Consider the following 113756-nt stretch of genomic DNA (forward strand, 5'->3'; position numbering starts at 1 on the left):
GCGATCCAGCCCACGTGGCGTCCCATGACCTCGGCCACCATGCAGCGCTGGTGCGAGTCGCCCGTCGTGCGCAGGCGGTCCATGGCATCGGTGGCGATGTTGACTGCGGTGTCGAATCCGAACGAGTAGTCGGTGGCCCGCAGGTCGTTGTCGATCGTCTTGGGCACACCGAGGACGTTGATGCCGTCCTTGGAGAGCCGGTCGGCGGCGGCGAGCGTGCCTTCGCCACCGATCGCGATGATGCCGTCGATGCGGTGGCCGTACAGCGTCTTCGCGATGTTCTCGGCCCCGCCGCGCGGTCCGTCGTACGGGTTCGTGCGGCTCGTGCCGAGGATCGTGCCGCCCACCTTCGACAGGCCCTTCACCTCGTGGCGGGTGAGGGGGAAGAAGTCGGCGTCGACGACGCCGCGCCAGCCGTCGCGGATGCCGACGAACTCGAGATCGTACGTCGTCGTCCCCTTCAGCACCACTCCCCGAATGACCGCGTTCAAACCGGGGCAGTCGCCGCCGCTGGTGAGGATGCCGATCTTCATGGGAGTCCTTGCTGTGGGGTACGGATTACCGGCGACGCTGCCTGTCCGACACTATCGCCGGATGACCGAGCGTGCCACACGGGCCGACGGCACCCCCGCAGACCCTGCTGGGCACGCCGTCGAGAGCGGCGTCACTCGCCGCCGAGTGAGCGCCGCGTGAGGTGCATGAGCGCGCTCAGCTGCACCGATTCGCTCGAGCCCGGCTCGACCGCGACGCCGTCGAGCGCGCGGAGCGCGAGGCCCTGCTTGGAGTCGATCAGCTCGGCGATCTTGGTGTCGATCGTGTGCGCCGCGATGATGCGCCACGCCGTCACGGGCTCGTCCTGACCGATGCGGTGCACCCGGTCGATGGCCTGGGTCTGCTCCGCGGCCGTCCACGACAGCTCGGCGAGGACGACGTTCGACGCCGCCTGCAGGTTCAGTCCCACGCCCGCGGCCGTGAGCGAACAGACGGCGATCCCCACGCCCTCGTCGGTGTTGAAGTCGTCGATCGCCTGCTGCCGCACGGGTGTGCTCTGGTCGCCGCGGATCGACACCGTGCGAAGACCGGATGCCGCGAAGTGGGCCTCTGCGGCATCCATGACGTCGATGTGCTTGGCGAAGAAGACGACCTTCCCCACCGACCGCTGCAGCTGCACGGCGTAGTCGGCGGCGAGCTGCGCCTTCGCCTGACCGATGCGTCGCACCATCGTGAAGACGTTCTCGGACCCGGAGCCGGCGGCCTTGGACTCGTCGAGCTCGTTCTGCGCGACGAGGCGGACGATGTCCTCGTCGATCTCGCCGCCCACGCTCGCGCCCCGGCCGCTCGCGCCGCGTGCCTCCACGATGCGCCGGTATCGGGCCGCGAGCCGCTCCCCGAGTTCCCGCTCGGCCTGGCGGATCGATCGTCCGTACTCGTCGTCGAGCTCGACGGGGAGGTCGGCGATCAGCTTGTCGGGCAGGTCGGCTGCGACATCCTTCTTCTTGCGCCGCACGATGCCCATGGAGATGACGGCATCGCGCGCCGCGGGATAGAAGGCCTTGTCGGCGGGGGTCAGACCGGTGGCGTCGAGCTTCTCCATAAGCTCGGGACCCGGCTTCTCCCCGTTCGTCCAGCCGAGGAAACGCCAGATCGCGTCGAAGTCCTCGACATCGTTGATGAGCGGCGTCCCGGTGAGGGCGAGCAGCAGCGGGTGTCCCCCGGGCGTAGCCTCCCGGATGCGTCCAGCGAGCGCCAGCACGTTCTGCGAGCGCTGCGAGGACAGGTTCTTGATGAAGTGCGCCTCGTCGACGACCATGCCCTTGAGGCCGATCGAGCTCAACCAGGACAGGTGCCGGTCGAGGATCTCGTAGTTCACGATGAACACGTCGGCGAACGCGTCGATGTCCGCGCCATCGCCCTGGATCACCGTCGCGCGGCGGTGCGGAGTCCAGCGCTCGACCTCGCGCGCCCAGTTCATCTTCACGACGTTGGGCACGACCGCCAGCAGCGGATACGCATCGGCGACGGATGCCGCGAGCAGCGACTGCGCCGTCTTGCCCAGTCCGGGCTCGTCGGCGAGGAGGAAGGTGCGGTGCCCCTCCCGGACGGCTTCCAGGAAGCGCGACTGGTGGGCCATGACCTCGCGTCCTCGGGGCGAGAGCCTGTCGAACTCCGGCACGGGAGGCAGATCCATGGATGCCGCGCCGCCGCCGGCGCCGGTCTCGAAAGCCTTGTAGAGCGGGCCCATGAGCTCCCAGCCGTCCAGTCGCCGCCGCGGGTTCTCCCGCCGGATCGGACGGGAGAGGTCGGGCGCGAGGAAGGGATTGGCCATCTGGCGCGACTCGATCGCCGGCGGGGTCACCTGCCGCTCCGCGAGGGCGGTCGGAACGACCGGCTGCGCCACCGGGGCGACGTCGGTGATGATGAGCTCGTCTGCGGCCAGCTCTGCTCCCGACTCCAGCAGCCAGTCGCGGCGCATCCGGCGCGCGACCGGAGACGTGGCCTGGTCGACTTCGAGGAGCTGGATGAGCGAGGTGTCGCGCGCCGCCGTCTTGGCAAGGATCGTCGCGACCCCGTCGAGGCGCTTGAGCAGTTCGCCGCGGACGGCATCCGACAGCGACGTGTCGGCCTTCACACGGGCGCGTTCCTCGCGCACGAGGAACGCGATGACCTGGAACTTGACCCGGTTGGTGGGCCCCAGCTTGCCGCGCTGGGCCTTCGCCTCGACCTCGCGAACCTTGCGGGCGAGGATCGGGATGAGGGGGGCGTCGTCATCGCGACGTGCGGACGACTGCTTGCGGCGCCGCTGTAGCTGCGCCTGTGCCGTGCTCGGCATGCTCCTCCTGAGCGTGTGCGCCGGTCGATCCGGCGGTTCTGACGTCGGAAACCGACGACGGGCGTGGCGTCCCGCGGGCGATGGATGCGCCTTGCGCCTCGGGCGACGCTCGCCGCGGCTGCGTGCGAGGGCCCGCGCGAGGACGACCGCGGGATGGGACCTCGATCCTGCGCCGGAAGGCGTGCCTCGACGCTCGATTCCGATGGTCCCCTGTGGGTGCGGATGCCGCTCCCTCGCCTCAGTCTACGCCACGGGCCGCTCGCCGCATAACGTCCCGCGTATGCGGCGTATTCCGACGAGCGTCGGCGCGCGGGATCAGCCCCAGAGCGTGGCGACGACGTCGTCGGTGTAACCGGGAGGATCGAAGTTGATCCAGCGCGTCGCGACCCAGCCATTGCCGTGGAGGTGGTGCGTCTCCCCGAAGGCGGCGATCTCATCCTCACCCGACCGGGCGCAACGCGTGCCGGCCTCGTCATCGGCGCATGTGAAGCCCTCGGTCGAGAGCGCCTCCCGCACGAGGGCCGCCTGCGACGCGTCGACCACCGTGACGTTCGTCGCGAGACCCACCTCGCTCGGCACGCCCCAGGAGCAGCGCAGCGTCGGGGCACCGGATTCGATGATCTCGAGGGCCGTCACGACCTGGGTCGCGTGCATCGTCACGCCCGGATCGTTCAGCGGCGGGTTCTGCTCCTCGAGCAGCGCGAGCATGCCGGCGGAGTAGATGTCCTCGCACGATGCGGGCATCTCGATGTCGGCGGATGCCTCGGGTGACGCGCTGTGCGAGGGGTCGGGCGTCGCCGTCGACGGGTCGGGCGACGGGTCGCCCGTGCTGGTGGGCACGGGGGTCGGCTGGGCGACACAGCCGACGAGCAGCAGGGCGGCGACCGACGCGGTTCCGAACAGAGCAAGGGCACGGGCGGGCAGGCTGCGGGCGGACATGCGATCCTCTCGACGCGGGCGACGCGTCCGAGCCTAGTCACGCGGGTCGGCTCGGTGGGGTCGCCCGATCTCACCGGGGTTGGGATACCTCTTCCGAGAGCCAGTCCGCGAGGCGCGCCGGGACATCGGTGACGATGCCGTCGACCCCCGCCCGCAGGGCCTCGCGCCACTTCCCGTCGTCGTTGAACGTGTAGACGACCACCCGCATCCCCGCCGCGTGCAGTTCGTCGATCACCTCGGGCCGCTCCAGCACCTCGCGTCCCGCCGCGATCACCCCCCGCACCCCGAGGGCGCGCGCTGCGCCGACCACGTCGTCGGGCAGCTGGCGGAGGATGGCGAGCCGCGAGATCACCGTGTTCTGGGAGGCGACGAGCGCGAGGGTGCGGGCGTCGAAGCTCGCGACCGCGACCCGGCGTTCGAGGCCGTGCCGGGCGATCGTCGCGACGAGCGAGGCGACGGAGTCGGCATCCCACTCCCCCTTCAGCTCCACGAGAGCGCGCAGGGAGGAGGACGCCAGCTCGGCCAGGAACTCCTCCGCCGTCGGCACGGGCGTTCCGGCGAAGTCGGGCCCGAACCACGACCCGGCATCCAGCCCCCTGATCTGGGCGAGGGTCGACTCGGCCACGGCGCCCCGGCCGTCCGTCGTCCGATCGACGGTCGCGTCGTGCATGAGCACGGCGTGACCGTCGGCGGTGAGGGCGATGTCCACCTCGACGTACTCGTACCCCGAGGCGATCGCCGCGCGCACGGCGGGCATCGTGTTCTCGGGCGCCCCCTCGGAATCACCCCGGTGCGCCGCGATGAAGGCGGCGTCGCCCGGGTCGCGCGCCTCGCCGAGCAGCTCGCTGGCGGTCACGGGGGCGCGGGAGGCGCCGAGCGTCGCGACGAGGACCCCCGCGACGACGAGGACGCACATCACGATGAGTGCGGGCAGCCGCTCGGTGCGGGCGGATACGGCAGGTTCGGGCATCGGGCGTGTCCTCCACGGTGACGTCGTCGTCTACGTCGTGCCAGATTACACACACCGTTATGCGTTCGTTATATTTTCCGCTCGCACACCCTCGTCCCGGCGGACTGCCCGGGCCTGGCCCCGCGACGTAGGCTTGACGCATGCCCACGGACATCACGCAGGAGCAGCTCGCTGCCACGATCGACCACGCGATCCTCAAGCCCGAACTCACCCGCGCAGAGGTGGATGCCGAGCTCGACACGGCCGCCGAGTGGAGCGTGTTCAGCGTCTGCGTGCGCCCCTCCGATATCGCCTACGCCGTCGCCCGGCTCGAGGGCAGCGGCGTCGCCGTCGGCACCGTCATCGGCTTCCCGCACGGCACCACCTCGACGGCCGCGAAGGTCGCGGAAGTCGCGCAGGCCGCGGCCGACGGCGCCGTCGAGTTCGACATGGTGATCAACATCGCCGCGCTGCGATCGGGTCTCGACGAGGAGGTCGTGCAGGACATCGCCGCCGTGAAGGAGGCGGCGGGCCAGCACGTGCTGAAGGTGATCCTCGAGACCAGCCTCCTCGACGAGGAGCAGATCGCCCGCGGCAGCCGCCTCGCGGAGGAGGCGGGCGCCGACTTCGTGAAGACGTCGACCGGATTCGCGGGCGGCGGCGCGACGGCCGCGCACGTCGCGTTGATGCGACGCACGGTCGGGGACACCGTGCAGGTCAAGGCCTCCGGAGGCGTGCGCGGGCTCGACACCGCTCTCGCGATGCTCGACGCGGGCGCGACGCGCCTGGGCACGAGCGCGAGCGCGACCATCCTCGGCGAGCTCGCCGCCCGTCTCTCGGGCGCCGAGGCGAGCGCTCGCACCGACGAGAGCTCGTACTAGCGGCAGGGCGCCGCCAGCACCTCGCGGGCTCGGACGACGTCGTCCGCCATCTGGACCTTGAGCGCGTCGAGGCCGCGGAAGGCCACCATCCCGCGGATCCGCTCGACGAACTGAACCTCGACCTCGTGGCCGTAGAGGTCCAGTCCTTCCCGGTCGAGCACGTATGCCTCGACCTGGCGGCGGGTCACGTCGTCGAACGTGGGGTTGTCCCCCACCGAGATGGCCGCCGGATAGCGCACGCGCGATCCCGCGCGGTGGGCGGAGGTTCCGTCCACGAGCCACCCCGCGTAGACGCCGTCCGCCGGCACGAAGCCCTCGAGCTCCGGAGTGAGGTTGGCGGTGGGATAGCCCAGCTCGCGACCGCGCTTGGCGCCATGCACGACCTCGCCCCAGACGGAGCTCGGGCGGCCCAGCAGCTTGGCCGCATCGGCGACGTCGCCCGCCGCGAGCAGCTCCCTGATCCACGTCGAGGAGACGCGTCGGCCGTGGACGCTTCGGATATCGGCGATCTCGTCCACGGCGAAGCCGGCCTCGGCGCCCATGCGGCGCAGAAGGGCGACGTCGCCCTTCCCCCCGCGACCGAAGCGGAAGTCGGTTCCGACGAGAACCGTACGCGCCCGGAGCGCCTCGACGAGCACGCTCTGCACGAACTCCTCCGCGGGCTGCGCCGCGAGGGTCTCGTCGAATCGGAGCATGAGCGTGGCATCGATACCCGTCTCCGCCAGCAGCGCGGCCTTCTGCGTCACGCCGAGGAGCGAGGGCGGACACTTCTCCGGAGCGAGGATCGCGAGCGGATTGCGGTCGAACGTCACCGCGACGGTGCGGGCGCCCGTGCCCGCGGCATCCACCAGCATGCGCTCGATGATGGCGCGATGACCCGCGTGGAGCCCGTCGAACTTCCCGATCGCGACGACCGTCTCCCCGAAGTCGGCAGGCACCTCGGAGGGGTCGTGGAAGAGGATCACGAGCCCGCCACCGTCAGCTGCGCCCCGGGGACGCGGCTCGTTCGCGGCGGGTGCGCCACGAGCCACCACAGACCGAAGAATGGCAGCACGAGCGGGATGAACAGATACCCGTAGCCGAAGACGGACCAGACGCTCGGATGCCGGAACAGCTCGGGCAGCGTGAGGCTCAGGGTGCCCACGACGATCACGCCGACCAGCTCGAAGCCGATCGCGACCCAGGCGATGAGGTACCAGGCGCGAGTACCCGCGAAGACCAGCGCCAGCGTGGCGACGATGTAGACGACGGCGGCCGCGGCGGAGAGGGAGTACGCCAGCGGCGCCTCCTCGAAGCGCTCGGCGATCTGGACGAACGAGCGGCCCGTGGCGGCGAGGGCCATGACGGCGTAGACGATGACGAGGACGCGGCCGACGCCGGTCATGCGACGGGAGGGGTGGGACGAGGTCATGACGGGACAATCCTAGGCCGGATCCCGCGTGCGATCCGCCGCCCGATCACGCGACCTGCACCATCCAGATGACGTGCATGCGCCACACCATGACCGCGATGGAGAGCGCGACGATCCCCATGATCACGGTGCTCCACCGACTGCGCTCGATGAGCGCCCACGCGACGCCTCCCAGCGGCAGCAGCACCGCCGAGACGAGATACACCCAGAACTCGAGGATGCTGCCCGTGGGCGGGTTCCCCGCGAGGGGCGCGATGATCGCGATCACCACCTGGACGATCAGAAGCACCTCGATCAGCGCGAGCGACCCCACCGTGAGATCGCTCGGTCGTCGCCCGGCCAGGCCGGCGATGACGCACAGCAGCCCCGCCACGACCGCCACCGCGACCTGTGCGATGGTCACTCCCAGGATCATCCCGGCTCTCCCGTCCCGCTCGTCGCCCGCCCCGGATCGGGCAGGTTCATGACGCTCTTGATGTCGGATCCGCGCGCCTCGACCACTCCGACGAGCAACCCGGCCGGATCGATCGCGGCCCGCAGGCCTCCCCCCAGGCGGCTCGACGCGCCCGCCAGGCGCTTGCCCTGCCGCAGATCGCGCGCCTCCTCGGCGGACACGTCCAGGCGGCCCAGCACCCGGGCGCCGACCGTGGCGGGATCGATCGGGAGCGCCGAGTCCAGAGCGTCGACCCGCACGGCATCGTCGACCGAGAAGGCCCCGACACGGGTCCGGCGCAGCGCCGTCAGATGGCCGCCGACCCCGAGGGCGGCGCCGAGGTCACGGGCGAGCGCGCGGATGTACGTACCGCTGGAGCAGTCAACGACGACGTCCAGCTCGATGCCGTCGGGAACCCGCCGTGCGGCACCCGCATCGAACCGGGAGACCGTGACCTCGCGGGCCTCGAGCACGACGTCCTCGCCGGCCCGAGCGAGGTCGTAGGCGCGCCGTCCGGCCACCTTGATCGCCGACACGCGGCTGGGCACCTGGGAGATGCGTCCCGTGAGCGACGCGACCCCGGCGGCGATCGCCGCGTCGGAGACGGCGTCCAGGGACGAGTGATCCGCGCGCCCGGTGACCTCGCCATCGGCGTCGTCGCTGTCGGTCGTCACGCCGAGCAGGATGGTCGCGTGGTAGGTCTTGTCGAGGCCCACGACGAAGGTGAGCAGTCGGGTCGCGGCTTCGACCCCGAGCACGAGGAGGCCCGTCGCCATGGGATCGAGCGTGCCGGCGTGGCCGATCTTGCGGGTGCCGAAGGCACGGCGCGCCCGCGCGACGACGTCGTGGCTCGTCATCCCGCCCGCCTTGTCGACCAGCACCACCCCGGCAGCCGGCGCCATCAGGCGCTCCCCGTGAGGACGCGGCGCGGGGACTCGGGGTCGGTGTTGTCGATGACCGCCGCGGCGCGGTTGCGCGGATCGACCTCTGCCATGTACGACTCCTGACCTCGGCGACGGTAGCGGTTGCCCGGCGCGTCGGGGTCCGGATCGGAGCCGTCCCGCAGGGCCATCCGCGCGGAGGCGACATCGGGCGGCGTATCGAGCCAGACCGACCAGTCCCAGATGTCCGCCAGCTGCGGGCGATGCAGGAAGACGCCGTCGACGACGAGCACCGCATCCGCGGGCCCCGTCACCCAGCGCGCCTCTACGGGCGCGTCGCGCACCGCATCCCACGCCGCGAGCTGGAAGCCGATGGATGCCGCGGTGCGGCTTCCCTCGCGGAACGGGTCGATCAGCACCCGGCGGAAGCTGCTGTAGTCGTAGGAGTCCTCGTATCGGCCCCGCCCCGAATCCTCTCCCCGGGTCGGACGCTCGGCCCGGGGGCGGTGGAAGCCCTCGATCGATGCACGGAAGACGTCCGTCCCCTCCTCGGCGAAGGCCTCCGCCAAGCCGTCGGCGAAGATCGTCTTGCCGGCGCCGTCGACGCCGTCGACCGCCAGGACGACACGGCCGCGCGGGCATCGGGCCCGCACCTCGTCGCGCAGCGCCCGCAGCACACTCGTGCGGGCGGTGACGGGCAGGCGCATGGGCTCCAGCCTACGCGCGCCGGGTCGCCGTAGGCTTGCGTCCGTGCCTGCGCCGCTTCCGCCCCTCGTCCTCAACGAGTGGTTCCGGCGCAGCGCCCGCGACCTCCCCTGGCGACGACCCGGCTTCGGCGCCTGGGGAATCCTCGTCAGCGAATTCATGCTGCAGCAGACACCGGTGACGCGCGTCATCCCCCGCCTGGAGGCGTGGCTGCGCACCTGGCCCTCCCCCGCAGCACTCGCCGCCGCCACGCCGGCCGACGCCGTCCGGGAATGGGCGAACCTCGGCTATCCGCGACGCGCGATCTGGCTGCACCGCGCCGCGGGCGAGATCGCCACGCGACACGCAGGGCGGGTGCCCGACGACGTCGAGCATCTCCTGGCACTCACCGGCATCGGCGACTACACGGCGCGGGCGGTCGCCGTCTTCGCCTACGGCAAACGCGAGCCGGTGGTCGACACGAACACACGGCGGGTCATCGCGAGGGCCGTGCAGGGACGATCCCAGCCGGGGCCGCCGTCGCGAGGCGACCTCGCCGCGATGGCCGCGCTCCTGCCGGAAGACGACCGCGAGTCGGCCGTCTTCAACGCCGCGATGATGGAGCTCGGCGCCGTGATCTGCACGGCACGCGCTCCGCGATGCGGCGAATGCCCGCTCCTCGACGCATGCGCCTGGGTCGGTGCAGGCAGGCCCGACACGGGAGACCTGCGGAGGAAGCAGGCGCGCTACGAGGGCAGCGACCGGCAGGCGCGGGGGGCCGTCCTCCGCGCGCTGCGGGCGGCCCCGAGGCACGAGGCCAGGACCGAACACGTCGTCCCCGACTGGCCCGACGCGGCGCAGCGCGACCGAGCGATCGTCTCGCTCGTCGACGACGGACTCATCGAGGCCTTCGACGACCTCATCCGCCTTCCCGGCGGCGGACCTCAGGCGTCGTCGTCCTCGGAGTCGTCGGAATCGGCGTCGCGCGCCGGCAGATAGGGGTCGGCGTCGCCGGCGAAGTTCGCCGTCGCGGCGATCCCTGCGACGGCCGCATCGCGCTCCCGCGCCTCGCGCAGCAGCTCCTCGATGTGCCCGGCGTTCTCCGGCAGGGCATCGGCGATGAACTCCAGGGTGGGTACGAGGCGGACGTTCAGCTGACGACCCACCTCGCTGCGAAGCATGCCGGTCGCCGACCGCAGCGCGTCACCGGTGGACGCGCGCTCCTCGTCCGTGCCGAGCACCGTGTAGAAGACGCTCGCGTGCTGCAGGTCGCCCGTCACCCGCACGTCCGTGATCGTGACGAAGCCCAGGCGGGGGTCGCGCAGACCGCGGTCGAGCCGCTCCGCGATGATCACCCGGATCCGATCGGCCAGCCGTGCCGCCCGTGCATGATCCACCATGTCTCCTGCTCCTCACCGCCCGGCGCGCCTGCGCCCGGCCTTCGCCTCAACTGCTCAAGCCTACGCACAGCGGCGGATGCCGAAGCATCCGCCGCTGTGCGTCATACCGGGGGTCAGCCCCGAGGCTTCTCGACCATCTCCGTGGTCTCGATCTCGTCGCCGACCCGGATGTCGTTGAATTTGCCGAGACCGATACCGGCCTCGTAGTCCGTGCGCACCTCGGTGACGTCGTCCTTGAAGCGACGCAGCGACTCGATGGCCAGGCCATCGGCGAGCACGACACCCTCGCGGATGACGCGCGCCTTCGCGTTGCGCGTGATGGTTCCGCTGCGAACGATGACACCGGCGATGTTGCCGAACTTCGAGGAACGGAACACCTCGCGGATCTCGGCGACACCCGACTGCACCTCTTCGAACTCCGGCTTGAGCATGCCCTTGAGCGACTGCTCCACGTCGTCGATCGCGTTGTAGATGACCGAGTAGAAGCGGATGTCCACGCCTTCGCGCGCGGCGCGCTCGCGCGCCTTCGTGTCGGGGCGGACGTTGAACCCGATGATGATCGCGTTGTCGATCGTCGCGAGGTTCACGTCGGACTCCGTCACCGCACCGACACCGCGGTGGATGATGCGCAGCTGAACCGAGTCGTCGACCTCGATCTTGAGCAGCGACTCCTCGAGCGCCTCGACGGCACCCGAGACGTCGCCCTTGATGATGAGGTTGAGCGACTCGACCTTGCCCTCTTCGAGAGCGCGGGTGAAGTCCTCCAGCGAGATCCGCTTGCGCGCCTTGGCGAGAGCGGCGTTGCGCTCCGCGGCCTCGCGCTTCTCAGCGATCTGACGCGCGAGACGGTCCTCCTCCGTGACGAGAAAGGTGTCACCGGCGCGCGGCACCGAGTTCAGACCCTGCACCTGCACCGGACGCGACGGAGCGGCCTCGGTGACGGCCTCGCCGTTCTCGTCCATCATGGCCCGCACGCGGCCGTACGCCGTGCCGGCCACGATCGCGTCGCCGACACGCAGGGTTCCGGACTGGATCAGCACGGTCGCGACCGAGCCGCGGCCCTTGTCGAGCTTGGCCTCGATCGCCACACCACGGGCCGCCTTGTTCGGGTTGGCCGTGAGGTCCAGGCCCGCGTCGGCCGTCAGAAGCACCGCGTCGAGCAGCTCCTGGATGCCCTGGCCCTTTATGGCCGAGACATCGACGAACATGACGTCGCCGCCGTACTCCTCCGCCACGAGCCCGTACTCGGTGAGCTGCTGGCGCACCTTGCTGGGATTCGCGTCGGGCTTGTCGACCTTGTTGACCGCGACCACGATCGGCACGTCGGCCGCCTGCGCGTGGTTGAGCGCCTCGACGGTCTGAGGCATGATGCCGTCGTCCGCCGCGACCACGAGGATCGCGAGGTCGGTGACCTGCGCGCCTCGGGCACGCATGGCCGTGAAGGCCTCGTGACCCGGCGTGTCGATGAACGTGACGGCGCGCTCGACGCCGTCGTGCTCGGTCCACACCTGGTAGGCGCCGATGTGCTGCGTGATGCCGCCGGCCTCTCCCGCGACCACGTTGGCGTTGCGGATCGCGTCGAGAAGACGCGTCTTTCCGTGGTCGACGTGTCCCATGACGGTGACGACGGGGGGACGGATCTCGAGATCCTCCTCGTTCTCCGCCTCGAGCTCCGCCTCGAGGTCGAGACCGAAGCTCTCGAGGAGCTCCTTGTCCTCGTCCTCGGGCGAGACCATCTGAATCTTGTAGCCCAGCTCCTCGCCGAGGACCTCGAAGGTGGCCTCGTCGAGCGACTCCGTCGCGGTCGCCATCTCACCCAGGTTGAACAGGATGGTGACGAGCGTGCCGGGCTGCACCGTGTAGCCCGTGATGTTCTCGATCTTGTCCGCGAAGTCGGAGATCGACGCACCGCGACGCATGCGGATGACCTGCCCGTTGCCCCGCTGGACGTTGACGCCGCCGACCGACGGCGCGTCCCTCATCTCGAACTCTTGACGCTTCGCCCTGCGCGACTTGCGCTGCTTGGACTTGCCGCCTCCCTTGCCGAAGGCACCGGCGGTGCCACCGCCGGGCCCGCGGCCGCGTCCGCCACCGCCACCGGGACGACCCGCGAAACCACCGCCGGGACGACCCGCGAAGCCACCGCCGCCGGCACCGGGGCCGCCGCCGCCGGGACGACCGGGACCGCCGGGACGCTGCTGGAACGGCGCGCCGGGACGACCGCCGCCACCGCCGGGACGACCCGCCCCGCCGGGACGCGGCGCACCGGGGCGCGGGGCGCCCGGGCGCGGCGCCTGGGGCCGCGGGATGTTCCCCGGCGTGGGCCGCTGACCCATCCCCTGCTGCGAGGCGAACGGGTTGTTGCCCGGACGGGGGCCCGCGGGACGCTGCCCCATCCCCTGCTGCGAGGCGAACGGGTTGTTGCCCGGCCGGGGCGCGCCGGGGCGGGGTCCGCCCGGCTTGGGCGCCGAATCGGACGGAGCGGACTCCGAGGATCCCGACTCGGACGGAGCCTGGGATAGAGCGGTCTCCGAGGGAGCGGGGCCGGATGCCGCGGGGGCCGCGGGGGCGGGCGCAGCGGGCGCCGGCGTCGGTGCGGCATCGGCCACCGGCGCCTGAGCCGCGGGCGCGGCCGGGGTCGCTGCGGGAGCGCTCGGGCGGGCGGGCGCCGGGCGAGCGGGGCCGGGGCGACCGGCCGGGCGCGCGGGCGCCGGGGCCGAGGACGCGCCCTGCGGCGACCCGTCGGCCTGCAGCGCAGCGCGGAGCTTGCGAGCCACGGGGGGCTCGATGGTGGACGACGGGCTCTTGACGAACTCGCCGAGTTCCTTCAGCTTGGCCAGAGCGACCTTGCTGTCGACGCCGAGTTCTGAAGCGATCTCGTGCACGCGTGGTTTGGCAGCCACAAATTCTCCTGTCTGAGTCCACCCAGACAGGGCAGACCGTTAGTCGCGGACGGGTCTCATTTCGAGCCGTTCACTTTGTTTCCATAGCCGTTCAGCCGTTTCTCGAGGGTCTGCGTGTCAAGCGGGCTCGACGCGCGCAGTGCTCGTACGAATGCCCTGCGCTGGATGGCTTTCGCCACGCACTCGGGAGTGTCGTGGACCCACGCGCCTCGTCCCGGCCGGACCGCACGCTCGTCGGGGACGAGGGTCGAATCCTCCGCCACAACACGAAGAAGGGCGGTTCGGGGAGCACGCGTGCGGCAACCGACGCACATTCGTACGGGTTCCATCCTACACCTCCCGCCCCGGAGCTCGCCCGGAACGCACGGCCGGGCGACCGATGCCGTGCGCTCAGTCGCCTTCCAGGACGCTGTCGGGCTGTATGTCGATCTTGGCCCCCGTCAGCTTCGCGGCGAGGCGCGCGTTCTGGCCCTCCTTGCCGATCGCGAGCGAAAGCTGGTAGTCGGGAACGAGCGCCCGCACGGCCTTCGTCGATGCGTCGATCACGAAGCTCGAGGTCACCTTCGCGGGCGAGAGCGCGTTCGCGACGAACTTGGCCAGTTCCGGATCGAAGTCGACGATGTCGATCTTCTCGCCGCCGAGTTCCTCCGTCACCGCGCGCACGCGACGGCCGAGTTCGCCGATGCAGGCGCCCTTCGCGTTGATCGAGGGGTCGTTGGCCTTCACGGCGATCTTCGTGCGGTGGCCCGACTCGCGAGCGAGCGAAACGATCTCCACCAGCCCACCGGCGATCTCGGGCACCTCCAGCGCGAACAGCTTGCGCACGAGTCCGGGGTGGGTGCGCGAGACAGTGATCGCGGGCCCCTTGGTCCCCCTGGACACGCTCGTCACGTAGACCCGAAGGCGCGATCCGTGGCGGTACTCCTCGCCGGGAACCTGCTCTTCGGGCGGAAGGATCGCCTCGATCGTTCCCAGATCGACGTGGATCATGCGGGGATTCGGGCCCTGCTGCACGACGCCAGCGACGATGTCGCCCTCCTTGCCGCGGAACTCGCCCAGCACGGCGTCGTCGGCGATGTCCCGCAGCCGCTGGCTGATGACCTGCTTCGCGGCGAAGGCCGCGATGCGGCCGAAGTCGTCGGGAGTGGTCTCCTCCTCGCCGACAACCGCCCCCTCCTCGTCCGTGACGGGCAGGAAGACCGCGACGTGGCCCGTCTTGCGGTTCACCTCGGCGCGCGCCCCCGAGGGCAGCTCGCCGACGGACGATGTGTGCTTGGCGTAGGCGGTCAGGATCGCCTGCTCGATGATCCGCACCAGTTCGTCGAAGGGGATTTCCTTCTCCCGCTCGATCGACCGCAGCAGGCCGAGATCGATATCCACGATGACCTCCCTATTCAGCTCTCGTCGCCGCGTCAGGCGCGACGACATCCCCCCTACGTTACCGGATGCGCGTCGCGCGCACCCCACGCAGGAAGCACACCGATCTTCCCCATGATCGACTTCTTCTCCCTTCCGCGCGCCGTTGCAGCCGTGACCGGAACATAGGCTGTCCCCATGGACCGCGCGGCGCCCCGGCGTGCCGCGCGCGAAGCGGCAGACACGACGTGGTTCCGACTGCTCGCCCGAGCGGGGTACGGCGCCAGCGGTCTCGTCCATCTCCTCATCGGCGCCATCGCCCTCATCGTCGCCTTCGGCGGCGACGCCACGCCAGACCAGTCCGGGGCGCTGCGTGCCATCGCGGGGATGCCGTTCGGTTTCGCGGTCCTGTGGACGGTCGCCGTGGCGCTGTGGGCGCTCGGGGCGTGGAAGATCGTGGAGGGGATCCTCGTACGGGGCACACCGCCACTGCGGCGGTGGATGCGACGCTTCGGCCAGTGGGGGCAGGGCGTCGTCTTCGCGGCCATCGGCGGGATCGCCGCGGCCGTGGCCATGGGCGCCCGTGTGAGCAGCGAGGAGGCGACCGAGGCGGTCAGCCGCGGCGTGCTCCGGATCCCGGGCGGTGCGTATGTCCTCGCTGCCGCGGCCGTCGTCGTCGGCGCCGTCGGGATCTCGTTCCTCGTGATGGGATTGCGGCGCAGCTATCGCACGCAGGTGCGGGTTCCCGACGGAGCCCTGGGCGCGGCCATCGACGTGCTCGGCGTCGTGGGGTTCGTCGCGAAGGGTGTCGCCCTCGCCGCCGTCGGAGTGCTCCTGGTCATCGCCTCGATCCGTGGGGAGGCCAAGACGGCGGGTGGGCTCGACGGGGCCCTCACCGCACTGCTGCGGCTCTCCCTGGGCCCCGTCGTCGTCGGCGCCATCGGTGCGGGACTCATCGCGTACGGCGTCTTCTGCTTCTTCCGGGCCAGGTACGCGCGCCTCTAGGCGCGGCCCTACGCTGAGCAGATGGGTTCTGACACCGCCGACGGCCTCGCACGCACCACATCCTCCCATCCGGCCGTTCGTGTCCTGGCTCGCGCGGGCTACGCCGCCAACGGGGTCGTCCACCTGCTGATCGGCGCGGTGGTGCTCGCCGTGGCGTTCGGAGGCTCCGGCGAGGGCGACCAGCAGGGCGCCTTCCGTGCGATCGCACAGGCCCCGCTCGGCGGGGTCGCGCTGTGGGCCCTCGCTCTCGCGCTCGCGGCTCTGACGCTCTGGTACATCGCGGAGGGCATCCTCGCGTCGGGCGAGAGCACCGCGCGCCGGTGGGGACGCCGGCTCGCCGAATGGGGAAAGGCGATCGTCTACGCGTCGTTGGCGGCCACCGCGGTCTCGATCGCCCTGGGCGCACGCCCCGACGGCGACGAGAGCACGCGCAGCATGAGTCGGGCGCTGCTCGCACTGCCCGCAGGCCCCTTCCTCGTCGGAGCGATCGGGGTCGGCGTGGTCGTGGTCGGCGGCGTCTTCGTCGTCCGGGGAGTCACGCGCGGCTTCCTCCCGAAGATCACGCCGCCCGGCGGCATCCTGGGTCGCGTCGTCACCGCCACGGGCGTCGTCGGGTACATCGCGAAGGGCGTCGCGCTCGCCGTGGTCGGGGCCCTGCTCACGACCGCCGCCGTGACCGTGGACCCCGGCGCTTCGGGCGGCCTGGATGCTGCGATCAAGTCGCTCCTGGCCCTTCCCTTCGGTACCGCGCTCGTCGCGGCCGTCGGCATCGGACTCATCGCCTACGCGGTCTACTGCTTCTTCCGCGCGCGCTACGCCCGCCTCTGACGACCGCTCAGCCGCAGTCGTCGGCCGTGACGGGGATGCCCTCGAAGCGCGCCTGCGTCCACGTGATCATGCTCTGAAGCAGCGGCGATCCGGGGAGCATGACGCCGGTGTGGTCCTCGCCGCCCAGGCGGCGGATCTGGAGGGCCGCCCCCTCGGCGCACCGCTCGGCGACGAACTGCTCGTACAGCGCCGCGGGGATGACCTCGTCCTGTTCCCCCCAGGCGATCAGGACGGGCGAGTCCCACGGACCGGTCGCGGCGTTCTGGGCAAGCCGCTCCCCGAGCGCCCCCGTCGTGAGATCCCCGTCGTAGAGCGGCCGGTCCGCGGACACCCCGAGCGCCGCGAGCACCGACACGATCACGCCGGGCTCCGTCGGACATCGCTGGGTCATCTCCCGCACCAGGGCGCGGCCGCCCGGCGCGACGTAGTCGTCGACGTCGACATCGGGGTAGGTGTCGGCGTACGGCACGAGCACCCAGGAGATCAGGACCGACAGCATCGCCTGATCCTGCGAGCGTCCCAGCTGCTGCGCGAGTGCGAGCGGATCCGCGGCGGGTGAGAGCGCGACCGTGCCGACGACGTCGAACTCGGGCGCGTACTCCGGCGCCAGCTGTGTGGTCCACAGGGCGGCGTGTCCCCCCTGGGAGTGCCCCCACACCGCGACTTCGTCGCCGAGCCAGAGGCCCTCGATCTGATCCGCGGCGCGCACGGCGTCCAGAGAGGAGCGGGCCTCGCCCTCGCCGATGAGGTAGGGGAAGACGCCCTCGGCGCCCTGCCCGGTGTAGTCGGAGGCGACGACGGCCCATCCCCGTTCGATCGCCTCGTTGACGCTCGGGATCGCCCATCGCGTGGCGTAGCTGTCCATCAGGCTCGGCGCGCACCCGCGCGCGACCCCCGTCGTCCCGTGATTCCAGATCACGACGGGCAGGGCCCGGGGCGGGCGGTCGGCCGGATAGATCACCATCCCGCTGGCGAGCGCACGGCGTCCGAACGAGTCCGTCGTGGAGTAGAGGATGCGCCGGACCTCCGCCCCCGGCGGAATGCGGCCCGTGTAGGCGTCGTCACGCAGCAGCGTTCCGGGCGCGCTCGGGGGTTCGTCGGGCGCATCGTAGAAGGCGTCGACGACCGGCGCACCCTCCTGCAACCAGGTGCTCACTCCCCAGGACCCGGCCGCGGTCGCCAGCAGAACCAGGGACAGGCCGAAGCGCGCGACATCCCCCCAGATCCGTGCGCGGCGCGAGGACGGACCCTGTCCGATGCGCTCCGACCGCCCGCGCACCCGGCGGGCGGCGCGCAGGGCGAGCGACGCTCCGAAGATGACCGTGCGCACACCGAACACCACCGCGACGACGAGGAGCGTCACATCGGGCCAGGCCAGGGCGAGCACTCCGAACGCGACCTGCGCGGCGCCCGACGCGGCGGCGAGGACCCGTTCGCTGACGCGTCCGCGGAACACGCCCCCGGCGGCAGCGAGCCCCGCGACGACGAGCAGGATCGCGATCACGTCGGGCAGCAGATCGAGGCTGCCGCCGAGGAAGACGAGGATGACCGCGCCTCCCACGATCCACACGCTCGACGCGATCGTGTTCCATGCTCGGGGGATGTCGCGCGGGGAGACGAGCTCGATGACCCCCGACGCGATGGCACTCACCCCGACGTAGACCGCGAGCACCCACAGCGAGGTGAGCGGTCTCATCACGATGAAGATGCCGAGGAGCACCAGCGCCGTGCCGACGACGACGCCCACCCACGCCGGCGCACGTTCCACGAGCCGCCGCAGGGCACCGCGCCGCGGCAGCGGCACGACACGGGCGCGTGGCGGGTTCATCCGCGTCATGTTAGGTCGCGTCCTTGAGCGCGCGCCGACAGGGCGCGCCGGGCGAGCACGTCAGGAGGACAGTTCGGCGACGGCGTCGGCCACCGGCAGGCTCCGGCGGTCGCCGGTGCGGCGATCCCAGAGCTCGACCTCGCCGTCGGCGGCACCGCGGCCGACGATGAGGATGCGCGGAACGCCGATCAGCTCGGCGTCGCCGAACTTCACACCCGGCGACACCTTCGCGCGGTCGTCGTAGAGCACGTCGAGACCGGCCGCTTCGAGCCGGTCGGCGACCGAGGCGGCGAGCTCGAAGGCCACCGCATCCCGACCGGTCGCGACGACGTGGACGTCGAACGGCGCGATGGATGCGGGCCAGATCAGGCCCTTGTCGTCGTTGTTGAGCTCCGCGATGATCGCCAGGATGCGGGTCACGCCGATGCCGTACGAGCCCATCGTGACGGTGACGAGCTTGCCGTTCTCGTCGAGCACCTTCAGCCCCAGCGCCTCGGCGTACTTGCGGCCGAGCTGAAAGACGTGGCCGATCTCCATGCCGCGCGCGAGGTGCACGGGGCCCGAGCCGTCGGGGGCCGGATCGCCCTCACGCACCGTGGCGACCTCGACGAATCCGTCGGCGGCGAAGTCGCGCCCGGCCACGAGAGAGTGCACGTGCTTCTCGTGGGCGTTCGCTCCGGTGATCCAGGACGTCCCGTCGACGACGCGCGGATCGAGCACGTAGCGGATGCCGGTGGCCGACTCCTCGCCGAGCAGCGGACCGGTCGGCGTCCAGGGCCCGATGTAGCCCTTCACCAGCAGCGGGTGCCGCTCGAAGTCGGCCTCGGTGGCGGCCTCGACGGCCGCGGGCGCGAACGCGACCTCGACGCGCTTGTCGTCGACGTCGCGGTCGCCGGGCAGACCCACCACGACGAGCTCGCGCGTGCCGTCGAGGTGCGTCAGGGCGAGCACGACGTTCTTGAGCGTGTGCGCGGCCGTCCACTCCCCCTCCGCCGGGGCGTCGAGGTGCGCGTTCGCGTGGGCGACCAGCGTCGCGATCGTCGGGGTGTCGGGAGAGTCGTAGATCACGGGCTCGGGGAGCCCGTCGAACGGGATCGGCTCGGGCGCGACGGTCGTGAACGCCTCGACGTTCGCCGCGTAGCCGCCGTCGGAGCGCACGAACGTGTCCTCGCCGACGGGCGTGGGGTGCAGGAACTCCTCGCTGCGGGAGCCTCCCATGGCCCCGGCATCCGCCTGCACGATGACGTACTCGAGGCCCAGGCGCGTGAAGATGCGCTCGTAGGCCTCGCGCTGCGCCTGGTAGCTCGCGTCGAGACCGGCATCGGTGTAGTCGAAGGAGTAGGCGTCCTTCATCGTGAACTCGCGCCCGCGCAGGAGGCCGGCGCGGGGGCGCGCCTCGTCGCGGTACTTGTCCTGGATCTGATAGATCGTCAGGGGCAGGTCCTTGTAGGACGAGTAGAGGTCCTTCACGAGCAGCGTGAAGACCTCCTCGTGGGTCGGCGCGAGCAGGTAGTCGGCACCCTTGCGGTCCTGCAGGCGGAAGAGCGCGTCGCCGTACTCCTCCCAGCGACCGGTCTGCTCGTAGGGCTCGCGCGGCAGCAGCGCCGGGAAGTGCACCTCGTACGCGCCCGCGTTCGCCATCTCCTCACGGACGACGGCCTCGATCTTCGCCTTGACCTTCAGGCCCAGCGGCAGCCAGGCGAAGACGCCCGGTGCCTGGCGGCGGATGTAGCCGGCGCGCACGAGCAGGCGATGGCTCGTGACCTCGGCGTCGGAGGGATCCTCTCGGAGCGTGCGGAGGAAGTAGTGCGAGAGACGGGTGACCACGATCGTCAAGCTTAGTTCGCGGGATGCTGCGGCCCGCGGCATCCGCGCCCGCTCGCTCCCCTGCGCCGGTCGTGGCCGCCCCGCTCCCCTGTCACGAACGGCTCGCTCCGCCCCGCTCGCCTGTCACGAACCGCTCGCCGCGGGATCCGGATGGAGCGTTTCGTGACAGCCGAGCGTCGCCGACGCCGCCGCGGTGGTCTAACGGAACAGGCCGCTGTACGCGTTGAGCGCCGGCTGGCCTCCCAGGTGCGCGTAGAGCACGTTGCTCGTGGCCGGGATGTCTCGAGACGACACGAGGTCGATGAGGCCGGCGAGCGACTTGCCCTCGTAGACGGGGTCGGTGATCATCCCCTCGAGCGAGCCGCCGAGGCGGATCGCATCGAGGGTCGATGCGACGGGGATGCCGTAGAGATCGCCCGCCCAGCCCTCGAGGATCGTGATCTCGTCGTCGCGGAGTTCGCGGCCGAGGCCGATGAGCTCGGCGGTGTTGCGCGCGATCCGCTCGACCTGCGCACGCGTCTTCTCGATGGTCGCGGAGGCGTCGATGCCGATGACCCTGCGGGGACGTTCCTGCCCCGCGAAGCCCGCGATCATCCCCGCGTGCGTCGATCCGGTGACGGTGCACACGATGATCGTGTCGAAGAAGACTCCGAGCTCCCGCTCCTGCTGCTCGACCTCGTAGGCCCAGTTCGCGAAACCCAGACCACCGAGCCGGTGGTCGGACGCGCCGGCGGGGATCGCGTAGGGCTTGCCGCCTTCGGCCTCGACCTCGTCGATCGCCTGCTGCCAGCTGGAGCGGATGCCGATGTCGAAACCCGCGGCATCCAGCGTCACCTTCGCGCCCATGATGCGGGAGAGCTGGATGTTCCCGACGCGGTCGCTCAGCGGATCGGGCCACTCCACCCAGTTCTCCTGCACCAGACGGGCCTTGAGGCCGAGCTTGGCGGCTACCGCGGCCACCTGGCGGGTGTGGTTCGACTGGTAGCCGCCGATCGAGACCAACGTATCGGCGCCCTGAGCGAGCGCCTCGGGGACGAGGTACTCGAGCTTCCGGACCTTGTTGCCTCCGAACGCGAGCCCGCTGTTGACGTCTTCGCGCTTCGCCCAGATCTGCGCGCCGCCCAAGTGCTGCGTCAGCCGCGGGAGGTGGTGGATCGGGCTCGGCCCGAAGGTCAGCGGGTAGCGCTCGAAGTCGTTGATGGCCATGTCGTCCCTGTCGTTCGCGGCGGGTGGTTGCCTGGTCGTCCCACAATATTCTGCATATTGCGCGCGATGTGCATCCTTCCGGTGTCGGCCGTTCGCGACGGCACAGGATGCCGCGGCCGCACCGGCGTGCGCGAGCCCTCGACCCACCCCGGCCATACCCCTCCGGGCGCCGTCCGCGCAAGCCGCTGCCGGATGATCGCCCTGCGCGGGAGCCTGTGACAGGTTAGAGATGTGGTGCGCTTCCCGCCCGCCGCCCCGTGAGGTCGAGGACCAGCGACGACCGCCCCTGAAGGTGAGGACGAACGCATGACCGCAGAGCCCGCCCCGTACACGGCCTCGATCCCGATCCTGACGCAGGAGCCGTTCCCGGACACCCCGGGCAGCCCCGAGCCGGAGTGGTTCAAGACGGCGGTGTTCTACGAAGTGCTCGTCCGATCGTTCAAGGACGGCGACGGCGACGGCACGGGCGACTTCCGCGGCCTGATCGACAAGCTCGACTACCTGAAGTGGCTCGGTGTCGACTGCCTGTGGGTGCCGCCGTTCTTCCCTTCGCCGCTGCGCGACGACGGGTACGACGTGGCGGACTATACGGGGGTGCTCCCCGAGCTCGGCACGACCGCCGATTTCCAGGAGTTCCTCGACGCGGCGCACGCCCGCGACATCCGCGTGATCATCGACTTCGTGATGAACCACACGAGCGACGAGCATCCGTGGTTCCAGGCCAGCCGCAACGACCCGGACGGCCCCTTCGGCGACTTCTACGTCTGGAGCGACACCGACGAGCTGTACCAGGACGCCCGAATCATCTTCGTCGACACCGAGCCGAGCAACTGGACGTGGGACCCGGTGCGCAAGCAGTACTACTGGCACCGGTTCTTCTCGCACCAGCCCGACCTCAACTTCGACAACCCGAAGGTGCACGAGGCGATGATCGACGCGATGCGCTTCTGGCTCGACATGGGGCTGGACGGATTCCGGCTGGATGCCGTGCCGTATCTCTACGAGCGGCCGGGCACGAACGGCGAGAACCTGCCCGAGACGCACGAGTTCCTGAAGAAGGTGCGCCGGATCGTCGACGCCGAGTACCCGAGCCGCGTCCTGCTGGCCGAGGCGAACCAGTGGCCGGCCGACGTCGTCGACTACTTCGGCGACGCGGATGTCGGGGGCGACGAGTGCCACATGTGCTTCCACTTCCCCGTCATGCCGCGCATCTTCATGGCGGTCCGCCGGGAGTCCCGGTTCCCGATCAGCGAGATCCTCGCCGAGACGCCCTCGATCCCCTCCGGCTGCCAGTGGGGGATCTTCCTCCGCAACCACGACGAGCTCACGCTCGAGATGGTCACGGACGAGGACCGCGACTACATGTGGAACGAGTACGCGCAGGATCCGCGGATGAAGGCCAACATCGGCATCCGTCGTCGCCTCGCTCCCCTGCTCGACAATGACATCGACCGCATCGAGCTTTTCACCGCACTGCTGCTGTCGCTGCCCGGCTCGCCCGTGCTGTACTACGGCGACGAGATCGGCATGGGCGACAACATCTGGCTCGGCGACCGCGACGGCGTCCGCACCCCGATGCAGTGGACCTCCGACCGCAACGCAGGGTTCTCGACCGCGAATCCGGGCAAGCTCGACCGACCCATCGTGCAGGACCCGGTGTACGGATACCTCGCGGTCAACGTCGAGGCTCAGCAGGAGGACCGCTCGTCGCTCCTGCACTGGACGCGCCAGATGATCCAGGCGCGCAAGCGCCACCCGGCTTTCGGGCTCGGCAGCTTCAACGACCTGGGCGGCTCGAATCCGTCGGTGCTGTCGTACTCCCGCGAGCACACGAACGAGGACGGCACCGTCGATGTGATCGTGTGCGTGAACAATCTCTCCCAGTTCCCCCAGCCGGTGGAGCTGGACATGCGTCGTTTCGAGGGCATGGTGCCCGTCGAGCTGATCGGTGGAGCCCCCTTCCCGCGGATCGGGGAGCTGCCCTACCTGTTGACGCTGGGCGGCCACGGTTTCTACTGGTTCCAGCTGCACGAACCGGCGAACGAATCCGAGGAGGTGGGGTTGCTGTGACCTCGATAGACCACGCCCTGATCGAGGGCTACCTGGTGCGTACGCGCTGGTTCGGCGGCAAGGGGCGCCCCTTCGCCGTGACGCGGGCGCGCGTGCTGGCCGACCTGTCCGGCGACCAGGATCGACCGCACGTCACGGTGTACCTCGTGACCGTCGAGTACGCCGACGAGGCGGGCGGCACCGAGCTCTACCAGGTGCCGCTGGCCGGCTACGACGACCTCGAGGAGCGGATCAGTCACGCCTACGTGGGTGCGCTCGAGGCGGACGGGCACGTACGCCACGTCTACGACGCGGTCCACGACCGTGACGCCATGGCCCTGTGGCTCGACGGGTTCGTGGCCGCGGAGGACGCCGGACACGCCGAGGTCGGCGGGCTGCGCTTCCGCCGCCTGCCGGGCGAGCACGTCGACGCCGACCTGCGACCCTCGCCGATGACCGGCGAGCAGTCGAACTCGTCGGTGCGCTTCGACGAGACCGCGATGATGAAGATCTTCCGCAAGCTCAGCCCGGGCGTGAACCCCGACATCGAGATCCACGAGGAGCTCACGCGCGGCGAGTCGGAATACGTCGCGGCGCTGTACGGATGGATCGAGACCACCGTCGACGGCGAGCTGCTCCAGCTGGCGATGCTGCAGGAGTTCCTGCGCACGGCGACCGACGGGTTCGAGCTCGCCCTGGCGAGCGTCCGAACCCTGCTGGCCGACCTCGAGCAGGAGCCCGACGACTCCGGCGGCGACTTCGCCGGGGAGGCGGCGCGCCTGGGCGAGGCCCTCGCCGCGGTCCACGCCCTCATGCGAGAGCGGTTCCCCGCCGAGCGGCGCGGACCGGAGGCCAGCGCCGAGCTGGCCCGGGCCATGACCGAACGGCTCGATCGGGCGCTGCGGGTGGCACCGGAGATCGAGGCCTTCGCGCCGCGGCTCCGCGACGCCTACGCGGCGGTGGCGACCCTGGACGGACTGGACGTGCAGCGCGTCCACGGCGACCTTCACCTCGGTCAGACGCTGCGGACCTCGCGCGGCTGGCGCATCGTCGACTTCGAGGGCGAGCCCGGCCGGCCGTTCCACGAGCGGTCGTGGCCCGACTCGCCGTGGCGGGATGTCGCGGGCATGCTGCGCTCGTTCGACTACGCGCCCGGCGTGGTCGAGATGTCGCTGGCCGGCTCCGGCCGCATCCCCGACGAGGCCGAACGGACCCTCCGCGCGGAGCGGGCCGCGGAGTGGGCGAGCCGCGCGCGCCGCCACTTCATCGACGGCTATGTCGCCGCACTCGCATCGGAGGTGGCGCCGGACGAGGGCGGCGGGCACCCGTGGGATGACGGGCGCGAGGAGGAGCGGCGCGTGCTGCTCGACGCCTATGTCGCCGACAAGACGGTGTACGAGGTCGTCTACGAGAAGCGCAACCGGCCGGGATGGACCGGCATCCCGCTTTCGACCCTCGCACGCATCGACGAGGGGTGACGTCCGCTCAGGCGGTGATCACCTGCGCGGTTCCGGGGGCCGCGTTCGGGCCCATCTCGTCGGCGATGCGGTTCGCCTCTTCGATGAGCGTCGCGACGATGTCGGCCTCTGGGACGGTCTTGATGACCTGACCCTTGACGAAGATCTGCCCCTTGCCGTTGCCCGAGGCGACGCCGAGATCCGCCTCGCGCGCTTCACCGGGCCCGTTGACGACGCAACCCATGACGGCGACGCGCAGGGGCACGGTCATATCCTTCAGGCCCTCGGTGACGCTGTCGGCGAGCGAATAGACGTCCACCTGGGCGCGCCCGCATGAGGGGCACGAGACGATCTCGAGCTTGCGCTCCCGCAGGTTCAGGGACTGCAGTATCTGGTGTCCGACCTTGACCTCCTCGGCCGGCGGGGCGGACAGCGAGACGCGGATCGTGTCGCCGATCCCCTCGCCGAGCAGGATGCCGAAGGCCGTCGCGGATTTGATGGTGCCCTGGAACGCGGGGCCGGCCTCGGTCACGCCCAAGTGCAGCGGCCAGTCGCCCATCTGCGCGAGCAGGCGATAGGCCTGCACCATGATGACGGGGTCGTTGTGCTTCACGGAGATCTTGAAGTCGTGGAAGTCGTGCTCCTCGAACAGCGACGCCTCCCAGCGCGCGCTCTCGGCGAGGGCCTCGGGCGTCGCCTTGCCGTACTTCTCGAGCAGGCGCGGGTCGAGCGATCCCGCGTTCACACCGATACGCAGCGAAACCCCCGCAGCCTTGGCAGCGGCGGCGATGGCACCCACCTGATCGTCGAACTTGCGGATGTTGCCGGGGTTGACCCGCACGGCCGCGCACCCCGCGTCGATCGCCTGGAAGACGTACTTGGGCTGAAAGTGGATGTCGGCGATGACGGGGATCTGGCTCTTCGCGGCGATGATGTGGAGGACGTCGGCGTCGTCCTGCGATGGCACCGCGACGCGCACGATCTCGCAGCCGGAAGCGGTGAGCTCGGCGATCTGCTGGAGCGTCGCGTTGATGTTCGTCGTGGGCGTCGTCGTCATCGACTGCACGCTCACGGGTGCGTCGCCCCCGACGAGGACCTTCCCGACCTTGATCTGACGGCTCTTGCGACGCGGGGCGAGGGTGTGGGGGACCTTCGGCATCCCGATGTTCACGGCTGGCACCTCTTCAGCCTACGTGGTGACGAGGCGCCGCGGCCGATCGCGACTCAGTCCGAGAGCCGCTTCATCTCGCTCCGGATGCGGCTCTCCGTCGGCGCGCCGCCGCCCGATCCGAAGGCGGCGACGCCCGCGAAGACGACCCCGATGGCGATGCCGGCGATCGGCCAGACCGGCCAGAAGCCTTCGATGCCGCCGTCCATGCCGCCCGAGAACGCCCAGATCAGGACGAACAGCAGACTCAGCACCACCCTGCGCAGTTCGCCGTCGCTCATGGCCGAAGCTAGGGCGGGACGCGGTTCGAGCGCATGCTATCGTGACGGAATGTCCGCGAACCGTGCCTCCTGGCCCGCCATCTAGGCGGTGTGTTCGCGTTCCCACGAAACCTGACCGCCCGAGGGCGGTCTTTTCGTGTGAGCGACCGCCCCACCGGGCCGAGCCGAAGGACCCAACGATGACCGGCCATCGCACCCCGCCCGCCGCCGACGGCAGCGCGCTCCTCGCCCGGCTGCGCGAGCCCGAGTCCGATCGCCCCCTCATCCTGATCGCTCGCGACGGCGCCGACGTCGAGGTGCTCACGGGCACCGTGCTCGACGTGGAAACCCTCGCCGAGATCCCGCTGCACGCCCAGGACGGCTCCGCCCAGGAGGTGCTGGCGCTCGTCCCCTACCGGCAGGTGCGCGAGCGCGGGTTCGACTGCCACGACGACGATGCACCGCTGCGCTGCGTCATCGTGTCCGAGCGGGGCACCCTCCCCCGCGACGAGGCGATGCGTCTGCTGCCCGATGCGCCGGTGACGCTCCACGACGCGGGGTTCGATGTGAGCGACGAGGACTACGCCGCGATCGTGCGCGAGGTCATCGCCGACGAGATCGGGCGCGGCGAGGGCGCGAACTTCGTCATCCGTCGCGACTTCACCGCGCGCGTCGACGCGGATCCGCGCGAGAGCGCGCTGACGTGGTTCCGTGCGCTGATCCAGCAGGAGCGGGGCGCGTACTGGACGTTCGCCGTCATCACGCCCGGACACGCCGCCGTCGGAGCGAGCCCCGAGGCGCACGTCAGCGCCCAGGGCGGCGTGGTCACGATGAACCCGATCTCGGGCACCTTCCGTCACCCGAAGGGCGGCGCGACGCCCGAGGGGCTTCGCGCATTCCTCGAGAACACCAAGGAGACCGAGGAGCTCTTCATGGTGGTCGACGAGGAGCTGAAGATGATGAGCGCGGTGTGCTCCGACGGCGGCCGCATCACCGGCCCGCATCTCAAGGAGATGTCACGCCTCACCCACACGGAATACATGCTGCGCGGCCTCAGCACGCTCGACCCGCGCGACATCCTCCGCGAGACGATGTTCGCCCCGACCGTGACCGGCTCCCCCATGCAGAACGCCTGCGCCGTCATCCGTCGGCACGAGAGGACCGCGCGCGGGTACTACTCCGGCGTCGCGGCGCTGTTCACCCCGGCGGCGCCGGATGCCGCGGTGTCGCACGACCTCGACGCGCCCATCCTCATCCGCACGGCGTATCTGAAGGACGGCGCCCTGCGCGTGCCGGTCGGCGCCACGCTGGTTCGCCACTCGGACCCGTACGGCGAGGTCGGCGAGACGCACGGCAAGGCCGCGGGCGTGCTCGGGGCGATCGGCGCGATCCCCCGCGATGTAGAGGTCGACGCCGATGCGCCGACCGCGAGCCGTCGCCTGCTCGGAGACGACCCGGAGATCGCCGCGCTGCTGCGCTCGCGCAACGAGCGCCTCGCCCCGTTCTGGCTCGAGCCGCAGGACCCGGATGAAACGGGTCCCTTCTCCGGCCGCTCGGCCGTCGTCGTCGACGTCGAAGACCGCTTCACGACGATGCTCGCGCATCAGCTCCGCCACCTCGGGCTCGACGCCCGCATCGTCCCGTGGGACGAGCTGACGGACGCCGACGTCGACGAGGCCGAGCTGCTCGTGACCGGCCCCGGCCCAGGAGACCCGCTCGACGTCGCGACGCACCGGATCGCACGCCTTCGCCAGGTGGTCGCGCGTCGCCTCGACAGCGGAGCGCCGCTCCTGGCCGTCTGCCTCAGCCACCAGGTGCTCGCAGACCGGCTCGGCATCCCGCTCGCGCCCCTCACCCGTCCGCACCAGGGCGTGCAGCTGCGGGTGGATGTCTTCGGCGAGCGCGTCTCGATCGGCTTCTACAACACCTTCACGGCCCGCGTCGCACCCGGCACCGACCGGATCGGGGACACCGAGGTCTCGGCCGATCCCGACTCCGGCGACGTCTACGCCCTCCGGGGGCCGGGATACGCCAGCGTCCAGGGTCACCTCGAGTCGATCCTCTCGCGCGACGGAATCCGCACGCTCGAGAGGCTCGTCGCCGACGCCCTCGCCCCCGCGCGCCGCTGAGGGCCGCAGGGAGGCTAGAGCAGCTGGATCGGGTTGACGAGGTCGGCGAGGATCAGCACGGCTCCCATCCCGATGAGCAGCACCACGACGACGAACGTGACCGGCACGAGCTTCGTCGCATCCACGGGACCAGGCGGCGGACGCCGGAACAGCTTCGCCCACGCCCGCTTGATCCCGTCCCACAGCGCCACGACGACGTGTCCGCCATCCAGCGGCAGCAGCGGGATCAGGTTGAAGACGAACAGCGCGATGTTCAGCGACGCGAGCAGGCCGAGGATGCCGGCGACGCGGTTGAGCACGGGGGCGTCGATGGCGGCCACCTCGCCCGCGAGGCGCCCCACGCCGACGACCGAGAGCGGGCCGTCGGGGTCTCGTTCGGATCCCGTGAAGAGCGATATCGCCGTGTCGGTGAGCTTGACCGGCAGCTGCACGATGACGCCCGCGACGGCACCGACGTTCTCGATCGCCGCCTCGGGACCCGTCCAGATGGGCTGCCTGACGTACTCGGCGGTGGGCGAGAAGCCCACGAAGCCCACGGCCTCGGTGGTCGCCTCGCCCGCGGCATCCGTTGCGGGTCGCTCGGCGAGCATCGGCGTGACCGCGACCGCGCTCTGCCGCCCGTCGCGCTCGATCGTGAAGGTCAGCTGCCGGTCCGGGCTGTCGCGGATGATCGCGGAGGCCTCGTCGAAGCTCGCGACCGGCGAGCCGTCGATCGCGAGGATCCGATCGCCCGGTCGCAGTCCCGCCTCGGCGGCGGGGGCCGCCGGATCGGAGGCGGAGCACTCCGTCTGGGTCGATCCGGCGGGCGCGACGCACTCGCTGATCGAGGCGATCGTGGTGGAGGCCTGCTGTACGCCGATGCCCGTGAAGAGGATCGCGAACAGCACGATCGCGAGCACCAGGTTCATCAGCGGCCCGCCGAGCATGATGACGATGCGCTTCCAGACCGGGAGGCGCCAGAACACCCGATCGTCGTCGGCATCCACCATCGTGTCGGCGTTCGCGGCTCGCGCGTCCTGCACCATCGTCGCGAAGAACCCGCCGCCAGCCCGACCCGATCGGGGGCCGGATGCCGCGGCGTCGCGTTCCTCGGGCGGGGGCGGGTACATGCCCGCCATCGAGATGTAGCCGCCGATCGGGAGCGCCTTCACGCCGTACTCGGTCTCGCCACGGCGACGCGAGAACAGCGTGGGCCCGAATCCGATCATGTACTGCCCGACGCGGACGCCGAAGCGCTTTGCGGGGACGAGGTGCCCGATCTCGTGCAGGGCGATCGACACGGCGAGCCCCACGATCATGATGAGGATGCCGATGACGAAGGCGAGCGCGGTCACACCCACACGCTACTCCGGGCTTCCTTTGCACCGGCCGGGAGCTGCGCGCCGGACGGTAGGTTTGAGTCAGGAGACGACCGGGGAGGCCCAGTGACCGCACGTTCGCTGCGCGCCGCGCGAGGCGCGGGCGCGACGGTCGTCGCCGTCCTCCTGGGTGCGGTCTCCCACACGATCGGGGGCGGCTCCGCACCCGACGCGGCGATCCTGCTCGCGGTCGCGGCGCTCGGCTGGCCCCTCGCCACGATCCTGGTGGGTCGCCGGCGGCGACCGTGGGGCCTGGCCGCATCGGTCGTGCTCACGCAGGCCGCGCTCCACACGGTTTTCGCCGTCGCGGGCGGAGCGCGGGTGCCGTCTGCGGGCGGCCATGTGCACGGCGTCCCGGACCTGAACCTCGTCGCCGCCGCGCACACGTCGGCACCACTGGCATCGTCGGCACCGGATGCCGCGATGTGGGTCGCCCATCTCGCCGCCGCTCTCGTCGCCTTCGCCGTGCTCGCGCGGGGCGAGTCCGCCCTCGTCGCGATCGCCCGCTGGGTGCGCCGGCACGCCGAGCGTGCAACCTGGTCGACGCCCGCGCCCGCGGTGCGTGCCCGGCTCGCCCCGGTCGCTCCCGTCCTCCGGCGACTCCCGCCCCGGTACCTCATCGCCGCGCCCCTGCGCGGCCCGCCCTCTTCTCCCGGCGACCTCCGCGTCGCGTGACCCGCGCCGGGACCTCCGTCCCCGCGCCCCACAGGAGTGCACCGCAGACGGCGATCGCCGCGGGTGCCGAGAAGAGAGAACCCATGAACGATCACATCCAGACCCCCGCTCCCGCACGCCGACGCTTCCGCGCGGGACGCCTCGTCGCCGGCTCGGCCATCGCCGCGGGCCTCGTGCTCGCTGCGCCCGCGGCCGCGCAGGCCCACGTCACGGCGACCCCCGACGCCGACGCCGCCGCCGGCGCCTACGGCGTGCTCACGTTCGCCTTCAGTCACGGATGCGACGGGTCCCCCACCACCGCCCTCGAGATCGAGATCCCCGATGGCCTCGCCTCGGTGACCCCGACCATCGAGCCTGGCTGGGACGTCGCCCTCGAGCGGGACGGGGAGAACGGCCCCGTCTCACGCATCGTGTACACCGCCGCCGTACCCGTCGCCGACGGCTTGCGAGCCACCGTCGACCTCGGCGTGCAGTACGCCCAGGATGCCGCAGGTCGGACGCTGGCCTTCCCGGTCAACCAGGTGTGCGAGGTCGGCAACACCTCCTGGAGCGAGATCCCCGAAGAGGGTCAGGACCCGCACGACCTCGACGCGCCCGCGCCCACCGTGGCCGTCGGCGAGGCGAGCGAGGCGGGCGGCCACGTTCTCGGCTCTGGCGATGCCGCCCACGAGGAGGGCGAGAGTGCGGATGCCGCCGCGACGACCGCCTCGCCGGAGTCCGCGGTCCTGCCCGTCGTCCTGGCGACCTCCGGCCTCGTCCTGGGGGCCGCAGCCCTCGTCGTGGCCCTGCTCGCCCTTCGTCGGCGCGCCTGATATCCCGGAGGCGCCGGCGCGCGCACGACGCCGCCGGCGCCTCCCGCCCCTCCCGCGGGTGTCTGGTTGAATGGGTGGGCTATGCCGAGCCCCTCTGACTCCCCCGTGACGCCCGCCCTCCCGCCGGTGCTGCGGCCCGCTCACCCGCCCGCGCGGCGACTCGCCGACCTCGCCGACGTGATCGATGCCGAGCTCCGCGGCGACGCCGGGAGCACGACCGTGTCGGGCATCACGCTCGCGACGGCGGATCTGCGTCCGGGCGAGGCCTTCGTGGCGATTCGCGGCGTGAACCGCCACGGCGCGGAGCTCGCGCGCGACGCCGTCGCGAAGGGCGCCGTCGCCATCGTGACCGATGCCGAGGGCGCGGAGATCGCGGCGGACTGCGGCGTCCCCCTCGTGGTCGTCGACCATCCCCGTGCACGACTCGGCGCCCTCTCGGCCTGGGTGTACGGCACCGGTCCGTCGGACGCGCTCCCCCTGCTGCTGGCGACGACCGGCACCAACGGCAAGACGAGCACGTCGCACCTCCTGGCGGGCATCCTCGAACAGCTCGACGTCGTCACCGGCCTCAGCTCGACGGCCGAGCGTCACATCGCGGGCGAGGTCATCGTCTCGCGCCTCACGACTCCCGAGGCATCCGAGTTCCACGCCCTCCTCGCGCTCATGCGCGAGCGCGACGTCGAAGCGGTCGCCGTCGAGGTCAGCGCGCAGGCGCTGAGCCGCCACAGGGTCGACGGGCTCGTCTTCGACGTCGCGGCCTTCACGAACCTCACTCACGACCACCTCGACGACTACGCCGACATGCGGGAGTACCTCGAGGCCAAGCTCCCCCTGTTCCAGCCGGACCGGTCGCGCCGGGCCGTCGTCGCGCTGGACTCCCCGGCGGGCGCCGAGGTCGTCCGCGCCGCCGGGGTGCCCGTCACAACGATCGGCACGCCGGCCATCGCGACCGATCCGGATGCCGCGGCGGCCGCGGACTGGACCGTGACGATCCACGACGAGACGCAGGCCGGCACGCGCTTCACGCTGAAAGGGCTGGGCGGATCGCTGACCACGGTCGTACCCGTCATCGGTCCGCACATGGCGGCGAACGCCGGCCTGGCGATCGTCATGCTGCACGAGGCGGGCTACGCGTGGGACCGCATCGTGCAGGCGCTCGATCGCGACGGCGGCGTGCGCGCCTACCTGCCGGGGCGGACCGAGCGGGTCTCCGGCGACCGGGGCCCCGCCGTCTACGTCGATTTCGGCCACTCCCCGGATGCCTTCGAGAAGACGCTCGCCGCCGTGCGGCGCGTCACCCCCGGACGCGTGCTGATGCTCTTCGGGGCCGACGGCGACCGCGACACCACGAAGCGCGCCGACATGGGTCGCACCGCCGCCCTGGGCAGCGACATCCTCATCGTCACCGACCATCACCCCCGCTTCGAGGATCCCGACTCGATCCGCGCCGCTCTCATCGAGGGGGCCCGCGCGGCACGACCCGACGCCGAGATCCACGAGCACTCGCCTCCCGAGAGCGCGATCGTCGCCGCCGTCGCGATGGCCGGTGAGGGCGACGCCATCCTCTGGGCGGGTCCGGGACACCAGGACTACCGCGACATCCGAGGCGTGCGCACGCCGTACTCCGCACGGGAGCTGGCACGGCGCGCCCTGCGCGACGCCGGCTGGCCGGTGCCGGACCCCCGCTGGCCGGTCCCCTACTCCGACTGACGTCGGACGCCCGCTCAGGCCGCGGCGGCGATCGCCTCATCGGCGCTGCGACGGGCCCAGCCCTCGGCGTCGGCGAGCGACTCGCGAGTGAGCTCGCCGGGGGCGTCGTGCGCGTCGACGATGCGCTCCACCGTCTCGACGATCCCGGTGAAGGCGATGCGCCCCTCGTGGAACGCGTCGACGGCCTGCTCGTTGGCCGCGTTGAACACGGCCGGGTAGGTGCCGCCCGCGCGCCCCACGCGCTTGGCGAGCTCCACGGCGGGGAAGGCCCCGGCGTCGAGGGGCTCGAACGTCCACGTCGCGGCGCGCGTCCAGTCGAGCGGCGCTCCGACCCCGCCCACGCGGTTCGGCCAGTCCAGGCCCAGGGAGATCGGCAGGCGCATGTCGGGCGGGGACGCCTGGGCGATCGTCGACCCGTCGATGAACTCCACCATCGAGTGGACGATGGACTGGGGGTGGACGACGACGTCGATGCGGTCGTAATCCACGCCGAACAGCAGATGGGCCTCGATCACCTCCAGTCCCTTGTTCACGAGCGTCGCGGAGTTCGTCGTGACGACCCGCCCCATGTCCCACGTGGGGTGCGCGAGCGCCTGTGCCGGAGTCACCTCCGCCAGCTCCGCCCGCGACCGCCCGCGGAACGGGCCGCCGGAGGCCGTGAGCACGAGGCGGCGCACCTCGCCGGGCGTGCCCGAGAGCAGCGACTGCGCGATCGCCGAGTGCTCGGAGTCGACGGGGACGATCTGACCCGGGGCTGCGAGCGCCGTGACGAGCCCCCCGCCGACGATCAGCGACTCCTTGTTCGCCAGCGCAAGGGTGCGGCCCTTCTCGAGCGCCGCCAGGGTCGGGCCGAGGCCGACCGAGCCGGTGATGCCGTTGAGCACGACATCGGCCTCGACATCCCGCACGAGCTGCTCCGCCTCCACCGCCCCGATCGCGCAGTGCTCGACGCCGAACCGGCGGGCCTGGACCGTCATCGCCTCGCGGTTGCGACCAGCGGCGAGGCCCACGACCTCGAAGCGCTCGGGGTGCGCCCCGATCACCTCGAGGGCCTGGGTACCGATCGAACCGGTGGATCCGAGGATGAGGACGCGACGCACCTCGTCAGCCTAGCGAGAGCGCACGGCGGATGCCGGGGGCGCTCAGGCGGCGGCGTGCTGCGTGCCGAGGATGTCGACGACGAAGACGAGCGTCTCGTTCTGCAGCTCGTGCCCCTCGGAGGCGCCGTAGCCCGCGGCCGGCGGCACGACGACGACGACCTGGGATCCGACCGTCTGACCCTCCAGCGCCTGGCGGAAGCCGTCCACGACGCCCGTCGTCGCGAAGGCCGCGGGGGTCCCGCGATCCCAGCTCGAGTCGAACACCTCGCCATCCGACCACTTCACGCCGTGGTACTGCACGAGCACGTTGTCCCCCGATTCGACGACCTCGCCGTCCCCGCGCTTGAGGACGCCCAGCTCCACCTCGCCGGGAGCCTCGGCGTCGGGGATCTCGACGGTCGGCACGCCGCCCTCGCCGAGCTCGACCGTCGGCAGGCCGCCGGCGGGGGTCTCCTCCTCGCCCCACGCGGCGGCGGGGGTGACACCGAGCACGTCGACGATGTAGACCTCCGCGCCGGCCGACTCCGACGCGGGGAAGGTCACGACCAGGCGGGACCCGACGTTGGCGCATCCCATGATCTGTCCGAGGTTCGACTCCGCCGAGACCGTCGTGGGCAGCACCTCGCCACCGACGTAGCCGATGTCGCCGACCTTCTCGGCGGTGTCGGCCGAGAAGGCGCTCAGCGCATACTCCACGAGGTCGCCCTCCTGCAGCGCCTCGCCGTCGCCGTCGCTCACGACCGTGCGCTCGAGTTCCTCGATCGTCAGCCCGGCGTCGAACGTGGCGGTGGAGATCTGCCCCGCCTCGCCGTCGACGGTGACCGCCTCCGACGCGTCTCCCGACGGCGCGGCCGCGGCGCACAGCGCGTCGGCCGAAGCCGACGCTTCGCCGTCGGAGGTACCGGTGCAGCCGGCCAGGGCGAGGGCCGACACGGAGAGGGCGGCCAGGGTCAACAGGGGGCGAGAGCGCACGGAGATACCTCGGAGTGATCGGGGACGAACCTCCATCCTGCCGGAGAATCCTTTGTCTCCGCTGAGTCATCGCATAACGGCCGGCGCATGAAGCGGGCGCTAGCCTCGGTGGGTGACCACTGCGAAGGATGAGCCGGCACCCGCCCGCGCAGAGGAGACGGAAGCCGCGACCGACCCGGCCCACCGGATGACCTGGACCTACGCCGTCGGGCGGTTCTTCATCGCCCCCCTCGCGAGAGTGGTGTACCGGCCGATCGTCGAAGGCCGCGAGCGCGTGCCGCGCCGCGGACCGGTCATCTTCGCGAGCAACCACCTGTCGTTCATCGACTCCATCGCCATCCCCGTCGCCGCTCCCCGGCCCGTCCACTTCCTCGCGAAGGCGTCCTATTTCGAGGGTCGGGGCCTCTCCGGCTGGGTCACGCGGGAGTTCTTCACCTCGATCGGCGCCATCCCGGTGCGGCGAGGGGCGGGCCAGGCCGCCCTCGACGCCCTCGATCAGCAGCGTCTCCTGCTCGATGAGGGCAAGGCCGTGGCCCTCTACCCCGAGGGAACCCGCTCGCTCGACGGACGTCTCTACAAGGGGCGGACGGGGGCGGCCTTCCTCGCCCTCCAGACCGGCGCTCCCGTCGTGCCCGTCGGCCTCGTCGGCACCGACGAGGTGATGCCGGTCGGCGCCAAGATGCCCGTGCGCGGAAAGCGCATCACCGTGCGTTTCGGAGACCCGATCGACGTCAGCGCCCACGGCGCCGCGACGTCGGGTCGGGCCCGCCGAGCGGCGACCGACGAGATCATGGCGGCCATCCACGCCCTGTCGGGTCAGGAGCTCGCGGGCGAATACAACGAGGCGCCCGCCCACGGCGCCGTCGAGCGCATCAAGCAGGTCCTGCCCCACGAACGCCGCTGACGCGGCGTCCTACTCCGCCGTCACCTCTGCCTCGTGGCGCACGGGGAAGGCCACGGAGTTCGCGATGAAGCACCACGCGTTCGCCTGCGCATGGGCGCGCATCGCGGCATCCACCATCGCCGGCTCGGCGACCACGACCCGGGGCCGCAGCACCGCCTCGGTGAACGCGCCTCCCCCACGGCCATCGAGCCTCATCGTTGCGACGGCCGTGTCGGAGTAGCGTGTCACGACCACGCCCTCGCTCACGCAGGCGTGCAGATAGCTCAGCAGGTGGCACTCGGCCAGAGCCGCGAGCAGAAGGTCCTCCGGGTTCCACTTCGCCGGATCGCCACGGAACGGGCGGTCGGCGGAGGCATGGATGGCGGGCTTGCCCTCGATCTCCAGCGTCACCGCCCGGGCATAGTCGCGATATCCGCTCGTCCCCGAGCCGAGATCCCCCGTCCACGTCGCCGTGACCTCGTAGGTGTGCTCTCCGTGCATGTCAGCAGTCTCGCATCGACCCTGCCGCCGGGCGGGGCGCGCGCCCGCCGGTAGGCTGTGTCGGTGCTGCAGACCTTCTCCTCCACGGATGCCGTCGAGCTCGCCACGCTCGAGCGGGGCGGCTTCATCGAGTCCCGGCACAGCGGCAGCGCCGTGGTCCTCGCACCGGACGGGTCGGTGCGTGCGTCGCACGGATCGCCGGATGCCGCGGTCTTGCCCCGCTCCAGCCTCAAGCCCCTGCAGGCGGTCGGCATCCTCACGGCCGGCGCACCGCTCCAGGGCGAGCAGCTCGGTCTGTCGACGGCCAGCCACTCCGGCACGGATCGGCACATCGAGGTGGTGCGCGACATCCTCGGCGCGGCCGGCCTGACCGAGGATGCCCTCGCCTGTCCGGCCACGCTCGCGGGCGACCCCGCGACCCGCGAGCGCATGGTGCGCGACCTCGAGGCGAAAGCCGCCGTGCGCCACAACTGCTCCGGCAAGCACGCCGGCATGCTCGCGGCGTGCGTCGCGTCGGGGTGGGCGACCGACGGGTACCTGGACGTCGATCACCCGCTTCAGGTCCATCTGCGCGACGTCGTCGAGCGTCTCACCGGCGAGAAGGTGCGCGCGAGCGTGACCGACGGCTGCGGCGCCCCCGTGCATGCGATGTCGCTCACCGCGCTCGCACGCGGTGTGCAGCGCGTGGGGACCGCAGCCGAACGCTCCCCGTTCGCCCTTCATCGCCACGCAGCCGCTGTCCGGGAAGCGGTCCGGTCGCACCCGTGGACGATCGCCGGGCCGGGATGGCCCGACACCGTCGTCGGCGAGCGCCTCGGCCTGTTCTCCAAGCTCGGCGCCGAGGGTGTGCAGGTGATGGTCGCCTCGGACGGCACGACGGTCGCGCTCAAGGTGCTCGACGGAAGCCAGCGCGCCGCGACGGCCGTCGCTCTCCGGCTCCTCCGGATCGCGGGCGCGCTGGCCGAGGACGCCGAGGCGGATGCCCTCGCCCACCTCGATCTCGCCGTCTACGGCGGAGGGGCCGTGGTCGGCGCGATCCGGCCCTCGCCCTCCCTGGGCTGAGCCCCGAGGCCCAGGGTGCCGGTGGAGAGGCCCTTTCCCCCGCCCGCGCGTGCCTCGTTCCTGGCGAATCGGTGCGCTCATGGCCTCACCCTGGCCGACGCCGGATCGCCGCGCACGCATCAGCGCTTCGCCGGCGTCAGCAGTACTCGTCGTGCCCCGCGACCGGCGCGCCAGAGCCACGCGCGCCCCGCTCCCGGCTGCGCCCAGGGCGGCAGATCCCGCTCGCCGAGCAGCGTCCGCAGCGCGTCGGGACAGCTCGCGTCGACGACGACCTGCCCCTCCGCGATCGTCCGCTGCAGGTCGCGCCAGTGCGCCTGCCAGTGCGCCGGCTCCCCCACCACGACACGGGGCGGATCCTCGGGCGCGGCGTCGCCGGATGCCGCGGCATCCGCGCGCAGGAGGACGGGGACCCCCGTGCCGGCCCATGCCTCCCGCAGCCGAGCCCGCACGCCGTGCGGATCGCGGGCGATCACGGCGGTGTGCCGAGCGGGCAGCCAGGCGGGCGGCTCCGGGGAGGCCTCCGCCTCCCCCGCGTCGTGCGGGGTCCACCCGAACTGCGTCTCGAGACCGTCGAGCATGCCGCGACCGGGCCCCCGCACAGAGAAGGAGTGTCCGTCGCCGCCGGCGGCGACGTGCTCGGCGCGCGAGGGGAAGCCGAGTACCGCCCTGCGCGGCAGGCCCTCGACAAGGCGGGCCACAGCCCCGGACACGCGACGCGTCGTCAGCACGACGGTCGGGCCGCCGGTGCCCGCCCTGCGGATCAGCGCCTCGAGTCGATCCGTCAGCTCCGCGGCGTAGTCGTGTCCGAACCCGGCGAGCAGCCGGTCCACGTCGTCGACGAGGAGGAGCCGCGGAGGGTCGGTCGCCCCGCGCGCGACGGCGTCCCACGCGGCCTCGCCCGCCTGTGTCAGGATCGTCGCCTCGCGGCCGTGGGAGGCGACGAGGCGGAGGATCGCGCTCTTGCCGCTTCCGGCACCGCCGACGACGACGAGGCCGCGTTCGCCCATCCGGAGTCCGACCCCGAGCCGGGACTGCGCCGCGGGATCGTCGGCGATCCCGAGCGGGATCGTGTCCTCGCCCTGCGCCGGAAGCTCGCCCGCCCGGATGAGGGAGGGCAGGGGCGGCAGCCAGGACGCGCGGGGACGCTCCTGATGTGCCACCTCCGCGACCACCATCGCGAGGTCCTCGGCGACGGTCCGTGGTATCTGCGCGATCACCGGCGAGGAGTCGGCGGCGCGGCGGATCAGCGCGCGCCCCCGCGCTGCCTCACCGCCCGGGAGACGGGCCGCCGCGGGGGTGCCGAGCAGGGTGCGGCTGTCGGCGTCGTCGGCCGCGCGCAGCGCGATGCGCAAGGGGGCGTTCGCCAGGATGCCCTCTCGAACGACGCCGGTGACGCGCTGCGTTCCGAGGATGAGGTGGATGCCGAGGGCGCGCCCCCTCGCGGCGATGTCCGTGAAGACCCGCTGCAGGTCGGGCAGGTCGGACACGAGGGCGGCGAACTCGTCGACGACCACGACCAGCCGCGGCAGGAGCAGGCCCGCTTCGGCGATGTGGCGGACGCCCGCGCCCGCCAGGATGCGCTCGCGCCGCCGCATCTCCGCACGAAGGCTCGAGATGGCGCGATCCGCTCCATCGCCGTCGAGGTCGGTGATCACCCCGGTGACGTGCGGAAGCGCCGAAAGGGCCTCGAAGGAGACTCCGCCCTTGAAATCGGCGAGGAGGAAGGTCACCTCGGTCGTCGTGTAGGCGCGGCACAGGCTCGTGATCCAGGTCGTCAGCAGCTCGGACTTGCCCGCCCCCGTCACCCCCGCGACGACCGCGTGCGGACCGTCGCCCACGAGATCGACGAGCACCGGCGTCCTTCCCATGCCGAGCGCTACGACCAGGCGACCGGGTACCCCGACGCCGTCGGCACGCCACAAGTCCCTCACCGCAGCGACGGCCTCCGGGCTGCTCGGGTGGAGGGCGCGCGCACGAGCAGCCAGCGATGAGGCGATGGCCGCGGCCTGTGCCGAGCCCAGCGCCTCGGGTTCGAGCGCCGCCGTCACCGTTCCGATCCGCAGCTCGGCGCGCAGGGGTGAGCCCGCCTCGATCAGCGCGGCGCATCGGGGGTCGAGTGCACCGGCCTCGTCATGCCAGGCGAGGACGACATCGCCCGAATCCTCGGCGCGCTCGCGGGGCGCGCCCAGACACAGGCGAAGCGCTCCTCCGTCGCCCTCCGTGTCATCGCCACGGTGCGGCAGTCGATCCACCCACCCCCATCCCTCGGGCGTCGTTCCCACGATCCGCAGTGCCCTGGGCGGGTGGATGAGGCAGAGCTGGATCAGCAGCGCCCGCGCGACCGCTTCCGCCAACGGCCCGGGCCCGCGCACCGCGAGGCCGTCGCGCCACGGCACGGTGACGGGCGCGCGGCGCAGCACGTTCGCGTCCGCGCGCAGCCGGGCCGCGGCATCCCGACCCGCCGGGTCGCCGCCCACCGCGATCCCGCTCTCGCGGTCGCCGCGTCCCACGATCACGGTGGCGGCGCGTTCGGGCACCGGCCGCCAGACCTCGTCGGGCGCGCTCGCGAACCCCGCCACGTCGGGATGGCGCGCCTCGAGCGCCGTGCGACGACGCTCGAGCGAGGCGTCCAGCCGCTCGCGCAGCGATTGCAGGGCGAGGGCGTACTCCCTCTCGTGGCGTCGCCGCTCACGGCGGCGTGCACGCAGCGAATCGAGCAGCCCGCCCAGGGCGATCACCGGCCCGAGGACGGCGAACCACAGCGCGAACATCGATCCTGTGATCAGCCACAGGGCAACGCCGCCGAGCACCGGGGCCAGGGAGGCCAGCACCGGCACGGCGGGCCGACGCGGTGACGGCGGCGCGACGGGAAGGGCGAAGACGTCATCGGTCAGCATCCCGCCAGTACATCCCGCCCCGCGCCGCGGGAATGCGGTCGTGGCGCGAAGGCGGGGTCAGCGGGCGAGAATCGGCTCTGTGGAGGAGCCGTCGTCGCGCGGGCCGCGACGCGCGGCCGTGTCGGTGTCGGCTTCGGCGTCGCCGGCGCGGTGGCCCGTGCGCTCGACATTGAGGACGATGACCGTGATGTTGTCGCGCCCGCCGTTGTCCAGAGCCGCCGCGAGCATCGCCTCGACGGCCGCCTTGGGATCGCGGTTCTCGGCGAGGAAGTGCCGGATGCCGTAGTCGGTGAGCTCCTTCGTCAGACCGTCCGAGCAGATGACGAAGCGGTCGCCGTCGACGACGTCGAGGCGTACGTAATCGGGCTGCACGCTCTCGCTCGGCCCGACGGCCCGTGTGATGACGTTCCCGTACGGATGGTTCTCCGCCTCTTCGGGGCTCAGGCGTCCCGCCGCGACGAGCTCCTGCACCACCGAGTGGTCCGTCGTGACCTGGACGAGCGAGTCGTCGCGCAGCAGGTAGACACGGGAGTCGCCGATGTTGAGCGTGACCCAGGTGGGCTCGGCCCCGCTCTGATCGAGGAACATGCCGGTCACGGTGGTCCCCGTGCCGTCGTCGGTGGCCTGGGGGTGGGAGAGGATGTCCTTGACCGCCTTCGCCAGCGCCCGCTCGATGGTCTTCACCGACACCTTGCCGTCCCGCACGACGGCTCCCAGCCGGTCGATCGTGCTCGCGCTGGCGATCTCGCCCCCGAGGTGCCCACCCATCCCGTCGGCGACGATGAACAGGGGGAAATCGGCGAGCACGGCGTCCTGGTTCTGGTCTCGCCTCACTCCGCGGTGCGTCACGGCGGCCCACGACAGCGTCAGTTCGCCGCCCCCGCTCAGGGGCAGCGTTCGCCGGTCGGCGGATGCTGCGGTGTCGGTGTCGGTATCGGACAAGCCGTTCGTCCCTCTCGTGGGCGTCTGCGTGCGCCGTCGGCAACACCGGCGACGGGCGCTCCCATTCTAGTCGGACCGCACGCCCCTGCCCCGGGGGAGCAGGGGCGTCCCTCCGGGGCCGGACGTGCGTTCGCTCAGAGCGAACGCTGGTCAGCCGGCCGCGGGGTCGGCGGGCAGCGGCAGTATGCCGTCGATCGCGTCCAGGTCGTCCGCCGTGGGCGTCCAGGATGCCGCGGCGGCGTTCTGGCGGATCTGATCCGGGGTCGTCGCGCCCGCGATGACGCTCGCGAGAGCGGGCTGCGCGAGGAGCCACCCGAACGTCGCCTGGAGCATCGTGATGCCGCGTTCGTCGCAGAATCGCGCGTACGCCTCCAGCGCGTCCCACGGCGCGTCGCGCCACACGTGCGGGCGCTGGCGCATGATGCGGCTGTCCTCGGGTCCGCCCTCGCGGGCGAACTTGCCGGTGAGGAGGCCGTTGTGGAGCGGGAAGAACGGGAGGAACCCGACTCCCGAGGCACGCGCCGCCGGAATCACCTCGCGCTCCGCCGCCCGGGCGAGCAGGCTGTACTGGTTCTGGGCGGAGATGAAGCGCTCCGCACCGCGGGCGCGCGCGACGGCGTCCGCCTGCGCCAACTGCCACCCGGACAGGTTGGAGTGCCCGATGTAGCGCACCTTCCCCTCCCGGACGAGCTCGGTGAGGGCGTCGAGGGTCTCCTCGATGGGCGTCTCGGGGTCGGGCGTGTGCAGCTGGTAGAGATCGATCCAGTCGGTGCGCAGGCGGCGGAGCGAGGCTTCGACCGCGGCACGCACGTAGGCGCGCGACCCTTTGGATGCCGTGCTGGACACTCCCCCGGGGATCTGCGAGTGCCCGAACTTCGTGGCCACGACGAAGCGGTCACGCCGACCTTGCAGCGCGGCCCCCATCAGTGTCTCCGAGAGCCCGGGCTCCTTGCCGTAGACGTCGGCGGTGTCCAGGAAGGTGACCCCGGCATCCAGTGCGGCATCCAGCACGTCGCGCGTGCCCTCGAGCGTCTCGCTGTGGGTCCCCGCGCGCCCGAAGTTGTTGCAGCCGAGGCCGATCGCGCTGACGAGAAGTCCGGATGCGCCGACGCGGCGCTGGGGCATATCGGTCATGCCTCCACGCTACCGAGCTTCCCGCCGGACGACGACGGCCGGCACCTCCTGGAGGAGGCGCCGGCCGTGACGAGCGCACCGGTTCGATGCGCTCCCGTCAGACGCGGGGGCTGTTCGGATCGTCGGAAGCCCCGGCATCCGTCGTGCCCGCCGGAGGCGCGGGCGGGGCGGCGGGCGGCTGGGGCGCCGCGGGCGGCGGATACGCGGCCGCGGAGGGCGCGGACGTCGGTGCGGATGCGCCGGCGGCGTACCCGGGCGAGGCGGGCGGCGCCGAGACGCCGCCGGCGGAGGCCTGGGCGGGGACGCCCTCCCAGACGGTTCTGTCGGCGAGGAAGGAGTTGCCCGCCCACGGGGCCGGGGCCACCGCGGAGTTCCAGCGCGACTGACCGAACGCGAGGATCGCGAGCCAGATGAGCGTGCCGAGTCCCGGGATGAGCCAGAGCAGCAGCAGGTACCACTCGTGTCCGAGCTTGAGGCCCACGCGCCATCCGACCATGACGGCGACGGCGAGGGCGACGAGCGAGAGCAGCCAGCCGATGATCGGCACCTGACCGAGCACGCTGGCGGCGACGATGGCGCCGAGCATGACCCACGGCGATACGTCGCCCAGTTTGGCGAGGATCATCGAGTTGTAGACGGGCACCCATGCGCGCCACTTGCCCTGCACGCCGGCCTTCTCGAAGATCTTCATCAGCAGGAACGACCCGATGATGTACCCGGCGAAGATCAGGATCAGCAGGATCGGCAGAACGATGAGCAGGAAGGCGATGGCGGCTCCCGCCCCACCGTCGTTGTAGGCCTCGGCCACGGTGAAGTCTCCCTTCACGTCAGCCCCGCCGGCCACAGTGGCCACGCGGGACGCGGGCGTCTCCCGCGCCACAATGCTAGCGATACACACGGCTTCTTCGCAGGAAACGCCCAGCCCGGTGTGTCATACGACGAGATGCCACACCCGCGGGTCGGGCGTGCGTCGGAGATCCACCCGCGCCGCCGCGGCCCACGCCAACAGATCCTCCCCCGACGCGATCACGGGCGCGTTCTTCGCGAGAGCCCGCACCAGCTCGCCCTTCGCGCGCTTGTTGAAGTGGTTGAGCGCCCGCGCCCCCGTACCGGATCCGTCGTCCGACACCACCCGGATGTATGCCGACGCGGCCGCCGGGGGCACCGGACCCAGCGCGACATAGGCCTCCGACCGCAGGTCCAGGACGAACGGCGCGTCGACCGCGGTCAGCGCCTGCGTCACGGGACCCACCCAGGCACGACGAAGCGGCGGCACGCCGGGAAGGGATGCGCCCGCGGCGAGTCGGTATGAGGGGATGCCGTCCAGGACGCCGACGGGTCCGAAGGGCGCCGTGTGGATGAGCGCGTGCCGACCGAGCCAGGCGCGTTCGGCGTCGCCGAGCGTGCCGGCGTCGAGGGCGTCGAACAGCACGCCCGTGTACCGGTCCATCGCGGGCATCGTCGCCGCCGAGCGCAGCCCCGCGTTCACGGCGATTTGATCGCGCTGCCGCGGCCCGAGCTTGAGGACCCGCGCCGCGTCATCCGGTCGCGCCGAAAGGGCGACCAGCGCGGCGACGACGTCCTCGCGCACGGCGTGCAGGCTCGGCAGCGCCAGCCCATCCAGCGCCAGGGCGGGCCCTTCGCCTCCGACGCGCTTCGTCTCCGACGGCGGCAGGAGTATGAGCACGGTGTCTCCCCTCACGTCGAACGCCGGCGGACCCGTTGGTCCGCCGGCGTTCGAGGTGGTCTTCGTCAGGCGATGAGTGCGGCGTTCCCTGCGACGATCGTCAAGGTGTCGGCCTCCATCGAGAGGAAGCCGTCCTGCGCGTTGGCGAGGATCTTCGACCCGTCGGAGGTCGTGATGCGAACCTGGCCTTCAGCCAGGATCGCCAGCACGGGCTCGTGGCCGGGCATGAATCCGATCTCGCCCTCCACGGTCTTCGCGATCACGAGGGACGCGTCTCCGGTCCAGACCTCGGCATCGGCCGAGACCAGGCTGACCTTCAGCGGCATGATCAGCCGTTCTCCTTCTGGATCTGCGCCCAGCGGGCCTCGACGTCGGAGATGCCGCCGACGTTGAAGAACGCCTGCTCGGCGACGTGGTCGAAGTCGCCCTTGACGATCGCGTCGAACGACTCGATGGTCTCCTTGATCGGAACCGTCGAGCCCTCGACGCCGGTGAACTTCTTCGCCATGTAGGTGTTCTGCGAGAGGAACTGCTGGATGCGCCGCGCACGCGACACGACGACCTTGTCCTCTTCGGAGAGCTCGTCGACACCGAGGATCGCGATGATCTCCTGCAGTTCCTTGTTCTTCTGCAGGATCTGCTTCACCGAGGTCGCCACGCGGTAGTGGTCCTCGCCGATGTAGCGCGGGTCGAGGATACGGCTGGTCGACGTCAGCGGGTCGACGGCCGGGTAGAGGCCCTTGGAGGCGATCTCTCGCGAGAGCTCCGTCGTCGCGTCGAGGTGCGCGAATGTCGTGGCCGGCGCCGGGTCGGTGTAGTCGTCGGCGGGGACGTAGATCGCCTGGAGGGAGGTGATCGAGTGACCGCGCGTCGAAGTGATGCGCTCCTGGAGCACACCCATCTCGTCGGCGAGGTTCGGCTGGTAGCCCACGGCGGAGGGCATGCGACCGAGAAGCGTCGAGACCTCGGAGCCGGCCTGTGTGAAGCGGAAGATGTTGTCGATGAAGAGCAGCACGTCCTGCTTCTGCACGTCGCGGAAGTACTCCGCCATCGTCAGGGCCGACAGGGCGACGCGCAGACGCGTTCCCGGCGGCTCGTCCATCTGGCCGAACACGAGGGCGGTCTTGTCGAAGACGCCCGCCTCCTCCATCTCGTGGATGAGGTCGTTGCCCTCACGGGTGCGCTCGCCGACACCGGCGAACACCGACACACCGCCGTGGTCCTGCGCGACGCGCTGGATCATCTCCTGGATGAGCACGGTCTTGCCGACGCCGGCACCACCGAAGAGGCCGATCTTCCCACCCTGCACGTACGGGGTGAGCAGGTCGATGACCTTGATGCCGGTCTCGAACATCTGCGTCTTCGACTCGAGCTGGTCGAAGTTGGGCGCCTTGCGGTGGATGCCCCAGCGCTCGGTGACCTCGACGGTCTCACCGGGAGCGGCGTTGAGCACCTCGCCGATGACGTTGAAGACCTTGCCCTTGGTGACGTCGCCGACCGGGACCGTGATGGGACCGCCCGTGTCGCGCACCTCCTGGCCGCGGACGAGGCCGTCGGTGGGCTTCAGGGCGATCGCACGGACGAGGTCGTCGCCCAGGTGCTGCGCGACCTCGAGGGTCAGCTCGCTGGACTCCTCGCCGATCGTGATCGTCGTCTTGAGCGCGTTGTAGATCTCGGGGATCGCGTCGTGCGGGAACTCGATGTCGACGACGGGACCGGTGACGCGCGCGACGCGCCCGACGACCGCGGTCTCCGTCGCTTCGGCGGTGGCGGTGGGGGTCATGGTCTTCTTCTCTTTCGTGTGGGCTACTTGGCCGACGCCAGAGCGTCGGCGCCGCCGACGATCTCGGCGATCTGCTGAGTGATCTCGGCCTGACGCGCGTTGTTGCGCAGGCGGGTGTAGTCGGTGATGAGCTTGTCGGCGTTGTCCGAAGCCGACTTCATCGCCTTCTGGGTGGCGGCGTGCTTGGCCGCGGAGGACTGCAGGAGCGCGTTGAACACGCGGCTCTGCACGTACACCGGCAGCAGCGCGTCGAGCACCGTCTCGGCCTCCGGCTCGAACTCGTAGAGCGGATAGACGGCGCCGTCGGTCGCCGCGGCATCCGCCTCGACGATCTCGAGCGGCAGGAGACGCAGCGTCTCCGGCGACTGGGTCATCATGCTCACGAAGCGGTTGTAGACGAGGTGGATCTCATCGACCCCGTCACCCGCTCCCCCGCGCCGGAACGCCGCGAGCAGCTCATCGGAGATCTCTTCCGCCGTGCTGAACTGAGGCGTGTCGGTGTCGCCGGTCCACTGCGCCGCGCTGGCGATCTTCCGGAACTGGAAGTACCCGACGGCCTTGCGGCCCACCAGGTAGTAGACGACCTCCCGGCCCTCCGAGCGCAGCAGCTCCGCGAGCTCGAGCCCCTCGCGCAGGATCTGCGAGTTGAACGCGCCCGCCAGGCCCCGGTCCGACGTGAAGATCACGACGGCCGAGCGACGGATGACCTCCGGCTCGCGGGTGAGGGGGTGGTCGACGTTCGAGTGGGTCGCCACCGCAGACACGGCGTTCGTCACGGCGCGCGCGAAGGGAGAGGACGCGCGCACGCGCCCCATCGCCTTCTGGATGCGGGATGCCGCGATGAGCTCCATCGCCTTGGTGATCTTCTTGGTCGTCTGAGCAGAAGAGATCTTCTGCTTGTAGACCCGCAGTTGTGCGCCCATGGTTTCGCTGTCGCGTCTCTCCTCAGCCCCGGCGGCCCTTGACGATGCGCTCCTGGTGGATGTCTTCCGCGTCGGCGGCGTGCACGTCCTCCCTGCCGGGAGCGACCAGGCTCTGTCCCTCGCCCGCCTGGAACTCCAGCGCGAAGGCATCCACCTGCTTCTCGAGCTCGGCGACGGTGTCATCGTCCAGGACGTTGGTCGTGCGCAGGGTGTCGAGGATCTGCGTGTGACGACGCAGGTGGTCGAGCAGCTCGCGTTCGAAGCGCAGCACGTCCTCGACGGCGACGTCGTCGAGCTTGCCGTTGGTGCCTGCCCAGATCGAGACGACCTGCTCCTCGACGGGGTACGGCGAGTACTGCGGCTGCTTGAGCAGCTCGGTCAGGCGGGCACCGCGCGCCAGCTGGCGACGGGATGCCGCGTCCAGGTCGCTCGCGAACATCGCGAACGCCTCGAGCGAGCGGTACTGGGCGAGCTCGAGCTTGAGCGTTCCCGAGACCTTCTTGATCGACTTGACCTGTGCGTCGCCGCCGACTCGCGAGACGGAGATGCCCACGTCGACCGCGGGGCGCTGGTTGGCGTTGAAGAGGTCGGACTGCAGGAAGATCTGTCCGTCCGTGATCGAGATGACGTTGGTCGGGATGTACGCCGAGACGTCGTTCGCCTTGGTCTCGATGATGGGCAGACCCGTCATCGACCCGGCGCCCAGTTCGTCGGAGAGCTTCGCGCAGCGCTCCAGCAGACGGGAGTGCAGGTAGAAGACGTCACCGGGGTATGCCTCGCGGCCCGGCGGGCGGCGCAGCAGCAGCGACACGGCACGGTAGGCCTCGGCCTGCTTCGACAGGTCGTCGAAGATGATCAGGACGTGCTTGCCGCCGTACATCCAGTGCTGGCCGATGGCCGAACCGGTGTAGGGGGCGAGGTACTTGAAGCCCGCGGGGTCGGATGCCGGAGCGGCGACGATCGTCGTGTACTCCATCGCGCCGGCGTCCTCGAGCGCACCCTTCACGGAGGCGATCGTCGAGCCCTTCTGGCCGATGGCGACGTAGATGCAGCGCACCTGCTTCTCGGGGTCGCCCGACGCCCAGTTGTCCTTCTGGTTGATGATCGTGTCGATCGCGATCGCGGTCTTGCCGGTCTGGCGGTCGCCGATGATCAGCTGCCGCTGACCGCGGCCGACCGGGATCATCGCGTCGATGGCCTTGATGCCGGTCTGCATCGGCTCGTGCACGCTCTTGCGCTGCATGACGCCGGGCGCCTGCAGCTCGAGGGCACGACGCCCCTCGATCTCGATGGCGCCGAGACCGTCGATCGGGTTGCCGAGCGGGTCTACGACGCGGCCGAGATAGCCGTCGCCGACACCCACCGAGAGCACCTCGCCGGTGCGGGTGACTTCCTGCCCCGCCTCGATGCCCGAGAACTCGCCGAGGACGACGACGCCGATCTCGTGCTCGTCGAGGTTCTGGGCGAGGCCCTGCGTGCCGTCCGCGAAGGTGACGAGCTCGTTCGCCATGACGCCGGGCAGTCCCTCGACGTGGGCGATCCCGTCGGCCGCGTCCACGACGGTGCCGACCTCGGTCGCTGCCGCGCCGGTCGGCTCGTACGCCGCGACGAATTCCTTCAGCGCGTCACGGATGACGTCGGGGCTGATCGATAGTTCTGCCATTGTCTTCCTTCGTGTTGTGAAGCCTTGCGGCTCCAAGCTTCCGCTCCCGAAGTCGCGGGAAATCTAGGGGTCAGCCGGCCAGGCGGTGGCGCAGCTCGGCGAGGCGCGAGGCCACCGACGCGTCGATGACGTCGTCGGCGATCTGCACACGGATCCCACCGATCACGGCGGGGTCCACCACGGTGTTGAGGGACACCTCACGGCCGTACTTCGCCGACAGGAGCGACGCCAGACGCCCCGCCTGCGAACGCGAGAGCGGCGAAGCCGACACGACCGTCGCCACCGTGCGATTGCGCTGGTCGGAGACGATGCGAAGCGCCCGGCTCAGCAGCTGGCGCACGCGGCGCTCACCCGGCTGCTGCACGAGCGAGGAGACCACGAGTGCGGTCGCGGCCCCGGCGCGCCCACCCAGGAGGGTGTCGACCAGCGCGCCCTTCGCGTCCGGCGAGCCCAGGCGGCTGCCGAGCGCGAGCTCGAGCTGCGGGTTCGCGGCGATGGTGCGGATGAACGCGAACAGCTCACCCTCGAGGTCGGTGCTCGGCGCCGCGATGGAGGCGCTGCGGACCGCGAGCTCCTCGATCCCGTCGACGAGATCCGCCGCGTTGGACCAGCGCTGCTCCACGGCGGTCTTCACGAGGGAGACCGCCGCCGGCGAAAGCGAGCCGAAGACGTCGTCGACGAGCTTCGCCCGCGCGGCCGCCGGCGCGGCCGGGTCGGCAAGCGCGCCGCTCAGGTGGGACGATCCGCCCACGACGCGCGCGATGGCGAACAGCTCGCTCGCCACCTGCAGGTCGATCCCCTCGGTGCTCGCGAGCCCGCGGTTGCTGACCTCCAGGGCCTGAGTGGTCGCGCTTCCCATTACTGCGCCTTCCCGGCCGAGGCCTGCTCGGAGGCCTCGAGGTCGGCGAGGAAGCGGTCGACGACCGACTGCGCCTTGGCGTCGTCGGAAAGCGTCTCGCCGATGACGTTGCCGGCCAGGTCGAGCGCCAGGGTGCCCACCTCGGAGCGGAGCGACACGAGAGCGGTCTGACGCTCCGCCTCGATCTGCGCGTGCGCCGCGGCCGTCAGGCGTGCCGCCTCGACCGACGCGGCCTCCTTGGCCTCGGCGACGATCTTCTTGCCGTCCTCGCGAGCGATCTCGCGGATCTCACCGGCCTCCTTGCGGGCGGCGGCGAGCTGCGCCGTGTACTCCTCGAGGGCGGCTTCCGCCTTGCGCTGAGCCTCGTCGGCCTTCGCGATGTTGCCCTGGATGGCGTCGGCTCGCGCGTCGAGGACCTTCGAGACCCGCGGAAGAACGATCCGCCAGACGACGATCACGATGACGAGCATGCATACGCCCGACCAGATGATGTCGTAGATGGCCGGCAGCAGCGGGTTGCCGGCGGACTCCTCGGCGGCGATAGTGACAAGAGCGTTGTGCATCTCGTCTCCTTCTCTAGTCGTTCAGCGAGGAATCAAAGCGCGTTGAAGATGAAGGGCGTCGCGATACCGATCAGCGCGAGGATCTCGATGAACGCGACACCGATGAACATCGTCGTCTGCAGACGTCCGGCGAGCTCGGGCTGGCGAGCGGTCGACTCGATGGTCTTGCCGATCATGATGCCCAGACCGATGGCCGGGCCGATAGCGGCGAGGCCGTATCCGACGGTCGCGATGTTTCCCGAAATCTGAGCGAGAACAGTCGTTGCGTCCACTGGTGATTTTCCTTTCGTGTGGCGAGAAACCGGGCGGCTGCTCGTCAGTGTTCTTCCGCAACCGCGAGCTGGATGTAGACCGCGGTGAGGATGGTGAAGACGTACGCCTGGAGTGCGGCGACGAAGATCTCGAAGAGCGTGAAGGCGAAGCCGAGGGCGAGGGTTCCCGCCGCCAGCGGAGTAAACCAGTTCATGCTCAACAGGAAGAAGTGCGTCGCCGAGAAGAAGAGCACGAGCATGAGGTGCCCGACCATCATGTTGAGCAGCAACCGGAGGAAGAGCGACACGGGCCGCGCGATGAACGTCGAGATGAGCTCGACGACGGCGATGATCGGGATCAGGTAGAACGGCACGCCGCTCGGAACGAGCGAGCTCTTCAGGAAGCGAAGAGGCCCGTGGCGCTTGATTCCGGCGTAGATGAACAGCACGTAGGCGATCAGCGCGAACAGGAGCGGGGCGCCCGCCACCGAGGTGCCGGGAATGTTCAGGAACGGGATGATGCCCGTCAGATTCAGGAAGAGGATCCCGAAGAACAGCGCCGTGAGGATGGGCAGGAAGCGTCGGCCGTCCTTCTCCCCGAGCACCTGGAAGGCGACCTGCTCACGGACGAAACCGAAACCGAGTTCGACGACGGACTGGAACCGCCCCGGAACCACGGTCATCCGCCGCGAACCCCACAGCAGCAGGATCACCAGCGCGGCCGTGGCGATGAGCTGCACCATCGAGATGCGTGTGAACTCGAACGGCGTGCCTTCGAAGAGGAGTGCAGGCGGGAAGAAGTCGCCGATCGATGGCGGGCTGAAGTACGGCTCGTCAGCGGCCACCACAGAGATCATGCTCGCTTGAGTCAACGTGTGGCTCCAAAATGTCGTGCGGGCATCACTCGACGTGAAGGTGAGTGAGAAGTGGTCGTCCTCGCCGTGGCGTGAGCGTGACGTTCACCGCTGCTCGCCGACCTTGGAGGCATGGCCAGCCTATCAAAAGTCTGGACGTGTTCCGGACTCCGGCCCATCCTGCTCCCCCGGCAGGCGGACGTCGGATGCCGCGGACAGCCTCATCCGGCTGATGACGACGAGGTCCACGACGAGCGAAGCGACCGCCGCACCCACGAGAGACAGATAGAAGACGAGCGGCACGACCCAGGCGAGGTTGCTGAGGACGACCAGCGCGACAATGACGATGACGAACTTGAGCAGCCATCCCCCGAGGACGACCGCGAAGAAGATCTGGAGGTAGTAGGGGGTGCCGAACCAGCGGTTGCCGAGCATGATGCTGCCCGCGGTCAAGGCGGGGAACACGATGCCGACGGTGGCGCCGGCCACCGCGCTCCACAGGCCGTCGGAGCCGGCCACGAGGTAGCCGACCGTCGCGGCCACCACGAGGAGGATCGCGCCGACGCCTATCCCCCACCAGAGGGCTGCCCGCAGGATCGGTGCGCTGGAGATCGAGCGGGCGGGGTCGGTCGTCATGGGAGCTCCTCCACGGGGGTCATGATGCCGTCGGACGCCTCGGGGGCGCGTCGGCGCGGCCTGCGCGAGGGCAGGAAGGTGATGGTCAGGCAGGCTGCGCCGCCCACGACGGCGAAAGCGACGCCGATCATGTACGACAGGCCCGCACGCTCGGCGAGGAACATCAGGAGCACGGCGAGCCCCATGATGGCTGTCCAGGCATAGAAGATCAGCACGGCATCCCGGTCGCTGTGGCCCATGTCGAGCATGCGGTGGTGCAGGTGCTTGCGATCGGGAGAGAAGGGCGACTTCCCCGCGCGGATGCGACGGATGACGGCGAGGCCGAAGTCGAGCAGGGGCAGCATCACCACGACGACGGGAAGGAGGATCGGGATGAAGGCTCCGAGCAGCTGCGAACGCCCGATGTCCTCCGGGTCGAGCACGCCCGGGTCGAGCGCGCCGGTGATGGCGACGGCGGACGTGGCCATCAGCAATCCGATCATGAGCGCGCCGGCGTCGCCCATGAACAGCTTCGCGGGGCTCCAGTTCAGCGGCAGGAAGCCGAGACACGCGCCCACGAGGGCGGCGGCGAGGAAGGTGGCGAGGGAGAAGTTGCTCGTGGCGAACTCGCGCAGCAGCAGATAGGAGTACACGAAGAACACGCCGTTCGCGATGAGCGTGACGCCGGCCACGAGGCCGTCGAGCCCGTCGATGAAGTTCACGGCGTTCATCACGACCACGATCGCGAACACGGTCAGCGTGAAGCTGACCCAGCTGGATCCGACGGTGAGCCCGCCGATCGGCAGGGAGTAGATCTGCAGCTCGCCGTAGCCCGCGATGATGCCGGCGGCGAGGAACTGGGCCCCCAGCTTGATCATCCAGTCGAGATCCCACAGATCGTCCGCGACTCCCACGACGACGATGAGCGTCGTGGCGGCCGCGATGGCGATCACCTCCTTCGGCGGATCGGCCCAGAACGTGCCGAAGTACTCGTTCGCCTTCGAGACGAGGAGTGCCCCCATGATGCCGATGAACATGGCGATGCCGCCGAGGCGGGGCGTCGGCGTCTTGTGCACATCGCGCTCGCGGATGCCGGGGTACAGCTTGAACCGCATGCTGAGCTGCCACACCGCCCACGCGAGCGCCAGCGTCACCGCGCCGGTGAAGAGGATTGTGAAGAGGTACTGCTTCACGCGTCGGCGTCCGGCTCGAGCGCGTCGCCCAGGACCTCTCGCAGCCGATCGCGCGAGATCGCCCCCTCGCGCAGCACCCGCACCCCGGCTCCCCCGGCACCGCCGGTGAGCGACGTCGCGTCGACGATCGTCGACGCGACACCCGTCCGGGACGGACCGTCGTCGAGGTACACCGACACGCTGTCGCCGAGCATCTCCAGCGCGCCGACCATGCTCGTGGCCGCCGGGTGGCCGGTCAGGTTCGCGCTGGAAACGGCGAGCGGGCCGCTCTCGGCGATGAGCTCGAGCGCGACGCGGTGATCGGGCATCCGCACGGCGACCGTGCCGTGCGTCTCGCCCAGGTCCCAGGCGAGGGAGGGCTGGCTCGGCAGCACGACGGTGAGACCCCCCGGCCAGAAGGCCTCCACGAGCGCATCGACCTCGGCGGGGACGTCGGCGACGAGCGCGCGAAGCATCGGCGGTCCGGAGACGAGCACGGGCGGGGGCGACTGGCGCCCGCGCCCCTTCGCCGCGAGGAGGGCGGCGACGGCTCCCGCGTTGAACGCGTCGGCGGCGATTCCGTACACGGTGTCGGTGGGCAGCACGACGAGCTCCCCGCGCGCCAGCAGCTGACGCGCCTGGCGCATGCCGGTGAGCAGCTGCGCCTCGTCTCGGCAGTCGAACATCGCGGTCATGACGCCGACAAGTCTAGGCCGCGGCGCGGCCCCCGCCGATTCGCCCGCGCCGGTGCCGCGTCACGCCCGGAACGCCGTCGTGGCGCGCTCGCGCATCGTCAGATCCGGATGCGTCGCGCTCGCGCGCCAGCCGTCCGCCGCGAGCAGTTCGCGCACGGCCGGCCCCTGCCATTCGCCGTGCTCGATCACGAGAGCGCCGCCGGGCCGCAGGAGGCGAAGGGCGGTGCGGCTCAGCGCCCTCACGACATCCAGTCCGTCGCGGCCCCCGTAGAGGGCGGCCGGCGGGTCGAAGAAGCGCACCTCGGGGTCGCGCGGGATCGCGTCGTCCGGGACGTACGGCGGGTTGGAGACGACGACGTCGACGGTGCCGTCCAGCTCCGCGGGCGTGTCGGCGAGGTCGGCGAAGACGAACCGCGCGTTGTCCGCTCGCGTGACGGCGAGGTTCTCACGCGCCCAGATGTAGGCCTCGACGCTCTTCTCCACGCCGTACACCTGTGCGGTCGGCACCTCCGTGGCCAGCGCCAGCGCGATCGCTCCGCTGCCGGTGCACAGGTCGACCGCGACGGGACGGGCCGTCGGCGCGGCGCGCAGCGCGTCGATGGCCAGCTGCGCCACCATCTCGGTCTCGGGCCGCGGGACGAAGGCGCCGGGACCGATCCTCAGCGTCAGGTGTCGGAACGGAGCGAGACCCGTGATGTGCTGCAGCGGCTCCCGCGCGGCCCGTCGGTCGACGAGGCGCTCGAGGGCCGCGGCCTGCGGCGACGGAAGCTCGTCGCCCCGGATCATGCCCGCCTGCAGGGCGCCCCTCGTCGTCCCCCAGGCGTGGGCGGCCAGAAGCTCGGCATCCACGTCGGGGGTCGGCACGCCCGCCTGGGCGAGCCGGGATGCCGCGGCGTGCACGGCATCCGACAGGCGACGGGGGACCGCGGTGCCGTCGGCGAAGGGGGTGGGGGTGCGTGAGGAGATCATGAGCGCGATTCAGCCTAATCAGGCCGCCGCGGCATCCTCCCCGTATCGGAGACCCGATACGGGATCGTCACAAAACCTCCCCGACCGCCGTCATACAGGGGCATTTTCCGCCCCGCGCCGCCGCGCCTCGCCTAGGCTCGTTGACGGCGTCCCGGACGGCGCCCCACCCTGGACGACGAAAGGCAGGCCATGGCCGGCATCCACCCCGACATCACCTCCGCATTCGGCAACACCCCGCTGGTGCGACTCAACCGCGTCACCGAGGGCGTGGATGCGACGGTGCTGGCCAAGCTGGAGTTCTACAACCCGGCATCGAGCGTCAAGGACCGCCTGGGCATCGCGATCGTCGATGCGGCCGAGGCCTCGGGCGAGCTGAAGCCCGGGGGCACGATCGTGGAGGCGACGAGCGGCAACACGGGCATCGCGCTCGCGATGGTCGGCGCGGCACGCGGCTACAAGGTCGTGCTGACGATGCCGGCCTCCATGTCCAAGGAGCGTCGCACGCTCCTCAAGGCCTTCGGCGCGGAGCTCGTGCTGACCGACCCCACCAAGGGCATGAAGCACGCCGTGGAGGAGGCCGAGCGCATCGCCGCCGAGACGCCCGGCTCGGTGCTCGCCAAGCAGTTCGCGAACGAGGCGAACCCCGCGATCCACCGCAAGACGACGGCCGAGGAGATCCTGCGCGACACCGACGGCAAGGTCGACTACTTCGTCGCCGGCATCGGCACGGGCGGCACCATCACGGGTGTCGGCCAGGTGCTCAAGGAGCGCGTGCCCGGAGTGAAGGTCGTCGCCGTCGAGCCGAAGGACTCCCCGCTGCTGACCGAGGGCCACCCCGGCCCCCACAAGATCCAGGGGATCGGGCCCAACTTCGTCCCGGCCATCCTCGACCGCGACGTGATCGACGAGGTGATCGACGTCGAGTTCGACGACGCGATCGCCCTGGCACGCGAGACGGCCGCGAAGGACGGCATCCTCGTCGGCATGTCTTCGGGTGCGGCGATCTGGGCCGCGCTCGAGATCGCCCGCCGCCCCGAGGCCGCCGGCAAGAACATCGTCGTGATCATCCCCTCCTACGGCGAGCGGTATCTCTCGACGGCCCTGTACGCGCACCTCGCCGAGGACTGAGGTGCCGGTCAGGACGCTGTGGGCGCGGGTCCGAGAGGACATCGCGTCCGCGCGTCTGCGCGACCCCGCTGCACGCGGCGGGCTGGAGATCGGGCTCCTCTACCCCGGGCTCCACGCCATCTGGGCCCACCGCGTGTGGCACGCGCTGTGGAAGCGTGATCGGCGGTTCCTCGCCCGTGCGGGCTCGCAGATCACGCGGGCGCTCACCGGCATCGAGATCCACCCGGGCGCCCGCATCGGCCGGCGCTTCTTCATCGACCACGGCATGGGCGTCGTGATCGGCGAGACGGCCGAGGTGGGCGATGACGTCATGCTGTACCACGGCGTGACGCTCGGGGGTCGCACGCGCGACTCCGGCAAGCGTCACCCCACCCTCGGCGACGGCGTCGCGGTGGGGGCGGGGGCCAAGGTGCTCGGGCCCATCACGATCGGAGCGGGGTCGGTCATCGGCGCCAACGCCGTCGTGACGCGCGACGCCCCGGAGGACTCCGTCCTCACGGGCATCCCGGCGAAGGCCCGGGCCCGTCGCGACGGCGAGACCACCCGGTCGATCCTGACGGCGCCCGAGTACCAGATCTGATCGCCGGCCCACCCGGACGGGTGACTCAGCGCAGCCGGACGGCCAGCGCCCGGCCGGCGAGGGCGTGATCGCGCAGGTGGATGAGCACGGCGATCGACACCACGACGAGGCCTGCGATCTCAAGCGACTCCTCGAAGCACGCCAGCAGCCAGACCACGGGGTCGTTCTCGTCGCGCAGGAGGGACTCCACCTCAGCGCCGGCGGTGGCGCTGACGACCTCGATGCCGAGCGCTCCCCCGACGTACAGCACGCCGGCGACGACGAACAGCGTGCGCACCCGCCGCGGCAGCGCGGCGAGGAAGCGGATCGCGAAGGGCGAGGCCGCCACGAGGGCGATCCCGACCGGGATGACCCACGCGTACCAGAGCGGACCGCCGGTGATCCCGAGGGCGTTGCGCGTGGCGTACATCAGACTCTCGTGCAGTGCCGCGCCCTCGTCGAGGGACAGGTAGGCGAAGACGATCGCCAGCGCCGCCCAGCCCCGGCGCGCCCGCGGCATCCGCGTGGCCACCGCGACGGCCGCGGCGCCGAGCGCGACGCCCGCCAGGAGCATCATGTTGAACCAGGTCGGGATGCTGACCTCGTCGTCCATGTCGAACGCCGAGATCACGCGCCCTTCGTAGGTGATGACGCCGAGGGCCGCCAGCGTATGGACGACGAGGTGCGCCGCCGCGAGCGCGACGCCGATGAGGACGAGCCCGCGCGCGACACCGCGCACCGAGACGCCGACGACGGGATCGTCGACAGCGTCCGCGCCCTCGCGCCTGCGCGACGCCCTCGTGGTCCCCGTCGTCAACGCCATGACAGCCCCCATCCGCGTGCGCGCCCCCGCGCGCCGTTCCCCAGCCGGACACCGCGCGTTCACCTGCGCGACACCGTGAGGTCACTGTAGCGGGCGAGGGGGCCCAGGCGCGAGGCGAGCTTCCCGACGGGCGCCTTACGAGGCGGCGGCGGGCGCGGCGACGGCCGCGACGTGATGGCAGCAGCCGGGAACGCCGAGGCCGCGGACGGCGGCCAGGGAGGCGTCGTCGACCTGGCCGGATGCCGCGGCGAACGCATCGAGGTCGATGCGCTCTCCCCCGAGCCACGTGCCGAGCACCGCGATCGCGCCGATCTCCTCGGGCGCGACGGTGTACGGGTCCGCCGCCAGCGCGACGAGGTCCGCGAGCTTGCCCGCCTCGATCGATCCGGCGTCGGCGTCGCATCCCAGGGCGTGCGCGCCGTTGATGGTCTGCGCCCGCAGCGCTTCGTCGAGCGTCGTCGCCTGCTCGGGACCCCGCACGGTGCCGCTCGAGGTGCGGCGGGTGACGGCCGTCTGGATGTTCAGCAACGGCGTCGGCGGGCTGACGCTGCCGTCGTTGTGGAAGGAGGGGTGCACGCCGGCGTCGAACGCGTCGCGGAAGCGCTGCCACGGGGCGCCCACGGCGGAGTCGAACATCTGCCCGTCGAGCAGATTACCCCAGTAGTGGAACTGGAACGGGCCCATCGAGGCGACGACGCCCAGCGCCGCCATGCGGGAGAACTGGTCGTGGCGCGCCCCGCCGATGTGCTCGACGCGCCAACGGTGATCGGTGCCGCTCAGCCCGTGCGTGTCGAGTGCGCGGGCGAACGCGTCGAGCACGATGTCCAGCCCGATGTCGCCGTTGACGTGGAACGCCATCTGCCAGCCCTCGGCGGCGTGCGCATCCAGCAGCGCGTCGAGCTGGCTGCGCGTGTAGTTCATGGGTCTCTCGCCCGTCACGCCGGGCGATATCCCCGCCGCTCGCGTCGCCGGCGTGTCGAGGTACGGCGCGCTCATCGCGACGTTGCCCACCCACGGCGATCCGTCGGCCCAGAGCTTGATGCCCTGCTTGCGCAGCATCGTCGGCGGAACGTGAGACGTGAACGGCGCCCCGCAGTCGGTCTCGGTGGACATGTGGTAGAGCGTGATGCGCAGCGGCGAGCTCGGCAGTGTCGCGAGCGTTTCGTACGCGGTCTTCAGGGGCGTCTTGTACGTCAGCTCCGACGTCGAGGTGATCCCGGCCGACGACATCAGCACGTAGTACTCCACGGCGCCCTGGAGGGGCCTGGCCGCACCCGCGATGGCGCTCAGCACGGGCTCCGCGAGCGCCATCGCGGCGGGCACCTCGGTGGCGCGTCCGTCGAGGGCGCCGTCGGGAGTGCGTCCGAAGAAGCCGCCCACGGGGTCGGCGGGGGGATTCCGGTCCCAGCCCAGGGCGCGGATGACCGCCGAGGTGACGTAGGAGGTGTGTCCCGAGTTGCCGAAGACGAGCACGAGGCGGTCTCCGAAGATCTCGTCGAGCACGGCGGCGGTGGGCTCCTCGTGCTGCTGCAGCAGCCCGTCGAAGCCGAAGAAGGACAGCGGCGCCGCGGCATCCGTCTCCGCGATCGCCCGCCGGAAGACGGCGAGCACGTCGTCCCAGGTGGGGCAGAACCACGGCGCGACCCAATAGGCCGGCGGCATCGTGGCCATCCCGCTCAGCACGGGGTGGGAGTGCGAATCGATGAAGCCGGGCAGCAGGCACGCCGCCCCGGAGTCTTCGACCTCCGCCTGAGGCAGCGCCGCCCGACACTCCTCCAAGGTGCCGACGGCGACGATGCGCTCCCCCGAGACGGCGATCGCCTGCGCGCGCGGTCGGTGGGGGTCCATCGTGATGACGGTGTCTGCGGTGATGATCCGGTCCATGCGGCCTCCTGGCGTGGGGGTCGTGGTGGGGTGCATCGGGTCAGGCGGGCGTGCCGTCGCGGCGGCGGTCGCGGCGATCGTCGACGCGCTTGGCGAAGAAGAGCAGGGGCAGCAGCACCGTGGCGAGGGCGGTGATGACCCACACCACGACGGGCGCGAGGACCCACGAGATCGCATCGGTGATGCGCAGGCCGCCGATGGGCAGCAGCACGACGACCAGGAGCGCCACCAGGGTGGAGATGATGCCGATGCCGCCGAGAAGGGCCGGTGCGTAGCGGCGCGCCATCGTCGCGATCCACGGCGAGAGCACGCTCTGCAGGACCGCGAAGACGACGATCGCGAGCACGAAGCCCCACCAGTCGTTCCAGACGATCATGAAACCCGGCAGCAGCAGGTCGGCCACGACGAGCCCCAGTGCTGCGGAGAGCAGGAACACCGGCGTGCGCAGGAGGAACATGATCACGCTCGTGACCCTATCGGTGCGCGGATGCCGCGGCCACGTCCCCACGCCGCCCCCGTCCCCCGCGCCGCCCCGCGCCCTCGCGCCGCCCCGCGCCCCCCGCCGCCCCGCGCCCTCGCGCCGCCCCGCGCCCCGCGCGGGCCGCTCCCCTGTCACGATCCGACCCTTCCCACCGGCACGCCGAGCGGAATGCGACAGGCGAGCGTCAAGACCGGGCGCGGAGAGCGGCCGCCACCCTCGCGACCAGCTCGTCGGGGTGCGCGAACAGCATCGTGCGGCTCACGCGGATCACGCGCCAGCCGGCCGCCTGCAGCGCGTCGTGCTTCTCCATGTCCCGATTCCACGTCGCCAGGTCCACGCGGTGATGATCGCCCTCGTACTCGATCGCGATCTTCCACTCGGGGTAGGCCAGGTCGACGCAGCCGATGAAGTTCCCCGTGTCGTCGTACACGTCATGATCCAGCGTCGGCTCGGGAAGACCCGCGTCGCACAGGGTCAGCCGGGACCACGACTCGGGACGGGACGCGGAGCCGGTCCGCACACGATCGACTGTCTCGCGCAGGCGCGGCCCGCCGACGCGGCGTCCGGCGCGCACCGCGGCATGCAGCTGGTCGACCCTCGCCAGCGGCGGCGGCATCGGGCGCGGCCGGGGGCCCGGCATCCGCTGGACCCTTACGAGCGAATCGCCCGCCGCGATCAGGTCATACGGATGCAGCGGCTGAGCCCCCAGCATCGCCCACGTCGTCGCCGGGCTCGCGATGCGCACCCCGGTGCCGGGATGCACGACGACCCTGGTCAGGCGCGGCTGCGCCTCGTGCCCGCGGATGCCGCGCACACGGGGCAGGCGGCGCGGAGGGAGGACCGCGACGTGGACCGTCTCGTCCGGGAGAAGGGGAAGGGCAGTACCCCAGAGGACCGCCGCGGTCGCATGACTGAAGAACTCGAACTCGGACATGCGCGCCGCGTACTCCAGGGCCGCCAGACGGATCCGCTCGCGCTGGCTCAGGGCCGCGTCGGCAGCGCCGGCGTCGAAGACCTCGCGCCGGGAGCGCACGCCGTGGAACGGACGACGCAGGTCCTTCGAGCGCAGACGCCCCTCGCCGACGCCCGCGGCGCGCGCCATCGCGACGGTGAAAGCGGGCGGCAGCGTTTCGGGAAGCGGAGTGTGCGACATGCGCCCCACCGTGCCGCGCAGCACTGCTCCGCAGGGCGCGCCCGCCGGCATCCGTGGATCACCGCACCGACCGCGCCCTGTGGAGGACCCCCGCGCGACCCCCGCGCCGCCCGCGCGCGGCCGCTCCCCTGTCACGAAACGACGCGGCGGAACCGCCATCGGGTCGATTCGCGACAGGCGAGCCCTCCGCCCGGGGCGCGAGGGCGCAGGGCGCGGGCGGGGGCAGGGCGCAGGGCGCGGGTCAGGCGCCGAGGGCGGCGAGGCGCGCTTCCTCGTCCGCGGCGATGCAGCTCTCGATCACCGGGCCGAGGGCGCCGTCCATGACCTGGTCGAGGTTGTACGCCTTGTAGCCGGTGCGGTGGTCGGCGATGCGGTTCTCGGGGAAGTTGTAGGTGCGGATGCGCTCGGAGCGATCCATCCCGCGGATCTGCGACTTCCGGGCGTCGGATGCCGCGGCATCCCGCTCCTCCTGCTGCTTCGCCAGCAGGCGCGCACGCAGCACGCGCATGCCCGCCTCGCGGTTCTGCAGCTGCGACTTCTCGTTCTGCATCGACACGACGATCCCGGTCGGCAGGTGCGTGATGCGCACGGCGGAGTCGGTCGTGTTGACCGACTGACCGCCGGGGCCGGAGGAGCGGAACACGTCGATCTTGAGGTCGTTCGGGTTGATCTCGATCTCGTCGGGCTCGTCGACCTCGGGGAACACCAGCACGCCGGTCGTGGACGTGTGGATGCGTCCCTGCGACTCGGTCGCGGGAACCCGCTGCACGCGGTGCACGCCTCCCTCGTACTTGAGGTGGGCCCAGACCCCCTGCGCCGGGTCGGACGAGGAGCCCTTGATCGCGACCTGCACGTTCTTGTAGCCCCCGAGGTCGGACTCGTCGCGCTCGATGAGCTCCGACTTCCAGCCCTGCGCCGCGGCGAACTGGAGGTACATCCGCAACAGATCCGCCGCGAACAGCGCGCTCTCCGCGCCGCCCTCCCCCGCCTTGATCTCGAGGATGACATCGCGCGCGTCGTCGGGGTCGCGCGGGATCAGCAGCCGCCGCAGGCGCTCCTGCGCGGCGAGCATCTTCTCCTCGAGCGCGGGGACCTCCTCCGCGAACGCGTCGTCCTCGCGGGCGAGCTCGCGCGCGGCATCCAGGTCGTCGGATGCCGCGGACCACGCCTCGTGGGCGGCGACGATCCGCGAGAGCTCTGCATATCGGCGGTTGACGCGCTTGGCACGTGGGGCGTCGGCGTGCACCGCCGGGTCGGAGAGTTCCTCCTGCACCCGGCGGTGCTCGTCGATGAGCGCCTTGACGGAGTCGAAGATCGCGGGATCGGTCATGCCGGTCGGATCAGCGGATGTTGTTCTCGTGCCCGTGGCTGTGACCGCCGCCGTGCCCCTCGCGCGCGGGGGCGGGGACCGACTTCTGCATCTGCACGAGGAACTCGACGTTGGAGCTGGTCTCCTTGAGCTTGCCAAGGACGACCTCGAGCGCCTGCTGCGGGTCGAGGCCCGCGAGGGCGCGACGCAGCTTCCACGTGATCTTGACCTCGTCGGCCGAGAGCAGCATCTCCTCGCGACGGGTGGACGACGCGTTCACGTCCACCGCGGGGAAGATGCGCTTGTCGGCGAGCTGGCGAGACAGGCGCAGCTCGCTGTTGCCGGTGCCCTTGAACTCCTCGAAGATGACCTCGTCCATCTTGGACCCGGTCTCCACGAGCGCCGTCGCGAGGATCGTGAGCGATCCGCCGTTCTCGATGTTGCGCGCGGCGCCGAAGAAGCGCTTGGGCGGGTAGAGCGCCGACGCGTCGACGCCTCCCGTCAGCACACGGCCGGACGTGGGGGCCGAGATGTTGTACGCGCGCCCGAGGCGGGTGATGGAGTCGAGCAGCACGACGACGTCGCGGCCCAGCTCGACGAGCCGCTTGGCGCGCTCGATCGCGAGCTCGGCGACCGTCGTGTGGTCTTCGGCGGGACGGTCGAACGTCGAGGCGATGACCTCGCCGCGCACCGAGCGCTGCATGTCGGTCACCTCTTCGGGGCGCTCGTCGACGAGGACGACCATGAGGTGGACCTCGGGGTTGTTCTTCGCGATCGCGTCGGCGATCTGCTGCAGCACGATCGTCTTGCCGGCCTTGGGCGGGGCGACGATGAGGCCGCGCTGGCCCTTGCCGATGGGCGCCACGAGATCGATGATCCGCTGGGTGAGCTTCTCGGGCGCCGTCTCCAGGCGCAGGCGCTCCTGGGGGTACAGCGGCGTGAGCTTGCCGAACTCGACACGCGTCGCCGCGTCGTCGGGCGACAGTCCGTTGATCGAGTCGACCTTCACGAGCGCGTTGTACTTCTGGCGGCCCGACTGCTCGCCCTCGCGAGGCTGCTTGATGGCGCCGACGACGGCGTCGCCCTTGCGGAGGTTGTACTTCTTCACCTGACCGAGGGAGACGTAGACGTCGCTCGTGCCGGGCAGGTAGCCCGTCGTGCGCACGAAGGCGTAGTTGTCGAGCACGTCGAGGATGCCCGCGATCGGGATCAGGACGTCGTCGTCGCCGATCTCGGTGTCGAACTCGTCCGATGCTCCGCCGCCGGTCGCGCCGCGCTTGTTGCGCCCGCGACCCCGACCGCGACCCTGGCCGCGCTGGTCGTCGTCGGCGTCCGGCGCGGGCGACGAGGATGACGGGGCGCTGCCGGGCGCGGACGGGGCGTTCTGCGCCTCGCCGCCCTTCTGGCCGCCGCCGTTGTTCTGACCACCGCCGTTGTTCTGGCCGCCCGCCCCACCGCGGTTGCGGTTCCGGTTGCGGTTGCGGTTGCGGCGACCACCGGTCTGCTCGCCCTCGGACGAGTCGTCGGTCGCGGCGCCGTCGTTTGACGACGCGTCCTGGGAGGAGCCCTCGGAGGACGAACCCTCGGAGGACGAACCCTGCTTCGACTCGTCGGCCGTGGAGCCGGCGGGCGCTGCGGACGCGTCGCCGGACGCGTCGGGCGCCGTCGCCTCGGCGGGCGCGGGCGCCTCGGCGGATGCCGGGGTCTGCGCCTCGGCGGGCGCGGGCGCGGGCGCCTCCGCGGATGCCGGGGTCTGCGCCTCGGCGGGCGCCTCCGCGGCCGCGTCGGCGTCCTGGATGGCGGTCGCGAGGCGCGCGACCAGCTCGGTGTCGACGGCCGACTGCGCGGACTTCAGCGTGACGCCGAGCTCGGCGGCCGCGGCGATGACGCGCTTGGCGTCGACGCCGAGGTCGGCCGCGACCTCGCGCACCCGCGGACGCCGCTCGCTCTTGCGGGGCGCGCGCACCCGCTTGCCCTCGGCCGGAGCCTCGGAGGTGGCCTCCTCCGCGGGGGCATCGGATGCCTGCTCGGCGGGCGCGGCCTCAGCCGCGGTGTTCTGCTCGCCGGCGGCGGTGTCGGCCGCGGGCGCCTGGTCGGTGGAAGCCTGGTCGCCCTGGGCGTCGGTGGCTTCGGTCTGGATCTCGGAGATGGACTCCACGAGTTCTCCCTTGCACGTGTGGATGATCTACTGCACGGGCGCCGATGGACCGTGACGCCGCACCGCCGATCGGACGACCGTCGCGGTGCTCAGGCGTCTGTGGCGGGGAAGGACATGCAGTGCTTCGCAGATTGCGATCGGAGGCCAGATTCACGCGTATTCACGTGGAACCCTCCGTGTTCTTCACTGTAGCACCCTTGAAGTCGACGGCCAGCATGAGGGCCTCCCACGGAGTGTCCGACGCGTTGGCGACGATGTCCGCGGCCTCGAGGCGGCGCCCGGGCCCGTCGGCGAGCACCAGGATGCTGGGGCCCGCGCCCGAGACGACGGCGGCGAAGCCGGCGTCTCGCAGGGCCTGCACGAGACGCAGCGTCTCGGGCATGGCCTCGGCGCGGTAGTTCTGGTGGAGCTTGTCCTCCGTGGCCGCCATCAGCAGCTCGGGACTCTGCGTGAGCGCCGCGATGAGCAGCGCCGACCGCGAGACGTTGAACACGGCATCCTCGCGCGGCACGTGCAGCGGCTGCAGGCTGCGGGCGAGCGACGTCGACATCGTGAATCCGGGGACGAACACGAGCGGCGACACGCCGCGGTGCACGAGCAGCTTCTTGTGCTGGGGGCCCTCGGGGGTCAGCCACGCGATCGTCAGCCCGCCGAACAGCGCGGGGGCGACGTTGTCGGGGTGGCCCTCCATCTCGGTCGCCAGGCGCAGCAGGTCGTCGTCGCTGAAGTCGACCACGCCCTCCAGCAGCCCCTTAGCCGCCACGATGCCCGAGACCACCGCCGCGCCGGACGAGCCCATGCCGCGCCCGTGCGGGATGACGTTGTGCGCCCGCAGACGCAGGCCCGGCAGCGGCACGCCCGCCGCGCGATACGTGTGGTCGATCGCGCGCACGACGAGGTGCGAGGCATCCCGCGGCACGTCCTCGGCGCCCTCGCCCGCCACGTGCACCTCGACGCCCGGTTCGGGCAGCGCCGTGACCTCGAGTTCGTCGTACACGCTCAGCGCAAGCCCGAGGGTGTCGAAGCCCGGCCCGAGGTTCGCGCTGGTGGCGGGCACCCGCACCGAGACGGTGCGAGGGGCTGTGTTCACGCGGTGGCTCCGACGGGGGCGAGGCCGAGCACGTCGGCGACGTCGGAGGTGGTGGCGTCCACGACGGTCGGCTCGACCTGCGACCCGTCGGAGCGGCGGAGCGCCCACTGCGGGTCCTTCAGGCCGTGGCCGGTCACCGTGAGCACGACGCGCGAGCCCGCGGGGATGACGCCCGCCTCGGCGCGGTCGAGGAGCCCGGCGACGCTGATCGCCGAGGCGGGCTCGACGAAGATGCCCACTTCTCCCGCGAGCAGCTTCTGCGCCGCGAGGATGCGGTCGTCGTCGATCGCGCCGAAGTACCCGTCGGTCGCTTCCCGCGCCTCGATGGCGAGGTGCCACGAGGCGGGGTTGCCGATGCGGATGGCCGACGCGATCGTCTCGGGGTTGCGCACGACCTCCCCGACGACGAGCGGGGCGCTGCCGGCGGCCTGGAAACCGAACATGCGCGGGACGCGGGTGGAGACGCCGCTCGCGGCCTCCTCGCGGTAGCCGCGCGTGTAGGCGGTGTAGTTGCCGGCGTTGCCGACCGGGATGAAGTGGAAGTCGGGCGCGTCGCCCAGCTGCTCCACGACCTCGTACGCGGCCGTCTTCTGCCCGTCGATGCGGTCGGGGTTGACCGAGTTGACCAGGTGCACGGGGTAGTGCTCGGCGAGCTCGCGGGCGATCTCGAGGCAGTCGTCGAAGTTGCCGCGCACCTGGATGAGCCGGCCGTCGTGCGCGACGGCCTGGCTGAGCTTGCCCATCGCGATCTTGCCCTCGGGCACCAGCACGGCGGCCGTGATGCCGGCGTGCGCCGCGTACGCGGCGGCCGACGCCGACGTGTTGCCCGTCGACGCGCAGATCACGGCCTTCGCGCCGTGCTCGATCGCGCGGGAGATCGCGACGGTCATGCCGCGGTCCTTGAACGACCCGGTGGGGTTCATCCCCTCGTACTTGACCCAGACGTCGGCGCCCGTGCGGCGGGAGAGCGCGGGCGCCGGCAGCAGCGGCGTCCCTCCCTCGCCGAGGGTGACGACGGTCGAGCTCTCGGTCACTCCGAGCCGGTCTCCGTATTCGCGCAGGACTCCGCGCCAGACGTGTGCCATGTCAGTCTCCTTCCACACGCAGGACCGACACGACCCGCTCTACCACGCCGGAAGAGGCGAGGCGGGCGACGGTGTCGGAGAGGTCCTGCTCCAGGGCCTTGTGAGTACCGATGACGAGGCGGGCGACGGGTGCGCCCTGCTCCTCTTCGGTGAGAACGGTCTGCTCGACGGTCGCGATGGACACGCGCCCCTCGGTCAGGATGCCGGCCACGGTCGCGAGCACGCCCGCGTGGTCGTCGACCTCGAGCGTGATCTGGTAGCGCGTCGTGACGCGCCCGATCGGCAGGATCGGGAGGTTGGCGCGCGTGGACTCGCCCACCCCGACTCCCCCGGCGATGTGGCGGCGGGCCGCGGAGACGACGTCGCCGAGCACGGCGGATGCCGTCTGCACTCCCCCGGCGCCGGCTCCGTAGAACATCAGGCTTCCGGCGGCCTCGGCCTCGACGAAGACGGCGTTGTTGGCACCGTGCACGCTCGCGAGCGGGTGCGAGCGGGGCACGAGCGCGGGGTAGACCCGCACGGATATGGCGTCGGCCTGCTGGCCGGCCGCGGCATCCTCGATGCGCTCGCAGACGGCGAGGAGCTTGATGACGTAGCCCGCGTGGCGGGCGGATTCGATCATCGCGGCGTCGACGCCCGTGATGCCCTCGCGGTGCACCGCGTCGAGGGGGACGGCGGTGTGGAACGCCAGGCTCGCGAGCAGCGCCGCCTTTTGCGCGGCGTCGTAGCCCTCGACATCCGCCGTCGGGTCGGCCTCGGCGAAGCCGAGCGCCTGCGCCTGGCTCAGCACGTCGGCGAAGGCGGCGCCCTCGGTGTCCATGCGGTCGAGGATGTAGTTCGTGGTGCCGTTGACGATGCCCATGATGCGGCGCACGCGGTCGCCGGCGAGGGAGTCGCGCAGCGGGCGGATGATCGGGATCGCGCCCGCCGCGGCGGCCTCGTAGTAGACGGATGCCCCGACCTGGTCGGCGGCGTCGAAGATCTCGGGGCCGTGGGTGGCCAGGAGCGCCTTGTTGGCGGTCACGACGTCGGCGCCCGAGGCGAGGGCCTGCAGCATGCTGGTGCGGGCGGGCTCGATGCCGCCCATCAGCTCGATGACGATGTCGGCGCCGACGATCAGGGCCTCCGCGTCGGTCGTGAACAGCTCGGCCGGCAGCTCCACGTCGCGCGGCGCGTCGATCGTGCGCACCGCGATCCCGGCGAGCTCGAGGCGCGCACCCGCGCGGTCGGCGAGCTCGTCGCCGTGGCGCAGCAGCAGCCCCGCGACCTGTGATCCGACCGCGCCGGCGCCCAGCAGGGCGACGCGCAGCGTGCGGTAGTCGGTCATTCTTCTCCCCTCGACGGGTGCAGCCCGGCATCCCGGGCCAGCAGGTCGGTGACGGTCTCACCGTGCACGATCACCCGGGCCGCGCCGTCGCGCACCGCGACGACCGGCGGCCGGGGCACGTGGTTGTAGTTGCTTGACAGCGGCTGGCAGTACGCGCCCGTCACCGGCACGGCGAGCAGGTCGCCGGGCGAGACGTCATCCGGCAGGTACTCGGCATCGACGACGACGTCGCCCGATTCGCAGTGCTTGCCGACGACGCGCACGAGCTGGGTGCCGGCCTCGGAGACGCGTGAGGCGATCCGCGCCGAGAAGTCCGCGCCGTACAGGGCGTGGCGGGCGTTGTCGCTCATGCCGCCGTCGACGCTCACGTAGCGCCGCACGGCGGGCCCGGTCTCGGTGTCGACCGTGACGTCCTTCGTCGTGCCGACCTCGTAGAGCGTCACCCCGGCGGTGCCGACGATCGAGCGCCCCGGCTCGAACGCGACGACGGGGACGGGGATGCCGCGGGCGGCGCTCTCCGCCGCGACGACCTCGAGGATGCCGTCGGCCAGCTGCTCGATCGGCGTGGCCTCGTCGGCCGACGTGTAGGCGATGCCGAAGCCGCCGCCGAGGTTGAGGATCGGCGCGGGTTCGCCGCCGTCGCCCACGATGGAGAGCACCTCGAGCAAGCGCGCGGCCGACTCGCGGAATCCGTCGGTGCCGAAGATCTGCGAGCCGATGTGACAGTGCAGGCCGTCGAAGCGCAGTCCCGGGGCGCGGCGGATCCGCTCGACGATCCTGGCCGCCTCGGCGAGCGGGAAGCCGAACTTCTGATCCTCGTGGGCCGTCGCGAGGAAGTGGTGCGTCTCGGCGTGCACGCCGGTGTTGACGCGGATCAGCACGGCCTGCGTGCGACCGGCGTCCGCCGCGATCCGCGAGAGGCGCTCGAGCTCGATCTCGGAGTCGAGGACGATCGTCCCGACGCCGGTCTCGACGGCCCGGCGCAGCTCGGCGACCGACTTGTTGTTGCCGTGGAAGCCCAGGTGCTCCGCCGGCACACCGGCGGCGAGCGCGACCTCGAGCTCGCCCTGCGTGCAGACGTCGACGCGCATGCCCTCGGCGGTGACCCACCGGGCGATCTCGGTCGAGAGGAACGCCTTGCCGGCGTAGTAGACCCGCGCGCTGGTGCCCCGCGCCGCGGCGGCCGCGGAGAACGCGGCGACGGTGCGGCGGGCTCGCCCTCGGACCTCGTCCTCGTCGATGACGAGCAGGGGCGTGCCGAAGCGGGCCACGACCTCACGCACCGAGACCCCGCCGACCACGGCGCCGCCCGTCTCGTCACGGTGGGCGCTGGCCGGCCAGACGCCCTCGGCGAGCGCGTTCGCGTCGGAGGGCTCGGAGAGCCAGGCGGGGGCGAGCGGCGAGGCGGGCACGGCGTACCAATCGGATGTCGGGATGCGTCGGCGCCGACGGGCGGCAGGTCGCGGGATGCTCACGCGGCCGACGGTTGCTAGAAAGTCTAGGGCACCGCGTTCGCTCGACCCCATCCGGCCCGCGCCGGCCGCGTCATCCGCAGGAGCCGTCCTGGCGCAGCGCGGGGTCGTGGAGCACGCCGGGAGCGATGTCGAAGTCGATCGTCGCGCGGCCGTCGGCCACCACGACATCCGTCATCGTCAGCGCAGCCGGCAGGTACTGGGCGACGCAGACGTCCCACGAGCGCAGCACGGCATCGGCGAACCCGCCGAACCGGGCGCGCAGGTCGTCGGCCGAGACCGTCGCGTCGGCAAGGCGGAGCGTGGCGGGCGTCAGCACGAGATCGCCGTCCGCGGCGGAGGGCACGAGCCCCACACCGATCGGGATGACCGCGCCGAAGACGGTGAGCTCGAAGGATGCCGCGACCTCGCCGCCGTCGATCGACACCGTGTCTGCCGGGAAGCCCTCGATCCCCGCGAGGAGCGCGCGCACCTGCTGCTCGTCGAGGACCACCGTCGCCGACGCCTGGCCCAGGTCGCGGTCCGCGCGGATCGGGACTGCCGTCGCGACGACCTCGACGTCGCCCGACAGGGTGTCGAAGCTGAGGTCCTGGGCGGTGATGCGCAGTTCGTCGAGCTCGCCGGAGACCAGCTGCGGGATCACCATGCCCGACACCTCGACGTCGACCTCGCCCGAGGCATCCGCCCCGAGCTGCTGCACCACCTGGGTGCGCACGGCGCGCTCGACGAGGTCACCCGCGAGCCAGTTCGCCACGAACCAGCCGCCGACCAGCACCGCCGCCACGATGACGAGCGTGACGATCCAGGGCCACACGCGACGCCTGCGGGCCGGAGCATCGCCGGAGTCGGCGAGCACCCACCGGCTTCCGGGTTCGGGCAGGGGCAGGGTCGGGTGCTCGGGGCCGCTCATGCGCTACATCCGCTCCGGGGCGCTCACACCGAGCAGGTCGAGGCCGTTGCGCAGCACCTGCCCCGTGGCGTCGTTGAGCCAGAGCCGCGTGCGGTGCACGGTCTCGACCGGTGCGTCGCCCTGGGGGATGACGCGGCAGTTGTCGTACCACCGGTGGTAGAGCCCCGCGAGCTCCTCGAGATAGCGGGCCACGCGGTGCGGCTCGCGCACGTCGGCGGCGAATGCCACGATGCGCGGGAACTCCTGCAGGGCGCCGAGCAGCGCCGATTCGGTCTCGTGCTCGAGCAGCTCGGGCGCGAACTCGCTGCGGTCGACACCCGAGTCGGCCGCGTTGCGCGCGACGTTGTGCGTGCGGGCGTGGGCGTACTGCACGTAGAAGACGGGGTTGTCGTTCGTGCGCTTGCGCAGCAGCTCGGGGTCGAGGGTGAGGGGCGAGTCGGCGGGGTACCGGGCGAGGGAGTACCGCAGCGCGTCGGTGCCGATCCACGCGCGCAGGTCGTCCATCTCGATGATGTTGCCCGCGCGCTTGGACAGGCGCGCGCCGTTGACGGAGACGAGCTGCCCGATGAGCACCTCGATGTCCTTGTCGGGGTCGTCGCCCGCCGCGCCCGCCAGCGCCTTGAGGCGGTGGACGTAGCCGTGGTGGTCGGCGCCGAGCAGGTAGATCTTGTGCGCGTAGCCGCGGTCGCCTTTGTTGAGGTAGTAGGCGGCGTCGGCGGCGAAGTACGTGTACTCGCCGTTGCTGCGGCGGATGACGCGGTCCTTGTCGTCGCCGAAGTCGGTCGTGCGCACCCACACGGCATCTTCGTCGTCGAAGACGTGCCCCTGCGCGCGCAGCCGGTCGACGGCCTCGTCCACGAGGCTCGGGCCGCCGTCCGCGGGGCGGGCGTGCAGCACGCGCTCCGAGAACCAGACGTCGAAGTGCACGTTGAAATTCTCGAGGGATGCCTGGATCTCCCCCAGCTGCAGCTCGTACGCCGTGTCCCGGGCAACGACCATCCGCTCGTCCTCGTCCAGCTCGAGGATGTCCGGGCGCTTCACGAGCACGCGACGACCGAGCTCATCGATGTAGGCGCCCGCATACCCGCCCTCGGGTGTCGGCTGCCCCTGGATCGCGGCGAGCACCGAGAGGCCGAAGCGGTCCATCTGCGCGCCGGCGTCGTTGATGTAGAACTCGCGCGCCACGGTCGCGCCGCTCGCCAGCAGCAGGCGTGCCATCGAGTCGCCGAGGGCTGCCCATCGCGTGTGGCCGATGTGGAGCGGGCCGGTGGGGTTGGCGGAGACGAACTCGAGGTTGATGCTGTTGCCGCGCTGGGAGTCGTTCGTCCCGAACGCCGCCCCCGCCTCGACGATGGTCTTCGCGAGCGCTCCGGCGGCCGCGGCATCCAGCCGGATGTTGATGAACCCGGGGCCGGCGACCTCGACGCTCGCGACGCCGTCGACGCTCTCCAGGCCCGCGGCGATCTCGGTGGCGAGCTCGCGCGGTGCCGCGCCGACCCGCTTGGCGAGCTTCATGGCGGCGTTGGAGGCCCAGTCGCCGTGGTCGCGGTTCTTGGGACGCTCCAGCGGCAGGTCGGCGGCGGTGAGCCCCTCGGCCGAACCGGGTCGTCGAGCCTCGGCGAGGGGCGTGATCACGGCGAGCAGGGCGGCGGAGAGATCCTCGGGGTTCATAGCCCGCCCAGTCTAGTTTCGACGGACGCCTCCCCCGTGCCTCAGGCCAGCTGCACGAGCGCCGTGAAGTCGTCGGCGGATGCCGCGGCATCCGGTGCGGCGTCGTGCAGCCGCGCGTCGACCTGCAGCCGCTCGAGGCCGACGTGGCCGCCGTGGAAGCTGAGGAAGGCGCAGTCGGCGGCGTCGCGGCCCGTCGCGATGCGCACGAGGGAGCGGCGATCGGCGAGGCGGGTCGCGTCGATCACGTACCAGGCGCCGTCGAGATACGCCTCGGCGACGGCGTGGAAGTCCATCGGGTCGAGCCCCGGCGCGTAGCAGGCCGCGTACCGCGCCGGCATGTCCATCGCCCGCAGCAGCGCGATGACGACGTGCGCGTAGTCGCGACAGACCCCCTGACCCGTCGTGAGGGTCGTCACGGCGCTGTCGGTGCCGAGGCTCAGGCCCGGCGTGTAGGTGATGCTCTGCTCGACGAAGCGGGTGACGGCCTCGATCAGGTCGTGCCCCGAGAGTCCGTGGAACTGTCGCCGCGCCTGCGTGAACACCTCGTCGGATTGGCTGTAGCGACTGGGGCGGAGGTAGGTGATGGCGTCCAGGTCGCTCGTGCGCGGCATGCCGGCGGGGCCGTCGACGAGGGCCTCGTAGCGCACTTCGAGGCGACCCGCCTCGCCGCGGAGCCGGTGCAGGCGGCTGCCGTACTGGTCGACGATCTCGGTCGGCGACCACGTGCGGCCGCCCTGGGTGAAGGTGAGCCGCTCCCCCACGACGGGCACCTGCTGGGCCACGCTGAGAGAGAACACGAGATCGACGGAACCGGCCAGATCGAGGTCGATTTCTGCCGTGACGGAGCGCTGCACCGAGCAATCCTCGCACGCGTCCGGAGGCCCCCGGCGCGCGCGCCGGGAGGCCGTGGACGAAGAGCGCCGCCGGGTCGCCTACGCTCGTGTGCATGTCCGCAGATTCCGCCCGATCCCGCCTGCGTGCGGGGGTCGCCGCCGCCATCGCGGCGGCGGTCGTCGCGGCGGCGCTGGTCGGCGTCTGGCAGCCCTGGCACAGGGCGGCCGCGCCGCCGAACGCCGCGGCATCCGGGGAGGGTTCGCCCGTCGTCGACGCCGAGCCTCTCGCGCTGCCCGCCGATGCGCGCGTGCTCGTCTTCGGGGACTCCTGGACGTTCGGCTCGGCGGCCGAGCCGGGCATGGGATACGCCTACGTGCTCGAGGCGATGACCGGGTGGGACACGACCGTCGCGGGAGTGCGCGGCAGCGGCTACCTCCGCGAGGGCGTCGACGGCCCGACGTTCGGCGAGCGCATCGCGGCTCTGGATGCCACCCTCGATCCGGATCTCGTCATCGTGCAGGGCTCGATCAACGACCGCCTCCTCGTGCCCGACGGGTACGACAAGGCCGTGACATCGGCCTGGGACGCGCTCGCCGCGCGGTACCCGGACGCGCGGATCGTTATCCTCGGCCCCGCGCCCCACCAGCTCCCCGTGCACGCGGGGACGGTGTGGATCGACCAGCGGCTGGGCGAGCTCGCCGCGGCGCGCGGGTGGTGGTACGTCTCCCCGCTGCAGGAGGAGTGGATTCAGTCGTGGAACTACCTCGATGTGATCGACACCGGGCTGGGCCAGTTCCACCCCTCCACGCCCGGCCACGCCTACCTCGCGGCGCGGCTGAATCAGGCGCTCGCCGAGCGCAGCATCGTGGCGGATGCCGCGCCAGGCGCCGAGCTGGACCACTGACCCTGCCGAGCCGCGCACGCTGTCTCGTCGGCGTCGGATGACGCGCGCCGCGGGTGGTAATCTCGACCGGTACGCCTCCGTAGCTCAGGGGATAGAGCGTTGGTTTCCGGTACCAAAGGTCGCAGGTTCGATTCCTGTCGGGGGCACGAGAGAAATCCCAGGTCAGCCTGGGATTTTTTCTTTTTCGGTGTTTGGATTCGCCGACTTCGGGGCTTCGAGGTCGCGCGCGGCCGCGATGCTGCCGATATCGTCGGCGAACATGTCGGCGTAGACGTCGAGGGTCATCGTTGCGGAGACGTGGCCGAGCATGCCCTGAATCGCCTGTAAGTCTCTGAGTTGCTGGCCTGGGGTCGGCTGGCAGGGTGGGTGCTGGCGCTCCGCATGGTCGTGACTCTTGAATCGGTTGGCCCTTCGCCCTTCGGACTGGGGTGCCTTTCTCAGGATCTGTCCGCCCGGGCGGGCGCCGGCGCCGACCCTGCCCACTTCGATGGCTTGATCAGAAGCTTGCCCGACCGTCAGCGGCGGTCGTGGCCCATTACAGGCCTGCCTCGCAGTGACCATTCCCGGGCCGACGCCAGCAGTGACGTCAACCTCGTGGAAAGGATCACGGTCACCATGACCATCGTTGCAAACACATTCGCGTATGTCATCGGCGCGGACACGCACTCCCGAACGCACACCCTCGCCGTCATCGACGTGCGCACCGGCGCGAGAGTCGATACCTCGACGTTCCCGACGACCCCTGCAGGACTCTCCCGCGCGGTCGCGTGGATCGCCAGCCGCACCGGCGGACTGGTGGACGTGCTCGTCGCCATCGAAGGCGTCGGGTCCTATGGCGCTCGACTCGCGCGGGCATGCCAGGACGCTGGCTACCGGGTCGTGGAGTCGTTCCCGACCCCGGCCCGGCAACGCCGCGGCCTCGGTAAGAGCGATGAGATCGACGCGGAACTGATCGCCCGCTCCGTGCTCAGTGTCGATGCGGACAAGCTCCGCGATCCGCGTCAGGACGCGGGAATACGCGCCGCGCTGCGGGTCCTCGTCGCAGGGCGCGAGCTGCTCAACAGCGACCGCACCCGGTCGATCAACGCGCTCACCGCGCTGCTGCGAACCGTCGACCTCGGCATCGACGCGCGGCGCCCGTTAACGAAAGCGCAGCTCGTGACGATCGCGTCGTGGCGGCACCGGCAGGAAGACCTCGCGGCCGTGACTGCTCGTCGCGAAGCGATCCGCCTCGCCAGACGCATCACCGCGTGCGATCAAGACCTCGCGGACAATCGCCACGAGATCACCGCGCTCGTCAGGGCGAGCGACGCATCCGGGCTGCTCGAGCAACCCGGCATCGGAGCGATTAACGCCGCGGCGATTATCGTTGCCTGGTCACACCCCGGACGCGTCCGCTCCGAGGCAGCGTTCGCCGTGCTCGCCGGAGTGAGCCCGGTCCCGGCATCGAGCGGGAACACCACCCGACACCGCCTGAACCGCGGCGGCGACAGACGGCTGAACCGGGCGCTCTCCTCAATCGCGCTGACCCGGATGTCTCACCATCCCGCGACCCGCGCCTACGTCGAACGTCGACGCGCTCAGGGACGCACGACCAAGGAGATCCGCCGATCACTCAAGCGATACATCGCCCGACAGCTCTACCGGCACCTCACCACCCAGAACGGACTTGACAGGACATAGAAGCATCCTGATGTTCGCGCCCGATGAGAGGACAAGGCTCGCCGCGGTGTAGCGATCGGTCGTGGCTCCGTTCTCGCCGCTCGCTCCTTGCAGGCTCCGCGCTGGCGCGCGTCGCTTGGCAACCGCTCAGGTGAGACCGTTGGCACGCGGGCGTCGAGGCGGGAGTCGCTGCTCGGGACCCCGCGGGCGATGGGCCAGGATGGGAGAGTTCGCGGCGTCGCAGCCGCTCATTCGCTAGCTCTATAGCAGGAGTGCCCACCTGTGGTGAATCACGTCGCCTTCATCTGGAACATCGCGGAATCCCTTCGCGGCCCGTTCAAGCCCTCGGAGTACGGGTCGGTGGTTCTGCCTTTCACGGTGCTCCGCCGCCTCGACGCCGTCCTCGCTGACACGAAGCCCGCCGTCCTCGAAGCGGCGAAGGGCATCGGGTCGCTCCCCGAGATGCTGCAGGCGATCAAGCTCCAGGAGGCCTCAGGCCACCAGTTCTACAACACGTCCCCGTTCGACTTCGCAAAGCTGGTCGCAGACCCCGCCGACCTCCGTGCGAACCTCTCCGCATACCTGGCAGGGTTCTCACCGAATGTGCGGGACATCTTCGAGCGGTTCGAGTTCGACAAGACGCTGAACAAGCTGGCGGAGAAGAACAAGCTGTTCGCGGTGACGGAGAAGTTCGCGCAGGCCGACTTCCACCCCCGCACGGTCAGCAACATCCAGATGGGGCTGGTGTTCGAGGAGCTGATCCGGTTCGCGAACGAGAAGTCGAACGAAACCGCCGGCGACCACTACACCCCCCGCGAGGTCATCAAGCTGATGGTCGAGCTGCTGTTCGCCCTCGACGATGACGCCCTCTCGAAGTCCGGTGTGGTGCGGTCCATCTACGACCCGACCGCCGGCACCGGAGGCATGCTCTCCGTCGCGGACGAGTACCTTCGCACCCTGAACCCGGGCATCCAGCTGAGCCTGTATGGGCAGGACTACAACGACGCGTCGTACGCGATTTGCAAGGCCGACATGGTCATCAAGGGTCAAGACGTCGACAACATCGCCCTCGGCGACACGCTCACTGAAGACCACTTCGACGACAAGAAGTTCGACTACGGCCTCTCCAACCCGCCGTTCGGCGTCGACTGGAAAGACCAACGCACCTACGTCGACGACGAACACACCAAGCTCGGCTTCAACGGCCGGTTCGGCCCCGGCACCCCCGCCGTCAGCGACGGCGCCATGCTGTTCCTCCTCCACCTGGTGTCGAAGATGCGCAAACCCGAAGACGGCGGCTCCCGCATGGCCATCGTCCTCAACGGGTCGCCCCTGTTCTCCGGAGGCGCCGGCGGTGGCGAGTCGAACATCCGCAAGTGGCTGCTCGACAACGACCTCGTCGAGGCCATCATCGGGCTGCCGAAGGACATGTTCTACAACACCGGCATCTCCACCTACATCTGGGTTCTCACCAACCGCAAGACCGACGACCGCAAGGGCCGGGTGCAGCTCATCGACGGTCGCGAGATGTTCACCAAGCTCCGCAAGGGGCTCGGCTCCAAACGCAACGAACTCTCCCCGCAGAACATCGAGACCATCGTCGGCCTGTACGCCGGGTTCGAGGACGGCGAGCACTCGAAGATCTTCCGCAATGAGGACTTCCTGTACCGCACCATCACCGTCGAACGCCCCCTCAAACTCAACTGGCACGCCACCCCCGCACGCATCGACACCGTCTTCGAAGCCAAGGCCATCCAGAAGCTGAACGAGACGGATGCTGCCGCCCTCCGCGCCACCCTCGAAAGGCTCGGCGTCGGCACCGTCTGGAAGAACCGCTCCGAGTTCCACAAGGCGCTGAAGGATGCCGCGAAAGCCGAAGGCCTCACCCTCCCTGCACCGCTGCTCAAGACCGTGACCACCGAGCTTGGCGAGCAGGACGACACCGCCGACACCTGCACCGACGCCAAGGGGAACCCCGAGGCGGATGCCTCGCTGCGCGACACCGAGAACGTGCCCTGGGGCGACGATGTCGACGCCTACGTCGCGCGCGAAGTTCTCCCGTACGCGCCCGACGCGTGGATCGACCACTCCAAGACCAAGGAAGGCGCAGAGATCCCCTTCACCCGCCACTTCTATAAGTACACCCCGCCCCGCCCGCTCGAAGAGATCGACCGCGACCTCGAAGCCGTCATGGACCGACTCCGCGCAATGCTCATCGAGGTCGAACGGTGAGCGCCGTCGCTTTCGGGCGCACGGTGAGACTGGCCACCGAGAGGGCATCTTCCCGCAGTGATTTCAGGATCGGGCTCGAAGCGATTGAGAAGGAAACCGGTCGGCTGAACTTCGATCCCGACGTTCAGTACGACGGTGACGGCATCCGGTTTCGACGCGGTGACGTGCTATTCGGGAAGCTGCGTCCGAATCTCCGTAAGGCGTGGCTTGCTGACGCTGACGGCGATGCGGTGGGCGATTTCCACGTCTACCGCCCTCTTCCAGAGCGAATGACGAGTCGGTACCTCTCCTACCTCGTTCTGTCTGAGCCCTTTCTCGAGCCGGTGATCGCGTCCGTGTCCGGAGCGAAGATGCCTCGCGCGGACTGGAACGAAGTTCGGAACGTCAAGGTGTGGGTCCCGTCGTTGAGCGAACAGCAGGCGATTGCGGACTATCTGGATCGGGAGACGGCGCAGATCGACGCGTTCATCGCGAAGAACGAGGAACTCATCACCCTCCTAACCGAACGCCGCGCCGCGGTTACCGCGCAAGCAGTGACGCGCGGCATCGACGACTCCGGGGAACTCAAGGAGTCAGGACTCGGGTGGCTCGGCTCCATCCCCGAGGACTGGGAAGCTGTCCGCGTCAAGTTCGCTGTTCGATCTCTCCCCGGGTTTGCGTTCGCGAGCGGCGACTTCGTAGACGACACGGGGGCGACGCGCTTGCTTCGTGGGATCAATGTCGGAGTGGGATCCATTTCTTGGGCGGAGACGGTCGGGATCGAGAACCCTCCGGCTGACGTTGAGCGCCGGTACATGCTCGACGAAGGTGATCTTGTCCTCGGAATGGACCGCCCAGTGATCAGTGGGGGGCTCCGCGTCGCCCGAGTAGGCCCAGGGGACGCAGGCTCCCTGCTCGTTCAGCGGGTGCTCCGGCTGAGAGGCACTCGCGTACGCAATGACTACCTGGAGTACTCGTTGGCATGGGGTGGGTTCGCGATGTATATCGAACCCGACTTCACCGGCGTGAGCGTGCCCCACATGAGCGAACAACAGGTCGGCAACTTCGCCATTGCGCTCCCGGACCTGTCCACGCAGGAGCGCATTGTGGATTACCTCCGAGATCAGCACTCGGCGATCGACACCGCACTAGATGCCGCGCGGCGATCGATCGACTTGATGCGTGAGCGTCGTGCTGCGCTGATTTCGGCCGCCGTTACGGGGAAGATCGACGTGGGGGTGGTCGCATGAGGGGTGTTGCCGGAGCGCATCTGGAGTCGGTGCTGGAGAACGAGATTGCCGAGCATCTCGCTGCAAACGGCTGGCTGTACTCGCCGACCGACGCCGGCTACGACCGCGAGCTCGCGCTGTTCCCCGAGGACGTGCTCGGCTGGTTGGCGGATTCGCAACCGACCGAGTTCGCGAAGGTCGTCCGCCCCGGTGACACCGACGCCCAGCGTGAAGCGGCGGGTCGCAGCATCCTGAGTCGCCTCGCGAAGTCGCTGGATCTGGACCCGTTGAAGAACGGGGGGACGATCCGGATTCTGCACGAGGGCTTCTCGATGGTGCCGTTGCATGGGGGTGCGGTGAAGTTCCGGTTGGCGCAGTTCCGGCCGGCGACCACGCAGAACCCGGACACGCTGGAGGCGTACGGGAAGATGCGGGTGCGGGTGATGCGTCAGGTGCATTACTCGGCGAAGCATCCGAACAAGGCGTTGGATCTGGTGCTGTTCGTGAACGGCATCCCGGTCGCGACCGTCGAGTTGAAGACGGACTTCACACAGTCGATCGGGAACGCGGTGAACCAGTACCGGTTCGACCGGTCGCCGGTGGGTGAGCCGTTGTTCGGGTTTGCGAAGCGGTCGCTGGTGCATTTCGTGGTGTCGAACTCCGAAGTGCGGATGACCACGAAGCTCGCTGGGCCGAAGACGCGGTTCCTGCCGTTCAACAAGGGTGCGGAGGAGGGTGCGGGGAACCCGCCGAACCCGAACGGGTCGGCCTCCGCGTACTTCTGGGAGGAGATCCTGCAGCGCGACACCTGGCTGCAGCTGCTGGGGTCGTTCGTGCACCTGCAGGTCGAGGTCGATGTTGATCCCGACACCGGGAAGAAGACGAAGACCGAGAAGGTGCTGTTCCCGCGGTACCACCAGTGGCGGGCCGTGACCCGACTGGTCGACGCGGCCAGGGTGGAGGGGCCGGGGAACCGGTACCTGGTGCAGCATTCGGCGGGGTCGGGGAAGACGAACTCGATCTCGTGGCTCGCGCACCGCCTTTCGCAACTCCACGACGACCAGAACGCGCGGGTGTTCGACACGGTGGTGGTGGTCACCGACCGGACCGTGCTGGACAAGCAACTGCAGGACGCGATCTCGCAGTTCGAGAAGCAGGCCGGGGTGGTGCAGTCGATCACGAAGGATGCGGGCGAGTCGAAGTCGAAGCAGCTCGCCGCGGCACTGACCGGTGGCAAGAACATCGTGATCGTGACGATCCAGTCGTTCGAGGCACTGATCACCGCGATTCAGACCCTGCCGGAGTTGCAGGGACACCGGTTCGCGGTGATCGCGGACGAGGCGCATTCGTCGCAGACCGGGTCGACCGCGGGCGCTTTGACGAAGGTGCTGTCCCCGGCGGAGCTCGCCGCGGTGGCAGAGGGGGCGCCGGTCGACTCGGAGGCGTACCTACAGTGGGCGATGGAGGTCACCGCAGCCGCCCCGAACATCTCCTACTTCGCGTTCACCGCGACGCCGAAGGCCAAGACGCTCGAGCTGTTCGGCCGGCTCCCGGAGGACGCGGGGCCGGATGCGACGCCGGAGCCGTTCGATCTGTATTCGATGCAGCAGGCGATCGAGGAGGGCTTCATCCTCGATGTGCTGCAGAACTACACCCCGTACAAGGTCGCGTGGAAGCTGCAGCATCCCGATTCCGACTACGACGGCGCCGACGAGGTCGACGAGTCGACCGCGGTGAAAGCGCTCGTGCAGTACGTCAGGTTGCATCCCACGAACATCAGCCAGAAGGCGAAGATCGTCGTCGACCACTTCCGCACCTTCGTCCAGCCCCTGCTGGACGGCAAGGCGAAGGCGATGGTCGTCACGGGATCGCGAGTGGAAGCGGTGCGGTGGAAGAAGTACCTCGACGACTACATCGCCGATCGCGGCCTGCAGGATGTGAGGTCGCTGGTCGCGTTCTCGGGAACGGTCGATGACCCGGACGATGTCGGTGAGGGGCTGACGGAGCGGACCCAGAACCCGGGTGTCCAGTCGGATCTCGCCGAGGCGTTCAAGCCGGCCACGTACAACGTGATGATCGTGGCGGAGAAGTTCCAGACCGGGTTCGACCAGCCCCGCCTGGTCGCGATGTACGTCGACAAGAAGCTCGGCGGCGTCCAGGCCGTGCAGACTCTGTCCCGGCTGAACCGCACCTACCCGGGCAAGGACAAGACCTTCGTCCTCGACTTCGTCAACGACCCGCAGGAGGTGCTGGACGCGTTCCTGCCGTACTACCGGAAGGCGAGGCTCACCGCGACGACCGACCCGAACCTGATCTACGACCTCGTGACCAAGCTCGACTCCGCCGGGATCTACGACATGGCAGAGGTCGAGCAAGCATTCGATGCCGCCCTCGCGGGTGGCGTGAATGTGAACTCGAAGGTATCGGCGGCAACCGCGCCAGCGGTGGATCGGTTCCAGAAACGCTGGGTCGCGGCGGTCCTGGATGACGACAAGTCCGAGCAGGACGAACTGCGGCTGTTCAAGGCCGATGTGGGAAACTTCGTGAAGTTCTACGACTTCATCGCCCAGGCCCGCAACCTCGAAGACACCGATCTGCCCCGCCGGCACTACTTCTTCCGCCGCATCCTCCCGCAACTGTCCACCGCGACGATCCTCGAACCGGTCGACATCTCGGACGTGACGCTGGTGGGGTACAAGATCTCTGCGGGCGAGCCCGTGAAGCTGAACCTCGAGCAGGGGCCGGGTCTGGATCCGATCACCGCGATCGGATCGGGCACGATCCATGAGAAGCACCGCAGCGCGCTCGAGGAGATCATCCACAAGCTCAACGAACGCCTCGGCGACAAGTACGGCGTAGGCGTCATCGACCTGCAGATGAACCACATCGTCGGCAAGCTCGCCCTGGACGTCGAGCTCGCGAACCAGGCCGCGGTGAACAGCCCGCAGCAGTTCGCAGAGTCGCCCGCGCTGCCGAAGGCGTTCACGAAAGCGCTGCTCGGCGTGCGGGACGAGACACCCGCGTTCGTCGACGACCTGTTCAGCGACAGCGGGCTGTTCGCTGAGCTGGGGAGGGCGCTGCCGGCGATGCTGTACGAACACCTGAAGGGGAAATCCTTGGACCGGAGCGGCGGATCATGAACGTCTGGGGCGTTCATAATGACTCGTTGACCACCGAACTCGTAGAGGACGGCTTCATCAGCATTGGCTGGGACGAGCCGGCAGGTCGACGCGGGCGGCGGAGCGATCGTCGCGTTCACGAGTGATCACACGAGCGGCAACCTTCCCTACGGGGCGTCCAGGGGCGCGCTCGACCGGATCGTCAAATCCGCGGCCCGCGAGCTCGGGCCGAGGCAGGTATCGGCCAACGTCGTCAACCCCGGACCGGTGGACACGGGATGGATGGACGACGACACTCGGGCGGCGCTGCTGGCGTACCAGCCGCTGGGCAGAGCAGGAACACCGAATGCGGCTACAGTCCGCGCCTAACCCGGCAGCACGACGCTGACGCGCGCACCGCCGAGGGGCGAATCGTCGATCGAGATGGTGCCGCCGTGCGCCTGTACGATGCGGCGGCACGTCGACAGGCCGATGCCCAGGCCGGGAACGTGGTCGTCGGTCCCTCGGGCCATGAGCGCGAAGACGCGCTCACGATCCGATGCGGGCACCCCGGGGCCGTTGTCGTCGACGCTCATCCGCACGGCGCCGTCCACCGGTGTCGCGGTGAGCATGACGCGCGGGGCATCCCCGTTGACCGATGAGAACTTCACCGCGTTCGCGAGGAGATTCTGCACGAGCGCGCGCAGCTGCGTCTCGTCGCCGCGCACGGGCAGGTCGGCATCGACGGTCACATCGGCTCCGCTCGCGCGGATCTCGGGGCCCAGATCCTCCAGCACCGCGGCGGTCACCTCGTCGAGGCGCACCTCCTCGCAACGGGAGACCGCTCCCCCGACCCGCGCGTACTCCAGCAGGTCGTCCACCATCGTCGTCATGCGATCGGCCGCCGCCTCCGCGCGCGCCAGGGCCTCGGCCGCGTGCGGCGCGTGCGCCATCTCGGGGCTGGTGGAGGCGAGCTCGAGGAAGCCCGCGAGCGCGGTCAGCGGGTTGCGCAGGTCGTGGCTCACCTGGGCAGCGAACACCGCGAGCTGTTCGTTGGAGCGCGCGAGTTCGGCGGAGACGCGCCTCAGCTCGAGGAGCTCGACGACCTGATCGGCAAGGAGCGCCAGGTCGGCGGACTGCTCGGGGGAAAGCTCCCCCGGCTCCTCGTCGAAAACACACAGCGTTCCGATCGTGATGCCCTGCGGCGTGGTGAGGGGGCTCGCCGCGTAGAACCGGATGTGCGCGATCTCGCCCGTGACGAAGGGGTTCGCCGCGAACCTCTCGTCGAGCCGAGCGTCGCGCACACTCACCTGCGTGCGGCGGGAGAGCACTGCCGCGCACATCGAGTCCTCGCGCTCGCACAGGGCGGGCTCGAAGCCGACCGCCGCGATCTGATGCTGCCAGCGGTCGTCGATGACGTTGATGACCGCGGTCGACACGCCGCAGATCGAGGCCGCGAGACGGACCAGCCGCTCCAGGTCGGGACAGGGTGCGTCGTCGATGAGCCGGTACGCCGCGATGGCGTCGCGACGTGCGGCGTCGTGGATGGTGCTCATGTGCTCCCCTTCTGCTCGATGGGTCCGCTTTGAAGGGATGGGTCCAGCCTATCCGGCGCCGTCGGCGCGGCGATGTCGACCCGCACGGGGCCCGTCGCGGTCTCCCCCCGGATCGTCGCGAGCATTCCTCGGCCCGACGGCAGCACCCGCACGACGACGTCGCCGTCGCGCTGCGCGCGCAGCGCCCGCGACACGGTCGCGTCGAGCAGGGCGCGCGCCGCGGCATCCATGCCCGATTCGCCCCGGTCATCGAGCAGGGTGACGTCGACGCCGCGGGATCGCGCATCTCGGGCGGCTGTGAGGATCGGCTCGGTGGCGAGCCCATCCGCCCTCAGCCAGTCGCGCAGCGTCGCCTCGAGAAGACGGAACTCCTCCCTGTCGGCATCCGTGAGCGCGGCGTCCGACGCCAGCAGGCGCAGGGCCGGGTCGGTGAAGGTGCGAAGGCGCTCGACACGCGCACGCTGCTCGGCCATGGCGGCACGCGCCGCCTCCTGCTCCCGCGAGCGCATCACCTCCGCCTCCTGCAGACGGCGGATCTGGGATGCCGCGCCCCGCAGATATAGCGCGAAGAACGTTCCGACCAGCAGCATCGCGCCGTGCCGGGTGACGAACATGATGCCATCGAGCGCCGAGAGCCCCGCCGCCAGCTCCCACCACACCGCGACGCCGACCATGACGGTGAACCCGGTCCACGCCAGGATGATGCGGCCGCGCAGGGCGACCATCAGCAGCACCAGGCCCGACGCCCCCCAGAACCACGCCGACCAGCCGGGCGTGGAACCGGGCGGGATGTTCCAGGTCGTCAGCGCCGCGGTCGTCGTCAGAGCGAGCACGAGGAGGGTGAGCCGGAGGGGGTACGGGTCGGGCGCAGGCAGGAGGAGGATGAGCCCCGCGATGGTCACGCAGGCCAGGGCCAGCACGGCGATCGCGGGCGACCCGACCTCGTCGAGGGTCGCGAAGGTATTGAAGGCGTTCGTCGCCGTGAAGACGGCGAACACGACGTACGCCGGCCACTCGGTGAGCCGGAGCATCGCGGAGACGTCGACGCGATCGCTCACGGGGCCTCCCCCACGGGCCAGCGCAGTTCGACCCGCGCCCCGCGCCCGGGAGCCGCCGTGATGTGGGCGGCGCCGCCCGCGGCACGCATCCGATCGATGATGCTCACCCGCACGCCGAGCCGGTCGGGTGCGAGGCGGGGCAGCGAGAACCCCACCCCGTCGTCCTCCACGACGATCGAGAGGTCGTCGTGGAGCATCCTCACGACGACGCGACGGTCGACGCCGACACCCTCGGGGTCCGCGTGCTTCTCGCTGTTGCGCAGGGCCTCGGCCGCCGCCTCCACGAGCGCCGCCGCCGCCTCAGCCGGGACCGATACGCCGGGCGCAACGGAGACGTCCCAGTCGACGGGCATTCCGCCGGCCGCCGACCGGATGCGAGCGGCGACCTCGTCGGCGCCGATCCGGTCCCTCTCGTCGGCGGGAGCGAGGGCGGGCAGGGCGGTCCTCGCTCCCTCCCGCACTCCGTGTCGATCCGAGTTCGCCCGCGCTGCCGCGAGGAGCACCGAGAGCACCCGGTCGTGGATCAGCGCGTTGAGACGCATCCTCTGCTGTCGCGCGCTGGATTCCCGGGCCTCGCGGGATGCCTCGGCGCGAGCGCTCGCCGCCACCGTGTCGAGGCGGCGACCGGCCGTGCGCGATACCTGGATGATGGCGACGACGATCACGCTGAAACTCAGCGCGTAGACGAGATCGTGCGCGGCATTCAGCCACCCCAACTCCGGCGAGGAGACGTACGTGACGAACCCGGTCGCCACGGCGACCGCCACGAGGTAGACCCACGCAGCCGCGCGGTGCCACGCGATCGCCGCGGCGCTCGCCGCGATCGTGACGACGTCGAACGTCCACGGCGGCGCGAGCCCCGGCACGCTCGGCGCCGTCATGAGCGGCAACCACAGGGCCATGGTCAGCGCGAAAGCGATGCAGTGCGCCGTCGCGATGCCCGAGAGGAGCCGAAGCGGGGCGAACGGACCCAGCACGGCGAGCGACGTGGACAGCATCGAGCAGATCACGTAGGCGCCCGCACCGAACCCCGGCACGAAGGCGCCGAACTGACCGACGGCCGACGGGATGCCGAGCAGCGTGTACGCGAAGGCAGCCACGCCCAGGGACGTGTACAGCGCGCGTTGGATCCGCGCCGCAGCGCTCGGTGTGCTCACTCCCACGGGCTCAGAAGCCGGTCCTCGGCGGCGCGACGGTAGAGGTCCACCTTCGTGGGGGCGGGCCGGCCGACGGCGGCGTACTTGTGGCGGATGCGCGTGATGTAGTTGGCGACGGTCGGGGTGGAGATTCCCATTTCGGCGGCCACCGCCTGCGCCTTCTCCCCCGCGGCGTAGAGGGCGAGCACCTCGCGCTCCCTGGGGCTCAGTCCGGCGTCGGCGAGCTGCGGGTCGGCGTCGAGCGCGGCGGCCCAGTCGACCGAGGCGACCGGCTTTCCCGCGATGGCGTCGGCGACGGCGGCCCGGATCTCGCCCTCCGGCCGCGACTTGCGCACGATCCCCAGCACGTCGCTGCGCGCCGCCTCCCGCACGAGATCCGCGCTCTCTCCCGAGGTGAGGACGAGGACCGGGATGTCGGCCGCCCGCAGCGCGGACACGTTGTCGCTCACGCTGGAGCCGTCCGCCAGACGCAGGTCGAGGATGGCGAGGGCGAACTCGCCGCCCCGATCTAGCAGCTCGCGGACGGTGGGGGCGACCTCGACGTGGAACCCGCCTCCACCGAGCACTTCGATGACCCCGAGCGCGACGAGGCGGTGGTCCTCGATGAGGCCGACCCGCGGCATCCCGCCGACACTCGCCATGGGGGTGATCCTCTCACTCTCACGTGTGGTTAGAAATACATCTATCGCGCCCCGCAGCACATTGCTTGACTGATTGAGCACATCACGTGCGATCTCACGATGGTCATTTGTTCGGCCATCTCCGTGGGGGTGGCGTTCTGGGGGGTCCGCCACCCCCACGACCATGTTCTGGCCGGGTCGGGGCGCGTTCAGACGAGGAATATCCCGTCGAGCAGTCCGGGGTTGTGCGCGTGCACGAGCACCGCGAAGACGACCGCGTCGAAGAGAAGATGCACGGTCACGACGTAGCTGAGCGAGTGCGTCCTGAGGAAGATGAAGCCCTGCAGGAGCGCAAAGGGGATCGTCAGGAGCGGGCCCCAGGCCTGGTAGCCGAGCTCCCACAGGAACGAGACGAAGACGATCGACTGCAGGATGTTCGCCTGCACATCCGGGAAGTGCCGCCGCAGCAGCGCGAACACGGTACAGATGAAGAAGAGCTCGTCCCAGATGCCCACGGCACCGACCCCGACGAAGAGCCGGGCGATGAGGTCCGGAGTGTCGACGACGGGCCAGTTCGTGTACACGCCGGACGTGATGAAGTAGAACGGCAGGATCAGCCAGCCGAGCACGAGCACGAGCACGAGCCACGTCCACTGGAAGGCACTCCAGCGCCGCCCGCCCCCGCGCCACGGGAACGAAATGGCCCGGTCGCGGTAGACGTATCGCGAGATCAGGTACGGAACCGCCACCGCGCCACCGAGGGCGAGGGTGAACCGCAGCATCGAGAGGTTGTCGAGCTCGGCCTTGAGGTCGATCACGCTCACGATGAGCATGCCGATCGCGATGAGCGAGAGGTCGCGGACGAGGCTCGGGCGCCGGCCGTTCGTGGCGAGCCCGGTGCGTTCGTCGTGTCCGCCGGGCTGAGCGTTCGCGCTGCTCCCGCCGTTCTCACGCGAGCGCAGCAGCCAGGCCACCAGCATCCCGGCCGCCAGCAGCACCCACCCGAGCCACGCCAGCCGCACCACGAAGAACGCCGGCGCGGCGGCGCAGACGAGCAGCGCCGGGATCAGGCCGAGGGATGCCACGGGTCGCGCCACAGTGAAGGTGGCCGTCTCCGCCATCAGCGCACCCGCCGATACGTGAGGTCGCGGATCTCTCGGCCGCGTTCGATGCCCTTGCGTTCGAAGGCCGTCATGACGCGTCCCTCGTAGCGCGGAGCCCAGTCGCCGTCGAAGGCCCGCTCGAGCCCCTCGGCGCGATCGAGCACCTCCCGCATCTGTCGTGCATAGTGCTCCCAGTCGGTCGCGAGGCGCAGGAGGCCGCCCTCGGCCAGCGCACGACGCGCGATCGGCGGGAAGTCGTCGTCGACCAGCCGTCGCTTGTTGTGCTTGGACTTGTGCCACGGGTCGGGGAAGAACACCCAGATCTCCTGCGCCGACGCCTCGGGCAGGTACGAGGCGAGCACCTCGGGCGCGTTGGCCTCGATCAGGCGCAGATTGCCCGCTCCGGCGCGCGCGGCATCCAGCATCGTGCGGGCGAGCCCGGCGCGGAAGACCTCCACGGCGAGGAAATCCTCGTGCGGGCGCTGCGCGGCGGCGTGCACGATCGCGTGCCCCTGGCCCGATCCGATCTCGACGACGAGCGGGGCTGCCCGACCGTACTCTTCCGCGGGGTGCAGGCGCGCCTCGGGGTGCACGGAGGTCGCCGCCTCGGAGCGCTCGACCTCGAGGAGATACCGCGGCGCGAACTCCTCCCAGGCGCGCTCCTGGCCGTCGGACATGCGACCGCTGCGCCGCACGAACGAGACGGGCCGCGTACGGAAGCGGGAATCGGGTGGGAGGTCCGTCACCACACCAGCGTACGGGGGCGCGGTCGGGTGAGCCGCCCGGGGGTGTATTGGGCGGGGGTGACGGGCGGGGGGTGACGGGCGGGGGGTGACGGGCGGGCGAGGCGCGGGGCGAAACTCGTCGGGGCGACCGGCGCGAACCCGCCCCGGGTGGATGCCGGGGGCGATGTCGGAGGCTGGTTCTATAGTTTCGAACATGCATTCGAACCCAGTGCCGGCGTCCACCCCGTGGGGCGACGACGTGGATCTCGCGGCGCGGGAGCTCGCGGAACGCTACGTCGCGGCAAGGCGGGCCGAAGCGGTCGCGCAGGCCGCGGTGGCACGGGTGCTGGCGGAGGCGGCCGAACTGGCGGCGTCGCGGGTAGCGGCGCTGCCCCGAGCGTCGGCGAAAGACGCCGAATTGCCGGTGCGGGCGGTGGCTGCGGAGCTGGCGGTCGCGGCGCGGGAGCCCGACGGGGCGGTGCAACGCCAGATGGGCGAAGCGGCCGTGGTGGTGCGGGAGTTCCCGGCGGCGATGACCGCATGGGGTGAGGGACGGATCGGCGCCCGGCACGTGCGGGTGATTACCGAACTCGGAACACCACTCGTGGACCCGGTCGCGCGGGGAGCGTTCGAGGCCGAAGCCGTACGGCAGGCCGAGCGCATGACGCCGCGCCGGTTACGGGCGGCCCTGGCGCCGATGGCGGAAGAGATGCAACCGGGGTCGCTGACAGAACGGCACCGGGCCGCCCGGGAACGACGAGGCGTATGGACGACCATGCTGGAGGACGGCATGGGATCCGTCACGATCGTGCAGCCGGCCGTGATCGTGGACGGGATCCACGACCGGCTCACCCAACAAGCCCGAGCGGTGAAGAACCTCGACCCCACCGACACCCGCACCCTCGATCAGATCCGCGCCGACCTCGCCGCCGACATGCTCCTCACCTCCACCCCCAACGTCGAAACCGGGGAAGGACTGGCCGACGGATACGGCGGGCTCGGCGCGATCACCGCGATCGTCAACGTCACCGTCCCCGCCCTCGCCCTCGCCGGCGTCACCACCGAACCCGGAGAACTCGTCGGAAAGACACCCATCGACGCCGACACCGCCCGGGAACTGGCCGCACGGGCACCCGGATGGGACCGAATCCTCACCGACCCCATCACCGGAAGCGTCCTCGCCGTCGACCGATACACCCCCTCCGCCGAGATGAAACGGCACCTCCGCGCCCGCGACCGACACTGCCGCTTCCCCGGCTGCCGACAGCCCGCCCACCGATGCGACCTCGACCACTCGATCGACTACGCCCACGGCGGGAAAACCCACACCGGAAACCTCGCCCACCTGTGCCGAAGACACCACACCCTCAAAGGCGAAACAGCCTGGAAAGTCACCCAACACGGCGGCGGCGTCCTGCAATGGACCTCACCCGGCGGACTCACCTACACCGACCAACCACCCACACCACCACACGTACGATTCGTGGCCGGCGCGGAGCTCGACGACGGCGGGCATCCGGGAACGACGCGCACCGCGGAACCACCGCCGTTCTGACGACGGACGCCGAGCGTGACGACGGACGCCGAGCGTGACGACGAACGCCGAGTCTGACGACGAACGCCGTGCGTTCGCGAGAAAGGGCGCGGGTCCCGCGAGAGGCATGCGCGTTCTCGCGACGAGCGTGCAGGTCCTCAGGCGGTCACGAAGTCGATGAGCTCCTCGACGCGTCCGAGCAGGGCGGGCTCGAGATCGCGGAAGCTCGACACGCGGGAGAGTATGTGCTGCCACGCACGCGCCTTGTCGGCCTGCGTCTGCGCGGGCCATCCGAGGGCGCGGCACACGCCGGTCTTCCAGTCCTGGCCGCGAGGCACCTCGGGCCAGGCCGGGATCCCCAGCGCCGCGGGGCGCACGCACTGCCACACGTCGACGAACGGATGCCCGACGATGAGCGTGTGGGGGCCGTGCCGTCCGGCCGCCACCGACCGCGCGACGCGCTCCTCCTTCGAGCCGGGAACCAGGTGATCGACGAGCACGCCGTACCGGCGCTCGGCGGTCGGCGGCTCGGCATCGAGAAGGTCGCCCAGCAGGTCCACCCCCTCGAGGTACTCGACGACGACGCCCTCGACACGGAGGTCGTCGCCCCACACCTTCTCCACGAGCTCGGCGTCATGCCTACCCTCCACGAGGATGCGGCTCGGGCGTGCAACCCGGGCACGGGCATCCGCGACGGCGTACGAACCCGAGGCGGTGCGCCGCGGCGCGGAAGCGGCCGCCGTGCCCGCCTTCACGGGCGGGTCGAGCTGAACGAGCGCGCCCTCGAGGAGGAACCCCGGGCCGAGCGGGAAGAGGCGCCGCCGACCGAGCCGGTCCTCGAGTTCCACGTGGCCGCCGCGCACGTCGGTCACGGCACCGCACCAGCCGTCGCCGGCGACCTCGAGCACCATGTCGCGCTCGACGGGCACCCGCGGCACCTTCTTCGCGTTGCGCTCCCGCCAGCCGGCCGCCAGCACATCCGTCCCGTATCGATCGTCCACGACACCTCCTGCGGCGGCTCAGCCTACGGACCGCGACCCCCCTCGGCGGCTCGGCACGCGCGCGCCCGCCGTTTCGCTTCCGGCGCACCGGCCCGTCCTATCGGGCATGCCCCGCCCTGCATAGACTGGGGGCGTGGGGAGAACACGGTACCTCGCAGGTGTGAATGCGACGCGAAAGACCGGATCCCGCCGAGGGCGATGGGTCGCATCCGCCGTGCTCGCCATCCTGCTCTCCGTCATCGCCGCACCCGCCCTGGCCACTCCCCCCGTGACCCTGGGTGTGGGGTACGTGCTCGACGAGGCGGGCGTGCTCAGCGCAGACGACGCGAACGCCGCGCAGGAACGCCTCGAGGCATTCCGCAGCGACACGGACCTCGACCTCTGGGTCGTCTTCGTCGACGAGTTCACCGAGCCCTCCTCCGCCGAGGAATGGGCCAACCAGGTCGCGACGCAGAACGGGCTAGGCCCCACCCAGTACCTCCTGGCCGTCGCGGTGGACACCCGCCAGTACTACATCTCGGCCGATTCCGCCGGGCCCGTATCGTTCGACGAGCTCGGCACGATCGAGCAGACGCTCGTGCAGCCGCGCCTCGCGGCATCCGACTGGGTCGGCGCCGTCGACGCGGCAGCCGACGGACTCGGCGACGCCGTCGGGGTCTCCTCGGGCACCGGGGATGCCGCGTCCGGCGGTTTCCCCGCGTGGACCGCGCTGCTCCTCCTCGCCGCCGTCGCGGCCGCCGTCGTCGTCTGGCTCGTCATCCGATCGCGGAAGAAGCAGCAGCACGGCGCCGTGACAGCGGGCCCGACCGGTTCGCAGCCCGCGATCTCCGACGAGGAGCTCGCGCAGAACGCCGCGCGTGCCCTGGTGGAGACCGACGACGCCATCCGCACCAGCGAAGAGGAGCTCGGGTTCGCCCGGGCTCAGTTCGGCGAGGAGGCGACGGCGGAGTTCGTCGCCACCCTCGCGGCGGCCAAGGCGTCGCTCACCGAGGCCTTCGCTCTGCAGCAGAAGCTGGATGACGGCATCCCCGACGCCGCCGGAGCGCACCGCGCGTGGAACGAGCGCATCCTCGAACTGTGCCGCACGGCCAACGACGCCCTCGACGAGAAGGCGGCCGACTTCGACGCGCTGCGGGAGCTCGAGCAGAACGCCCCCGCCGCCCTCGCGCGCGTCGAGGAGCAACGACGCCAGGCCGCCGGCGCCGTCGACGGGGCCGACGCCGCGCTGGCCGATCTGGCCGCCCGCTACGCGCCGGACGAATTCGCCGCCGTTCAGGGGAACACCGCACAGGCACGCACCCTGCTCGCCTTCGCCGCCGAGGAGCTGAACGAGGCGCAGCAGCGGATCGCGGCAGGCGACGGCGGTGGCGCCGCCGTCGACATCCGGGCCGCCGAGGAAGCCGTCGCGCAGGCCGCACGACTCGAGGCCGCCGTCGACGCGGCGGCGGCCGAGCTCGGAAAGGCCGAGCGCGCCGCGGCCGACCTGCTCGCCGACCTCGAGGCGGACATGGCGGCGGCCGCCGCGCTGCCCGACGCCGACGGCGGACTCGCCGCGACCGTCGCCTCCACGCGGGAGCGGGTCGACACCGCCCGCGCGCACCTGACCGCCGCCCCGACTCGCCCGCTCGCCGCCCTCGCCGCGCTCACGGCCGCCAACACCGAGATCGATGCGCGCCTCGCCGCCGTTCGGGACGCGCAGGAGCAGACTCGCCGGGCGTCCCAGGCGCTGGGCCAGACGCTGGCGCACGCGCGCGGGCAGATCGCCGCCGCCGAGGACTACGTCACGACCAGGCGCGGCGCGATCGGTGCCCCCGCGCGTACCCGCCTCGCCGAGGCCGGCGCCGCCGTCGCACGCGCGGAGAGCCTGCAGAGCACCGACCCCGCCCGCGCCCTCGAGGAGGCGCAGCGGGCCTCCCAGCTCGCGTCGCTCGCCATCCGCGACGCGCAGAACGATGTCGGATCCTTCGAACGCGACGGGGCTTCCGGCGGCGGCAGCTCCATGGGCGCCGTCCTCGGCGGCATCGTCCTCGGCTCCCTGCTCGGCGGCAACCGCTCCTCGGCGGGCGGCCTCGGGGGCATGCTGGGCGGCATGGGCGGCGGCGCGGGCTTCGGCGGCGGCTCCCGCGGTGGCCGCGGCGGAGGCTTCCGCGCCGGCAGCTTCGGCGGCGGCGGCACCCGCGGCCGCCGCGGCGGGGGCCGCTTCTAGAACCCGAGGGCGCCGCACCCGCGGCATCCCACCACCCGTCCACCCAGGAAAGGAAACCGATATGGCAAAGCAGTCCATCTTCGGCCGCATCTCGACGCTCGTGAAGGCGAACATCAACGCGCTGATCGATCAGGCCGAGGACCCGCAGAAGATGCTCGATCAGCTGGTGCGCGACTACACCAACAACATCGCCGACGCGGAGGCCGCGATCGCCGAGACGATCGGCAATCTTCGCCTGCTGGAGCGCGACCACCAGGAGGACGTGCAGGCCGCGACCGAGTGGGGCAACAAGGCCCTCGCCGCGAGCCGCAAGGCGGACGAGCTGCGCACGTCGGGACACACCGCGGATGCCGACAAGTTCGACAACCTCGCCAAGATCGCCCTGCAGCGTCAGATCAGCGAGGAGAACGAGGCCCGCGCCGCCGAGCCGCAGATCGCGGCTCAGTCCGAGGTCGTCGCCAAGCTGAAGGACGGCCTCAATGGAATGAAGCAGAAGCTCGAGGAACTCAAGTCCAAGCGCAGCGAACTGCTCGCGCGCGCCAAGGTCGCCGAGGCGCAGACCAAGGTGCACGACGCGGTCAAGTCGATCGACGTGCTCGACCCCACGAGCGAACTCGGCCGCTTCGAGGACAAGGTCCGCCGCCAGGAGGCCCTCGCACAGGGCAAGGCCGAGCTCGCCGCCTCGAGCATCGACGCCCAGTTCGAGAGCCTCGAAGACATCGGCACCCTCACCGAGGTCGAGGCGCGCCTCGCCGCGCTGAAGTCCGGCGGGTCCTCGCCGCAGGCGATCGACTCCTGACATCCCGGGGCGCTCGCCGGATATTTCGGCGGGCGTCCCCGACGGAGGTTCGCATGACCGATTTCGTGGTGGTCCCGCAGTGGCAGGGGTCCGCGTCCTCACGCGCGATGCGTCTCATCGACGGCGCCCTCGCCATCGCGGGTGACCTGCCGCGCGGCGCAACGACGATCGTCGCCGCCCCCGAGGAGGCGGGCGATGCGCTGGGCACCGGCATCCGGCGCCTGAGCGCGCTCCGGGCCGCGGCCCGCGCCCACGCCGAGGCGGCGCGCCCCGCGACGGGCCGGGTCGTCACGATCGGAGGAGACGCAGGGGTCGGGACGGTCGCCGCCCTGCACGGCGCCGGCGAGGGCTCGGCGGTGCTCTGGCTGTCTGCGCAGCCGAGCCTGCACGACGTCGCATCGAGCCCCACGGGCGCCTACGCGTCGATGGCCGCGCGCGCCCTCGTCGATCCGGCGATTCCGCCGCTGGATGCGTCGGCCGTGCTCCCGGCGACGCACGTCGTGATCGCGGGCGCACGCGATGCCACCCCCGCCGAGATCGCGTCCGCCGACACGCTCGGCGTCACGCTGCTTCCGACCGTGGAGATCGAGCCGATCATCACGGCGCTCTCCGCGGCCCGCCCCTCGTCTCTGCACATCCACGTGGGCGTGGACGTGCTCGATCCGGCGGCGATCGCGGGCGTCACCGACCCCGTGCCGTTCGGACCGGACACGGCGGCCCTGATCGGCGCGATCCGCGCCGCGCGCGACGCCGCCCCCGCGGGGTCGGCGTCGCTGACGGGATTCTCCCCCGCCACACCCGACGCGGCGGCGGATGACATGGGAACACTGTTGCGCATCATCGGGGCCCTGGCCTGATGCCCGCCGAGCCCCCGCCCGGATGGCGCGAGCGCGCCGACGCGGCGGTGCGCCGTGGACGGGCCATCGACCGCGTCATCCCCGCCTTCCTGCTGGATTCCCCTCTCAGCGCGATCGGATACGCGTGGGGAACGCTCGTCGGGCTGGTCTGGGGATCGCTGTGGAGCACGGGCCGGGTCGAGCGGCGCGACGGGCTCTGGGTGTTCCGCGGCATGCCCGAGTGGACGTTCGCCCGCGGGGGCGCCTGCGTCGGCCGCTGCTTCCTCACCGGCTCGCGGCGCATCCCCGCCTCGCTCGTGCGACACGAGTCCATGCACCGCCGTCAGTGGCGACGGTACGGAGCGCTCATGCCGCTGCTGTATCTGGCCGCCGGACGCGATCCGCTGCGCAACCGCTTCGAGATCGAGGCGGGCCTGGAGGATGGCGGCTACGTGCCGCGGCGACGGCGGGCTTCCCGGCCCGTCAGCGAGCGGTGAGGATGCCGAACCGCTCGGGCGTGTGAATCGACCACGGCGAGACGCCCAGGCGCTCGACCAGGTGGTCGACGATGTCGGCGGTGCCGAGGTAACCACCCAGGAGGTGGATGCGGGTGTGGTCCTCGTCGGCGCAGAACATCTCGTCGGCCCATGCGGTCACCGCGCGGGTGACGGCGGCACCGGGCGCGCACGGGCGGCCGGAGCCGGGCTGCCCGGAGCGGCGGGACCGATCGAGCCACGTGACGACCATGCGCGAGGGGGCCTGGACGTGCGCGAACCACGTGTCGTCGGGCACCTCGATGAAGACGCGGCCCGTCGAGCAGATCGGCAGCGTCGCGAGGAGGGCCTCGAGTTCTGCGAGCGACGTTTCGTCGGCCGTGATCAGGTGCTGCACACGGGTGTGCCGCGATGCGCGGCACGCGGCGGCGCTGTGATCTGCGGAGACCGGCGCGGAAGCGGATGACGTGTGAGTGGCCATGACGTTTCCCACTATACCCGTAGGCAAGGCACACCTAACTTCGCTGGCCGTGAAAATGCCCTGCGCTCAGCGATTCCCCACCAGCACGCGCCGCAGTTCGACGATCTCGTCGTCGCTCATGCCGTGGGCCCTCAGATAATCCGTCGGCGATCCGAACACCGTCTCCACCCGGTCGATCAGCGCCCGCATGACGGGGGCGGGCGACTTCGTGGCGAGCTCTTCGATGCGCGTCGCGCCCGGGTACACCTCCCGGATGCGCGTGATCACGGCATCGTTGCGCGAGGCCGGCAGCAGCGTCTCGGTGCGGGCGTAGTCGGCCACGACGGCATCGGGGTCGACGCCGGCGGCCAGCAGGGAGAGCGCCACCGTGACGCCGGTGCGGTCCTTCCCCACCGTGCAGTGCACGAGCACGGGTTGGTCGCCGATGACGGCGCGCACCACGTCCACGACGCGATCGGCGGAGTCGTCGATGATCGCACCGTACAGTTCGCCGAGGCTCATGTCCCGCTCGAAGAACGACGCGACGGAGCCCAGGAAGAGCGGGACCCGGATCGTCTCCAGTCCGTCGACGCCGCGCGACGGCGACCGGACGACCTCGTCCTCGTCGCGCAGATCGACGATGCGTCGAAGGCGGAGGCCCCGCATCGCGACGAGGCCCTCGGCATCCACGTTCGCGAGGTTGCCCGAGCGGAAGAGCACGCCGTGCCGTGTCGTGCCGCCCAGGGCCGGCAGTCCACCGGTGTCGCGGAAGTTGTACGCACCCGAGACGAGCGACATGGTCACGGGGTTCCCCTGCGCGGGGCCACGGCGTAGCGACCGGCGATGGCGACGCGGTTGAACGCGTTGATCGACACGCACAGCCACGACAGCGCCGTGTACTCCTTCTCCGAGAGCACCCCGCCGACGCGGCCGTACACGTCGTCGGAGATGCCGTCGCGGTGGATGAAGGTGAACGACTCGGCGAGCTCGAGCGCCGCGCGCTCGCGGTCGCTGAACACCCCCGACTCGCGCCAGACCGGCAGCTGCGCCGCATCGTCGGGGGTCGCCCCCGCCGCCAGCAACCGGTCGAGGTGCACGCGCACGCAGAACGCGCAGCCGTTCAGCTGCGACACGTGCAGCAGGACGAGCTCCTTGAGCCGATCGTCCACGCCGTTCTCGCGCGCGATGCGCCCCACCGTCTTCGAGAACTCCTCGAGCGCGCGGTAGGCGTCGGGTTCCGAACGGGACAGATGCACGCGGGTTTCGCTCACCCGATCACTCTAACGGCGGCAGAATGGGCGCCATGGGTGCCGACGACGAGTTCTCCTTCCTCCCCGCCCAGGCGGCGGATGCCGGCCTCTCGGTCCCCACCCTCCCCCTCGTGGAAAGGGTCGGTCTCGGCCTCCAGGACGGGCGCTCGCTCAGCGCGCTCCGCTGGGGCGGCGCACGCCCGCGGATCACCCTGCTGCACGGCGCGGGTCTGAACGCCCACACGTGGGACACCACGCTGCTCGCCCGTGCCGCGGCGACCGGGGCGCCCGAGGCGCTCGCGATCGACCTGCCCGGCCACGGCGACTCCTCGTGGCGCGGCGACGCCGACTATCGCGCGGAGACGCTCGCGCCCGACATCGTCACCGGGATGACGGCGTGGACGGACAGCCCCCAGGTCGTGGTGGGGCATTCCCTCGGCGGGTTGACCGCCGCCCGCATCGCTGCCCTCGCGCCCGGACTCGTGAGGGCGCTCGTCATCGTCGACATCACGCCGGGCATCGACCCGTCCGCGGGCCCCGCGCGGCTGCGGGAGTTCTACGCCGGGCCGACGGACTTCCCCGACCGCGAGACCCTCGTGGACAGGGCGCAGGAGTTCGGACTCGGCGGATCGCGCCGGCAGACCGAGCGGGGCGTCTTCTTCAACTCCCGGGTGCGGGCCGACGGACGCGTGGAGTGGAAGCACCATTTCGCCCACCTCGCCGCCGCGGCCCTCGCCGGCGACACGGGCGGGGGCCCCGACCGCTCCGTCGTGTCCGCGGCGGGATGGGAGGACCTCGCCGCCGTCTCCTGTCCGATCACGCTCATCCGGGCGGCATCCGGCTTCGTCTCCGAGAAGGACGCCGCGGAGTTCACCCGGCGCCTCCCCCGCTCCCGCGTGATCACCGTGGCGGGCCCGCACAACCTGCAGGAGGCCGCACCCGAGGAGCTCGCCGGCATCGTCGGAGACATCGCGGATGACGCGGGCTGACGCTCCTCGTCGCACGGGATGGCCCATGACGCGCCCGCAGCGGGTGCGCGCAATAGGCTGGAAGGTGCGCCACGGCGACCGCCTCGGTAGAGCGGTCGCGGCGGAATCCGCCTCGGATGCCCCGGCGCGCCCGAAAGGACCCCCTCTATGCATCGCCGTCTCACCCTCGCCTCCGCGGGCGTCGTCGCGGCCCTCCTGCTCACCGCGTGCACGGGTGGGGCGGGGGAGGCCGAGCCCGAACCCGCCGGTTCGCCCGACCCCGACGCCTCGGTGTCGGTGCGGCTCGTCCTCGAACCCGGCAACCTCAACGTCCGGGAGACCTCCGGCGCCGCCCTGGACCAGATCCTGATCGACAACATCTACCAGGGCCTCGTGACGCGCACGCCGGAGCAGGAGATCGAACCCGCACTGGCCGACGACTACACCGTGTCGACAGACGGCCTGACCTACTCGTTCACCGTGCGCGAGGGCGTGACGTTCCACAACGGCCAGGAGCTCACGCCGCAGGACGTGGTGTGGTCGCTGCAGACCGCGAAGGACACTCCCGCGTACGTCGACTCCGACCGGCTCGCGAAGGTCTCGAGCATCACGGCCGAGGGCCAGGTCGTCACGCTCACTCTCACCGAGCCGGACTCGCAGCTGCTGTGGACGCTGACGGGGCGCGCGGGGCTGATCTTCAAGGAGGGCGACGACACCGATCTCGCCACGGCGGCCAACGGCACCGGTCCCTTCACGCTCGCCTCCTGGCGACAGGGCGACAGCATCGTCTTCGCACGCAACGACGCCTACTGGGGCGAACCGGCGACGTCGGCCGAGATCGTCTTCTCCTACATCCCCGACACGAGCGCCGCCGTCAACGCCGCGCTCGCGGGCGAGGTGGACGTCCTGACCGGCTTCGACGCGACGCTCGCCGAGCGGGTGGAGGCGAACGGAGACTTCGAGGTCGTCACCGGCCCGTCCACCGACAAGGGGACGCTGGCGATGAACAGCCTCACGGCACCGCTCGACGACATCCGCGTTCGCGAGGCGATCCGCCGCGCGATCGACCACGATGCGATCATCGAGGCGCTGGGGGCCGGCGAGACGCTCTACGGCCCGATCCCGCCCCTGGATCCCGGATACGAGGATCTCTCGGATGTCGTCCCCTACGACCCGGAGGCGGCCCGCGAACTCCTCGCCGAGGCCGACGCGGAAGACCTCGATCTGACCCTGACGATCCCGTCCTTCTACCCGACCACCATCCCCCAGGTGCTCGTCTCGCAGCTGGCGGAGGTGGGCATCACCCTCGAGGTCGACTCCGTCGAGTTCCCGGTGTGGCTGCAGGACGTCTACACCAACCGCGACTACGAGCTGAGCTTCGTGCTGCACACCGAGTCGCGGGACTTCGAGAACTGGGCGAACCCCGACTACTACTTCACGTACGACGAACCCCGTGTGCAGGAGCTGTACGCCCAGTCGCTCGTCGCCACCGACGAGGACGAGGTCGCGGAGCTGCTCAGCGAGGCCGCGCGCATCGTCTCGGAGGACATGGCGGCCGACTGGCTCTACAACGGGGCATCGGTGCTCGCCGTCGCGAACAACGTGTCGGGCATGCCGACGACGAACGTGAACTCCCGCCTCGACGCGGCGGAGCTCGGCAAGAGCTGACGGCGTGCTCCGGTACGCGCTCACCCGGCTGGCCCTCCTCCTGGTGGGGCTGGCCGTGGCGAGCGTGCTGATCTTCGCGACGCTTCGGGTGCTGCCGGGCGACGTCGCGCAGCTCATCGCCGGCACCCAGGGGACGCCCGAGCAGGTCGCTGCGATCCGCGAGCGGCTGGGGCTCGATGCCCCCGCCGTCGTGCAGTACCTCGACTGGATCGGCGGCGTCTTCTCCGGGGATCTCGGGTCCTCCCTCCTCACCGGCACTCCCGTGGCGACGGAGCTGCTCGAGAAGGCCCAGGTGACCGTCCCCCTCGGACTCCTCGCCCTCCTCGTCGCGCTCGCCGTCGCACTGCCGTTCGGGGTCCTCTCCGCGCTGTGGCGCGCTCGCGCGGCCGGAACGGCGGTCAACGTCGCGGCGCAGACGCTCGCGGCGGTCCCCGTGGTGTGGGCCGGGATGATGCTCGTCGTCGTCTTCGCCGTGTGGGTGGGGGTGCTGCCGGCGCAGGGCTTTCCCCGCGCGGGGTGGTCGGATCCCGCGGCCGCGCTGCGCGCACTCGTGCTGCCGGCGCTCACGATCGGCGTCGTCGAGGGCGCGCTGCTCCTTCGTTTCGTGCGCAGTGCGACGCTCGACGCCCAGGGCAGGGACTACGTGCGCACCGCGGCCGCGAAGGGGCTCACACGCACGCAGGCGCTGCTACGCCACGGACTGCCCAACGTGGGGTTGTCGGTCGTCACGGTGCTCGGGCTGCAGGTGGCGGGCATCATCGTGGGCTCCGTCGTCATCGAGCAGCTGTTCTCCCTCCCCGGCGTCGGGCGGATGCTGGTGGCCGACGTCGCCGCGCGCGACCTCGAGAAGGTGCAGGGTTCGCTCCTCGTCCTGACCGGCTTCGTGCTCATCGTCGGATTCGTCGTCGACCTGGCCCACCGGGTGATCGACCCGCGCCAACGGGAGGCGGCATGAGCTGGCTGCCCCGCCTCTGGGCCCGCGCCGCGGGCCGGTTCGCACTCATCGTCGTCGTGGTGATCCTCCTCTGCGCCCTCGTCTCGCTGTTCTGGACCCCGCTCGATCCGGCGCGGGTCGACATCTCCGCCCGCTGGGCACCGCCCGGGTGGCCGCATGCGTTCGGCACCGACAACTCGGGGCGCGACATCCTCAGCCTGCTGATGGCCGGTTCCCGCACCACGGTCGCCGTCGCCGTGGGCTCCGGGATCGTCGCCACGGTCGTCGGGATCGTCCTCGCGGCGCTCGGGGCTCTCACCGCGCGCGGGATCCGCGAGGGCGTCGCGGTGCTCGTCGACATCCTCATCGCCTTCCCCGTGCTGCTGATCGCGATGATGATCTCCGCCGTCTGGGGCGGGTCGCTGTGGGTCGTCGTGTGGTCGGTCGGGATCGGCTTCGGCGTGAACATCGCGCGGGTCACGCGCCCGGAGCTGCGCCGCGTCCTCCGCTCCGACTTCGTGCTGGCGGGACGGGCGAGCGGACTCTCGCCCCTGCAGAACCTGCGGCGCCATCTGCTGCCCAACGTCGCGCCGGTGTTCATCGTGCAGCTGTCGTGGTCGATGGCGGTCGCGGTGCTGGCGGAGGCGGGCCTGTCGTACCTCGGCTTCGGGGCGTCGGTGACCGATGCCTCGTGGGGGCGCCTGCTCGCCGACCTCCAGGAGTACATCACCATCCACCCCCTTTCCGTGATCTGGCCCGGCGCCGTGATCACGCTCACCGTGCTCGCCCTGAACATGCTGGGCGACGCGCTGCGCGAGGCGACCGACCCGACGCTGCGCACCGCGCGCGACACCGCACGACGCGCCCCCACGCATGTACCGGGGACGACCGCGTGAGCCTGTCGGTGGAGGGCCTCGTGGTCGAGATCGACGGCCGCCGTGTCGTGGACGGCGTCTCGTTCGAGGTCGCCGACGGCTCCCGGCTCGGTCTCATCGGCGAGTCCGGATCCGGGAAGTCGCTCACAGCCCTCGCCATCATGGGGCTTCTGCCGGACGGGGCTCGGGCGAGCGGCAGCATCCGCTGGCACGGGCGGGAGCTGCTCGGGATGCCGGAGCGGGAGATCGCTCGCCTGCGCGGGGATGAGATCGGGCTCGTCTTCCAGGAGCCGCTCACCGCGCTGAACCCCATCCGCACCGTCGGCCGCCAGATCGCCGAGTCCGTGCGCATCCACGAGGGGCTCCCCCGCCGCGCCGCGTGGGAGCGGGCGATCGCCGAGGCCGACCGCGTGCACCTTCCCGAGCCGGAGCGCATCGTGCGGCGTTACCCGCATGAGCTCTCCGGCGGGCAGCGGCAGCGCGTCGCGATCGCGATGGCGCTCGCCTGCCGGCCGCGGCTGCTGATCGCCGACGAGCCCACGACGGCCCTGGACGTCACGATCCAGGCCGAGATCCTCACCCTGCTGCGCGCGCTCGTCGATGACGAGCGGATGTCGCTGATCTTCATCACCCACGACCTGGCCGTGCTCGGGCGCATCGCCGCCGAGGGGGTCGTGCTCGCGCACGGTCGGGTGATCGAGCAGGCGCCGGTCGCCGAGTTGCTGAGGTCACCGCGCACCGACGTCACGCGCGGGCTGCTGCGCGACGCGGCCGCCACCCGCTGGCGTCGCGAGGATCCGGGCGAGGAGCGGATACCGTGAGCGCCGTCCTGCTCTCCGGTCGCGGCCTCACCCGCCGGTACGCCGGACCCCGCCCGGCCCCCTTCGCCCGGCGCCCCGTCACGATCGCCCTCGAGGACGCCGAGATCGACGTGCGCGAGGGAGAGGCCGTCGGGGTCATCGGCGAGTCCGGGTCGGGCAAGTCGACGCTCGTGCGCGTGCTCATGGCCCTGGACCGGCCGACGGCGGGCCGGATCGTCTTCGACGGCCGAGACGTGGATGCCGCGGCATCCGCCCGCTCGCTGCACTGGCTGCGCCGCCAGACGGGCGTGGTCTTCCAGGACCCGTACGCGTCGCTCGATCCCCGCATGAGCGTCGGGCGCATCGTCGGCGAGCCGCTGTGGGCCCTCGACCTCCCCGGCGACCGGCGCGCTCAGGTGCGGTCGGCGCTGCGACTCGTCGGGCTGGAGGCCGACATGGCCCACCGTTTCCCCCACGAGTTCTCGGGCGGTCAGCGGCAGCGGATCGCCCTCGCGCGCGCGCTCGTGCACCGACCGCGGCTGATCGTCGGGGACGAGCCGATGTCGGCGCTGGATGTGAGCGTGCGCGCGCAGATCCTCGAGGTGCTGCGCACGCTGCGCCGGGAGGAGGGGACGGCGCTGCTGCTCGTCTCCCACGACATCGGCGTCGTGCAGAACCTGTGCGACCGGGTGCTCGTCATGAAGGACGGACGCGTCGTCGAGTCCGGCCCCATCGCCGGCGTGCTGCAGCGGCCGCAGGACCCCTACACGCGGCTGCTCCTCGACGCCGTGCCGTCGATCGACGACCCCGGGGTCGGCTGAGCGGGCTCAGTCGTGGCGCGCGCGGCCGAAGAGTCCGCGCTTCTTCTTCGGCGACAGCGACTTCTGCAGGTAGATCGTCCCGAGCCACCGGCCGAACTTGAAGCCGACGCGGCCCATCCGGCCGACCTCGGTGAAGCCGAGCTTCTCGTGCAGGACGATCGATCCCTCCGCCCCCTTGTCGCTGATCACGGCGACCATCTCACGAATGCCCTTCTCCTCGCACGCGGCGATGAGCGCCTCGAGCAGCGCGCGGCCGAGGCCCTTGCCGGTGGCCGCCTGGCCCAGGTAGATCGAGTTCTCGACGGTGTAGCGGAAGGCGGACTTGCCGGCCCAGGGCGCGACGAGCGCGTAGCCCAGGATCTGCCCGCTCGGGCTCTCCGCGACGAGGAACGGCAGCTCGAGCTTGGCCAGGTGCTGGAACTTCTCCCGCCACTGCCGCAGGGTCCAGCGCTTCTCGTCGAAGGTCACGACCGAGTTGGTGACGTAGTAGTTGTAGATCTCGCGGATGTCGGGGATGTCCCGCTCCTGCGCGGGGCGGATCGTGTAGCTGAAGGGGCGCTCGGGGGGTTCGGTGCGTCGCAGGTGCCGAGGCAGCCGGCGCCGTCGCTCGTATTCCTCTTCCAGCATGCCGTCAGCCTAGAGGCTCGGTACGGCGCGGGGGCGGGTCATTCGGGGAGGTTCCAGTCGACGGCGTCCGCTCCCTGCGCGACCAGCAGCTCGTTGACCCGCGAGAAGGGGCGGGAGCCGAAGAATCCGCGGTTCGCCGACAGGGGGGACGGGTGGGCCGAGGCCACGATCGGCGTCCCGGAGAGCATCGGGCGCAGGCCCGCGGCATCCCTCCCCCACAGCACCGCGACAAGCGGGCGCTCGCGGGCGACGAGCTCGCGGATGGCGTGCTCGGTGACCGTCTCCCAGCCCCAGCCCCGGTGGGACGCCGGCGCGCCCGGCGCCACCGTGAGCACGCGGTTGAGCAGCATGACCCCCTGGTCCGCCCACGCCGAGAGGTCCCCGTGGGAGTTGGGCGGGATGCCGAGGTCGTCGGCCCGCTCGCGGTAGATGTTGGCGAGGCTGCGGGGCAGCGGCCGGACGTGGCGCTCCACCGCGAAGGAGAGCCCGATCGGGTGCCCCGGAGTCGGATACGGGTCCTGCCCGACGATCAGCACCTTCACGCCGTCGAAGGGCGCGGCGAAGGCGCGCAGCACGTGGTCGCCCGCGGGAAGGTACCGCCGTCCCGCCGCGACCTCCTCCCTCAGGCGGTCGCCGAGTGCGGCGATCTCTCCCGACACGGGCGCGAGGCGATCCGCCCACGCGGCATCGATCAGCCCGTCGCGTGCGAGATCGTCGAGGCTCCGGGGCATCGCTCAGGCCGCGTCCTCGTCGATCACGGAGCCCTTCGCCGACCACGGGAAATCGATCCACAGCGGAGTGTCGCGCCACGCGTAGTCCGGGGTGATGATCGTGCCGGGCTTGGTGTAGATCGTCGCGGACCGCACGTCCGCGCCGCGCTCCCGGAGGAGCCGGACGGCGAGATCGAGCGTGCGGCCGCTGTCGGCGACGTCGTCCACGAGCAGCACCCGGCGTCCGTCCAGATAGGCCATGTCGAGCTCGGGCGGCAGCAGCTCGGGGGCGTCGAGCACCGTTCCGATACCGGTGTAGAACTCCACGTTGAGGGCCCCGCAGTTCTTGATTCCGAGGCCGTACGCGATCGCGCCCGCCGGCAGCAGCCCGCCACGGGCGATCGCGACGACGACCTCGGGAACGAATCCGTCGGCGAGGATGTCGCGCGCCATCTCTCGGCACGCCTCGCCGAAGCCGTCCCAGGTGAGGATCTCGCGTTCGGCGCTCACGCCTGGTCCCCCCGCGTGCGCAGGGGTCCCCGCGCCAGGAGGTGCTGGGCGGACTGGGCGACCGGGCGCATCGTCACCAGGTCGAGGTTGACGTGACCCGGGGCATCCACCGCGTAAACGATGACGTCGGCGACATCCGCGGCGACGAGCGGCGCCTCGACCCCCTCGTAGACGCGATCGGCGGCGGCGCTGTCGCCCCCGAGCCGGTTGAGCGTGAACTCCGGCGTGTTGACCATGCCCGGCGCGATCTCGACGACCCGGATCGGCTCGCCGTTCAGCTCGAGTCGCAGTGCCTTGACGAGCATCGACTCCGCCGCCTTCGCCGCGTTGTAGCCCCCGCCGCCCGGATACGCCACCTGCGCGGCCGTCGAGGTCACGAACACGGTGTCGGCGTGGCCGCCCTCGCGGGCGGCCCTCCGCAGCTGGGGCAGCAGCGCCTGGACGATCATCTGCGTCGAGAGCACGTTGACCTCGAACATCCAGGTCCAGTCATCCTGCGAGCCGCCCTCGACGGTGTCGGTGCCCCGCGCGCCGCCCGCGACGTGCACGAGCGCGTCGACGGGGCCCGTCTCGGACAGCCACAGGGCGAGCGCGTCGATGTCGGCGCGGCGGGTGAGGTCGGCGGCGAAGACCGCGGCGCCCGTCTCGCGCTCGAGCTGCTGCAGCCGGTCCGCACGGCGCGCCACGCCCACCACGTCCCACCCCGCGACGCGCAGCGCACGCGCCGTCGCCTCTCCGATTCCGGAGCTTGCTCCCGTGACCACTGCTCGCCTGTTCGCCATGGGACAACGCTAACGCGCCACCGCGGGATGCCGCTGCACGCGCTCTGGCCGCCCTGTTACGTCACATTTCCCGGCCCTTGTCGCCGTCGAGGCCGCCTGCCTAGTCTCGCCTCAGGCCCGGCGACCGCCGCAGGCCGCGAGCATCAACCAGGAGGACGACATGTCCGCACCCGAGAACTGGCGCTTCGAGACCAAGCAGGTCCACGCGGGCGCGCAGCCCGACCCCACCACGAAGGCGCGCGCGACGCCCATCTACCAGACCACGTCCTACGTGTTCGACAACACCGACCACGCCGCGAACCTCTTCGCGCTGGCCGAGTTCGGCAACATCTACACGCGCATCATGAACCCGACGACGGACGTCGTGGAGCAGCGCCTCGCGGCACTCGAGGGGGGCACCGGCGCCCTTCTCGTCGCGAGCGGCCAGGCCGCGGAGACGTTCGCCGTGCTGAACATCGCGCAGGCGGGGGATCACATCGTCTCCTCGAGCTCCATCTACGGCGGAACGTACAACCTGTTCAAGTACACGCTGGCCAAGCTCGGCATCGAGACGACGTTCGTCGAGAACCAGGACGACGCCGAGGAGTGGCGCGCGGCCGTCCGCCCGAACACGAAGCTCTTCTTCGGCGAGACCGTCGGAAACCCGAAGATCAACATCCTCGACATCCGCAAGGTCTCGAACGTCGCCCACGAGGCCGGGGTCCCGCTGATCGTCGACAACACGATCGCCACGCCCTACCTCATCAAGCCGTTCGAGCACGGCGCCGACATCGTCGTCCACTCCGCGACGAAGTTCCTCGGCGGTCACGGCACCGTCATCGGCGGCGCGATCGTCGACGGCGGGACGTTCGCGTGGTCGAAGAACGTCGAGAGGTTCCCCGGCCTGACCGAGCCCGACCCGTCGTACCACGGCGCGAGCTACACGACCGCGGTCGGCGATCCCCTCGCCTACATCATCAAGGCGCGCGTGCAGCTGCTGCGCGACCTCGGATCCTCGATCTCGCCGCAGAGCGCCTGGCTGCTCATCCAGGGCATCGAGACGCTGTCGCTGCGTATCGAGCGCCACGTGCAGAACGCCCAGGAGATCGCGGAGTGGCTCGAGGAGCACCCGGACGTCGCCTCGGTGAACTACTCGGGCCTGCCCTCCTCGCCCTGGTACGCGGCCGCCAACACCTACGCCCCCAGGGGCGTCGGCGCGGTGTTGTCGTTCGAGCTCAAGGGCGGCGTCGAGGCCGGCCGCGAGTTCGTCAACTCGCTGCACCTGTTCAGCCACCTGGCGAACATCGGCGACGTGCGCTCCCTCGTCATCCACCCCGCCTCGACGACCCACTCCCAGCTGACCCCCGAGCAGCAGCTCACGGCGGGCGTCACGCCCGGGCTCGTGCGCCTCTCGGTCGGCATCGAGAACGTCGACGACCTCAAGGCCGACCTCGAGCAGGCGCTCGCGGCGGCCCGCAGCGTGAGCGAAGCCGCCCGCGCGTAACCCTGTGCGATGGATGCCCCGGACCGGTGACGGCCGGGGCATCCGTCGTTCGGGGCCCGTAACCTGTCCGACGTCGCGCGCGGGACACGGAAGAATGGACGGATGGACTGGCAGAGCTCCGAGGACACGGCGCCCGCGGCACCCGTCACGGAGGCCGACGCGCGCATGCTGCTCGGCCGTCCCCCCGCCACCGGGGCATGGCGCGACGGCGATCCCGTCGGCGAACGGCGCTTCGCGGCGTTCGGGGCCTTCCGCACCGAGGGCGGCGCGGAGCTGCCCTCGATCCGCATCGCCTACGAAAGCTGGGGCGAGCTGAACGCGGCACGCGACAACGCCGTGCTCGTCCTGCACGCCCTCACGGGCGACAGCCATGTGCGCGGCGAGGCCGGACCGGGCCATTCCACCGACGGCTGGTGGCCCGACATCGTCGGCCCCGGCGCGCCGATCGACACCGACCGCTGGTTCGTGATCGCCCCCAACATGCTGGGCGGATGCCAGGGCTCCACCGGCCCGGCCAGCATCGCCCCCGACGGCTACGAATGGGCGGCGCGGTTCCCGTACCTCACGATCCGCGACCAGGTGCAGGCCCAGGTACGCCTGGCCGACGCGCTCGGCATCGACACGTGGGCAGCGGTCGTGGGCGGATCGATGGGCGGCATGCACGCCCTCGAGTGGGCGGCGGGGCACCCGCACCGCGTGGAGCGGGCGGCGATCATCGCGGCCCCGCCGCTGGCGAGCGCCGACCAGATCGCGCTCAACTCCGTGCAGCTCGAGGCGATCGCGATGGACCCGCGATTCGCGCGCGGCGAGTACTACGACGCCGGCGACGGCGACGGCCCCCACCGCGGGCTCGCGCTCGCGCGGCGCATGGCCCTGCTGAACTATCGCAGCCCCACGGAGCTCAATCAGAGGTTCCAGCGGTCCTGGCAGTCGGGCGTGAGCCCGCTGGGCCGCGGGGGCCGGTTCGCGGTGGAGTCGTACCTCGACTTCCACGGCAACCGCTTCACCCGCCGGTTCGACGCCAACAGCTACATCACCCTCGTCAACGCGATGAACTCCCACGACGTGGGACGCGATCGCGGCGGCGTCGAGGAGGCCCTCCGGGCCGTCACCGCCCGCACCCTCGTGCTGGGGATCGACAGCGACCGGCTGTTCCCCGTCGAGGGGCAGCAGCGCATCGCCCGCAGCATCCCCGACACGCTCGACGGCGACCACGCGACGGTCATCGCGAGCGACTTCGGGCACGACGGCTTCCTCATCGAGACGCCCGTCGTGGGCGAGCACCTGCGCCGGCTGCTCGAGGACTGAGCCCCGCGGCGCGCCCGATCAGCCCCGGCCGATCGGGCCGGTCGCGACCCCGACGGCCTCGGCGGACGGGTTCGCGGGGTCCTCGGCCCCGACCCGGCGGGTCGCCCTGCCGCCGTCGCGTTCCAGGCGGAAGCTCAGCAGCGCGATCCCGACCCCCAGGATCGCGAGCACGACGCCCGTCCAGGCGGGCATGACGAAGCCCCACCCGGCCGCGATGACGACGCCCCCAAGGAAGGCGCCGAGGCTGTTGCCGATGTTGAGCGCGGAGTGGTTCAGCGCCGCCGCGATGGACTGGTTGTCCCCCGCGACATCCATGAGGCGGGTCTGGATGGCGGGGCTCGTGATGGCGGAGGTCGCCCCCACCGCGAAGACGAGGATGACGAGGGGCACGATCCACGCGGCGGACAACGCCAGCAGCGACAGAACGAGGGCGAGGACGATGAGCGAGACGATGAGGGTCGCACGGAGGTTCGCGTCGGCGAGCCGCCCCCCGAGGAGGTTGCCGACGGTCATGCCGACCCCCATGACCACGAGCACGATCGGGACGACCCACTCGGGGCTGCCGGCCACCTCCGTCACGAGCGGGGAGACGTAGCTGTAGACGGCGAAGAAACCGCCGAAGCCGATCGCCCCGATCGCGAGCGCGAGCCACACCTGACCCACGCGGAAGACGCGCAGCTCGGCGCGGAAGGTGCGTGAGGGATCCCCCGCATGCGGAGGCGTGAAGAACGCGAGCATGACCGCGCAGACGACGAAGATGGCGGCGACGACCGCGAAGGCGGAACGCCATCCCGTCACCTGGCCGAGCCAGGTGCCGAGGGGAACTCCGACGACGTTCGCGACCGTCAGGCCCGTCAGGACGATCGCGACGCCCTGCCCACGCTTGCCGGGGCCGAGCATGTCGGCGGCGATGAGCGCGCCCATGCCGAAGAACCCGCCGTGCGGCAGACCCGCGAGGAACCGCGAGACGGCGACCAGCTCGAAGGTCGGGGCCAGTACCGTCAGCACCGAGAAGACCGCCATGGCCGCGGCGAGTCCGACGATGACGCGATTGCGCGGGAAGCGCGCCACGAGCCCCGAGACGGTCGGCGCGCCCACCACGACGCCGAGCGCGTAGAGAGTGATGAGCCATCCCGCGGCGGCGATGGCATCGTCCGGGGAGCGCGTCCAGAGCTCGGGCAGCAGGTCCTGAGCGATCTGGGGCAGCAGTCCCATGACGACGAACTCGGTCATGCCGATGCCGAAGCTTCCGACGGCGAGGGAGAGGAGCGCCCACGTCGCCGCCCCCCGACGAGGATGTGCGGGGGTCATGGTCGCCTACTCTAGCGCAGGCGTCGAAACGATTCGAAGTGCGGCGCGCTCAGATGACCGGGTCGTCGTCGACGCCGCCGAGCGCGCGCTCGAGGCGCTCGAGCTTGCCGTCGAGCTCTCCCGAGTACCCCGGCCGGATGTCGGCCTTGAGGACGAGCGAGACGCGCGAGCCGAAGGGCATCACGGCCTCGGTGGCCGCGCGTACGACGGCGAACACCTCGTCCCACTCCCCCTCGATCTCGGTGAACATCGACGACGTGCGGTGCGGCAATCCGGACTCGCGCACGACCGTGACGGCGGCGGCGACGGCGTCGTGCACCGAGGCGTCCGCGCGTCCGGTGCCGCTGGGTGCGACCGAGAATGCGACGATCATGGGTTCTCTCCTTCGTTTGCGGGGCTGCTTCGTCTTGCAGGGTTGCTTCCTCTTGCAGGGTTGCTTCGTCTTGCAGGGGCTACGACGTCGGCAGCGGGACGTGACCCGCCTCCCGCCGCCGCGTCGGGACGGGCACGCCGACCAGCCGCACCAGGACGACGACCAGCAGCGCGATCTCGGTGGCGTTGCGCAGCGTGAGGAGCAGAACCGGCAGGAACTGCGCGCCCAGGAGGCCGCCGTACACCATGGGGTATATCGCCTGCGTCAGCGCGGCGACGATCCCGGCCAGCACGGCGGGGGCGGCGGCGCGCCGGCGGTCCAGCACGAGCCAGAGCACGAGGGGCGCGATGAGCCACGTCTGGAACTGCGGCGACCCGACCTTGTTCGTCACGATCAGCACGAGCACGAGTGCGAGCGCCAACGGCGGGAACAGGCGCAGGAACGAGGCACCGCGGCGGGCCTTCACCGCCCCGACGAGCACGATGCCGACGACACCGGCCATCAGGACGGGCGTCATGAGCGCGATGACCGTGTCGACACCGGGCCCCGTGACCTGGAACGTGAGGATGTCCGGGTCGTAGAAGATGAAGGACCCCTCCACGCCGAACACCGCGCGCCACAGGTAGACCGTGCTCACGGGCGCCTCCAGCTGCAGCCCGCGCCCGGTCTGTGCGCCGATGAAGCCGGCCAGGTGCGCCGCGCCCCCCGCGGAGACGACGAGAAGCACCACCGCCGCCGAGACCGCGAGCGCCGTCCCGAGCACCTCGAGGCGGCGGCGCAGCGCGACGAACGCCGCGGCCAGCAGCGCGACGGGCCACACCTTGATCCACATGCCCACGCTCAGAAGGGCCGCGGCGATGCGCGGTCGTCGCGCGAGGAGCAGGAGCCCCGCCACCGCGAGCGGCACGGTCACGGCGTCGATGCGGTAGATCGCGACGGGCCCGAGGAGGGCGAGGTACGCCATCCAGAACCAGCCCGCCACGGTGCGACCCGCCGATCGGCCGTCCCCGAGGAGCAGGGCGAAGGCGACGGCATCCAGCGCCGTGACGACGATGGCCCAGGCGACGATGTAGCCGCCCACCCACGACAGCCCGAGCGCGGCGAGCATCGGCAGCAGCGCGAGGTGCGGATAGACGAAGGTCTCGGTGATGCCGACGACGGCCGAGCCGGATGCCGCGGCGCGCGCCCAGGGCTCGTAGACGAGGTAGACGTCGCCCATCGGCTGGTTGGGAAGGAACCACCCGAACGCGGCCACCGCGACGTGGACGACGGCGAACGCCGCCCACAGGAGAGCACGCGCGGACACGCGATCATCCTAGGCGCGCCGCCGCCGTCCCTCACGTCACGCGCAGCAGCTCCCCCAGGACGGCGGGCACCGCATCGGCCACGTCCAGTGCGACGAGCGGGTGCCCGGGTCCGCCCTCGCCCTGGCCCGCCGCACCGCGGCCCGCCGCCCCGTGTATCCAGGCGGCGGTGGCCGCCAGGGATGCCAGCAGCCGGCGATCCGCCGCGGCGGCATCCGAACGGGCGGCGACCAGCGCGCCGATCACACCCGCCAGCACGTCCCCCGTGCCCGCCGTGGCGAGCCACGGGGTTCCCGCCGCGACGGAGGCGACCCAGCCCTCCCCGGTCGCGACGAGCGTGCGGGAGCCCTTCAGAAGCACGACAGCACCGAGCGCCGCGGCGGTCTCGACCGCGGCCTCGGCCCGGTCATCGCCCGCGGGAGCAAGGCCCAGGGCCTCGCGAAGACGGGCGAACTCGCGGCCGTGCGGCGTCACGACGAGCGGCGCGCGGGAGCCCGCGACGAGATCCAGGGCCCCGGCATCCGCGACGACGGGCACGTCACCCGCGAGGAGCTCGCGAAGGGCGGCGGTCTCCCCGCCATCCCGCACCGAGGCATCCGTGCCGGAGCCGATCACCCACGCCTGCACCCGACCCTCGCCGCGCACGGTCTCGGGGCGACGCGCGAGCACGGCGTCGCCGACGGCATCGTGCCCGACGTAGCGCACCATGCCCGCACCGGCCCGCCAGGCGGCCTGGACTCCGAGGACCGCGGCGCCCGGATACGGCACGGAGCCGGTGCGCATGCCGACCACGCCGCGGGAATACTTGTCGTCGTCGTCGGTTGGCATTCGCAGATGGGAGGCCGCTCGCGCGGCGTTCCACTCGAGGGGCGTGATCACGCCCTCACGCTACCGGCGGACCCCCCGCCCGCGAAGGAGAACCGTGAGCCTGCTCTTCCAGCCCCTCGCCGTGCGCGGCGTGCAGATGCGCAATCGCCTGTGGGTCGCCCCCATGTGCATGTACAGCTCCGAGGAGGGCATGCCGAACGACTGGCACCACGTGCACCTCGCGCAGTTCGCCTCGGGCGGGGCGGGTCTGGTGATGGCCGAGGCGACCGCCGTCACGCCCGAAGGGCGCATCTCCCCGCGCGATGTCGGCATCTGGAACGATGCACAGGCGGATGCCTGGGCCCCCGTCGTCGCCGCGATCCGCGCCCGCGGCGCCGTCGCCGGCGTGCAGCTCGCGCACGCCGGGCGCAAGGCCTCGACCTGGTGGCCGTTCTCCGGCGAGCGCGGCTCCGTGCCCGAGGCGCAGGGCGGGTGGCGCACCCTCGCTCCCTCGCCGATCGCCTACAGCGGTTACGCCGACCCGCTCCCCATGGACCGCGCCGAGATCGAGCGGACCGTGACCGCCTTCGCCGACGCCGCGCGACGGGCGGTGGGCGCGGGGTTCCAGGTGCTCGAGATCCACGCGGCCCACGGGTACCTGCTGCACGAGTTCCTCTCCCCGCTCAGCAACACGCGCGACGACGAGTACGGCGGCACGCTCGGCAATCGCGCCCGCCTCCTGCTCCGGGTCGTCGGCGCCGTGCGGGACGCCGTCGGCGACGGCGTCCCCGTGTTCGTCCGCTTCTCGGGCACGGACGCCGCCGAGGGCGGATGGGGCATCGAGGACACCGCGACGGTGGCCCGGTGGGCCGCCGACGCGGGCGCGGACCTCTTCGACATCTCCAGCGGAGGCCTGGTCGCCCACCAGCGGATCACAGCGGGCCCGGGCTACCAGGTGCCGCTCGCCGCGCACGTGCGCCGCGAGACGGGACTGCCCGTCAGCGCGGTGGGCGTCATCACCGAGGGGGCCCAGGCCGAGCAGATCCTCGCCGACGGCGACGCGGACGCGGTCTTCGCCGCGAGGGAGTGGCTGCGCGACCCGCACTTCGCCCTCCGCGCCGCCGCCGAGCTCGGCGAAGGGCTCGAGCTGTGGCCCTCGCAGTACGAGCGCGCGGCCCGCGTCCGCGCGTCCTGACGCACGCGGGCGCGCCGCCCGCCCGATGACGCGTGCGGCGGCCTAGCGCCGCCGCGTCGCGTCCTGCACCTCGCCCACGAGCTCCTCGATGATGTCCTCGAGGAACACCACCCCCGTGGTCGCGCCCTGCTCGTCGCGCACGCGCGCCAGGTGGCGTCCGGCGCGGCGCATCGTGGCGAGCACGTCCTCGAGGTCGGTGCTCTCCTGCACGGGGATCATGTGGTGGATGCGCTTGGCCGGCACCGGCACGTCGGCCCCGGCATCCGGCGACTCGGTCGCCCTCAGGATGTCCTTGAGGTGCACATAGCCGATCGGCTCCCCCTGGGCGTCGACGATCACGTACCGGGAGTACCCGTGCGATGCGACCGCCCGCTCGACCTCGGCGGGCGTCGTCGTCTCGGGCAGGGTGACGAGCGCGTCCAGCGGCACGGCGATGTCACGGGCCTTCTTGTCGGTGAACTCCACCGCGGCCACGACGGCGCCCGTGCGGTCCAGCAGCACCCCCTCCTGCGTCGACTGCGCCACGATCGTGGCGACCTCGTCGAGCGTGAAGGTCGACGCGGCTTCGTCCTTGGGCTCCACCTTGAACAGCCGCAGTACGTGGTTGGCGATCCAGTTGAGCGTGAAGATGATCGGGTGGAACACGCGCGCGACCCACACGAGCGGCGTCGCGAGGATCAGGACCGCACGGTCGGGCAGCGAGAACGCGAGGTTCTTCGGCACCATCTCGCCGAACACCACGTGCAGGTACGACACCACCAGGAGCGCGACGACGAACGCCGTGACATCGACGGCGGCCTCGGGAAGCCCCGTCAGCCCGAACGGCACCTCGAGCAGGTGGTGGATCGCGGGCTCCGAGACGTTCAGGATCAGTAGCGAGCAGATCGTGATGCCCAGCTGCGAGGTGGCGAGCATGAGCGTGGCATGCTCCATCGCGTACAGCGCCGTCTTCGCCGCACGGGATCCCCGCTCGGCGAGGGGCTCGATCT

The 113756-nt window shown here is 71.1% G+C and carries 105 protein-coding genes, 1 tRNA gene and 1 pseudogene (2 of these 107 only partly in view); 35 read left to right on the forward strand and 72 right to left on the reverse strand.

Annotation, left to right across the window (positions count from 1 at the left end; genetic code table 11):
* The 4 genes from RYJ27_RS07985 to RYJ27_RS08000 form a co-directional block, all read right to left on the reverse strand.
* On the reverse strand, window positions 1–533 hold the 5' portion of the coding sequence (locus RYJ27_RS07985; RefSeq protein ID WP_330169801.1) for a 6-phosphofructokinase. Its footprint begins 496 nt before the window's first position; only the first 533 of its 1029 coding nucleotides appear in the window; the start codon lies at window positions 531–533; the stop codon falls past the left edge of the window.
* Window positions 534–664: 131 nt separating this feature from the next.
* Entirely contained in the window at window positions 665–2830 is a 2166-nt protein-coding gene (locus RYJ27_RS07990) for a DEAD/DEAH box helicase (RefSeq protein ID WP_330169802.1), read from the reverse strand.
* A 315-nt stretch (window positions 2831–3145) separates the two neighbouring features.
* Entirely contained in the window at window positions 3146–3769 is a 624-nt protein-coding gene (locus RYJ27_RS07995; protein WP_330169803.1) for a hypothetical protein, read from the reverse strand.
* Window positions 3770–3839: 70 nt separating this feature from the next.
* On the reverse strand, window positions 3840–4739 hold the full coding sequence (locus RYJ27_RS08000; protein WP_330169804.1) for a glycerophosphodiester phosphodiesterase: 900 nt from the start codon (window positions 4737–4739) through the stop codon (window positions 3840–3842).
* Window positions 4740–4879: 140 nt separating this feature from the next.
* Here RYJ27_RS08000 and deoC point away from each other — a divergent pair, with 140 nt between their 5' ends.
* The gene (deoC, locus tag RYJ27_RS08005) at window positions 4880–5599 is read left to right on the forward strand and encodes a deoxyribose-phosphate aldolase (RefSeq protein ID WP_330169805.1); all 720 of its coding nucleotides are present in this window, start codon (window positions 4880–4882) and stop codon (window positions 5597–5599) included.
* Here the strand turns inward: deoC and RYJ27_RS08010 are convergent.
* Genes RYJ27_RS08010 through RYJ27_RS08030 form a run of 5 tightly spaced genes read right to left on the reverse strand, consistent with a single transcriptional unit; the run spans window position 5596 to window position 9031 of the window.
* The gene (locus RYJ27_RS08010; RefSeq protein ID WP_330169806.1) at window positions 5596–6564 is read right to left on the reverse strand and encodes a bifunctional riboflavin kinase/FAD synthetase; all 969 of its coding nucleotides are present in this window, start codon (window positions 6562–6564) and stop codon (window positions 5596–5598) included. The genes deoC and RYJ27_RS08010 overlap by 4 nt on opposite strands.
* The gene (locus tag RYJ27_RS08015; protein WP_330169807.1) at window positions 6561–7010 is read right to left on the reverse strand and encodes a hypothetical protein; all 450 of its coding nucleotides are present in this window, start codon (window positions 7008–7010) and stop codon (window positions 6561–6563) included. The genes RYJ27_RS08010 and RYJ27_RS08015 overlap by 4 nt, the downstream gene beginning before the upstream one ends.
* A 46-nt stretch (window positions 7011–7056) precedes the next feature.
* Window positions 7057–7425: a hypothetical protein gene (locus tag RYJ27_RS08020; RefSeq protein WP_330169808.1), complete on the reverse strand. Its 369-nt coding sequence runs from the start codon at window positions 7423–7425 to the stop codon at window positions 7057–7059.
* Complete coding sequence (gene truB / locus RYJ27_RS08025) at window positions 7422–8345, reverse strand: tRNA pseudouridine(55) synthase TruB (RefSeq protein WP_330169809.1); 924 nt, start codon at window positions 8343–8345, stop codon at window positions 7422–7424. Before truB ends, RYJ27_RS08020 begins: the two co-directional genes overlap by 4 nt.
* A complete protein-coding gene (locus RYJ27_RS08030; protein ID WP_330169810.1) occupies window positions 8345–9031 on the reverse strand; it encodes a nucleoside/nucleotide kinase family protein in 687 nt (228 codons plus the stop codon). The genes truB and RYJ27_RS08030 overlap by 1 nt, the downstream gene beginning before the upstream one ends.
* A gap of 43 nt (window positions 9032–9074) precedes the next feature.
* Here RYJ27_RS08030 and RYJ27_RS08035 point away from each other — a divergent pair, with 43 nt between their 5' ends.
* Complete coding sequence (locus RYJ27_RS08035; protein ID WP_330169811.1) at window positions 9075–10007, forward strand: HhH-GPD family protein; 933 nt, start codon at window positions 9075–9077, stop codon at window positions 10005–10007.
* Here RYJ27_RS08035 and rbfA read toward each other — a convergent pair.
* The 4 genes from rbfA to nusA form a co-directional block, all read right to left on the reverse strand.
* Entirely contained in the window at window positions 9953–10408 is a 456-nt protein-coding gene (gene rbfA / locus RYJ27_RS08040) for a 30S ribosome-binding factor RbfA (protein ID WP_330169812.1), read from the reverse strand. The genes RYJ27_RS08035 and rbfA overlap by 55 nt on opposite strands.
* 113 nt (window positions 10409–10521) lie before the next feature.
* Window positions 10522–13311 (reverse strand): translation initiation factor IF-2, encoded by a 2790-nt coding sequence (gene infB, locus RYJ27_RS08045; protein ID WP_330169813.1) that lies wholly within the window; start codon window positions 13309–13311, stop codon window positions 10522–10524.
* Between the two features lie 56 nt (window positions 13312–13367).
* On the reverse strand, window positions 13368–13640 hold the full coding sequence (locus RYJ27_RS08050) for a YlxR family protein (RefSeq protein ID WP_330169814.1): 273 nt from the start codon (window positions 13638–13640) through the stop codon (window positions 13368–13370).
* 61 nt (window positions 13641–13701) lie between these two features.
* Window positions 13702–14691, reverse strand: a complete 990-nt coding sequence (gene nusA, locus RYJ27_RS08055) for a transcription termination factor NusA (protein WP_330172021.1) — start codon at window positions 14689–14691, stop codon at window positions 13702–13704.
* 174 nt (window positions 14692–14865) lie between these two features.
* Here nusA and RYJ27_RS08060 point away from each other — a divergent pair, with 174 nt between their 5' ends.
* Window positions 14866–15672 carry a DUF1206 domain-containing protein gene (locus RYJ27_RS08060; RefSeq protein WP_330169815.1) on the forward strand — a complete coding sequence of 269 codons (807 nt, stop codon included), beginning with the start codon at window positions 14866–14868 and terminating at the stop codon, window positions 15670–15672.
* A 21-nt stretch (window positions 15673–15693) separates the two neighbouring features.
* On the forward strand, window positions 15694–16500 hold the full coding sequence (locus RYJ27_RS08065; RefSeq protein WP_330169816.1) for a DUF1206 domain-containing protein: 807 nt from the start codon (window positions 15694–15696) through the stop codon (window positions 16498–16500).
* A gap of 7 nt (window positions 16501–16507) precedes the next feature.
* On the opposite strand, the gene RYJ27_RS08070 is transcribed toward RYJ27_RS08065, so the two are convergent.
* The 3 genes from RYJ27_RS08070 to RYJ27_RS08080 form a co-directional block, all read right to left on the reverse strand.
* Window positions 16508–18328 carry a lipase family protein gene (locus tag RYJ27_RS08070; protein WP_330169817.1) on the reverse strand — a complete coding sequence of 607 codons (1821 nt, stop codon included), beginning with the start codon at window positions 18326–18328 and terminating at the stop codon, window positions 16508–16510.
* 60 nt (window positions 18329–18388) lie between these two features.
* Window positions 18389–20155 (reverse strand): proline--tRNA ligase, encoded by a 1767-nt coding sequence (locus RYJ27_RS08075; RefSeq protein ID WP_330169818.1) that lies wholly within the window; start codon window positions 20153–20155, stop codon window positions 18389–18391.
* Between the two features lie 198 nt (window positions 20156–20353).
* Window positions 20354–21361, reverse strand: coding sequence for a 1-aminocyclopropane-1-carboxylate deaminase (locus RYJ27_RS08080; protein WP_330169819.1), 1008 nt, complete (start codon window positions 21359–21361; stop codon window positions 20354–20356).
* Between the two features lie 306 nt (window positions 21362–21667).
* Here RYJ27_RS08080 and treS point away from each other — a divergent pair, with 306 nt between their 5' ends.
* Both treS and RYJ27_RS08090 read left to right on the forward strand, forming a co-directional pair.
* Window positions 21668–23431: a maltose alpha-D-glucosyltransferase gene (gene treS, locus RYJ27_RS08085; protein ID WP_330169820.1), complete on the forward strand. Its 1764-nt coding sequence runs from the start codon at window positions 21668–21670 to the stop codon at window positions 23429–23431.
* Window positions 23428–24888: a maltokinase N-terminal cap-like domain-containing protein gene (locus tag RYJ27_RS08090; protein ID WP_330169821.1), complete on the forward strand. Its 1461-nt coding sequence runs from the start codon at window positions 23428–23430 to the stop codon at window positions 24886–24888. The genes treS and RYJ27_RS08090 overlap by 4 nt, the downstream gene beginning before the upstream one ends.
* Window positions 24889–24895: 7 nt before the next feature.
* Here the strand turns inward: RYJ27_RS08090 and ispG are convergent, their stop codons facing one another.
* Together ispG and RYJ27_RS08100 are read right to left on the reverse strand one after the other, a co-directional pair.
* The gene (gene ispG, locus RYJ27_RS08095; protein WP_330172022.1) at window positions 24896–26026 is read right to left on the reverse strand and encodes a flavodoxin-dependent (E)-4-hydroxy-3-methylbut-2-enyl-diphosphate synthase; all 1131 of its coding nucleotides are present in this window, start codon (window positions 26024–26026) and stop codon (window positions 24896–24898) included.
* Between the two features lie 65 nt (window positions 26027–26091).
* Entirely contained in the window at window positions 26092–26316 is a 225-nt protein-coding gene (locus tag RYJ27_RS08100) for a hypothetical protein (RefSeq protein WP_330169822.1), read from the reverse strand.
* Between the two features lie 179 nt (window positions 26317–26495).
* Between RYJ27_RS08100 and RYJ27_RS08105 the strand changes: the two genes are divergently transcribed.
* On the forward strand, window positions 26496–28424 hold the full coding sequence (locus RYJ27_RS08105) for an anthranilate synthase family protein (RefSeq protein WP_330169823.1): 1929 nt from the start codon (window positions 26496–26498) through the stop codon (window positions 28422–28424).
* Between the two features lie 14 nt (window positions 28425–28438).
* Here the strand turns inward: RYJ27_RS08105 and RYJ27_RS08110 are convergent, their stop codons facing one another.
* Window positions 28439–29758, reverse strand: coding sequence for a M50 family metallopeptidase (locus RYJ27_RS08110; protein ID WP_330169824.1), 1320 nt, complete (start codon window positions 29756–29758; stop codon window positions 28439–28441).
* A gap of 90 nt (window positions 29759–29848) precedes the next feature.
* Between RYJ27_RS08110 and RYJ27_RS08115 the strand changes: the two genes are divergently transcribed.
* The 3 genes from RYJ27_RS08115 (at window position 29849) to RYJ27_RS08125 (ending at window position 32979) form a co-directional block, all read left to right on the forward strand.
* Complete coding sequence (locus RYJ27_RS08115) at window positions 29849–30457, forward strand: hypothetical protein (RefSeq protein WP_330169825.1); 609 nt, start codon at window positions 29849–29851, stop codon at window positions 30455–30457.
* An 83-nt stretch (window positions 30458–30540) separates the two neighbouring features.
* Window positions 30541–31269, forward strand: coding sequence for a DUF1775 domain-containing protein (locus tag RYJ27_RS08120; protein WP_330169826.1), 729 nt, complete (start codon window positions 30541–30543; stop codon window positions 31267–31269).
* An 81-nt stretch (window positions 31270–31350) separates the two neighbouring features.
* Window positions 31351–32979: a Mur ligase family protein gene (locus RYJ27_RS08125; RefSeq protein WP_330169827.1), complete on the forward strand. Its 1629-nt coding sequence runs from the start codon at window positions 31351–31353 to the stop codon at window positions 32977–32979.
* A 14-nt stretch (window positions 32980–32993) separates the two neighbouring features.
* Here RYJ27_RS08125 and dxr read toward each other — a convergent pair whose 3' ends face one another.
* Complete coding sequence (dxr, locus tag RYJ27_RS08130; RefSeq protein ID WP_330169828.1) at window positions 32994–34079, reverse strand: 1-deoxy-D-xylulose-5-phosphate reductoisomerase; 1086 nt, start codon at window positions 34077–34079, stop codon at window positions 32994–32996.
* A 42-nt stretch (window positions 34080–34121) separates the two neighbouring features.
* Window positions 34122–35051, reverse strand: coding sequence for an FKBP-type peptidyl-prolyl cis-trans isomerase (locus RYJ27_RS08135; protein ID WP_330169829.1), 930 nt, complete (start codon window positions 35049–35051; stop codon window positions 34122–34124).
* A gap of 187 nt (window positions 35052–35238) precedes the next feature.
* Here RYJ27_RS08135 and RYJ27_RS08140 point away from each other — a divergent pair, with 187 nt between their 5' ends.
* Entirely contained in the window at window positions 35239–35955 is a 717-nt protein-coding gene (locus RYJ27_RS08140; protein WP_330172023.1) for a lysophospholipid acyltransferase family protein, read from the forward strand.
* A 9-nt stretch (window positions 35956–35964) separates the two neighbouring features.
* Here RYJ27_RS08140 and RYJ27_RS08145 read toward each other — a convergent pair whose 3' ends face one another.
* Window positions 35965–36435, reverse strand: coding sequence for an OsmC family protein (locus RYJ27_RS08145; RefSeq protein ID WP_330169830.1), 471 nt, complete (start codon window positions 36433–36435; stop codon window positions 35965–35967).
* A gap of 63 nt (window positions 36436–36498) precedes the next feature.
* Here RYJ27_RS08145 and RYJ27_RS08150 point away from each other — a divergent pair, with 63 nt between their 5' ends.
* On the forward strand, window positions 36499–37497 hold the full coding sequence (locus RYJ27_RS08150; RefSeq protein WP_330169831.1) for an asparaginase: 999 nt from the start codon (window positions 36499–36501) through the stop codon (window positions 37495–37497).
* A 119-nt stretch (window positions 37498–37616) separates the two neighbouring features.
* On the opposite strand, the gene RYJ27_RS08155 is transcribed toward RYJ27_RS08150, so the two are convergent.
* The 17 genes from RYJ27_RS08155 to prmC all read right to left on the reverse strand — a co-directional run bounded on the left by RYJ27_RS08155 (window position 37617) and on the right by prmC (window position 54504).
* On the reverse strand, window positions 37617–40394 hold the full coding sequence (locus RYJ27_RS08155) for an FtsK/SpoIIIE domain-containing protein (RefSeq protein ID WP_330169832.1): 2778 nt from the start codon (window positions 40392–40394) through the stop codon (window positions 37617–37619).
* Window positions 40395–40451: 57 nt separating this feature from the next.
* The gene (locus RYJ27_RS08160; protein ID WP_330169833.1) at window positions 40452–41336 is read right to left on the reverse strand and encodes a PP2C family protein-serine/threonine phosphatase; all 885 of its coding nucleotides are present in this window, start codon (window positions 41334–41336) and stop codon (window positions 40452–40454) included.
* A 150-nt stretch (window positions 41337–41486) separates the two neighbouring features.
* Complete coding sequence (locus tag RYJ27_RS08165) at window positions 41487–42470, reverse strand: aldo/keto reductase (protein WP_330169834.1); 984 nt, start codon at window positions 42468–42470, stop codon at window positions 41487–41489.
* Between the two features lie 97 nt (window positions 42471–42567).
* On the reverse strand, window positions 42568–43323 hold the full coding sequence (locus tag RYJ27_RS08170; RefSeq protein ID WP_330169835.1) for a large exoprotein: 756 nt from the start codon (window positions 43321–43323) through the stop codon (window positions 42568–42570).
* Window positions 43324–43401: 78 nt separating this feature from the next.
* The gene (locus tag RYJ27_RS08175; protein ID WP_330169836.1) at window positions 43402–44157 is read right to left on the reverse strand and encodes a YaaA family protein; all 756 of its coding nucleotides are present in this window, start codon (window positions 44155–44157) and stop codon (window positions 43402–43404) included.
* A gap of 65 nt (window positions 44158–44222) precedes the next feature.
* Window positions 44223–44483: a F0F1 ATP synthase subunit epsilon gene (locus tag RYJ27_RS08180; RefSeq protein WP_330169837.1), complete on the reverse strand. Its 261-nt coding sequence runs from the start codon at window positions 44481–44483 to the stop codon at window positions 44223–44225.
* Window positions 44484–44485: 2 nt separating this feature from the next.
* Window positions 44486–45940, reverse strand: a complete 1455-nt coding sequence (atpD, locus tag RYJ27_RS08185; RefSeq protein WP_330169838.1) for a F0F1 ATP synthase subunit beta — start codon at window positions 45938–45940, stop codon at window positions 44486–44488.
* 23 nt (window positions 45941–45963) lie between these two features.
* Window positions 45964–46863 (reverse strand): F0F1 ATP synthase subunit gamma, encoded by a 900-nt coding sequence (locus tag RYJ27_RS08190; RefSeq protein ID WP_330169839.1) that lies wholly within the window; start codon window positions 46861–46863, stop codon window positions 45964–45966.
* A 22-nt stretch (window positions 46864–46885) separates the two neighbouring features.
* Window positions 46886–48526, reverse strand: a complete 1641-nt coding sequence (atpA, locus tag RYJ27_RS08195) for a F0F1 ATP synthase subunit alpha (RefSeq protein WP_330169840.1) — start codon at window positions 48524–48526, stop codon at window positions 46886–46888.
* A gap of 70 nt (window positions 48527–48596) precedes the next feature.
* Window positions 48597–49385 (reverse strand): F0F1 ATP synthase subunit delta, encoded by a 789-nt coding sequence (locus RYJ27_RS08200; RefSeq protein ID WP_330169841.1) that lies wholly within the window; start codon window positions 49383–49385, stop codon window positions 48597–48599.
* Window positions 49385–49948: a F0F1 ATP synthase subunit B gene (locus RYJ27_RS08205; protein ID WP_330169842.1), complete on the reverse strand. Its 564-nt coding sequence runs from the start codon at window positions 49946–49948 to the stop codon at window positions 49385–49387. Before RYJ27_RS08205 ends, RYJ27_RS08200 begins: the two co-directional genes overlap by 1 nt.
* Window positions 49949–49980: 32 nt before the next feature.
* Window positions 49981–50220 (reverse strand): F0F1 ATP synthase subunit C, encoded by a 240-nt coding sequence (atpE, locus tag RYJ27_RS08210; protein WP_330169843.1) that lies wholly within the window; start codon window positions 50218–50220, stop codon window positions 49981–49983.
* Between the two features lie 44 nt (window positions 50221–50264).
* Window positions 50265–51056, reverse strand: a complete 792-nt coding sequence (gene atpB, locus RYJ27_RS08215; RefSeq protein ID WP_330169844.1) for a F0F1 ATP synthase subunit A — start codon at window positions 51054–51056, stop codon at window positions 50265–50267.
* A gap of 141 nt (window positions 51057–51197) precedes the next feature.
* Window positions 51198–51689, reverse strand: a complete 492-nt coding sequence (locus RYJ27_RS08220; protein ID WP_330169845.1) for a Cg1360 family ATP-synthase-associated protein — start codon at window positions 51687–51689, stop codon at window positions 51198–51200.
* Window positions 51686–52861 carry an MraY family glycosyltransferase gene (locus tag RYJ27_RS08225; protein ID WP_330169846.1) on the reverse strand — a complete coding sequence of 392 codons (1176 nt, stop codon included), beginning with the start codon at window positions 52859–52861 and terminating at the stop codon, window positions 51686–51688. The genes RYJ27_RS08220 and RYJ27_RS08225 overlap by 4 nt, the downstream gene beginning before the upstream one ends.
* Window positions 52858–53535 (reverse strand): L-threonylcarbamoyladenylate synthase, encoded by a 678-nt coding sequence (locus RYJ27_RS08230; protein WP_330169847.1) that lies wholly within the window; start codon window positions 53533–53535, stop codon window positions 52858–52860. Before RYJ27_RS08230 ends, RYJ27_RS08225 begins: the two co-directional genes overlap by 4 nt.
* Window positions 53536–53595: 60 nt before the next feature.
* Window positions 53596–54504 carry a peptide chain release factor N(5)-glutamine methyltransferase gene (gene prmC, locus RYJ27_RS08235; protein ID WP_330169848.1) on the reverse strand — a complete coding sequence of 303 codons (909 nt, stop codon included), beginning with the start codon at window positions 54502–54504 and terminating at the stop codon, window positions 53596–53598.
* A gap of 189 nt (window positions 54505–54693) precedes the next feature.
* Between prmC and cysK the strand changes: the two genes are divergently transcribed.
* Window positions 54694–55632: a cysteine synthase A gene (gene cysK, locus RYJ27_RS08240; RefSeq protein ID WP_330169849.1), complete on the forward strand. Its 939-nt coding sequence runs from the start codon at window positions 54694–54696 to the stop codon at window positions 55630–55632.
* Between the two features lies 1 nt (window position 55633).
* Window positions 55634–56212: a serine O-acetyltransferase EpsC gene (gene epsC, locus RYJ27_RS08245; protein ID WP_330169850.1), complete on the forward strand. Its 579-nt coding sequence runs from the start codon at window positions 55634–55636 to the stop codon at window positions 56210–56212.
* Between the two features lie 25 nt (window positions 56213–56237).
* Here epsC and RYJ27_RS08250 read toward each other — a convergent pair whose 3' ends face one another.
* The 13 genes from RYJ27_RS08250 to RYJ27_RS08310 form a co-directional block, all read right to left on the reverse strand.
* Window positions 56238–57014 carry a hypothetical protein gene (locus tag RYJ27_RS08250; RefSeq protein WP_330169851.1) on the reverse strand — a complete coding sequence of 259 codons (777 nt, stop codon included), beginning with the start codon at window positions 57012–57014 and terminating at the stop codon, window positions 56238–56240.
* 135 nt (window positions 57015–57149) lie between these two features.
* Window positions 57150–58898, reverse strand: coding sequence for an amidohydrolase (locus tag RYJ27_RS08255; protein WP_330169852.1), 1749 nt, complete (start codon window positions 58896–58898; stop codon window positions 57150–57152).
* A gap of 40 nt (window positions 58899–58938) precedes the next feature.
* Window positions 58939–59355, reverse strand: coding sequence for a hypothetical protein (locus tag RYJ27_RS08260; protein WP_330172024.1), 417 nt, complete (start codon window positions 59353–59355; stop codon window positions 58939–58941).
* Window positions 59356–59563: 208 nt separating this feature from the next.
* Window positions 59564–60532 (reverse strand): endonuclease domain-containing protein, encoded by a 969-nt coding sequence (locus RYJ27_RS08265; protein ID WP_330169853.1) that lies wholly within the window; start codon window positions 60530–60532, stop codon window positions 59564–59566.
* Window positions 60533–60773: 241 nt separating this feature from the next.
* Complete coding sequence (gene prfA / locus RYJ27_RS08270) at window positions 60774–61847, reverse strand: peptide chain release factor 1 (protein ID WP_330172025.1); 1074 nt, start codon at window positions 61845–61847, stop codon at window positions 60774–60776.
* A gap of 25 nt (window positions 61848–61872) precedes the next feature.
* The gene (gene rho, locus RYJ27_RS08275) at window positions 61873–63999 is read right to left on the reverse strand and encodes a transcription termination factor Rho (protein ID WP_330169854.1); all 2127 of its coding nucleotides are present in this window, start codon (window positions 63997–63999) and stop codon (window positions 61873–61875) included.
* 160 nt (window positions 64000–64159) lie between these two features.
* The gene (gene thrB / locus RYJ27_RS08280; protein WP_330169855.1) at window positions 64160–65089 is read right to left on the reverse strand and encodes a homoserine kinase; all 930 of its coding nucleotides are present in this window, start codon (window positions 65087–65089) and stop codon (window positions 64160–64162) included.
* A complete protein-coding gene (thrC, locus tag RYJ27_RS08285) occupies window positions 65086–66174 on the reverse strand; it encodes a threonine synthase (protein WP_330169856.1) in 1089 nt (362 codons plus the stop codon). Before thrC ends, thrB begins: the two co-directional genes overlap by 4 nt.
* Window position 66175: 1 nt before the next feature.
* Window positions 66176–67501 carry a homoserine dehydrogenase gene (locus RYJ27_RS08290; protein WP_330169857.1) on the reverse strand — a complete coding sequence of 442 codons (1326 nt, stop codon included), beginning with the start codon at window positions 67499–67501 and terminating at the stop codon, window positions 66176–66178.
* A complete protein-coding gene (gene lysA, locus RYJ27_RS08295; RefSeq protein ID WP_330172026.1) occupies window positions 67498–68913 on the reverse strand; it encodes a diaminopimelate decarboxylase in 1416 nt (471 codons plus the stop codon). The genes RYJ27_RS08290 and lysA overlap by 4 nt, the downstream gene beginning before the upstream one ends.
* Before the next feature lie 133 nt (window positions 68914–69046).
* Complete coding sequence (locus tag RYJ27_RS08300; protein ID WP_330169858.1) at window positions 69047–69883, reverse strand: LmeA family phospholipid-binding protein; 837 nt, start codon at window positions 69881–69883, stop codon at window positions 69047–69049.
* A gap of 3 nt (window positions 69884–69886) precedes the next feature.
* On the reverse strand, window positions 69887–71554 hold the full coding sequence (gene argS, locus RYJ27_RS08305) for an arginine--tRNA ligase (RefSeq protein ID WP_330169859.1): 1668 nt from the start codon (window positions 71552–71554) through the stop codon (window positions 69887–69889).
* 41 nt (window positions 71555–71595) lie between these two features.
* Window positions 71596–72408 carry a transglutaminase-like domain-containing protein gene (locus RYJ27_RS08310; protein ID WP_330169860.1) on the reverse strand — a complete coding sequence of 271 codons (813 nt, stop codon included), beginning with the start codon at window positions 72406–72408 and terminating at the stop codon, window positions 71596–71598.
* 92 nt (window positions 72409–72500) lie between these two features.
* Here RYJ27_RS08310 and RYJ27_RS08315 point away from each other — a divergent pair, with 92 nt between their 5' ends.
* Both RYJ27_RS08315 and RYJ27_RS08320 read left to right on the forward strand, forming a co-directional pair.
* On the forward strand, window positions 72501–73292 hold the full coding sequence (locus RYJ27_RS08315; RefSeq protein WP_330169861.1) for an SGNH/GDSL hydrolase family protein: 792 nt from the start codon (window positions 72501–72503) through the stop codon (window positions 73290–73292).
* Between the two features lie 73 nt (window positions 73293–73365).
* Window positions 73366–73438 (forward strand) — tRNA-Arg (locus tag RYJ27_RS08320).
* Window positions 73439–73454: 16 nt separating this feature from the next.
* Here RYJ27_RS08320 and RYJ27_RS08325 read toward each other — a convergent pair.
* Window positions 73455–73601: a hypothetical protein gene (locus RYJ27_RS08325; RefSeq protein WP_330169862.1), complete on the reverse strand. Its 147-nt coding sequence runs from the start codon at window positions 73599–73601 to the stop codon at window positions 73455–73457.
* Window positions 73602–73907: 306 nt separating this feature from the next.
* On the opposite strand from RYJ27_RS08325, the gene RYJ27_RS08330 reads away from it, so the two are divergent.
* The 5 genes and pseudogenes from RYJ27_RS08330 to RYJ27_RS08350 all read left to right on the forward strand — a co-directional run.
* The gene (locus tag RYJ27_RS08330) at window positions 73908–74975 is read left to right on the forward strand and encodes an IS110 family RNA-guided transposase (RefSeq protein ID WP_330169863.1); all 1068 of its coding nucleotides are present in this window, start codon (window positions 73908–73910) and stop codon (window positions 74973–74975) included.
* A gap of 264 nt (window positions 74976–75239) precedes the next feature.
* A complete protein-coding gene (locus tag RYJ27_RS08335; protein WP_330169864.1) occupies window positions 75240–77186 on the forward strand; it encodes a type I restriction-modification system subunit M in 1947 nt (648 codons plus the stop codon).
* Entirely contained in the window at window positions 77183–78415 is a 1233-nt protein-coding gene (locus RYJ27_RS08340) for a restriction endonuclease subunit S (RefSeq protein WP_330169865.1), read from the forward strand. Before RYJ27_RS08335 ends, RYJ27_RS08340 begins: the two co-directional genes overlap by 4 nt.
* Window positions 78412–81534 (forward strand): type I restriction endonuclease subunit R, encoded by a 3123-nt coding sequence (locus tag RYJ27_RS08345; RefSeq protein WP_330169866.1) that lies wholly within the window; start codon window positions 78412–78414, stop codon window positions 81532–81534. The genes RYJ27_RS08340 and RYJ27_RS08345 overlap by 4 nt, the downstream gene beginning before the upstream one ends.
* 87 nt (window positions 81535–81621) lie before the next feature.
* Window positions 81622–81858 (forward strand): annotated as a pseudogene (locus tag RYJ27_RS08350) (SDR family oxidoreductase); the annotation flags it as partial.
* 20 nt (window positions 81859–81878) lie between these two features.
* Here the strand turns inward: RYJ27_RS08350 and RYJ27_RS08355 are convergent.
* The 6 genes from RYJ27_RS08355 to trmB all read right to left on the reverse strand — a co-directional run bounded on the left by RYJ27_RS08355 (window position 81879) and on the right by trmB (window position 87663).
* Window positions 81879–83048 (reverse strand): sensor histidine kinase, encoded by a 1170-nt coding sequence (locus RYJ27_RS08355; protein WP_330169867.1) that lies wholly within the window; start codon window positions 83046–83048, stop codon window positions 81879–81881.
* A complete protein-coding gene (locus RYJ27_RS08360) occupies window positions 83045–84106 on the reverse strand; it encodes a hypothetical protein (protein ID WP_330169868.1) in 1062 nt (353 codons plus the stop codon). Before RYJ27_RS08360 ends, RYJ27_RS08355 begins: the two co-directional genes overlap by 4 nt.
* Complete coding sequence (locus RYJ27_RS08365; RefSeq protein ID WP_330169869.1) at window positions 84103–85263, reverse strand: ATP-binding protein; 1161 nt, start codon at window positions 85261–85263, stop codon at window positions 84103–84105. Before RYJ27_RS08365 ends, RYJ27_RS08360 begins: the two co-directional genes overlap by 4 nt.
* Window positions 85260–85904 (reverse strand): helix-turn-helix transcriptional regulator, encoded by a 645-nt coding sequence (locus tag RYJ27_RS08370; protein ID WP_330169870.1) that lies wholly within the window; start codon window positions 85902–85904, stop codon window positions 85260–85262. The genes RYJ27_RS08365 and RYJ27_RS08370 overlap by 4 nt, the downstream gene beginning before the upstream one ends.
* Window positions 85905–86092: 188 nt before the next feature.
* On the reverse strand, window positions 86093–87004 hold the full coding sequence (locus RYJ27_RS08375; RefSeq protein WP_330169871.1) for a CPBP family intramembrane glutamic endopeptidase: 912 nt from the start codon (window positions 87002–87004) through the stop codon (window positions 86093–86095).
* Entirely contained in the window at window positions 87004–87663 is a 660-nt protein-coding gene (gene trmB, locus RYJ27_RS08380) for a tRNA (guanosine(46)-N7)-methyltransferase TrmB (RefSeq protein WP_330172027.1), read from the reverse strand. The genes RYJ27_RS08375 and trmB overlap by 1 nt, the downstream gene beginning before the upstream one ends.
* A gap of 262 nt (window positions 87664–87925) precedes the next feature.
* Here trmB and RYJ27_RS08385 point away from each other — a divergent pair, with 262 nt between their 5' ends.
* Entirely contained in the window at window positions 87926–89266 is a 1341-nt protein-coding gene (locus tag RYJ27_RS08385; RefSeq protein ID WP_330169872.1) for an HNH endonuclease signature motif containing protein, read from the forward strand.
* A gap of 137 nt (window positions 89267–89403) precedes the next feature.
* On the opposite strand, the gene RYJ27_RS08390 is transcribed toward RYJ27_RS08385, so the two are convergent.
* On the reverse strand, window positions 89404–90246 hold the full coding sequence (locus RYJ27_RS08390; protein WP_330169873.1) for a DUF3097 domain-containing protein: 843 nt from the start codon (window positions 90244–90246) through the stop codon (window positions 89404–89406).
* A gap of 133 nt (window positions 90247–90379) precedes the next feature.
* Here RYJ27_RS08390 and RYJ27_RS08395 point away from each other — a divergent pair, with 133 nt between their 5' ends.
* The 4 genes from RYJ27_RS08395 to RYJ27_RS08410 all read left to right on the forward strand — a co-directional run bounded on the left by RYJ27_RS08395 (window position 90380) and on the right by RYJ27_RS08410 (window position 94584).
* Complete coding sequence (locus RYJ27_RS08395) at window positions 90380–92452, forward strand: TPM domain-containing protein (protein ID WP_330169874.1); 2073 nt, start codon at window positions 90380–90382, stop codon at window positions 92450–92452.
* 61 nt (window positions 92453–92513) lie between these two features.
* A complete protein-coding gene (locus RYJ27_RS08400) occupies window positions 92514–93251 on the forward strand; it encodes a PspA/IM30 family protein (RefSeq protein ID WP_330169875.1) in 738 nt (245 codons plus the stop codon).
* Between the two features lie 53 nt (window positions 93252–93304).
* On the forward strand, window positions 93305–94108 hold the full coding sequence (locus tag RYJ27_RS08405) for an arginase family protein (protein WP_330169876.1): 804 nt from the start codon (window positions 93305–93307) through the stop codon (window positions 94106–94108).
* A complete protein-coding gene (locus RYJ27_RS08410) occupies window positions 94108–94584 on the forward strand; it encodes a Fe-S oxidoreductase (RefSeq protein WP_330169877.1) in 477 nt (158 codons plus the stop codon). The genes RYJ27_RS08405 and RYJ27_RS08410 overlap by 1 nt, the downstream gene beginning before the upstream one ends.
* On the opposite strand, the gene RYJ27_RS08415 is transcribed toward RYJ27_RS08410, so the two are convergent.
* The 3 genes from RYJ27_RS08415 to RYJ27_RS08425 all read right to left on the reverse strand — a co-directional run bounded on the left by RYJ27_RS08415 (window position 94571) and on the right by RYJ27_RS08425 (window position 96312).
* On the reverse strand, window positions 94571–95062 hold the full coding sequence (locus RYJ27_RS08415) for an SIP domain-containing protein (protein ID WP_330169878.1): 492 nt from the start codon (window positions 95060–95062) through the stop codon (window positions 94571–94573). The genes RYJ27_RS08410 and RYJ27_RS08415 overlap by 14 nt on opposite strands.
* 66 nt (window positions 95063–95128) lie before the next feature.
* Window positions 95129–95839, reverse strand: coding sequence for a tyrosine-protein phosphatase (locus tag RYJ27_RS08420; RefSeq protein WP_330172028.1), 711 nt, complete (start codon window positions 95837–95839; stop codon window positions 95129–95131).
* 2 nt (window positions 95840–95841) lie between these two features.
* The gene (locus tag RYJ27_RS08425; RefSeq protein WP_330169879.1) at window positions 95842–96312 is read right to left on the reverse strand and encodes a carboxymuconolactone decarboxylase family protein; all 471 of its coding nucleotides are present in this window, start codon (window positions 96310–96312) and stop codon (window positions 95842–95844) included.
* Between the two features lie 32 nt (window positions 96313–96344).
* On the opposite strand from RYJ27_RS08425, the gene RYJ27_RS08430 reads away from it, so the two are divergent.
* The 6 genes from RYJ27_RS08430 (at window position 96345) to RYJ27_RS08455 (ending at window position 102357) form a co-directional block, all read left to right on the forward strand.
* On the forward strand, window positions 96345–97280 hold the full coding sequence (locus tag RYJ27_RS08430) for an alpha/beta fold hydrolase (RefSeq protein WP_330169880.1): 936 nt from the start codon (window positions 96345–96347) through the stop codon (window positions 97278–97280).
* 147 nt (window positions 97281–97427) lie between these two features.
* Window positions 97428–98927, forward strand: coding sequence for an ABC transporter substrate-binding protein (locus RYJ27_RS08435; protein WP_330169881.1), 1500 nt, complete (start codon window positions 97428–97430; stop codon window positions 98925–98927).
* A gap of 4 nt (window positions 98928–98931) precedes the next feature.
* Window positions 98932–99882: an ABC transporter permease gene (locus tag RYJ27_RS08440; RefSeq protein ID WP_330169882.1), complete on the forward strand. Its 951-nt coding sequence runs from the start codon at window positions 98932–98934 to the stop codon at window positions 99880–99882.
* The gene (locus RYJ27_RS08445; RefSeq protein ID WP_330169883.1) at window positions 99879–100757 is read left to right on the forward strand and encodes an ABC transporter permease; all 879 of its coding nucleotides are present in this window, start codon (window positions 99879–99881) and stop codon (window positions 100755–100757) included. Before RYJ27_RS08440 ends, RYJ27_RS08445 begins: the two co-directional genes overlap by 4 nt.
* Window positions 100754–101557: an ABC transporter ATP-binding protein gene (locus RYJ27_RS08450; protein WP_330169884.1), complete on the forward strand. Its 804-nt coding sequence runs from the start codon at window positions 100754–100756 to the stop codon at window positions 101555–101557. The genes RYJ27_RS08445 and RYJ27_RS08450 overlap by 4 nt, the downstream gene beginning before the upstream one ends.
* Window positions 101554–102357 carry an ABC transporter ATP-binding protein gene (locus tag RYJ27_RS08455; protein ID WP_330169885.1) on the forward strand — a complete coding sequence of 268 codons (804 nt, stop codon included), beginning with the start codon at window positions 101554–101556 and terminating at the stop codon, window positions 102355–102357. Before RYJ27_RS08450 ends, RYJ27_RS08455 begins: the two co-directional genes overlap by 4 nt.
* A gap of 6 nt (window positions 102358–102363) precedes the next feature.
* On the opposite strand, the gene RYJ27_RS08460 is transcribed toward RYJ27_RS08455, so the two are convergent.
* The 4 genes from RYJ27_RS08460 to RYJ27_RS08475 are packed head-to-tail and all read right to left on the reverse strand — an operon-like array spanning window position 102364 to window position 104986.
* On the reverse strand, window positions 102364–102984 hold the full coding sequence (locus tag RYJ27_RS08460) for a GNAT family N-acetyltransferase (RefSeq protein WP_330169886.1): 621 nt from the start codon (window positions 102982–102984) through the stop codon (window positions 102364–102366).
* A 38-nt stretch (window positions 102985–103022) separates the two neighbouring features.
* The gene (locus RYJ27_RS08465; RefSeq protein WP_330169887.1) at window positions 103023–103715 is read right to left on the reverse strand and encodes a uracil-DNA glycosylase; all 693 of its coding nucleotides are present in this window, start codon (window positions 103713–103715) and stop codon (window positions 103023–103025) included.
* Between the two features lie 3 nt (window positions 103716–103718).
* On the reverse strand, window positions 103719–104204 hold the full coding sequence (locus tag RYJ27_RS08470) for a phosphoribosyltransferase (RefSeq protein ID WP_330169888.1): 486 nt from the start codon (window positions 104202–104204) through the stop codon (window positions 103719–103721).
* Complete coding sequence (locus tag RYJ27_RS08475) at window positions 104201–104986, reverse strand: SDR family oxidoreductase (RefSeq protein ID WP_330169889.1); 786 nt, start codon at window positions 104984–104986, stop codon at window positions 104201–104203. The genes RYJ27_RS08470 and RYJ27_RS08475 overlap by 4 nt, the downstream gene beginning before the upstream one ends.
* A 160-nt stretch (window positions 104987–105146) precedes the next feature.
* Between RYJ27_RS08475 and RYJ27_RS08480 the strand changes: the two genes are divergently transcribed.
* Complete coding sequence (locus RYJ27_RS08480; RefSeq protein ID WP_330169890.1) at window positions 105147–106469, forward strand: bifunctional o-acetylhomoserine/o-acetylserine sulfhydrylase; 1323 nt, start codon at window positions 105147–105149, stop codon at window positions 106467–106469.
* Between the two features lie 102 nt (window positions 106470–106571).
* A complete protein-coding gene (metX, locus tag RYJ27_RS08485) occupies window positions 106572–107777 on the forward strand; it encodes a homoserine O-acetyltransferase MetX (RefSeq protein WP_330169891.1) in 1206 nt (401 codons plus the stop codon).
* A gap of 18 nt (window positions 107778–107795) precedes the next feature.
* Here metX and RYJ27_RS08490 read toward each other — a convergent pair whose 3' ends face one another.
* The 4 genes from RYJ27_RS08490 to RYJ27_RS08505 all read right to left on the reverse strand — a co-directional run bounded on the left by RYJ27_RS08490 (window position 107796) and on the right by RYJ27_RS08505 (window position 111593).
* The gene (locus tag RYJ27_RS08490; RefSeq protein ID WP_330169892.1) at window positions 107796–109088 is read right to left on the reverse strand and encodes an MFS transporter; all 1293 of its coding nucleotides are present in this window, start codon (window positions 109086–109088) and stop codon (window positions 107796–107798) included.
* 49 nt (window positions 109089–109137) lie between these two features.
* Complete coding sequence (locus RYJ27_RS08495) at window positions 109138–109461, reverse strand: thiamine-binding protein (RefSeq protein ID WP_330169893.1); 324 nt, start codon at window positions 109459–109461, stop codon at window positions 109138–109140.
* 79 nt (window positions 109462–109540) lie between these two features.
* Window positions 109541–110767 (reverse strand): glycosyltransferase 87 family protein, encoded by a 1227-nt coding sequence (locus tag RYJ27_RS08500; protein ID WP_330169894.1) that lies wholly within the window; start codon window positions 110765–110767, stop codon window positions 109541–109543.
* A 31-nt stretch (window positions 110768–110798) separates the two neighbouring features.
* The gene (locus RYJ27_RS08505) at window positions 110799–111593 is read right to left on the reverse strand and encodes an ADP-dependent NAD(P)H-hydrate dehydratase (protein WP_330172029.1); all 795 of its coding nucleotides are present in this window, start codon (window positions 111591–111593) and stop codon (window positions 110799–110801) included.
* A gap of 94 nt (window positions 111594–111687) precedes the next feature.
* Between RYJ27_RS08505 and RYJ27_RS08510 the strand changes: the two genes are divergently transcribed.
* Window positions 111688–112767 (forward strand): NADH:flavin oxidoreductase/NADH oxidase, encoded by a 1080-nt coding sequence (locus RYJ27_RS08510; RefSeq protein WP_330169895.1) that lies wholly within the window; start codon window positions 111688–111690, stop codon window positions 112765–112767.
* Between the two features lie 42 nt (window positions 112768–112809).
* Here RYJ27_RS08510 and RYJ27_RS08515 read toward each other — a convergent pair whose 3' ends face one another.
* Window positions 112810–113756 carry the 3' portion of a hemolysin family protein gene (locus RYJ27_RS08515; RefSeq protein ID WP_330169896.1) on the reverse strand. It continues 100 nt past the right edge of the window, so only the last 947 of its 1047 coding nucleotides appear in the window; its start codon lies beyond the right edge, outside the window; its stop codon occupies window positions 112810–112812.

Source organism: Microbacterium limosum, from assembly GCF_036324365.1.
Lineage (GTDB): Bacteria > Actinomycetota > Actinomycetes > Actinomycetales > Microbacteriaceae > Microbacterium > Microbacterium limosum.

What these genes read in the sequence shown, in the direction of transcription:
- RYJ27_RS07990 (WP_330169802.1), bottom strand. Translation starts at nt 2,830, where the DNA reads ATGCCGAGCACGGCACAGGCGCAGCTACAGCGGCGCCGCAAGCAGTCG.
- RYJ27_RS07995 (WP_330169803.1), bottom strand. Translation starts at nt 3,769, where the DNA reads ATGTCCGCCCGCAGCCTGCCCGCCCGTGCCCTTGCTCTGTTCGGAACC.
- RYJ27_RS08000 (WP_330169804.1), bottom strand. Translation starts at nt 4,739, where the DNA reads ATGCCCGAACCTGCCGTATCCGCCCGCACCGAGCGGCTGCCCGCACTC.
- deoC (WP_330169805.1), top strand. Translation starts at nt 4,880, where the DNA reads ATGCCCACGGACATCACGCAGGAGCAGCTCGCTGCCACGATCGACCAC.
- RYJ27_RS08015 (WP_330169807.1), bottom strand. Translation starts at nt 7,010, where the DNA reads ATGACCTCGTCCCACCCCTCCCGTCGCATGACCGGCGTCGGCCGCGTC.
- RYJ27_RS08020 (WP_330169808.1), bottom strand. Translation starts at nt 7,425, where the DNA reads ATGATCCTGGGAGTGACCATCGCACAGGTCGCGGTGGCGGTCGTGGCG.
- truB (WP_330169809.1), bottom strand. Translation starts at nt 8,345, where the DNA reads ATGGCGCCGGCTGCCGGGGTGGTGCTGGTCGACAAGGCGGGCGGGATG.
- RYJ27_RS08030 (WP_330169810.1), bottom strand. Translation starts at nt 9,031, where the DNA reads ATGCGCCTGCCCGTCACCGCCCGCACGAGTGTGCTGCGGGCGCTGCGC.
- rbfA (WP_330169812.1), bottom strand. Translation starts at nt 10,408, where the DNA reads ATGGTGGATCATGCACGGGCGGCACGGCTGGCCGATCGGATCCGGGTG.
- RYJ27_RS08050 (WP_330169814.1), bottom strand. Translation starts at nt 13,640, where the DNA reads ATGGAACCCGTACGAATGTGCGTCGGTTGCCGCACGCGTGCTCCCCGA.
- RYJ27_RS08060 (WP_330169815.1), top strand. Translation starts at nt 14,866, where the DNA reads ATGGACCGCGCGGCGCCCCGGCGTGCCGCGCGCGAAGCGGCAGACACG.
- RYJ27_RS08065 (WP_330169816.1), top strand. Translation starts at nt 15,694, where the DNA reads ATGGGTTCTGACACCGCCGACGGCCTCGCACGCACCACATCCTCCCAT.
- RYJ27_RS08070 (WP_330169817.1), bottom strand. Translation starts at nt 18,328, where the DNA reads ATGAACCCGCCACGCGCCCGTGTCGTGCCGCTGCCGCGGCGCGGTGCC.
- RYJ27_RS08080 (WP_330169819.1), bottom strand. Translation starts at nt 21,361, where the DNA reads ATGGCCATCAACGACTTCGAGCGCTACCCGCTGACCTTCGGGCCGAGC.
- treS (WP_330169820.1), top strand. Translation starts at nt 21,668, where the DNA reads ATGACCGCAGAGCCCGCCCCGTACACGGCCTCGATCCCGATCCTGACG.
- ispG (WP_330172022.1), bottom strand. Translation starts at nt 26,026, where the DNA reads ATGCCGAAGGTCCCCCACACCCTCGCCCCGCGTCGCAAGAGCCGTCAG.
- RYJ27_RS08100 (WP_330169822.1), bottom strand. Translation starts at nt 26,316, where the DNA reads ATGAGCGACGGCGAACTGCGCAGGGTGGTGCTGAGTCTGCTGTTCGTC.
- RYJ27_RS08105 (WP_330169823.1), top strand. Translation starts at nt 26,496, where the DNA reads ATGACCGGCCATCGCACCCCGCCCGCCGCCGACGGCAGCGCGCTCCTC.
- RYJ27_RS08120 (WP_330169826.1), top strand. Translation starts at nt 30,541, where the DNA reads ATGAACGATCACATCCAGACCCCCGCTCCCGCACGCCGACGCTTCCGC.
- RYJ27_RS08125 (WP_330169827.1), top strand. Translation starts at nt 31,351, where the DNA reads ATGCCGAGCCCCTCTGACTCCCCCGTGACGCCCGCCCTCCCGCCGGTG.
- RYJ27_RS08140 (WP_330172023.1), top strand. Translation starts at nt 35,239, where the DNA reads ATGACCTGGACCTACGCCGTCGGGCGGTTCTTCATCGCCCCCCTCGCG.
- RYJ27_RS08145 (WP_330169830.1), bottom strand. Translation starts at nt 36,435, where the DNA reads ATGCACGGAGAGCACACCTACGAGGTCACGGCGACGTGGACGGGGGAT.
- RYJ27_RS08155 (WP_330169832.1), bottom strand. Translation starts at nt 40,394, where the DNA reads ATGCTGACCGATGACGTCTTCGCCCTTCCCGTCGCGCCGCCGTCACCG.
- RYJ27_RS08165 (WP_330169834.1), bottom strand. Translation starts at nt 42,470, where the DNA reads ATGACCGATATGCCCCAGCGCCGCGTCGGCGCATCCGGACTTCTCGTC.
- RYJ27_RS08180 (WP_330169837.1), bottom strand. Translation starts at nt 44,483, where the DNA reads ATGCCGCTGAAGGTCAGCCTGGTCTCGGCCGATGCCGAGGTCTGGACC.
- atpD (WP_330169838.1), bottom strand. Translation starts at nt 45,940, where the DNA reads ATGACCCCCACCGCCACCGCCGAAGCGACGGAGACCGCGGTCGTCGGG.
- RYJ27_RS08190 (WP_330169839.1), bottom strand. Translation starts at nt 46,863, where the DNA reads ATGGGCGCACAACTGCGGGTCTACAAGCAGAAGATCTCTTCTGCTCAG.
- atpA (WP_330169840.1), bottom strand. Translation starts at nt 48,526, where the DNA reads ATGGCAGAACTATCGATCAGCCCCGACGTCATCCGTGACGCGCTGAAG.
- RYJ27_RS08200 (WP_330169841.1), bottom strand. Translation starts at nt 49,385, where the DNA reads ATGGGAAGCGCGACCACTCAGGCCCTGGAGGTCAGCAACCGCGGGCTC.
- RYJ27_RS08205 (WP_330169842.1), bottom strand. Translation starts at nt 49,948, where the DNA reads ATGCACAACGCTCTTGTCACTATCGCCGCCGAGGAGTCCGCCGGCAAC.
- atpB (WP_330169844.1), bottom strand. Translation starts at nt 51,056, where the DNA reads ATGATCTCTGTGGTGGCCGCTGACGAGCCGTACTTCAGCCCGCCATCG.
- RYJ27_RS08220 (WP_330169845.1), bottom strand. Translation starts at nt 51,689, where the DNA reads ATGACGACCGACCCCGCCCGCTCGATCTCCAGCGCACCGATCCTGCGG.
- RYJ27_RS08230 (WP_330169847.1), bottom strand. Translation starts at nt 53,535, where the DNA reads ATGACCGCGATGTTCGACTGCCGAGACGAGGCGCAGCTGCTCACCGGC.
- prmC (WP_330169848.1), bottom strand. Translation starts at nt 54,504, where the DNA reads ATGATCTCCTCACGCACCCCCACCCCCTTCGCCGACGGCACCGCGGTC.
- cysK (WP_330169849.1), top strand. Translation starts at nt 54,694, where the DNA reads ATGGCCGGCATCCACCCCGACATCACCTCCGCATTCGGCAACACCCCG.
- RYJ27_RS08250 (WP_330169851.1), bottom strand. Translation starts at nt 57,014, where the DNA reads ATGGCGTTGACGACGGGGACCACGAGGGCGTCGCGCAGGCGCGAGGGC.
- RYJ27_RS08255 (WP_330169852.1), bottom strand. Translation starts at nt 58,898, where the DNA reads ATGGACCGGATCATCACCGCAGACACCGTCATCACGATGGACCCCCAC.
- RYJ27_RS08260 (WP_330172024.1), bottom strand. Translation starts at nt 59,355, where the DNA reads ATGTTCCTCCTGCGCACGCCGGTGTTCCTGCTCTCCGCAGCACTGGGG.
- RYJ27_RS08265 (WP_330169853.1), bottom strand. Translation starts at nt 60,532, where the DNA reads ATGTCGCACACTCCGCTTCCCGAAACGCTGCCGCCCGCTTTCACCGTC.
- thrC (WP_330169856.1), bottom strand. Translation starts at nt 66,174, where the DNA reads ATGGCACACGTCTGGCGCGGAGTCCTGCGCGAATACGGAGACCGGCTC.
- RYJ27_RS08290 (WP_330169857.1), bottom strand. Translation starts at nt 67,501, where the DNA reads ATGACCGACTACCGCACGCTGCGCGTCGCCCTGCTGGGCGCCGGCGCG.
- RYJ27_RS08300 (WP_330169858.1), bottom strand. Translation starts at nt 69,883, where the DNA reads ATGAGCGGCCCCGAGCACCCGACCCTGCCCCTGCCCGAACCCGGAAGC.
- argS (WP_330169859.1), bottom strand. Translation starts at nt 71,554, where the DNA reads ATGAACCCCGAGGATCTCTCCGCCGCCCTGCTCGCCGTGATCACGCCC.
- RYJ27_RS08315 (WP_330169861.1), top strand. Translation starts at nt 72,501, where the DNA reads ATGTCCGCAGATTCCGCCCGATCCCGCCTGCGTGCGGGGGTCGCCGCC.
- RYJ27_RS08325 (WP_330169862.1), bottom strand. Translation starts at nt 73,601, where the DNA reads ATGCTCGGCCACGTCTCCGCAACGATGACCCTCGACGTCTACGCCGAC.
- RYJ27_RS08330 (WP_330169863.1), top strand. Translation starts at nt 73,908, where the DNA reads ATGACCATCGTTGCAAACACATTCGCGTATGTCATCGGCGCGGACACG.
- RYJ27_RS08345 (WP_330169866.1), top strand. Translation starts at nt 78,412, where the DNA reads ATGAGGGGTGTTGCCGGAGCGCATCTGGAGTCGGTGCTGGAGAACGAG.
- RYJ27_RS08355 (WP_330169867.1), bottom strand. Translation starts at nt 83,048, where the DNA reads ATGAGCACCATCCACGACGCCGCACGTCGCGACGCCATCGCGGCGTAC.
- RYJ27_RS08370 (WP_330169870.1), bottom strand. Translation starts at nt 85,904, where the DNA reads ATGGCGAGTGTCGGCGGGATGCCGCGGGTCGGCCTCATCGAGGACCAC.
- RYJ27_RS08375 (WP_330169871.1), bottom strand. Translation starts at nt 87,004, where the DNA reads ATGGCGGAGACGGCCACCTTCACTGTGGCGCGACCCGTGGCATCCCTC.
- trmB (WP_330172027.1), bottom strand. Translation starts at nt 87,663, where the DNA reads ATGTCCGACGGCCAGGAGCGCGCCTGGGAGGAGTTCGCGCCGCGGTAT.
- RYJ27_RS08385 (WP_330169872.1), top strand. Translation starts at nt 87,926, where the DNA reads ATGCATTCGAACCCAGTGCCGGCGTCCACCCCGTGGGGCGACGACGTG.
- RYJ27_RS08400 (WP_330169875.1), top strand. Translation starts at nt 92,514, where the DNA reads ATGGCAAAGCAGTCCATCTTCGGCCGCATCTCGACGCTCGTGAAGGCG.
- RYJ27_RS08405 (WP_330169876.1), top strand. Translation starts at nt 93,305, where the DNA reads ATGACCGATTTCGTGGTGGTCCCGCAGTGGCAGGGGTCCGCGTCCTCA.
- RYJ27_RS08410 (WP_330169877.1), top strand. Translation starts at nt 94,108, where the DNA reads ATGCCCGCCGAGCCCCCGCCCGGATGGCGCGAGCGCGCCGACGCGGCG.
- RYJ27_RS08415 (WP_330169878.1), bottom strand. Translation starts at nt 95,062, where the DNA reads ATGGCCACTCACACGTCATCCGCTTCCGCGCCGGTCTCCGCAGATCAC.
- RYJ27_RS08420 (WP_330172028.1), bottom strand. Translation starts at nt 95,839, where the DNA reads ATGTCGCTCGTCTCGGGTGCGTACAACTTCCGCGACACCGGTGGACTG.
- RYJ27_RS08430 (WP_330169880.1), top strand. Translation starts at nt 96,345, where the DNA reads ATGGGTGCCGACGACGAGTTCTCCTTCCTCCCCGCCCAGGCGGCGGAT.
- RYJ27_RS08435 (WP_330169881.1), top strand. Translation starts at nt 97,428, where the DNA reads ATGCATCGCCGTCTCACCCTCGCCTCCGCGGGCGTCGTCGCGGCCCTC.
- RYJ27_RS08445 (WP_330169883.1), top strand. Translation starts at nt 99,879, where the DNA reads ATGAGCTGGCTGCCCCGCCTCTGGGCCCGCGCCGCGGGCCGGTTCGCA.
- RYJ27_RS08460 (WP_330169886.1), bottom strand. Translation starts at nt 102,984, where the DNA reads ATGCTGGAAGAGGAATACGAGCGACGGCGCCGGCTGCCTCGGCACCTG.
- RYJ27_RS08465 (WP_330169887.1), bottom strand. Translation starts at nt 103,715, where the DNA reads ATGCCCCGGAGCCTCGACGATCTCGCACGCGACGGGCTGATCGATGCC.
- RYJ27_RS08475 (WP_330169889.1), bottom strand. Translation starts at nt 104,986, where the DNA reads ATGGCGAACAGGCGAGCAGTGGTCACGGGAGCAAGCTCCGGAATCGGA.
- RYJ27_RS08480 (WP_330169890.1), top strand. Translation starts at nt 105,147, where the DNA reads ATGTCCGCACCCGAGAACTGGCGCTTCGAGACCAAGCAGGTCCACGCG.
- metX (WP_330169891.1), top strand. Translation starts at nt 106,572, where the DNA reads ATGGACTGGCAGAGCTCCGAGGACACGGCGCCCGCGGCACCCGTCACG.
- RYJ27_RS08490 (WP_330169892.1), bottom strand. Translation starts at nt 109,088, where the DNA reads ATGACCCCCGCACATCCTCGTCGGGGGGCGGCGACGTGGGCGCTCCTC.
- RYJ27_RS08495 (WP_330169893.1), bottom strand. Translation starts at nt 109,461, where the DNA reads ATGATCGTCGCATTCTCGGTCGCACCCAGCGGCACCGGACGCGCGGAC.
- RYJ27_RS08505 (WP_330172029.1), bottom strand. Translation starts at nt 111,593, where the DNA reads ATGCCAACCGACGACGACGACAAGTATTCCCGCGGCGTGGTCGGCATG.